Consider the following 83,237-nt stretch of genomic DNA (forward strand, 5'->3'; position numbering starts at 1 on the left):
AGCAAATGTTTCGAAGCCAGCCTGCGCACTTTTCAATCCTGCTAGAACTGTCTTAACGTCATTTATTACTGTCATTTTAGGTTCCTGCTTTCTATTAATTAATAGCTTACCAATTGTATTGTTTCTTTTTTTATTGTATTTATGTAAAGTCGATATGGGAATTTGATGGATAAACAATAGACTTAATGCAAAATGAACATTATATGAAAGAGAACTACAACAAATAACCCACGGATAAAAGTAATAAAAGCAGTCTCCCCCAGGCCAATTAATCAGCAATCCATCATCCATTTCTTATTAGATCCCGTGAAACATTAAAAACCACCCTTGACAGGGCGGTTTTCGAAATTGGACGTTATTTTGTTTTCATTGCCAATACATACTATTCAAAACTCAAATCCATTGCGAACAAAAACAAGAAAATTGGGCAGAACCATAAAAACTGCTTGAAACAGAACTACGAAATTTATAAGATGGAAGCTCAGTTAAAAAAGTTTAAAATAATAAATAAAGGAAAAATCGCACTTTGGCGCACACAGCTGGATAGCGATGGGGTTGAGACAGCAATCTGAGAAAAAACCACCCATTAAGGATGGTTTCAAATTACCAACAGGTACCCTCTGAATTTAATATGGGTACGGATAATATGGATACGGGTAAGGATAGTAATATGGGTACGGTCTGAAAAACAAAAAATTTAATAAAGGGAAAAGGAGTCTGCGGAATCGACGAAATCTTCTTCTTCCATAACCATATTGCCTACTTGTATTATCGTTTAATTCTTCTTCATCAATCTCTTCTGGAACTAACATTGTCACGTTATTTTCGTCCATATCTGTGATAATACCTTCAATTTCTGACCCATCTTGCATTTTTGCTTGGACATGATAGTTCATATACATTCTACATTGGTGTTTTATATCGCCGTGCATAGGTTGGTAAGCTCCTTGAACCCCAGTTGGATGCATTTGATTAGTCATACTCTGGACAGTTTGAGGATACATGTTTTCCTTCCCTTGATTCGGATGATTTCCATACTGCATTCGATGTACGTTAAGCTCGTAATTGTCGTACATTAATATCCCTCCTCTACCTCCTTAAGATATTCACCCATCTTGAATTAGGTTAATATTTTTTCTTAAATAGGGAGAGACATCTATAGAGCTGCCCTACAGAAGGGCGTTTTTTATTTTTGTTTGCAGGAATGTACCAAAAGGTATTTTGACGCTATATATTCCGTCTTCTCATGCTGAGCTTCGACCAATAAAGGTGTTGTTCAATAATCTGGCCCGATACACGAAAAAGACGCGTTCCTAAAGAATCGCGCCCTTTAATTGAATAAACTTAAAACCTTAAGCAATTCAAATAAATTACTTTTTAATCTGATTTAATAGAATAAATTACTTGCTCGGCACCGAACCGAGTGATTGTTTTTTCTAAATTCATACCTAATCTCTCTAAAAGCTTACAAGAGGGCATATTTGCGGTTTGCGTTTCAGCAACTAGTTTTGAAAGATTTAATTCGTTTAATGCATAATTGATTATTACTTGAACGATTTCAGTTGCATAACCAGCCCCCCACCAATTGGGAAGAAACTGATATGAAACTTCAATGTCAACGCCTTCATGGTGGGGATCAAGAGAAACCAAACCAATGAAATCATCTGTTCTCTTTTCTCTAGCAACCCAATACCAAGAGTCTTCACTTGAATTGTGCATTTCGTCTAACACAGTTACAATTGAACTTTCTTCACGAATGCCTCCTAGATATCTCCTTACTTTCTCATTTAAATACAATTTTTCAACATCTGCAAAATCCGATTTCATGAAGATATTTACATAACATCTTTTTGTTTCAAACAATAAATCATCCCCCTGATTCGTTTAAGAACATAAGAATTATACTTAAATTATTACATTAACATTAATATTTTCCTACTAATATCTGAGGGGTATTATTGGGTCTTTATTCAACAAAATGGCCCTTTACATAAAGAATGACCCTTTCCTTATTACAGAAAAGCGCCCTTACGCCCATTTAATGGAACAACATGCCCTTCCATTTTTTAAACAACTTTATTTGTATTTAATCGTCTTTATTGTAATACTTCATACGGGATAACTCTAATTATAGTAATCTTGCGAAAATAAAACCATTCCAATAGGGTGTCTACCCTATTGGAATGGTTTACTTACTTAATTAACTTAGCAAAATATAAAGTTAAAGTGTACTATACTTAAATTTTGTACAACCAAGCGTGTACACTGAATGAACATATGTTGCCCGATTTTCGCTCGATAACAGATTAAAAGGTGGCTTCTTTTCAGATAAAAAATTTTTTACTTTTACCTTTTAACCAATAATTTGTTCCATTGATATAAAATAAGGCAATATATCCATAAGATTACTTTATCAACTGCTTACTAGAATAATATTCCAAAAAGGCTGTTCTTCAAAATAACCAATGAGTTGATTATAAAATCTTCTCATTTATATTTATACTTCCATGATAATTGGTAAGATCAAAGGTCTACGACCTGTTTTACGAAATAAGAACGGTTCAATATCCTCAATCACCCTTTTTTTTCATTTGAGACCATTGTAAGGTTCCTAAGGATAACTGAGATAAAATACTATCCCTGTAAGTTGCTCTAACTCTTTAATGAGATCTTCATTCCCCCTAATAAATACAAATCCCCGGGTCATAATTACTGGGCGAGATAATAACTTCTGCTGTTTGCGATCAATGGTTAACGTAATAATAACAAGACCACTTTCTGACAATATCCTCCTATCTCTCAATACAATATTTCCAATTTCTCCTATTCCATTCCCATCGACATATACAGGCTGAGCTGGAACTTTTCCCGAAATTTTCGCGCCTTGCGAAGATATCTCCAACACATCTCCGTTATCTAATACAAAACAATTTTCACTTGGTACCCCACATTGAGTCGCTAAATTCACATGTGCCTTGAGCATTCGATATTCTCCATGGATAGGAAAAAAATAGGTAGGGTTTAACATACGAATCATTAGTTTTTGCTCTTCCTGCTTTCCATGTCCAGAAGTGTGAATATCACTTATTTTATGATGGATAACTTCAGCACCAGCACGATATAGTTTATCGATTACGCGATTGATACTTATCGTATTACCGGGTATCGGGGAGGAGGAAAATACAATGGTGTCCCCTGGGATAATTTGAATGCTCCTATGATTCCCATTAGCAATTCGTGATAAGGCAGCCATCAGCTCCCCTTGGCTTCCTGTACAAATAATCGTAATGCGTTCACTTGAAAACTGCTTTATTTCACTTAAATTGATAAAAGAATCATCCGGTGCTACTACATATCCGAGTCTTCTGCCAATTTCAATTGTTTTTTCCATGCTTCGTCCAACCACTGCTATTTTCCGCTGATATTTTACAGAAGATTTTACTACTTGCTGAACGCGATGAATATTGGAGGCAAACGTAGCAAAAATGATCCTGCCTTCGACATTTTGAAAAATATCTTCGATTGCTTCCCCTACCTTCCGTTCTGACATAGAAAAACCTGGAACCTCACTATTTGTACTATCTGACAGTAAGCACAATACCCCTTCTTGACCTATTTCAGCAATTTTATGGAGATCTGTCTCAGTACCGATAGGCGTTAAATCAAACTTAAAATCTCCAGTATGAACAATATTTCCATCAGGGGTAGTAATAACAACGCCAAAAGAGTCCGCAATACTATGTGACGTACGAAAGAAACGTACTTTTATATTTTCAAATTGCACAACTGTGTCATTGTCTATTTGCTGGAACTGAACACCCCTAATTTTATGTTCCCCCAACCTACTTTTCATTAATTCAACTGCAAATTCCCCTGCAAAGATAGGAGCCTTTACATCTCGAAGCAAAAAAGGTATTCCTCCTATATGATCTTCATGTCCATGAGTAATAAAAATCCCTTTGAGTTTTTCTCTATTTTGTTTAAGGTATGTATAATCAGGCAAGACATAGTCAATTCCTAGTAGTTCAGTTTCAGGAAATTTGATTCCACAATCCACAAGTACCATTTCATTTTCATACTCAATTATATATGTATTTTTACCAATTTCTCCAAGTCCACCTAAAGCAAATATTTTTATACTTCCTTTTTTTGAATCTATATCATTCATATATTTGTCTCCTATTCTAAATAAAGCTATATTTTATTAATTCTCAATTTATCAATTTTCCTTGCTACTTCTTTAAAAAAAGGTATTACTAATTAATTTAGCCGTGAATTTCCCTGTTCAAACTCCTTAACAATAAATTGAACTTCTTCACACTAATCACAAGGTTAATTATTCTAAATAAATGAACCTTTCAAACATTGTTCCTTCGTTTAAGCTTCAATTAAGCACTTGTAATCTTTTCGTACAAGTGGCCGTGAGATTTTTTGGGCTTCGTCGCTTTCCATGCTAATCCAATACCCACTATTGGAAATATCATTGTTGCAATCAGAATTTCTTCGTAGCCATTGAACAAATCAAATGCCAGCCCAAAAGGCAATGGCCCAAATGCAGATCCTATTACTGTTATTGACATAGCTAGACCCTTTATACTACCAATGTGTTCTCTTCCAAAGAAATTTGGCCATATAACATTAAGCGCAATTCGTTCTATTCCTGCAAACAATCCCCATAGGAGGCCGAATAGAATAGCGATAAATGGGGATTTAGAGAAAACTAAAAGGGCAAGAACAATAATTTCTCCGAGAAAAGTAACCACTAAAATAGAGTTTGCTTGTACTCTTTCTAAAATAAATCCTGACAAAAATGTTATAGGGAAACCAACAAATGCCATGATGCCTAAAACTGTGGCAGCAAGTTGAGGTTCAAGACCGTTTTCGCTAAAAATGGATAGTAAATGAAATGTTATTCCAGTGTTAACCATTGAAGGAATTCCGACGCAGCATAATAAAAACCAGAAAGTTTTCGTTTTTTTAGCTTCAGCTAACGTCCAGCTCACTTCATTAATTAACGTATCACTACCAGAATTAGTTATATCATGTTGTTTTTTATTATCAGGAAGTAACCCCATATCCTCTGGCTTATTTCTTACAAACAAATAGACTAGGGGAACAAATAATATTAGTAAAAGAACCCCCCACAATCTCCAAGCTGTTTGCCATCCCCACTCTTCTATAGCCCACAAATTAACGATTGGGAACAATGCAGAACTTAAAAATCCACCGATAGCCATAAAACTAAAAGCTCTACCTCTTCTTACTATAAACCATTGAGGTATTAACGTATTTGGAATAAGAGTCATTGACCCTTGACCAAACAGTCGTATAAGAAAAAAGCCTAAAAATAACATAACAATGTTTGATACCATACTGTTCCAAAAACAAGATATTGCTAGCATAACCGCAACAAATATCATAAAAAATCGTTGTCCATATTTATCAATGTATTTACCGACAACCATCATTAACAACCCTGCAGCTAATGTTGCGATTGAGTAAACAGAAGAAACCATTGATCTGCTCCACCCAAAGTCTTCTATGTAGTAATCAATAAATATTGCGTTTGAATAGGTTTGACCAGGACCGGAAAAAAATATACCGAGTGCCCCAATTGCTACAATAATCCAACCATAATAGAAAGAAGTAGATATTTTTTTGTCTTTAAAATTGATCAATCGGATATTCCTCCATCCATAAACCTATATATAAAGCCATCATTGAAAACGCTTTATTTTTTAATCATTATTCGTTTATTTTCATCTTATAAAAAAACAAGAACACCAAATCTCTTATGATTTGATGTTCTCTTCATTAATTCGTACCCGACATTAATTCATTAATGGTTAACTACTTTATTAAGACCACCAGGCTTATTATGAACAGCAATTTTATCAAGTAACTTATTACTTTCTGTATTAACACCAATTAAGTTTACTTTTACCCCGTTTTGGTGATACTTAATTATTACTTTATCAATAGCACCAACTGCAGAATCATCCCATAAGTGTGCCTGTGTTAAGTCTAAATCTATTTCTTTCACTTCTTCTTTATAATTAAAGCTTTCAACAAACTCTGTTACAGATGCAAAGAATAATTGCCCATATACACGGTATACCTTCTTAGTAGATCCCTCTGCTGATAGGCTCGTAATTTTCACCTTAGAAATTTTTGCTGCAAAGAATATGGCACTCATTAAGATACCGACAAATACACCCTTAGATAAATCATGCGTCATAAGTACTGTTATAACAGTAACAACCATAACTAATGTATCTGTTAAAGGAACTTTGTGAAGGGTTTTTAATGAAGACCAATCCAATGTTCCAATCGATACCATAATCATAACACCTACAAGTGCAGCCATTGGAATTGTCACTAAGAAGTTATTTAGCAACAAAATCAAAGTCATTAAAAATGCTCCAGCAACAAGGGAAGAAAGACGTCCTTTACCACCAGATTTAACATTAATAACAGATTGACCAATCATAGCACAACCTGCCATACCGCCAAATAAGCCTGAAACGATATTGGCGATCCCTTGACCGCGTGATTCCTTATTTTTATCACTTTCAGTATCCGTCATATCGTCAACAATAGATGCAGTCAATAAAGACTCTACTAAACCAACAATTGCAATTGATAAAGCATAAGGGAAAATGATTTGTAATGTTTCAAAGTTTAATGGAATATCAGGTAGCAAGAAAATCGGTAAAGCTTGAGTTAATTCACCCATGTCACCAACAGTACGTACGCCACTTCCTGTCATAACAGCAATGATTGTAATAACAACAATTGCTACCAAAGGAGATGGCACAACCTTAGTAAAACGTGGTAAAATATAGATAATAGCAAGTGCTCCAGCTACCATCGCATACATTTGCCATGATTCACCTACAAAATGTGGTAATTGTGAAGTGAAAATGAGTATGCCTAAAGCGTTAACGAAACCTGTCATGACCGAACGAGGAACAAATTTCATTAATCTACCTAACTTCAACACACCCATTATGATTTGTAAGACCCCTGTTAGTATCGTGGCAGCAAGAAGATATTGTAATCCATGCTCAGCAATCAATGTTACCATCAACAGAGCTGTCGCACCTGTCGCAGCAGAAATCATCCCAGGACGTCCTCCAACAAATGCTATTGTCACGGCAATACAAAATGAAGCATACAATCCTACCATAGGATCTACCCCAGCAATGATTGAGAATGCAATAGCTTCAGGAATTAATGCTAGAGCAACCACCATCCCTGCTAACACATCACCTTTGACATTTCCAAACCATGAATATTTAATTGTAGTTAAATTCAACCTGACACCTCTTCCTATTTTTTTTGTTTTAAATAAGACTTTCAACTCTCATGAAAGTCGGGTCCGTTGTTTACACCATAAATTATATAAGGTTTTGACAAATTTGTGAAACTCAATGTAAACGCAACCATATTATGCATACTCTCAATTACTCTTCAATCCTTTTCCTTGCATACAAATTTAAAGAATTTATAAAATAGGTTTCTTAATAGAAGGAAAAAGGAGAATCCACTTACAAAATATCCTTTTTATCGTATGAGAAAGAACTAAGGGGGAAATGATTATGTTTAAAAAAATTTTACTTGCAGCGGACGGTTCCTCTCACTCATTAAGAGCTGCAGAGAAAGCTATTGAACTCGCAAAATGTAATCCAGATACTAGTATTGAAGTTATATACATTGTGGACGGGAAAACATCTAAAGAAGACGTTTTGTATAACTGGAATACACTGGAGACTGAAAGTAAACGAAAGGAAAAAATGGCTTTTATTGAAAAAAGAGCACAAAAGGATAAAGTAAAATATGAAATTAAGATTATTCGTGGGGAGCCAGGACCGTCAATTGTAAAATACGCCAATGAGAATATGTTTGATCTTGTAGTGATCGGAAGTAGGGGATTAAATACAATGCAGGAAATGGTTCTTGGAAGTGTTAGTCACAAAGTCACTAAGAGAGCTAAGTGTCCAGTACTCATAGTAAAATAACTAATTTAGAGCATTTGTAGAAGAGGTTGATTAAATGTTACTATCAACCTCTATTTTATCTATTTAACAATTAAAACGGGGCAATTTGCACGTTTAGCAACCTTATGGCTTACACTTCCTAATACAAATTCCTGAAGCACGTTTAGTCCTCTACTTCCAATAACAACAATATCTATTGCATTATTATTAATATACTCAACAATTGAAGGACCTGGTTCCCCGTGTAAGACTTTAATTTCGTATGTTACACCTGCTTCTTTTGCTTTTCCTTCAAACTCCTTCATTCTTTCTTTCCGTGAATCATTAAGATCAACAGAGTTCCAGTTACTTAATACGTCGGATTTAGCTCGATCGGCATCAACAACATAAACCACTTCTATTGTCGATCCTGAACTACATTTTGCAATATGTATTGCATTTTCTGCTGCACGTTTTGAATGCTCTGAACCATCTGTTGCTAACAATATTTTTTTATACATATTCTAAACCTCCATACTTAATGAGAACTAAGCTTGTTTGCTAATTTTCCAACCAATTCCGTACTGTCCTCATTTAATCCTGTAACCTCTACTTGGACTCCGTTTGATTCAAACTTGGAAACGATTTTGTCCACAGCAGCCACTGCTGAATCATCCCATATATGAGACCTACTTAAATTTATTTCAACGCTTTTCACATCTTCTTTATAGTCAAACATTGTTAATAGTTCTGTTACAGATGCAAAAAAGAGTTCACCATTTACTAGATATGTTCTTTTATTTCCCTTCAATGAACTTTCTACTCGTACTTTTGATATTTTTGAAACAAAGAAAATGGCGCTTAACAATATACCCGTGAAAACACCCATTGCTAGATTATGGGTTAAAACAACCGTAAGAACAGTGACAATCATCACCATAGCATCACTTCTTGGAATTAAATGTAGTGTACGCAACGAATTCCAATCAAATGTACTGATTGAAACCATGATCATTACTCCAGCTAACGCAGCCATCGGTATTTCCACCACTATTTCGCCCAGTACAACAATCAAAAACATTAAAAACATCCCAGCTACTAAAGAGGAAAGTCTACCTCGCCCGCCTGATTTGATATTAATAACAGATTGTCCTATCATTGCACATCCAGCCATTCCACCAAAAAATCCAGTAATTATATTAGCGATTCCCTGACCTCTACTTTCTACATTTTTTTCACTACCAGTATCGGTCATATCATCCACAATAGAAGCTGTTAATAGAGATTCTAATAACCCAACAACAGCAAGGGCCAATGAGTATGGAAGAATGATAAATAGTGTTTCAAATGTAAGTGGAATGTCTGGAATGAAAAATGATGGTAATGTTTGTGAAATCGTACCCATATCTCCTACAGTTCTTACACCATATCCGATAAAGATTGATGAAGCTGTTATAACGACAATTGCCACAAGTGTTGATGGTACTGTTTTCGTGAGATACGGGAACAAATATATAATCGCTAATGTTAAACCAACAAGTGCATACATGATCCAGGTTTCACCAACAAAATGCTGAAATTGTGATGTGAAAATTAATATTGCTAAAGCATTTACGAACCCAACCATGACGGATCTTGGAATAAACTTCATATATCTGGCTAACTTAAAAACTCCAAATAGTATTTGAAAAACTCCAGTTAGTATAGTTGCAGCTAATAGATATTGAAGTCCATGTTCTGCTATTAAATCAATAAATAAAAGTGCCATTGCACCCGTTGCAGCTGAGATCATACCTGGTCTACCGCCGATAAAAGCTATCGTTACTGCGATTGTGAAAGAAGCATATAGCCCAACCATCGGGTCTACACCAGCTATAATGGAAAAAGCAATAGCTTCTGGGATAAGTGCAAGGGCAACAACTAAGCCTGAAAGGATGTCACCTTTAACATTTCCGAACCAAGATTGTTTATAGGTAAGTTGTTCCAAATAAACACCTCCTTTCTAGTAGTATGTTCTTTTGAAACAATTTCCATTATTAAACTTTAACTAAGTAACACTATAACTAAAAAAGAATGTGGATATTAATTTCCTACACTCCTCATAATGAATTCTATTTGTATATTGATCCGCATTTCCATTATACTTTTTACAATTCCTTCTTCCGCAATCGGGGAGGTATTGAGGATAGATACCACAGCTGTTTTATCATCAAGACGTACAAGTAACAATAAAAACGCTAGTTTTCTTACTAGCGTCTTTTTATGGCCTAAGATAGATTTCTTCAGTTAACATAATCGCAATTATAGGCATTAAAAAAAGACCTATTTAGGTCTGGGAAATTGATTGAAGAAATTTTAAATTCCCTCAACAGATATACCTATCTCTAGAGCTTAATAGAACAAGATCCCAAAGTATCACATGCATACACTATACAAATCTAGTTCACATAACGTCTACTTATAGGAAAAACAGGTTGGTTACCCAACCCGTTGCAAATAGTATTTTCTCTAGAATGATCTCTTTATTAGATCTCATTTTTCTACTCATGAACCCATATTGTTAGCCATATATTTAAACAATATAAGTTGGTATTAGAGGAGGATGAGTATACTATGCAAACAAAAGAAATGCGCTTACGGAGAATACAACATCTTGCTTATGAAATCATGGATGAGATGAATGTAAGGAAAGAGCTGAGACAGATTGATACATTAAGTCTTGTGATTGATAATCTATCTCGGACAATCGGCGACTTAGCAGATCCATTAGGTGATTATTCGCTCGACTATATAGAAGAAAAAGTGGAAAATGCCCATTACCTGTTATTTAAAAACGAAAAAAAGATACAGTTTAATCCTTAATCCTCTTGGAGTACCTTAGCTAACCCATCTGATAAAATTTTTCACCATATTCTTTTTTAAAGGAGATATAAATAAAAATAATTTAATAAACTTGAATGAAAATGATAGTTATTATCAATACTATAAATAATAAAGGGCAACCAAAATGATGGTTACCCTCAGAAATTTAAGTTTCTGGTACAAATGTTTTGCAATCCGTTTCTTCACTATTGGATGCTTTTTTCCCCTTATGACTGACTACATAAATAGCATCTGCAGTACATTTGTTTCCAGAACCCCAATACGTACAGTTATTGACTTCACAAAGAACATCTTGAGCCATAGTATCCCACCTCCTCTTTTGTTATCATTAACAATTTTGAGGGGGTTGATACTTTTTTCTTTGAGTGAACAAAATGGGTAGTTGTATTATATGATTTACTCTTCACTAGCTCTCTGTTCCAATTATTTAATCTTCTCTTTAATTCGTACATAGCAAATTTTAGATTGTTATTAATATTATTTGCTCTTTTGCACAACCAACTATCTCCTTAATATAAACAATAACTTTATCAAATAGTTCCTCTGTGCCTTTGCCTTCAAACATACAGCTACACCGTTTGAAGATGATGAGTTAGTTCCTGCAGGCCATTATTATTGGTTAAGGGGTAATTTATTAACAAGGGTGCTTACCTTCTTCAACTAATCCCCTGGAAAGTATAATCCAAGGGATTTTTTCTTATTTGGGGAAGAGGGAGCTAAACTACAATATACCGCAAAGTAACTTTATTTTATGCATGATGAAAACACAAGTTAAACAGAAAATTGAAGAAAAACTAAAATACCTCCTAATGAATAGGTCTCTTCAGGAAAAACCTTTTATGGCTGCTTTGAGCATTAATTAATCTACGCATTCTCTATTGGTTTTTCAATGTTATCGAAAGAGTATTCAAACATTTTCATAAAGTCATTACCATATATGCTACGAACAATGGTCATCATTTCAATAAAATCAGGAAATTTCCCATGTAAATGGTGTAATGGTAATGACCCTTTAAATACGGTATTTTGTAACGGCTCATAAGCTTTGAAAATCGATAAAACTAATTCTTCCCCTTTTTCCGTTAATTGAATATATGTGTTTCTCATATCATTTTCCTTTTTGGAAAATTGCAAATATCCTCGGATCTCCAACTTTTTTGAGAAATTAAAGGCAGTTGACACGTGCATAACTCCGAGTTTGGCAATCTCTGAAATGGAAGCGTCTTTTAAATAATAGATAATCCATAAAATATGATGTTCATTAATGGTAAGATCATAAGGATTTATCCATTGCTGCCAATCCTTTTCAATTGTTTTCCAGAGTGCTTTGCTTAATTGCATCATTCTTAGACTAAAAAATAGGGATTCCTTAATTGTATAATCATCAAACGTCTCTCTCATATTTTCACCTACTTTTCTGAAATTATATTATTCTTATTATGCCAGTAAAATAAAATTTAATAAAGTTGTAAATATATGAAATTTTCAGATAATTATTAACATTATTCTCAACTTTCGCACACCAATTTAGGCAGGTAAGCCCTGATATAGCTAGGTAAACCTGCAATCCATTGTGATAGTTGATTTTTAAGTAATCGTTGTGTAGCTTTATTCGTCTTTTTCAAGATCTTTGCCTGGAAAACAATCGCCTTTCTTAGACGTGACAAGTGTAAACCAATTTTTTTGATGAAAGATCAGACAGAAAACAAGCTGAAACAAGTATGAACATGAAAAACCAAAGCTTTTTTTGATTCCAGCTTGGCGCAAGTGTTTTGTTAGTTGTAATTCAGATAAACCGCTGAAAGCTCATTGGGTTGTTGCTCATTAGAGTGGTGTTCGTTTATCATAGGGAAGGCACCTCTTCTTTGTGGTAATGGTTTCTCGACAATTCCACTATACCAAAGAACGGGGTGCTTTTTCCTGTTTTAAAAACTTGTCAAGCAGTGAAACTAGTTGACATTAAAGCTTTGGTGGAACTATATAAGTGGTGATTTTCAAGGTGCGAAAGTTGAGTAAACTAAAAAGCCGTACTTTCATTTCGAGAGTACGGTTTTTTTATGAATATAATGACATTCTCATAATTCTTTTTTCTCACTCTATATTTAATAGTAATTTACTCTTGAATAGATTTAAATTCCAGGTAAGAATCAGCAATTAAAGAGGTTAAGCACTTTTTGATTACCCAACCTCTATTTTTAACATAACAATCGTAATACTCATGAAACCCTATTGTTAGCCATATAGTTAAACAATATTGGTATTGATGTGAAAGAAAATGACTACCAAGGTGGGTTAAGTCAAAGGAGCAAGCAGTTTGGCCAAATAGATGAATTTCAAATTAATGCTGATGATCCGGAAAAATGCCAGAAACAAAGCCACAATAAGCACTGGCTTTTAAAGAAATACTAGGAGGTATGAAGATGAGCAATCTGTATCAATCTTATTTGAATCAAATCTTAAGCACCTGGCAAGAACACCAACGAAAGGGTGCTTTAAAAATCATGAAAAAATACGGATATCCTCAAGAAGCCACAGTAAGTAGACTGATTTGGTACAATAACGGACTGTGGAAAAGAACCATCGTATATAGGGACGCTGTGCAACACAACTTTCCTACTACTCATCCAGATTTCCTTAAACAAACGATTAACTATAAGACGCCTTTAGATAAGTTTGATGAAATTGCCAAGCATGACGGTAGTACTTACCCTGATAGAACTAAAGGGGAAGTTTCTGCTGTTTGTGATAAAGAAGAGATGAATATTTTATCTATAAACTTGTTCCATGAAATTGTCATAGGAAAACGAACTATAGAAGAAGCAAAAAATTTTCACACCGAAACAGCAGCAAATTTTATCTCTAATAAAATTTCCTCACCACATTTGGAAAGATTCCTTTTTTCACCACAATCCAATACAGCAGACCCTGATGTAAGCATCTTCTAAAAAAATTTCAGGGGCCTTCAAAAAATAAGGATTAGCGTTAACAATACCCCATTTAACAAATACCAATTATCAGCAATTAAAGAGGGTTGGGCACCTTTTGGGTACCCAACCTCTTTTTTTACCCAACTTAGGATTATTAGAAATTAATTTTTTTCATTTCTGTTAGATTACAGGGCACTGCCTTTTCAAAAAGCTTTAACTTTACACTTTCTGAAAGATTATTTTCTAAAATCTGCTGAATAATTTCTTCCTTCTGCTTTAAAACTTCCTTCTGCTCTTCTACAATCTTTTCAAGATATTCAATCCTATTTTCATTTGCCCTTATTGTAACTTCATATCTCTCTTTTAAGAGCATCATATCCATTATTAAACCACCTTCCTTGATAAAAATTAAAATCCCATTATAAAAAAAAATAGTGAGGTACAGGGAAAAATATTCAAATTACTAAAAATTCTATTTTGTGTTACATAAATTAATCTGGTAACTCACCGGGTTTTGCTAACAGTACTCACCAGCGAATATCCCATTAATTTCTAGTCAACATACTCATATGGACATTTCCTCTAGTACCTGTTCCCTGGTATGGCCACACCTACGCCGGATACTATGACCGACACACATGCCATCCAATACACTATCATTATACTAGAAAGCGCTTACATTTCCAAAGATTAATAGATAACAAGTTTCGACATTACGTTCAGATACCGCGGCGAAGTTATCACTGCTTACAGTTAAAGATCATATCTTATTAAGTATACATAATCATTATTAAATTGGTGATTTAGATAACCTTACAAAGCAAATATTATCAAGTGAGGTCTGTGCACCAATTAGAAGTTTAAATCGTTCAATAGCTCATTGCATAAATGAGGGTTTTACAAATTATAAAGATAAAAAATTCTCTATAAATTCAATTGAAGAGAAAGAAAAATACCTTGAAAATTTTTTACTGTTAAAATATTGTTTCTGTATTTATACATCGTTGATTTATCAACGTTTTGCAGGAAATATACTATGAAATTTTTGCATGAAAAACGGTTCTTTCATACATATTTATATCTTAGTACAAAACTAGTTATCATTAACGCTTCTGCGAATGGACTTTGGAGTGTCGGTTTATTTCTTCCTGTTCTAAAAAAGTAGAAAAGTATTCTAATTTAATTAAGATGTATGATGAAAATGCTATGAAACATCAATTTTTTTGCAAAAAAATAACCTTCAAAGAAGGTTTTCTGTCTGCACGATCCTGTTCTAATAACATTCTGTAAGCCATGTTTTGTACCTTTGTACTGCAATCGGTTTTAACCTCGTACTCAGGTGGCAATCATCTGTCTACGGTTGAAGCTCAACCGTCTATCTCTCCGTTTGATTCCTTCGAGATAGTTCCCCTACCAAATTTGGGTTTCTCGCTCGTGGGGTTTACCGCGTTCCATCTCCATCGTTTCCAATGAAGTTCGTCACTGTGGCACGTTAAGAGGTACTAGACCGTATCCTAAGACTTAGGTGTTTTCCCTCGCCGTCAATCCAGCTTTACGCCGAACTGCCCTAGCTTATTGATTGGCTAGGCACGAACACTACGGGCATCTCAGCTCCGTGCGAGCATGGACTTTCCTCTACGCATAAGCGCAGCGATTACCTGAATGCTATTTCGAATGTGCATGAATTAGTATAGCAAGTTAATGACTACTACGCAAAAGCAATTGTTGGAAAACACTACTCAACACACAGGCCATATGTAATTGTGGTGATGACGCTACCCCTCGTTCATTAAGGTCATTCACAATCTTAATTAAATGCTGCATATTTCTTCCTTATCGATTTAAGCGCCAAACTACTATTGTATTGCCAGATCGCACAAATCGAAGAGCATCTTCTAATCCTTTGTCGTTTATCTTTACCTCCACTAATTTCATCTGTAAATATTTCTTCATAACGATGTTCCTTTAGAGCATCCAGTTGTAAGTCAAGATTTTGAACCCCTGTTGTAATAATGAAATAATATTTGATTAAATTAACATTACAAACTTTGATACAAAAGCAAATAGAAAGAGCATATTTTGAAAAAAGATTGATCAAAACATGCTCTTTATAAATGTAGTGGATTAACTTTTTATAAAAAAGTTTGTTCATTTTTGTGATCCTTCTTCAATTAAAGCGCCCTTTCTTGATATAGTCCATGTCTTCCAATGTATTTACTAGCCGGAAAGCGGTGGTCTTCGTTAACTCAAGCGTCTCAGAAATCTCTCTTAATGTTAAGGATCGACCTTTTTTTAATGTAGAAACTTCGTATTTACTCATAAAGTTCACCTCGTCTCTGAAACTATCTTAAACTTCATTCAAAATCCAATTCAACAATTGAGATTTTTGTTCCATTATTTGAAACTTTTTTAGAAAAACTAAAGTTCCGAAATTCTAATGAATTCATCTGTGTAACAGCACTAGACAAAGAAAAAGACATTATCACGAGCTTCTCCTTAAGGGAAGAAATCCTGAGAATGCCAATTACTCTTAGCTATAATCGAAAAGATTTTAAATTTTGATGTAATCATAGGACTTCATTTTTGAGCTTCTATTTCATCTTTGCTTTTCAGTTTAGATAGGGACACGATTCATCTTATGTTTCTTCACTCTCTGGCTTCACCCAGCGCTGAGACCAGTTTTCTATATCTTTTAAAATTGGTTCTAAAGAAATACCTTTTTCTGTTAGTGAGTACTCAATAATAACGGGTGTTTCAGGTATGACATTTCGCTTTATAATTTCTTGATGTTCCAAGTATTTTAATCGTTCAGACAAAACCTTTCCACTTATTCCAATAGAAGATCGGATGGTGCTAAACCGTTGCGAACCGGACAATAATTGATAGATAACTAAAACTGTCCAGCGCTGACTTAAAAGCGAGATCGCTTTTTCAAAGCGCGGACAAATAATAGATTGTTCCATATAATCTTTCACCCCTCAATTTATAATATATCATATTATTATTCGAAATTAGATTACTAAAGTTACTTGACAAAACTAAGTAACTTAAATAAACTAACTTACATAAAGTAACTAAAAAACCAAAGGAGAATAAAGGATATGAATAAAAATGAAGTAGGTATAGTAGTTTTACGTGTGGTTTTAGGTCTTATTTTTTTCGTACATGGATTGACGAAATTTCAAGGGGGAATAAATAACACTGTAGGGTTCTTTGATAGCATCGGAATTCCAGGATTCATGGCTTATGTTGTTGCATTAATAGAGTTAATCGGTGGTATTGCGTTGATTCTAGGTATTGGAACACGAATTGTTTCTGTGTTGTTTGCTGTTATTATGCTTGGAGCTATTGCTACAGTAAAATTCCCTGTGGGACTTCTTGGTAATGGTCAAATGGCAGGATATGAACTTGATCTAGCGTTATTGGCAATGTCCATCTATCTTGTTTTCGCAAATAAGTCTGCTTTTTCTTTAGATAACAAACTTTTTCATTCGAATAAGTAGAAAACTTCAGGAGGAATAAATATGGGATTTCATAGTAAACCAAATATTTTTGTAGGTCATGTAAAAATTAAGGTAGAAAATTTAGAACGCTCTCTTAAGTATTATCAAGAGGTTATCGGTTTTAAAATTCTCGAACAAACAAAAACAACAGCTAAATTAACTACAGGCGGTAAAACCAATGTGTTGTCAATTGAACAACCGGAAAATGTTGTACCAAAGCAGGGAAAGACTACAGGGTTATATCACTTTGCCCTTCTTTTGCCTCATCGCTCAGATTTAGCGAATATTGTAAATCACTTTATTGAAAATCGTATTCCAATTGGGTCATCAGACCATCTTGTAAGTGAAGCTCTCTATTTATCAGATCCAGATGGGAATGGGATTGAAATCTATGTAGACCGTGACCCTTCTGTATGGGATTGGAATAATGGGGAAGTAGCAATGACAGTAGATCCGTTAAATTTTAAAGATCTCCTTTCTACTGGAAAACAGAAGCAGCCATGGAAGGGTCTACCTGCTGGTACAGTTATGGGACATATCCATTTACATGTATCCGAATTGAAAAAGACTGAGGAATTTTATATCAAAGGACTTGGTTTTGAAGTGGTAAACCGATATGGGTCTCAGGCACTTTTCATCTCTACTGGTAAATACCATCATCATATTGGCTTAAATACATGGAATGGAGTAGGGGCACCTCCCTCCTCAGTAAATAGTGTTGGACTCAAATCATTTACACTCATTCTGCCAAATGAGGAAGCTAGAAATCATGTAATAGCTAACTTAGAGAATATTGGTTCAACCGTCACAATAGAAAATGATATTTTTATTACCTTAGACCCTTCTGGAAATCGTATTCAATTAGAGATTTAAAACTACTTACTCTTTTAACTGGAGGAATATGCAGATATGCGAGTTGGAGAGGAATTGAAAAATACAGGAATCGAAATCGGTCTCTACACTCTTGGTGATATATGTCCAGATCCTCATACTGGAAAAACAATTAGTGCCAGGTAACGAGTCCTGGAAATAATCGAAGCAGCAAAACTTGCTGACGAGGCTGGACTTGATGTCTTTGGGGTTGGGAACATCATCGGTTAGACTATGCGGTATCAGCTACTCCGGTTGTTTTGGCGGCCATTGCTCAAATAACCAAACGAATCAAATTGACAAGTGCACTACAATTACAAAATCCGTTGCTTTGTTAAACTCTCTCACCAGTTGTTGAAAAAGAAATTATTTTAACCTCTCATAATATTTGCGAAAAAGAACACCTTAGTAATAAGGGGTGTTTATATGAAGGATAGAACAATATTAAATCTAATGACCATATTTGGAATAGGCGGATCAATATTTTTTTTATTACGAAAAAAAGGTGCGATAAAAGACTGGTTTCTCATTTATTTATGCAAAACTTTAGTTTCTACTTTACTTGATGGACCAGTAATAAAGAAAAAATATTTGCAATACCCATATCGCTATTTCCCTAATTTATTTGACTCAAACGTTGTATTTCTGTATGTTTTCTTTCCTTTATCGTGTGTCATGTACAATCAATTTACTTATAAAATGAAGCCATTAAAAACAATCTTAAGTGTTTTCCTTTTTAGCGGACCAATGACACTTATGGAGAATTGGCTTGAAAAGAATACCAAATTAGTGAGGTATCATAAAGGCTGGAATGGCTTTTATACTTTTTCTGTTCTTTCATTTACTTTTTTGATTGTTAGGGTATTTATTGAATGTATTCGTTTCTTAGATAAAAAAAGAAACACCATCCAAAACCTTTAAACGATAATATTGACTACTTCTATACAGGGTTGTATCACTTATATAATAAAAAGACTGTCACTGTAACAGCCTTTAGTAATAGCAACTTCTCATTTCATCAGCTTATCTAACTTCTTCTCGTACACTTGCAAAGCCACATCTAGCACTTCTTCTACAAATGAACTTCTGAAATCCTTTTAGTTGGTAAAACAAAAGGAAATGCTCGAAACTTAGAAGACAGGACTCATAAAATCTTTTTAGTATGAATAATGGCCGAACTCACTAAAAGTTCGGCCATTCGATTTTAATAAGGATCTGCTTCATGTCCCATCTGTTTTGCCTTATTGGTTGCTTCATCTGCTTCTGCCGTGCTTGTATGTGTCGTAACATTTTTCATTTCCATCGCTTTTGCTAATCCTTCTTTGACCTGTCTTCCATAATCCTCGTCAGCATTGGTGAAATATTTAATCATTTCATTCTGAATTTCAGATCTGCATACTTTGAGTGCATCTACAAGATTACTTATGAGCTCATCCCTTTCCCAGTCCTCGAAACTCCGATACGTATCACCTGCTTGTCCAAAATCATTTGTGCGATCAATTTTTTCACGAACCAATTTGTCATTATACTGTGGCTCATGGACTTTACCTATTTGTTTTGCTTCCTTTAAGCCTCCAATAACGGAAGGCTCATAATTTGTGTGTGGATTTTGACCTGGTGCTAAATCCACATGATATGACATTTGTCCTCCTCGCTGATTTGTTGCAACTCGCTTTTTCGGTGCATTAATAGGAAGCTGCAAATAGTTCGTGCCTACGCGATATCGCTGAGTATCCGAATAGGAAAACGTTCTACCTTGCAGCATTTTGTCATCAGAAAAATCTAATCCATCTACTAATACTCCTGTACCGAACGCTACCTGTTCAACTTCATTAAAATAATTTTCTGGATTCTTGTTTAAAACCATTTTTCCTACCTTTAAGAACGGATATTTATCTGTTGGCCATAATTTTGTATCATCTAATGGATCAAAATCCAACTCAGGATGGTAGTCATCACTCATGATTTGAACGCAAAGCTCCCAGACAGGATAGTCACCACGCTCAATTGCCTCATACAAATCTTGGGTAGCGTGGCTTATATTTTTTGATTGTACCTCGTCGGCTTCTTTTTGGGTGAGGTTCTTAATACCCTGTTTCAATGGTTCCCAGTGGTACTTAATTAACACAGCCTCTCCATCTTTGTTGACCCATTTGTATGTATTAACACCTGATCCCTGCATTTGGCGATAATTCGCCGGAATTCCCCAAGGAGAAAATAGAAATGTAACCATATGTGTCGCTTCTGGTGTACGAGAGAGAAAATCAAACATTCGTTCAGGGTTACTTAAATTTGAAACCGGGTCGGGCTTAAAAGAATGAATCATGTCAGGAAACTTCATCGCGTCTCGGATAAAGAATATTTTTAAATTATTACCGACAAGATCCCAGTTTCCATCCTCAGTATAAAATTTCACTGCAAAGCCTCTAGGATCACGTGCTGTTTCCGGCGATTCCATTCCACCTGCAACGGTTGAAAAACGAACAAAGAGTGGTGTGCGTTTTCCTACTTCTTGGAATAGCTTTGCTCTTGTGTATTTTGCAATCGGCTCATCTCCTACTTTTCCATAAGCCTCAAAATATCCATGAGCACCGGCTCCACGTGCATGAACAACTCGTTCGGGCACTCTTTCTCGGTCAAAATGAGAAATTTTTTCGATAAAATCATAATTCTCAAGCGTTGATGGTCCTCGGTTGCCTACCGTTCTAATATTTTGGTTATCTGTTACGGGATGACCTTGGCTATTGGTTAATGAATCTGAACTTTCACCAGTACCTTTAATATTGGTTTCTGATTTATTTTCTTTCAATTTCATTCCCCCTTTTTTAGAGTCAATTCTATTTATTTCCAATTTAGTTATTTTTAATCTCTTATTAAAGGGGGAGATTTTCTGGAAAATCTTTGGCTAATACTCTATAAGACCGTTCTTAAGTAATCTGGCGCGATTCTTTAGGAACGCGTCTTTTTCGTGTATTGGGACATTTAATTGAGCACTTAGAAAACTTATCTTTTCAAAAATTTCAACAATTGGTCAAACTCTAATTCACAAATGAACAGAAAATAGCGATGTCCCCGTTGGCCAATATCCCCTTCTTATCTGAATAGTTAGAATATTCTTTACCGAACGTTCTAAAAATGATACAATTTTTTTAAAGGAGGGTGAAAAATGGCTAGACACAAAGAATTTGATGAAGCCAAGGTTTTGCAAAAAGCAATGGTGCTTTTTTGGCGAAATGGATATGAAAAAACGTCTATGCAAGATTTAGTAGACTATATGAACATACACCGTAGAAGTATTTATGACACATTTGGTGATAAACAGACGTTGTTTCTAAGAGCTTTACAACTCTTTGAAGAAATTACTGAGAAAAGAATCGAACAACAAATTAAACCTATAAATTCAGTCAAGTTAGCGATAAGAAGATTATTTGAAATGACGGTTTTCTCTAATGATAGAAAACCCCCAGGATGTTTAATTGTAAATACAGCAGTAGAATTAACATTACATGACCAAGAAATTGCAGACAGGATTAGTAAAAGCTTTAGTAAGACGGAATCATTAATTTACGAACTATTATTGCAGGGACAAATGAGTGGGGAATTATCCGATCAACTTGATCTAGAAAAATTAGCTCAATTTATTCATAATTCATTCATTGGTATAAGAGTATTATCCAAAACAACGGATGATAAAGAGAAACTTCAAAACATCATTGATTCAACTTTAGCTGTATTAGTTTAATATTTTTAGAATGAACGTTCTAAAATGTAATTGATTTTGTCGAATCTTTTTCATTATTAATATGGAGGGTGAAAATAATGAATAAATTAGAAGGATTAAAGAAAATGGCAATGGGGGAAATCCCAGGTTCTCCTGCGGCACAGGTAATTGGCTTTAACGTATCAGAAGTTGAAGAAGGTAGGGTTGTGATAGAAATGGATGCCACAGAAAGGTTACACAATCCGATGGGTACACTTCACGGGGGCATATTATGTGACATAGCTGATGCTGCTATGGGCTATGCATTTGCTACTACGTTAGCTGAGGACGAACTTTTTACGACGATGGAAATTAAATTAAATTTCCTTAAACCTATTTTCAAATCAAAACTTCGAGCTGAGGGAAAATTAATTAAAAAAGGTTCCTCAGTCGGATTGCTGGAATGCCATGTATATGATGAAAAACAAAGCCTCGTTGCACATTCTACAAGTACATGTATGATTTTGAAGGGAAATTCGGCTAGAAGAAGATTGAAAACAGAATAATATTAATAGCCTCTTGAAAAGAAAGTCAATTCAAAGTGAGGTCAATAAAGAATCCACCGTTTTTATAGCCCGTTAATACCATTTGGGTTATAGATTCTATTTTAGCTTGTGGATACAAAGAAATATAATAGATTTAAGTTAATTTTATGAATATTTTAAAAATAAGGCGGGATCAAATGCCTTCTATTTTAACTGCTTCTTCCAAAACTGAAAGCAAGATGCACTTACAAGAGAATAAACTCATTTTAATATGGAGTTTTACCACTTTGCTAGTGGTAATGAATACAACAATGTTTAATGTGGCTTTACCCTTTGTACTTAAAGACTTTTCCTTAAATTCATCAACCGCATCATGGCTGGTTTCAGGTTATTCAATCATGTTTGCCATTTCAACGTTGACTTTTGGAAGACTATCTGATTTTGTTCCCCTCTCAAGACTTCTACTCATTGGAATTTGTATATTAGGAATAGCATCGGTAATCGGTTTCTTTTCAACTCACTTTTTTATTTTATTAGGAGCTCGAATTCTTCAGGCTGCTGGGGCAGGAGCAGTTATGGGATTAAGCTTGATAATGGCTGGGCGGTATATACCTCTAGTAAGGCGTGGAAAAGCGATGTCAATTATTGCTTCAGCTGCCTCATTCGCATTTGGGTTAGGTCCTGTTATAGGGGGAGTTATTACTCAATACTTAGGATGGAATTATCTTTTCGTTGTCACTGGATTTTCTGTCCTATCTATTCCTTTCTTCCAAAAGTTATTGCCTAAAGAGGTTATTAAAAAAGGGCATTTCGATCTATACGGTGCTATTCTTACGGGACTTAGTGTTACAGGTCTGTTACTTTTTCTAAACACATTTTCGTATAGTATTTTATTAGGAACAATCGTTCTTTTTGCAATATGGTGGAAATATCTTAATAAGATTGAAGAGCCGTTTATTCCGCCAATACTCCTCAGAAATAAGCAATATACAAAACTACTTTTTATTGGTTGTTCAGCTTTTTTCATAAACTTTTCAAATCTGTTTTTAATGCCAATTATTCTTACAACTGTATTCGGAAAAGGACCCTCAGAGGTAGGAATGATTATTTTTCCAGGAGCCATTATTGCAGTGATTGCTGGACAATTTATAGGAAGATTAATTGACCGTTTTGGTAATGCACCATTAATTATTTTTGGGCAATTATTTTTATTAAGTGCCACAATCCTATTTGCATTGTTATCTAGCTTAAATCCCTATTTCATACTTTTAATATATATGTTCGCAAGCGTTGGCTTTACAGCACTTTCCACGAGTATTTCTAACGAGATAACAAGGATTCTGCCAATATCTCAAATCGGTTCAGGGATAGGAATAGTCCAATTAATGCAATTTTTCGGTGCGGGGCTCGGAGTGACAATTTCTGGATTATTAATAACAATTCAAGAAAGTTTATCTTCCGAAATTGTTTATAGAAATATTTATATTTGCTTCTCCTTTGTTATCATTAATGCTGTTTTAATATACGGTTTATATTATCGAAGATCTATGTTAAAGCAGCAGCCAAGTTATTCATCATCGCTTGAATGAAAATACGACGGTCACAATAGGTTTCAAATCTCTTTAAAGGATTTCAATCATAATACTTAATGTTTCTGTTAATAAATTAAGCTACTTGCTAAAAAATCTGATTATGCTTCTTCACAAAAGATTCGAAGAAAGCACGGGAACGGTTCCCGTGCTTCTCTGTTTTGTATATCTACACATTGGATAGTTAGTAAAATATAATAAGCATCTATTGAAAAAGGTGAAATATCAGTTTTTCGGGTGGAATAGAAATTGACGGTTAGAGTATGTGAAGCAGGAGAACCATCTCCATACTTCTTAATATTTATAAGATTGTCCACCATCGATGGGAATAACGGTTGCGTTGATGAAGTTGGATTGATCAGATAGTAGGAATGCCACCAAATAACCCACTTCTTCTGGTTTACCGAAACGTTTCATTGGGTTTGGCTGAACAAATTGTTTCCCCACTTCTTCCCAGTTGTTTGGGTCAATTTGTTTTAATGAACCTTCGACCATTGGTGTCATGATTGCGCCTGGTGCAATGGCTTTGATGCTGATTCCGTATTGACCGTATTCAATTCCAGAGTTTCTTGTTAAACCGACCACGCCGTGTTTACTAGCTGCATAACCAGATTGGTTCCCTACGCCACGAATACCACCAACAGAAGCAGTATTAACAATAGAGCCAAAACCTTGTTCTCTCATGACTTTCAATACGTGTTTCAAACCATAAAACACACCATTTAAGTTGACACTGACTACTTTTTGGAATTCATCATTGCCAAAATCCTCTGTTAGGTTTTGTTTTCCTTCGATCCCTGCGTTGTTGAAGAAACCATCGATTTTCCCAAATTTCTCAACTGTTTCATTTACATAGTTTTCAACTGCTTCTTCATCTGCCACATTCGCAGTGATAAGGATCATTTCTGTGTTTGGTGCAACTTCCAACACTTTACTTTTTGTTTCTTCTAATGAAGCAGTGTTTAAATCAACGAGTGAAAGTTTTGCTCCTTCTTTTGCTACTTGTAAAGCTGAGGCTTGACCTAAACCAGATCCTGCGCCTGTAATTAATATCACTTTCCCATCAAAACGATTGTTCATTGTATATTTCCTCCTTTATTTTTGTTTTTAGGTCTAAGGGGAAGATCCTATGATCTCTAGGAAACGATAAATAACTTATGCTTAGATATCCGCTCGAATATTTTTAATTAAAATATCTCTCAATAAGGATATATACCCAAGTAGTACGAGTAATAATCCCATAAAGCTAGATCACCAAGAACCATTCACTGTTTCAAACTTGAACCAAAAGATCCGTCCCCATGATTTATTATTGCGCCGTATACCCACCATCAACCGTTAAGCTATTACCAGTCATGAATGAAGAATCATCAGAAGCCATGAATAATACTGCTTTTGCCATTTCTTCTGCTTTACCAAGACGTTTTATCGGTGTGGCTGCAGCTAAAGCTTGCTTGCTTTCTTCCGGTATAATTGGTGTATCAATAAAACCAGGGCATAATGCGTTAATACGAATATTTTGTTCTGCATATTCAAGTGCAAGTGAACGAGTTAAGTTAATCACGCCACCTTTTGCTGCGTTATAGGCTGCTGAACCAGGTGACCCAACCCAACCGTACATAGATGCCGTATTAACAATGGTACCGCCACCTGTTTTTAACATTTCACGAATTGATTCACGTGCTACTAAGAAGACACCATCTAAGTCAACATTTAAAGTTTTGCGCCATTCAGCGTATTCTAAATCATGTGAAGGTTGAACACGGCCAATACCAGCATTGTTGAAGACAACATCCACTTTGCCAAACGTTTCAACCGTTTGTTTAAAGATATTTGCGACTTCTTCTTCACTCGTAATATTTGCCTTTATAAAAAGGGCTTCAGCATTAAGCGCTTTCAACTCTGCTTCAAAAGCTTTCCCTTTTTCCTCATTTAAATCAACAAGAACCACTTTGGCTCCTTCGGAAACGAATAAACGTGCTGTTGCTGCGCCAATACCAGATGCACCACCGGTAATCAAAGCTACTTTATCTTGTAATTTCCTCATCCTAAATCCTCCTAGTATTAAAATTTCTTTACCACATTCTAGAGAAAAGTACTAGACAGATCTAATATCTGTATTATTTTGTTTACAATTTAATTGTACTATTTTGTTCACATTTAACAATCATTAAGATATCATTAAGTGTCTACTAGTTAGACACTTATGATGAATCTGTCTATCTTGAGGGAGGTTTTTTCATGAATAACAAACAAAATACGACATCCGCGCGACAAAATCGGACAAAAGAACATTTAAAGCAAGCATTGATTGAACTCATAAAAGAGAAGGGTTACCATTCCGTTACTGTAAAAAACATTGTCGATTATGCCGCTTATAATCGCAGTACCTTTTATATCCATTACCCAGATAAAATTGAATTAGCTGAGGATTTACTTGTTTCCATGCTTTTAGGGTTAGAAGCTTCAGTAGGCAAACCATATGTACCTGGTCACAAAGTTTATACAGCCAAGCTAAATGCACCATCTTTTAATATCGTTTCTTATATCTATAAAAACCGTAATTTTTTTGAACTGATTAACTACGATGACACCATACCCGGATTACACACACAGTTCCCTCAAACGATCTTAAAAATCTATAAGGAACAATTTATTTTCGAAACAATCAACAATATCCCAGTCAATATGGATTATTTTAAACGTTATACAGCCTATGGCTTTTACGGACTCCTTCAGAATTGGATCCAAAATGGCTTCAAAGAAACCCAAGAGGAATTTATCCAAGAAGTCATTGATCTAACGAAAACACATATTTACTCACTTGAGTATATTGGAAATAACTAATAAGTGCCAGGCACCTTATCAATGAGGATGGCATAAAAATAACCCTTTCCAAGTTCAATGGAAAGCCTTTTTAGAAACAGTCACCAAAATTCAAGCGCATATTTTCACTCACACAGGTAACATTACTAGTTGTACGATCCAACACATCTCTTAGGAGGTTTTCAGCATGGGCTTTTTTGATTTATTTAAAGAAGAAGAAACTCAAAAGGAAACTCGAAAAAAGGTACGTGAACTAGATCGCACTGCCGATACAGAATTTGCAGCAGAAGACATTCATCTTGATCTTCGTGAGGAAGAATTGGACATCGACAAACATCGGGTGGAGACGGGTGATGTGACGCTTCATAAGGACATTGTTGAGGAAGAACAATCAGTGAATGTCCCTGTTTTACATGATCAAGTCGTCATTGAACAAAGAGCCGTTGATCACGAACCAACAGATGAACCAATTACAGAAGAAGAAGCGGTTCACATCCCAGTAACTGCTGAAAAAATTGATGTAGAAAAGCATACGGTCGTCACTGGTGAAGTCTCTGCTCATAAACGTTCGGTTCAAGAAACAGAACAAGTACGTGACGTACTTCGTAAAGAAGTTGCAGATGTTGAATCGCATGGTAATACAGATATTATCAAAGAGGACTAATTTTCCCACCTACTTAACTTCTAGTTTAAGTAGGTTTCTTTCTATCCTCTTTACATAAAAAAGAACTTCAGGAGGTCCTATGGGAAAGTATATTACTATAGGTGCGATAATCGGTAGCATAATCGGTTGGGTAACAGGTTTTACGATCATAACAGGACTTGTTTTAGGAGCGATCGTTTGCGGCATTATTTATACAATAAATGCAAGAAGGAACATCGACGGACCCTCTGAAAAAACAAATGAAAATAAAGAACAAACACTTCAATTACGAGAAGAGCAGCTGGACATAAAAAAAGAACGAGTACAAACGGGTGAGGTAAAGATTCATAAAGAAGTCGTCGAAGAACAGAAAACGTTCACCGTTCCGATTAAGCGTGAAGAAATGGTAATAGAAGTAGGAAATGAGGAGGAACTTCGAATTCCTCTGAAAGAAGAAGAAGTTGAAATAAACAAACACCCTGTGCAAGTAAATGAAGTATCGGTTACAAAACGTCAAATAGAAGAAATGAAACAAATAAATGAAAAGCTGAAAAAAGAAACAGCACACGTTGACGTTGCAGGTGATGCGGATGTCATAAAAAAGACGCCATCTGAAACGAAGGACTAAACCATTTCCCGCCATATTCGGGTGGTGGCAGGTGAATCCTTCTCCGTAACCTTCGAGGCAATCTTCGTCTCACCAGCAACCACCTTTAGCGCAATAAGAAATAGGAGTTGCTACTTACAACTCCCTTGTTTAAAAAAGAGGGTTCTTAACAGTTATAAAAATTGATGAGGACCTATCCTAGTGGTATTTTTCCCTTAACCTGCTTTAACGTCGCTACTATAAGAAAGCTAACAATCACTAATAAGAGCCATGAACTCACCTTTCCTAGATGAACGAGACTCCATGCATCGGTTTGGTTTGGATATTCCCAAGCTCCAAAGAACGTTGCGATATTTTCGGCTATCCATATAAAAAATCCGATGAGCACAAAAGAAAGTGCGAGTGGCATACGGTAACGAGTTCCATCAACCTCGTATGTGACCCATGATTGCCAAAAGACGATAATGACAAGTCCAGATAACCAAAAGCGGACGTCAATCCAATAATGGTGGGTGAAAAAATTCAAATAAATCGCAGCTGCAAGAGGCACAACTACCAAAAACGGTGGCCACTTAACCAGTTCAACCTTTAACCTCCTCCACGCCTGGCAAAGATAACTCGCTACACTTGCGTACATGAATCCGCTATACAAAGGCACTCCAAAAATTTTGAAATATCCTTCCTCTGGATAAGACCAGGAGCCCATATGTACCTTAAAAAGTTCAAGAGCAAGTCCAATAAGGTGGAACAATGTGATAACCTTTAGTTCATCCCGTGTTTCAAGCCCAGAATACACCATCCACCACTGCATCAGAAGGCAGATGATGAGCAGCCAGTCATACCGTGGTAGGAGGGGAAGTGGCATGATTTGTGTAAAAGCCAAAGAGGCAAAAATAACGACAGGAAACAAACATGATAGGGCCTGCTCCCAACCAAAACGAACGAGTTGTTTTAGTGCCTCATAATTTGTACCCCTCCTCCCGATGTTAAATATTCCCATTTTATTAATCTTGGGTGTCTTCATCACTTCGGTATTCTAAAATATCTCCAGGCTGACATTCTAAAGCCTTACAAATCGCCTCTAAAGTTGATAATCGAATCGCTTTTGCCTTTCCATTTTTCAATATAGAAAGATTAGCCATTGTTATTCCAACCCTCTCCGAGAGTTCTGTTACGCTCATTTTCCTTTTAGCCAGCATCACATCAATATTGATTATAATTGCCATTGTTATCACCTCAGACTATTAAGTCATTTTCCGATTTTATATCAATCGCTTCTTGTAAAAGTCTTTGAAGAACAGCAGCGAATACAACGATTACCATTGAAGCAAAGATAGGGACCATTCCGATTATTATGAGACCTGGGGCATCGTCTTTCTCTGCTACGAGATAAACGAATGGCATCATTACCACATACAAGGTACTGATTGTGATTGCACAGTATTTTATATTCTTTAAAGCTTTAACAGAAATTTGTGAAAAAGCTTTGTTCTTGTCAATATAACTTAAAAGTCTAAAAGCCTGATACAATGCAATGTAAAACGGTATCGCTGATACATACATACCTATTAAAATGGGATATAGTATATGGGCATAATCTGGATTTACTGGATTATTAGCTAACCTAGACAACCCAAATATACACAAAGCAAGAACTGGAGTTCCAATAAGAAAAACAGCTATCTTTAAAAAGAGTGTTGAACCATGTTTCATAAAAAGCACCTCACTTATTTATTGTTAATTTGATTATAATACACGTTTTATCGTTTTGCAATAAAAAATTATTGTATTTAATTATATTGTTATTGTTATATAAATATCCTTTTAATTTTAAACAAAGATAAAAGGCATTCCTCACAGGTTTATCAAGACCTAAATTAAAAAAAGGTAAATAAATTAAAGGACATAACATATTTTATATGACTAATATGTTATGTCCTTTCTTCTTCAACTAAAGCTACCCGTTTTTTTAAGTACATTTTTTAACATACTTCACTATATAAAGCCGTTTCTCTATATGAGAAACGGCTTTATTCCCCCTCAACGAACACTATTAGATGTTGTTTTATCTTTAATTTAATTTTGTACTAATTCAACTGCTAATCTTGAAGCTGCTTCTTCAGCTTCTTTATATGCTTTTTGTAATACTTCATTTGGTTTTAATAAAGCAGTTCCTTGTGCCCGAATGATTTGATAATCTTCAATACCAAGGAAATTGAACATTGACTTCAGGTATTTATTAGAGTAATCAACTTCTGTATACCAATCATTATTGGTATAGATTGATCCACTTGCTTGTATGACAAGCATTCTTCGTCCGTCTTTCAGTAGACCCACTGACCCATTTTCAGTATATTTAAAAGTTTCACGTGCGATCATGATATTGTCCATGTAATCTTTTAACTTTGAAGGAATATTAAAATTATGCAAAGGTAAAACGATGATATACGTATTTGCACTTTTAAATTGTTGTAAGACCTCGGACATACGCTCTGTTACTTTTTGTTCTTGGCTAGTTAGTTCCTCTTCTATTCGTTGTTTTTCCCATGCACCTAAAACTGTTTTATCTATCATAGGCACTACATCACTGTACAAGTTAATCTGTTCAATTACCTCGCTATTAGGAATTAACTCTTTATAAGCCTTCAAAAAGTGGTTAAAAACCTGCAAGCTAACGGAAGAAGTATCATCTATTTTTGGATGTGCATTAATGATAAGTGTTTTGTTCATTTTTATTTCCCCTTTGAAATGAATTTAAGTTTTAATTAAAGACTAATTTAATCGGCGATTAATATTGTCTATAATATATACTATAATTATTTTTGTCAAATCAATATGGTTTACCAAAAACAGGTTACTTTTATTTGACTAACACTCTAAATACTAGATACAATTTTATAGCCCTTAAAATCAAAAGCAGGTGAGTTTATATGCAGTATAGTGTCGGAGTTGAATATGCTTTACATTGTCTGGTTTATTTAATTGATGCTCCATCAAAGGTAAGTGTTGGGATAAAGGATTTGGCAGAATTCCAAGGACTTTCTGAGACATTTCTTTCAAAAGTATTCGGTAAATTATCTAAGGCTGGCATTGTTAGTTCTGTCCCTGGTGTAAAGGGAGGATATAGGTTATCTAAGTCCCCAGAAGATATTTCCTTTTGGGATGTTATTGAAGCAGTTGAGGGATCTAAGCCTATTTTTCAATGTAAAAATATTAAAAATAATGGTTATTTGTATAGAGAAAACTGCTGTTCAGCTCCTTCCTCTTGCACCATCAATTTAGTTATGCTCTCTGGGGAAGAAAAAATGCGTGATGAATTGCGTAGTAAAACACTATCATGGTTAAATGAAGAACTTGATCGTGTCTTACCCAAACAAATACGTGAAGATACTCGGAAGTATTTTTCGAAGAGGGACATATAAAAACAAACCTCTCATGAAAATTCCTTAATTTAGAGGAATTTAGAGAGGTTTGTTCTTAGTTCCTTTGGCTTTTGTTGTAATCGACACCGTATTTATCATGTAAAACCCGAACATCCCATTTGACTTTTTCCCATTCTTCTCGTTGATCAGTCAAATGGAACAAGATAGTATAAACATTCCTTAAAAAACTTGCTATTGGAGTTTTAATATAGCTCTCATGATAAACTCTATATTTTTTGTAATAATGGGTTTTGATTCCTTTTTCATTCAACCAAAATAAATACTCTCGTTCTGCTTTATCAATATCCAATTCCAACAAGGATGATAGTTTGAGATACTTCTCGTTTAAGATTTTTGCGCTCGATTGTTGAAGAATGAAATTATAACAAGACTGTTTAACTATTAATTCACTAATATTTGTACTGTTTCAAAATTTTTAAAATGTCCTTTAAAATATTTTTCAATACCATAACCATCTAAAAGAAGTTTATTAATTTGTCAAAGGTAACCTGATCTCGATTAAAGTTCCTTCTTTCACTTTACTTTTATAAGTAATACCACCATTGTGTTGCTTGATAATTTTATTACAAATCATTAAACCGAGTCCGGTTCCCTTTTCTTTTAAACTATAAAAAGGTTCGCCTAAACGAGGAAGTATTTCTTCTGGGATTCCACAGCCCTGATCTTGAAAAGAAATAATACACTCACCATTTGCACCTTTTCGTAGGTTTATTTCAATATCCCCACCTTCTTGCATAGCCTCAATCGCATTCTTTAGAATATTTAGGAATACCTGCTTTAATTGATTCTTCTCACAAGTTATAAAAAAGTTGATTCTTCAAACTTTAGTTTGAACTGGATATTATTCATATGGGCCTGAGGGGATAGTAACTCAAGCGTATTTTCAACCAATTCTAGTAAATTTGTCCGGTTAAGCTGAATCGCTTGGGGTTTTCCTAAAGATAGCAGTTCACTTGTAATCGTTTCAATACGCTCCAGTTCGCTTAAAAGTAAATCATTATATTCAATAATCGAACTATTCCCTCTTTTATAAAGCTGAATAAAACCTTTTATTGTGGTTAGAGGATTCCGTATTTCATGTGCCACTCCTGCTGCAAGTTCCCCGACAATAGATAGCTTCTCAGACTGCAACAGAATTTCCTCTGCTTTTAAACGTTCAGAGATGTCTCGGCTTATTAGGACGATATTCTCTATGAAATGTTCCTCACCCTTTACAGGCATACAACGGGATTCAAATTCTATCCAATGACCATCTTTGTGTTGGAGACGGAATTCCATTGAATAAGATTCTATATTTTCAAACATTGTCTTAATATTATTTCTAAACAAATAAACATCGTCCGGATGAATTAACATACATAATCCAATTACTTCCAGATCAGAGGAATTGTACCCTAATACTTGCTCATGGGAAGGAGAATAGTAACTAATTGAGTGCTCTTTATCAATAACCATTATGAGATCTGTCGTGTTTTCCGCGATTAATCGGTATTTTGATTCACTTGCTGCTAGTGTGTTCTCCATTCTCTTTTTTTCAGTAATTATTCTATATAATTTCAAATATGACTCAATAAGTAATCCACCTACGATCACTCCAAACATCACAAAAAGTAGATATTGTAAATGAAAAACTGGATTATCTCTAAATATGTTGAAAACGAATGGTACAGTAATCACATAGATTACAAGATAAGATCCAAATAGAATGACACATTTTTTTACTTGTGTGAGACTGGATATATAAAAATGTATGACTGAAAAACAAATCATGATAATTGTCCACCCCATAATAGCTGGGTACCATTGACCACTTGTATACAGTCTTGTAATCAATGAAAATAACCCAGTAATTAATCCTGCAACTGGTCCAAGATAAGCAAAAACCAGGATGACAGGCGCGTATCGAATATCGTAAGAATAACCATGCTGCTGGATAGATAACATAACGAGAATAACGGAAACAATTCCTGCATATACGCTAACCCAAAGGCGAAACTGCTTATGTGGTTTATAGTTGATAAATGAGCTAATGACTAATGGCGTACTAACCATTAGAGAAAAAATTGAAAGATTAATAATATAGTCTAAAAGAATCAACTTAACCCCACCTATGCCTAGTTGTTTTCATCATCTTCCTTTTAATCATAAACTAGTGATATGACTATTTCTATAAGTTATAAATACTTTTCTTATAGCAAAATCTCTTACAGCAAGTAATTACAATTACCTAATACTTACGGTGCACCTAACTTATTTGATTCTCTGCTTTTACTTGCATAAAAAAAGCGCTAATTCTCTTTCAAGAAATGCGCCAGTTCGTGGAATAACAAATGAGATGCTCTATTTAAGTATCTCACTCGTTAGATTAACAAAAAGTCTTATTTATTAACACGATGAAAAGGCAGTAGTACATTTTCTATGAAATAATATACCTTTGCTTCACTTCTAGATTTAACTGTGAAGAGGTGCCACTCATTAGATGAATTTGAAGTTCTCTTATGCCCCTATTTAAGCATCTTGCCCGATTGTTGAAAGATCGTTTCAAAGACCTTATTGAAGAAAAGCTCCCCTCAGTTCAATAAAATTGTTATTTTCTAAATAATCATCTAAATACTTTATCAATTTCTTCTCTATCGTAATCCAAAATCCATTCGTTGTATGAATTATAAATACAACGAATAGTTTCAGGTGATTTAGCCAACAAATCACAACCTCTATCATCATAAACATGAAAAATGGTCTCTCTATTAATATTAATAAAAAAGATATCATGAAAAATGCTTGGTTTTATTCCCATATCCTGATTGCATATAGCTTTTAAAAGAGGGACATATCTAATATCTGATGTTTTACATCTAAGAATAAACCTATGTGTTTTATATAGACCTTCTTCATCATCTTCAGGAAATATGTACGGTATTACTTTATGCTTTAATTTGAATAGAACACTCTTATCCCTCACAAAAGGATAGAAAATATTAATTTTGTGTTTAAATGTTTTTTTATCTCCGTAATCATTTACATTTGCTACGATAAAAATCTCTTCATCATCTAAATGTAAAGATTTAAACAAGTTGATTACCCCTTTATAAACTCCTTTAAGATAAGGACTGTTCTCATAATCATATTCTCTTTTCCATTCAACCCCTAATTCAAATCGAATTCCGATATCCCAGCTATAAAACAAAGCGGGTCGAAGTGATAAGTTTGGAAAATTGGATTCCATATACTTTTCAAATTCCATATGTTAAACTCCTATCATTTTTGCTTATGTCTTATTCAAAACTATTCTGCCTTCATTAATTGAATAACATAGACCTTCGATTCACTTTCTACTATTCCTACTCTTATTCAAGAATATGACCAAAGGCAAAAGACGCCTTCTTATTAAAGAATGGCGCCTGATTGTTGAACAAGCTAATCTTATCTAGCATATTGTTTTCGTACTACGCAACAACTAAACGTTAATTAACTCATGTGCACTTCTTTTAACCATTTAGGTTTTAGCATAATAGTATTACTTTTCTTTTTATCACAATGTCGTTTATCCAGTTTTTTTTAGGTAACACTATCTATTGTTTCGACATTTTTTGACAAGAAAGGGAATTGTTTATGGTTTTCTTAATCATCTCTGTAATAATTTTCATGACCGTGGCTATATTTGTCCCAAAAAGATTAAAAAAATCTGAATTATATGCTATTGCCTTATTTTCGATAGTTTTAGGATTTTTTACTGATATAACCTTCGATCTTAAATATAATTTATATGGTTATTTTTCTCCTGGTGTCCAGTTTGCTGGTTTTTTACCTATTCTGTTGCTTTTCCCTTCATCAGGCGTTTTATTCATGAACTTCTATCCATTTAAAAAATCATTACTATATCAATTTTTCTATATTTTTTGTTGGACTATTTTTTGCCTTTTTTTCGAGTTTCTCTCCATAAAGTCAGGATATTTTTATCACAACGGTTGGAAATATTGGCATTCGGCATTTACTTATCCATATTTATTTTTGCTTCATCTATTACATCTTAGATTTTTCAGAGGATACAATGATTAAAAATTACCATGAAAATAAGTCTTATTAATCTCGTACACAGAAGAAGTTTCTTCTTTTAGATACCTTTCTTACAAAAATAATGAATCTGAATCCAGCAGCTATATTTCTCCGCCAAAGATGGCCACATTCTGCCGGTCAGGACCGAACACCTGCCCGTTCCATTTCAATACGGTCTGTACAAATCCAAGTGAGTCAGCATTGTACCTCCCGGCTATCCTCTGATACGCTTCGAGCTCATATATGCCGTCCCTATTAAAATCAACCGGATATAAACCAGACAAAGGATTGACCCAGCCTTCTATTGGTGCCTTCAAAACACCATTCTTGCTATAAATATCAGTTAAATATTCCTTGCCCTTGTAATTAAGATCAAGAATGTACTTTTCTTTTAGTTTATGACTAATCACAGTCGCTTTGTATTGATCTTGATAGGTAACACCGTACTTATAGTCATTATTGAATACATCGGAATTAAAAATCTGTCTCATTTGACCGTTAATATAAGAAAATACATACGCATATATAGCACCGCCGCTTCCTCCCGTATCAATGACCACTAAAATATCATCGACCTTGTTTCCTGTAAAATCACCAAGAAAGAGTGTCGGATTGTATCCCACGTTATTTTTAAACGGGATTTGCTGAATGTGATTTGTACTTCCATTTTGGACGACCAGAGTTATATTTTTCCTAAATGGACTATTAGGGGTTTTATTTGCGGTAAGGAGGACATTGTCAATTATACCGTCCCCTTGAATATCACCCCGCTTTGTAGCCACAATTGAAGGTCTGTTCGAATTCATTTCTCTTGAAGGATCATGCTGAAGCTTCGCCTTCATTTCCAGTAGCTCTTGCTTTGAAGGATACGGATTTGGGAACGACAAGGCGTTATCAATCGTTTGCAGTGCTTCTTCTGTTAATCCCGCTCTTACCTGCGCATCAGCCAGATAGAACCAATAATAAGGATTATTTGTTTCTTGTATTTTTGTGTGATAGTAATGGATCGCTTTTCTAAGATAATACGTGTCCATATTCAGCCCACCTGCCTCTTAATTCTCAATATAGAATTTATGCAGGGGAATTTGCGAGTATAACATTTAGAGCTTCTTTTATTACACTATGAAGGTATCAGCCTAAGTATAAAAATGCCGACCCTAGCCTCTTCACTCTTCCAGGTTACGGCCTAAAAACGTTGGAAGACGTGAAAAAGGACGAATTCCATATTTAGAAAAAGCGCCTGATTATTGAAGATAATTAAAGGAAAGCCCCTTTAGTTTGAATTATTTTCTCCTGGCTTTTAACACACTCCATGACAGCAACCAAGTTACAGCAACAAAAATTATTTCTATTTTTTTGGTAGAAAACAAGAGAGCAAGTCAAATAACATCGAAAAGAAACTGGATAAAATCATTGATTTACTTGAACAGGGTAAAAAAGAATAATCTTTTTACCCTGTATTTATTTGTTACAAAATCAGATGGCACAGTTTGGATCAAATAAGCAATACCATGTTTAAGATGATAACTAAAAAAGACACAATACCTTGTACTAGAATTACGCCCGATCGTGGAAGATTACTCATCCTTTTTTTCTTCATTTCTCATAGAGTCCTTACTTCACCCTCAGATTTCACCATGATATTAACATTCATAGCCATGCCACTTTCAACGTCGTTTTCAACCTTTGATCCATTTATGTATATTTCAATGTTAAAAGCTTTATTTCACTCGGTCTTATGCTTACCTCATAGGGAGCATCCTCATTCTCATTATTAACAGGCGCGTCATATTTTCACCTTGAAGATTTCCATTAATTTTTCTTAATCAATTTTAATTCTACAAGCTTTTGATCACTTCATCTTCATTGTAAATATACGTACGTTCTTTCTTTCTGGTTTGAATACAAGTACAATGACATTTTTGTGTGTAGTATATCATAAGATTAACATGATCAAATCAAAGCAATTTTGGAGGAAACTTATGAAAGCAATTGTATGCACAAAATACGGACCACCCGATGTTCTTCAGCTCAAAGAGGTAGAAAAACCTACTCCCAAGGACAATGAAATACTGGTAAAAGTTCATGCGACAACAGTAGCATCAGGGGACATAAGAGTTCGGACTTTCAATAGTCCTATCTTGTTATGGTTCCCCATGCGTATATTCTTGGGTCTAAGAAAACCAAGAAAACCTATATTGGGGGTGGAGTTAGCAGGTGAAATTGAAGCAATAGGCAAAGATGTAAAACGATTTAAGAAAGGTGACCCGGTTTTTTCGCTAACTGGGATGAGGTTTGGTGCTTATGCCGAGTACACCTGTCTACCTGAAGACGGATTAGTGGCAATCAAACCGTCCAATGTGACTTATGAGGAAGCCGCTGCCGTTCTTTTTGGTGGAACTACAGCACTGCATTTTCTTAGAAAAAGAAATATCCAGGGCGGACAAAAAGTTCTTATCTATGGAGCTTCCGGTTCGGTAGGGACTTCCGCGGTACAGCTTGCCAAATACTTTGGGACAGAAGTTACCGGGGTATGTAGTGCCGCAAATTTTGAATTGGTGAAATCGCTGGGAGCCGACAAGGTAATTGATTATACGAAAGAGGATTTTACGAAAAGAGAAGAGCGTTATGATATCATCTTTGATGCAGTTGGGAAAAGCTCGAAATCAAATTGCAAGAAAGCACTTACTCCGAACGGGACATACGTGTCAGTTGAAGGGCAAGGGATAGCAAAGGTACGTACTGAAGATTTAATTTTCCTCAAAGAACTTATTGAGACGGGTAAGATAAAATCGGTCATAGATAGACGCTACCCACTGGAACAAATTCCCGAGGCTCACAGATATGTAGAAAATGGACACAAAAAGGGAAATGTAGTAATAACTTTGGATCATACTAACTAAACCTAGCAAAGCCCTGCGGCCGGTTGCGGAAGATCAATACAGACAAAGGACTCAGATTTTGAGATCCTTTTTGTTTGTTTTCTTGTTCAACTAAAGCCCCATTAAAATAATCACTTACTAAATAGTTCAAACACCATCACTAAAAGGTAAAGTGGTAAACCGACTATTAACATACCACTAATCAAATAACTGATACTTGTTAAAATAAAATTTATAATGTCAAATATTGCTCCAGCAAGGTCGGCAATAAATCTTCTCATCTATATCACCTCTATACTTCTTTACTGAAGAATTGTGCCGCTTAACAGAACATTAGATTTCCTATAAAAATTGCAGGGATTTTAAATTTTGTCATTTCTTTCACCCTACTTTCATCCAATAATTAAAAAAACAATAATTGAATACACGAATAAAAACAATAAAACTCCTTGAAGAATCAATTTTCCGTAATATTTTTTCCACATTGCATTCGCATTTTCTTTTCCATCGACTAGTGTGATATCTTCTATTTCAATTCTCAGTTCCAGAGGCTTTTCCATTAATTCATAATCTTTTTTACATGTTTCACAGCTTTCTAAGTGATGGTCAACAAGCTTTTTTGTAACTTGTGAACAGTCTTGCTCTATATATAGAGGGAGTAAATCCCGAACTAGACTACACTTCATATCGATCATCCTCGGCTTTACTTAGTGTTTTTCGAAACTCTAGCTTTGCTCGATGTAAACTAGTTTTCACTTTAGAAATTTTCCAGCCTAGCACTTCTGAGATCTCTTGGTAGGACAGCTCTTGAAATTCTCTAAGGATAATGACATGTTGGAAATCTTCCTTTAATTGATAAATTGTATCCATAACCTGTTCCTGTCTAACTTTCTTTGCAAGGTATTCCTCTGGGTTTTGATCAGCGTTTTCATTTATAAAACTGAAGTTATCTATTGAGTTGTACGTGTAATTCATCTCTTTTCGATACCAATTTATGAATGAATTATGTGCAATTGTATAGAGCCATGTTTTCACTGACGATTGCCCCTTAAAGCTTGCCAAGCCATTGAATGCTTTTAAGAATGTTTCTTGAGCAAGATCTTGTGCTGTTTCTTTATGACGTACTCTTTTGAATAGATAGCGAAAGATCTCTGAATGATATTGTTGATACAAGTCTTCTAAACTATGCCAATTTTTCATTTACCAAAAATACCACGCAGACATCCAAATGGACAACACGACGAATGATGTATATAAAATGAAAATCACTACTCGTATTGACCAAATCTTTTCTTGATCATCATTGGACCGTTCAGGCAAAGCTTCTGGATCATTCCTTCGATCCAAGCAATACTGACATTTATTTTCATGTTTCTCCATCCATTCCATCGAATCCTGCTCTAAATCCTTATCCAGATACAATTCAACTAAATCTTGAAAAACAGCACATTCTTCCTTCCTATTCATAAATAGCATCCACCTTTTGCGTTTCAACATCCACGAGATATAAGCGATGTTCAGCTTTTCCAACTGGCTGGATTACTACTAGCCAAGCTTCTCTAATAGTGTCATTGTTATCAATTACATGAGTAAGTTTGGCTCTCTTCGCATAAATCTTCTCATTGCCATTTGCCTTTTCTACTGCTTTGTACGCAGCTTCTCTTGTATCATTCTTAGTAGAGCTAGGCCTGAACTTTAAATAGTCAATACTCTCTGAATAGCTAAAATGGGCTTCACCTTCTGTATATCCGAAACTATGAGTAAAGTGTAGGTTTGATTGATCATTTGACTTCTCTCTCCACAACCAGGAACTTTGCTCTCTAAAACGTTCCCACTCTTTTTCATCTACTTGTTTCATTTGTAAAATTTCTTTTTCAATATCAGAAAAATTCAAGTCTTTAACCTTGTCCAAACTACCTGTGAAATCCTTTACTTCACCATTTTTTCCATCAAGGGTTATGAAATGACCATTGGATGTGTTGACCTGTAAATCGATGGTTCGATTGCTATATCCATATACTGCGTATTCCAGGACATAAGCAGGGGTTTTCTGTTTCAATATTGAGTAGAATTGATCTATTTTTTTGCGATATCCTCATCAGTTAATGCAACATTTTTCAACGATTCTAACGGATAAAGAATAACTTTTTCATGAAATTCAATTAGAGATTCCTTCTCCCAAACAAACACGGTTCCCCACTGATCTTTCAAAGTACTACCGTCCGTTACTTTAGGTAACATCTTAACCTCAACTGTGTCACCTTTTTTGGAAGCCTCTATATGCAATTGTTCTTCTTTTAACGTTCTTCCAATGGATTGAAGCAATTTTTTAGATTTTGTAACATATTCTTCTTTTTGAAGTTTTCTTCCCATTGGATCCGTTTTACGATGAAGATTCATCACAGCTTCAGAAACTCCGTCTACATCTACTGTATAATTTTCCGATTCAAAAAAGTAGCGATTATGGAAATCTTCATGTGCGTTTTGCCTTAAGAAAAAATCGTCATCTCCCGTACTGATTTCTGCTATTTCTTCTGCTTCACTCAACGTAACGAGATCAGTAGATTGATAATAGCGTAATTTCACTTCAGCATTTGTTGTAGCAAGGGCGAGATTACCAATGTTATAAAATGGATTGACAAGGATTACAAAAATAATTGTTAAGACCACGACAAATGGTTTTTTACCCTGGTAGACAAACTTATTCTCAGAAGTGTTGAGTAGATGATACGTCATTAATAACCCAAGAAAAAGATAGAGATTAACGACCTCTACAAATTCAAGTATGCCTGTACCTATAACAAGACTACTGAATTGAAAAAGTAAACAGAAAAAAATCACTAGATAAAACGGAACAATAAACTTAAGTCTCTTTTTCCAATAGCTTACAAAGAACAAGTAAATAAGCGTACTCGTAACGAGCAAAATAATAAGGAGCACCACAAAATCATCCAGGAGGAAACCCTCCTTACGTACATTAATAATGAAGCTAGTCAGCAATTGGAGAATTGGCATGGTCAGAATGGCAATATCAAAGGTATAGAACAAGCCTTTGTACTTTTTCTGGTTCAACGTGATCATATAATAAAAACCAGAAACAATGATATAACCAAAAAACATAAAGTGAAGAAACTGCCTATAAGAAGGGGTTTTGTTATAATATAGCTCAGTTAACTCAGTTACTTTCACTTGATGGAACATTTCAATAGAAATTCCGATAAGAAGCGCAATACGCACTGCAAAACCTATGTACAAAGTGAAAGTTGGTTTTGGCGTTTTTTTGAATATTAGGGTCAGCAATGAAAAGAGGATAAGTGCAGTTAAACTCCACTGAATAATTGTTTTACTAAAACTACTTAACAAAAAATAATTATCTATGAACAAGATAAATCGACTGATACTTTCCATGAAAAAGCCTCCTTTACCAAATGAACTAAATTCTCACATTCATATAGACAGAAAAGGCTTATAAAAGTTTCAAAAACTTTAGTTTTTTATATAAAATTAGTATGGAAGTTTATAAAGGGTAATCCTACTCTTATTTGTTTTCAAGTATTGACGTAGACCTGAAGCAGCTCTCATTTTTAGAAAACTGCTATTAGTTAATTTGAGAGTAAGTTAACTTTATTATTTGATTCAATATTATTTTATGTTTTATATATTCATATAGAATTTAGATAAAATCTTTCCTTAGCAATGAAATAATCCCCTATCTGTTTTCTGGAACAGGTGTATTATCTGCTTTTCTAATAACTCCAATGAGAATACGAACAAGTATAAAAGTTATATTTACAGTTATGAAACTACGATATGTATTCCAGCCCTTTTTAAAGCTTATTAGCTTGGTCTTTTTTTCTAGGATATGTTCAATGATGGCCATTGGAATGCTGAATGCAAAGAGTTTTGCAATTATTCCAGGAAGAGTTGATGCTTTAGTGAACTGATTAAAGTAAACACATGTGACAGGAAATAACAAATAGTCAAAAATAAAGCTAATGTCAAAGGATTTGAAGAGCTTAACCGGGTAGTCAATGTAACCTTTGCGAACAAGTAACTTATCAAGAATGGAAGAGATATAACCCTTAATGAGGAATATGATTAGCCAGTCCTTCACTGGAGGTTTTCTGATTAGGTTAAAAAAAGTTACAATGCCGAATACTAACAAGAACCTTAGTATGGTTTTTTCAAGTTGATTTCTCATTGGAATCCCTCCTGAAGAAAGTTTGTCCAATGAGTGAAATAATATTTACCAAAAACCAAAATCGTTATAGACTTTTTAAAAAACTCCATTTAATCCCAAAACCCACCATCCGAATGAATAATTTGTCCAGTAATCCATTGTGCATCATCACTTGCTAAAAATGATATTAGGCGAGCAGCATCCTGATAACATACAGGTACCTCTAACGTTAACAGCATAATGTTCATCTAAAACTGAGCTTTGTAAGTCTCGAAATCCTACTGGAACACAATAAGTAGCGTTATTAACTAATATAGACGGTGTCCCTAGCTTAGATTCCACTTCTTTCAAAAGTTTAAACGGTGCATCAGGATCCGCTAAATCTAACTCCATGTCTTCTACTCTGACTCCAAAACCTTTTAATTCTTCGGTAAATAAAGTCGACCAATTTCCCTGTACGTCCTCATAATCAATCATTTTATCGTAGCTGGAAAAGTGAGTATAAAATAGATCTAAACCTTTGCCTGCTAGTTCACGGCAGATGGCTGCGCCGATTCCTTGATCCCGGCTTGCACCTGTTACAATCGCAATCTTCTTATTTAACTCGATCATTTAATATTCTCCTTCTCAAAAAAATCGATCGTAATTTATCGAATTGATTAGTTGAAATACTGAGTAACTGTCCCTTTTCCATCTTCAATAATAACTTCTGCATAAGCTCCATTTACAAAGGTGATTTGCGGAGGTAAGTGACCACAATCAATATCATATATAACTGGAATTTGAAGTTCATTTGAGAGTTCTTTATAAACATCCTCAATCGTATAATTTTCGACAGTTTGATTAGCATTACTTCTACCAAACATCACACCAGAACAATTTTCAAACCAACCTGCTAACTTCATTTGAACCAATGTTCTGCGTAGATCTGTTGTTGATAATTCACAGTTTTCAAAATACCACAAAATTGGTCCCTGATTCAGTCTCTCTTTAGAAAACGTTCTGACATCTCCATAAGGTGTGCCAATTAAGTGTCTGATAATATCAATGCAACCACCAAGTAGTCTGCCTTCGACTATTACACTTTTAGTTGAAGCTGTTCTCCAATATGTTTGTTCGGTTAAATGGAATATACATGATGATGGATTAGTGTGTTGCCATTCTTTTTGATATTTTTCAGAGGAAGTTTGGATCACCTTTTCACCAACATGAGTTGAGAGAACTGCTTGCCACTTTGCTGTCGTTGGATCTGAATATTCACCTCGTAAATCCACCAAATTCGTGCCATTTGCAGTGGCTAGACCCGTCTTTAAAGTGATAGCTAACAGTAAAGCACTTGTATCCGAATAACCTAAAATCCACTTTTCCTTCATAGTTTCATAGTTCACATATTCAAGCATTTCAATTAATAATTCACCGCCCCATGGAGGGATCAGGATTGAAACATTTTCGTCTTCCATCATCTTATTAAATTCCTCAGCACGCTGTTTGGCAGGAGCTGATTTTGCCTTGTTCTGCGTCCATACAGTATCTCCACACAAAACGGTATGTCCTTTGTTTTCCATTCTTTTAATTGCAAGCTTTAAGATATCATGCAACTCAATTGGCACACCAGATGAAGGTGCAGTAACGCCTATAGTTGCGCCCTTTGTTAATAATGGATACTTGATCATAGATAAACCCCCAGGGATGGTAGTGTGTCTGCAATTGTTCCATCGAAATCAAAGATTAAAGCTTTTACCATTTTCATCACTCCCTTTTATACGTTCCTATTTCTTTATTTTACCAATACAGAAGGAGTTTTTCCTATAAATATAATGAAAACTGATCATCAAATCTCCATTTTCGAAAAAGGTAACAACAATTTTACTCCTCGTTTATTAAATGGTAATACCTTCATATCCGCTACAATGTGACTCACGTATCCTGCTAGACATGTTGCGAAGAGTCCGGTTATACCAAGTGATTCCTGACATTGATACGCAATGAATCCGAAGAAAAGTAGTCCGACTACTGAATGAGTGTAGCTTCTATGTGCGACAAAAGAAGCTAGTATAATATAAATCCCTAACAATAGTAACCAGCTTTCTTGTAGTGAAATCCCACCAGCTAGTACTCCAGCCCCTGTTATAGTCAGCATATGCCTCTGTTTAATGAACGAAGAAATCACTATAATGCCAATTCCTACTCCAATTCCAAGCCACTTCTGTTGTCCTATACCTTCAAAAAAGCTATAAAGAATCATCAAAAATCCAATACTTTGTGCCACTGATCGAACAATTTCGTGAGAGAATGTAATTTTGTTGCTTAGCTTTCCATCAATGTCCATGTCAGGGATTAACCCTGCTATCGACCCAACTCCTACTAAAATTGCGGTCGTTGACGGATCAGTTTGATAGAAATTTGCTACAACGAATCCTGTTGCTGCTCCCAATGCTGTGTGTGCTGTTCCGTTCAATTCCATTCACCTATTTCTTATAAACTTTATATAATCATTATACCACAGGTAAGAACGTATGTTCCAAAAAATTTAAAATTCTCCTCTCAACATCGCTCTCATATCCCATGATGTTCCATTTATCCCCTCTTTTTTAAACCCAAATTTCTCATACAAATGAAGTGCTGAATTAGTAGGATCAACACTTAAAGAGATACTCTTAAAACCTGCGACTCTTGCTTCATTCATCAAAGCTTTAAGTAGCTTAGTCCCAATTCCTTTGCCGCGGTATTCTGGTAAAATGGCTAAACCTCCAACAACGGGTGTTTCATTATCTAAATAGCCATACGTTTGGTTCGTTTCGTCAAAAAGTCGAATCCAACCCGCACCTAATGGTTTGTCTTGATCGTCTATTGCAAGTATAGCTTTGTCTTCAGCTCTCCCCCAATTGCTTAGTTCTCTTGAAATATTGGGATCCTTTAAAATGTCCCGCGACGGACGCGGCTGTCCCTCTTGTACATGTATCGCTTGATAGAGCATCTCCCATAGAAATTCCATGTCGGACTCTGTTGCCTGTTTTATGTGGTAGTTCAAGTTCAGCACTTCCTTTTAAAATGTTGTTTTGGATAACTACGAAAGCAGGATATATACACGAGAATCCTGATATTTGCTCGAGAATCTCTTTATTTGCACTAGTACTTCTCAAGCATCCTTATATTGGTTCGCTGTATCTAGGAGTGAATCCTTTTTTTGTAAAAAAATACAAATAAAAAACAAGCAACCTGAAAGATCACTTGTTTTGGAAGTCATTTTAATACTATTTATCAAGTTCCCTGTCTTCTTTTTCATACAAATTACTACGAAGTTTAAACCATTCAAACAAATGCACGGCGATGACTTTTAGGATGGCATATCCTGGTACTGCTAGGATGATTCCCGCGATTCCAAAGAGATTACCCGCTGTTAAAATCACGAAGATAATTGTGATTGGGTGGATGTGTAGGTTTCTACCCATGATTTGTGGCGATATGAATTTCCCTTCAATTAATTGAACAACTGTCCAAACGATGATTAGCTTGAGTAACATAAGTGGTGAAGTTACAATTGCAATAATTAACGCTGGGGTGATCGCAATGGCTGGTCCAAGATATGGGACAATACTCGTAAAAGCTGCAATTAAAGCCAGTAAAGAAGCATATTCCAAATCAATTATCAAAAAGCCAATAAAAAGTAAAAACCCTATACAAAAGCTTACAATAATTTGACCTCGAATATAGGAACTAATTCGATTATTCATTTCTTGCATCACCGTGAATGTGTGGTCGCGTAAGTTAATTGGGATAAAATTCAAAAAATAAGCTGGAAGCTTTTTACCATCTTTTAATAAATAAAACAGAATAAAAGGGAGGGTTATAAGTGCTAAAATAAAGTCCTTCACTGCCACAACAATATTTCCCAAACCAGTGAAAGTGCTATCAATTAAAGCTGTAGCCTGTTCAGATATTTTATCTGAAAAATCTTGGATATTAATATTTAAAGTTTGCTGTGCTTGGTTCACAAACTGACTGCCAAGTACATCTTTTGTAAGTGCCTCTACATCACGTGCATATTGAGGAAAACTAATGATTAAGCTCATGACTTGTTCTCTTAAAAAAGGAATAACCGAGACAATTAAAATCGTGAGCAATCCAATGATTATGATAAACAAGGAAATAATTGAATAAACTCGTCTAATTTTCCAGCCTTCTAGATAGTTGACGATTGGATTTAATAAATAAAAAACAACAGCTGCCAAAATGATCGGCAGTAATACGGTTTTAATTAACACTTCAATTGGAGTGAAAATAAACGATACCTTCATTAGTACCAAAATATTTAATCCAATTAATAATAAAACCATTAAAAATAAGACAAATTTATTATTTAAGATGAATTTTTTAAAGGTATCCATCTTTGTATGTTGACCGTTCATTTGTTTCTCCTCTTTATTTACTGAATTTCTTTATACAAAAAAGCTCTACATGAATAGAGCTTTATCAAGACTTACACACTTCAATGAATTGGATGTGATGTCCATCAATGGCTTTGACCTTAAATAAAAAACCTTGCTCTTCTATTGTATCATCAAGTTTAGTATCAATCTTTTCTGTTAGAAACCAGCCACCAATTGTATCAACATCTTCATTTGATAAATCTGTACCTAGTAAGTCATTTACTTCGTTAATCAATACTTTAGCGTTGAAAATAAAGTGGTGATCTTTTAGCTTACGAACTTCAGCAACTTCGTCAGCATCAAATTCATCACGAATCTCACCAACAATTTCTTCAAGAATGTCCTCTACCGTTACTAGACCTGACGTCCCACCATACTCATCAATAAGAATAGCCATATGAGTTCGTTCTTTTTGCATTTTGACTAACAAATCATGAATCGCAATGGATTCAATTACGCGAATAATCGGCTTAATAAATGATTCTAAGTTTAGTTCATCTGTTAATGGCTCTTTCATTATTTTAACAGTTAAAAGCTCTTTAATGTTAATTAAACCTAAAATATTATCTTTATCACCATTAACAACAGGGTAACGAGTATAATGTTCTTCTCGGATCAGTTCGACGACTTCTTCAATTGTAAAATCAATAGGTATGATAACAATCTCTGTTCTTGGAACCATGATTTCTTTTGCAATGCGATCATCAAATTCAAAGATATTATTAACATATTTTAACTCATTTTGATTAATTTCTCCACTTTTAAAGCTTTCAGATAACAAAATACGAAGTTCTTCCTCTGAGTGTGCGAGATCATGCTCTGAAGCTGGTTTTAACCCAAACAGTCCGACGAGCAGGCGTGCAGAACCATTGAGTACCCAAATAAATGGATACATGATTTTGTAGAACAATATAATTGGGCCTGCGAAAAGAAGGGTTACAGCCTCAGCTTTTTGAATCGCAACCGTCTTTGGTGCAAGCTCTCCCACGACGACGTGTAAATACGTGACTAGTGCAAAAGCAATACCAAAGGATAATATATGGGAAACTGACTCGCTTAACTCATATCGGATAAACAAAGGAAGTAGGAGCTTTTCAACAGTAGGTTCACCTAACCAACCAAGACCTAGCGCTGTCACAGTAATTCCTAATTGACAGGCTGATAAATATTCATCAAGGTGAGTGATAACCCTTTTTGCAGCTACTGAACCTTTTTTTCCTTCTGCAATTAATTGATCAATTTTCGAACCTCTTACCTTTACAATCGCAAATTCAGTTGCCACAAAAAATCCAGTTAACGCAATTAACACAGCTATCAACATTAAATTAAATATTGTCGTCATGAATTGGGCTGTCTTATCATTGTCAAATAACACTGATACGACCCCACACACCTCCTCTTTTTCAATTGATCCTGTCATTAAGTTTAACGTTCACGTTAGGTATCGTGTCCTTACCTTTCCTCTTAAATTGTGCCTTCATCTATAATGGTATGCACTAACCTGTCTGAGGAACAAACCCATTGTTGGAAGAACATACAATTTCGATTCCCTTTCACATGTTTTTCCCCACTGCACATAGACTATAAACATGTCCAGTTGTAGGGGGAGTGGCGGTGTTCTTTATTAGAAAAGGACTTGTTATTGTTATCGGTAGTTTATTATTAGCGATGGGGATCAATTTTTTCCTCGTGCCCTACAGAGTTCTTGATGGCGGGATTATTGGGATTGGCCTTATTGTGAAGTATTTATGGGGAGTGAACGCAGGATTTGCAATTATCATTTTAAGTGTCCCTATTTTCATACTCGCATGGTTTAAGTATAAGGATTATTTTTATAATAGTTTACACGGAATGTTAGTTTCTTCTATTTTAATTGATGTAGTGAAGCCTTTTGACGCTTTGCTTCCAATTGATGCCGCTCTTAGCTCAATTTTGGGTGGCCTGTTTGTGGGCTTGGGAATCGGGATTATGCTTAAATTCCGGACGAGTACTGGTGGAACAGATTTACTAGCTCAATTTCTTTCAGACAAAACAGGTGTTAATGTTGGCATCTTGATATTTATCATTGATTTTATTGTCATTATAATGGGAGGTTTTTTATTTTCAACCGAAACTCTTCTTTTGTCCATTATTACAATTCTTACAGTTGGCCTAACAACTTCACTATTTACACGAAGAATTGTCGAAGTATAGAAGGTGCCTGTCCCCAATTCACTTTAGTAATCAGGGACTATGCACCAATCACTCTTCTTTATTTTCAACGATATGTTTAAGAATTGACAATTTGTTATTCCAAAATTGTTCGTAAAAGGAAAGCCAATGCTTTAATTCCGTTAAAGGCTCTGGCTGTAACCGATAACGTTTTTCTCTACCAACCTTTCTTCCACTAACTAGTTCAGCTTCAGAAAGGATATGTAGGTGTTTGGCGACAGCTGTACGACTTATCGGAAAATGTGAACTAATCTCTGAAATCGGTAATTCTTTTTCTGCAAGTAATCGAAGTACTTCTCTCCGAGTTGGATCAGCAATAGCCTGAAAAACATCATGCTTTTGTGCTGATTGAGCCATTTAGTTTTCAACAACTTTTTGCAGACTATGAACAATACCTACCCAACCGTTATTCATTCGGTCACGAATAACGGAGCTCTTCTCGTTTGCTTTCGGAAGAACCACGTCATCTTCTTTCCATCCACTATGAATTAACGTAAACTCTGTCTTGTCATCCAAGTCTTTTAACAAAAACGAAACAACCCAACCCTCTGTGTCCCACGTAAAAGAAAGTCGATTAGGAGCATCCAATTCTATTACTTTGCACGGAGATGGACCAAAGGGTGATTGCAAATGAAACTCATGTCCTAATTCTGCTTGAAAGTCATTAGGCATGAACCATGATTCAATTCCTTGAGAAGTTGAAACTGTATCCCAAACTTTTTGAATAGGTGCTTTGAGAATAACGGTTTGATTAATATTTTGTAGGCTGTTTAGTTTACTTTTTTCCAATGTTAATTCTCCTCTTTTTATATGTAACCTTTTGGTTTCACTTTTGTATTATAACACCATTTGGTTTCATGTCAATTTTATTCTCATAAAAAAACCGCTTGGACATTTATAGCATCCAAGCGGTTTTCTTGTTATTTCTTACGTTTGTTTTCTTTCTTTTCTTTCTTCTCATTATCTTTCGACAAGAGGTCATAAATTTTTGAAGAGTTTACGTCGCCCGTTTCACTTCCAAACTCTTCTTGAAGTAAGTCTTTATGAGTCGGTTTTTTATGATTTTGGATATCTTTACTTTTTACGTGTTTTTTTGTCATCGTTATTTTGACTTCCCTTGTTTGCCTTTTTTCGAATTACGGTTTGCAGCCTTCATCGGATTTTCATGGTTGAATTCTGCTGCAAATTCTGCATCGGGAAGACTCTCTGTAGGTGTTTTAGTATGCTTTTCTGCTTGGTTTTTCGCTACTTTACGTTTCAAAATGGTTCCCCCTCAAGTAGTAAAATGTCGTACACGACTATTTTGCGCAATTGTTCAAGGTCTTATTAATGTAAAATGGTGCCTTTCCCCGCTAAGTGGTAAGGCACCATTTCTTTTTAGTTATCCTTATGTTCATAGGCAATTAACACAATCTCTTCTCCAGTTTCAGCACGAAGGCTATCTTCAATTTGCTGAAGTGTCTGCAGTTGATGCTCATTCAAATGTGCAACAGGAAATTCTTTTTGCTCCATATTTATCACCTCTTTTTAGTATTCAACTTTTCATAAAAATCAATTCTTCATAAAGATATTTTCTTTGGAAATACTACTAAAAATGGTCCTGAAATAAAATAGCATGGAAGAGAGGCTGGAAAATGAGCAAAAAAGATGAGTTTTCTTTAGACGAGACTCTGCCCCATCAAATTAATTCTCCTTCTTGGAAGGGTACTGGGGTTAAGATGGAAAAGCCGTTCATTAACGAGTATGGAGTTACGATCGGTGATAGCTTTTATAATTCGAAGCAATCTCCTTTAAATCAGTGGAGTGATGAGATTGATCCAGAGATTATGTCTGGAGATCAGTGGGTTCATCCGACAAATGATATTGGTTGGAACACGAGTGAGAACCGCGAATTAATCGAGGAAAAGAAAAGGCCAACTGGTGTTCCTTTTATGCATCCTGATAAAGATGTTGGCTATTCGCAGGATTGAAGGAGTATGGAGTTATCTCCTCGCTCCTTTATTTTAGGTGTTTTGGTACATCTTTTTCATGTCCCTTATTCTTAACCTCATCAAATAAATTTGGTGCTGACGATGCTTGTTGTGGGATATGGTAGCCTAACTTTTCAAAAATCCGTTCAAGGTCCCCTACAGTTACTGGCTGTGCGCTCGGCATCCACTCATAACCGATCTGGCCATTCGGTTCAAGCGTTGCCAACTTGATTTTTTTGAAATCTGTTATCCCATTTTGTCTTAAACGCATTTCTAGTTGATCAACTGTAAACCTTAATTTTTTTAAGTTGTTTTCATTCACAACTCCATTTTCAATCACTACAACAGCTTTTCCTGTTAGTAATTTTTCAAAAAAATTAAACCGAACTTGCAAAAATTCCATGAGCACTAGAAAGCCAATGAAAATGGCAGCTGCTAAAATTGTTTTCCAAACGTTGTTTTCAATAAATGGTTGAATGATAATAGAACCAATCGAAATCATAATGACGGTTTGTGCCACAGTCATTTGACTGATCGATTTTCTCCCAGCGATTCTAAGCAAGAAAACTCCTACAAAAATCATAATAACGGCCTTAAATGCAACATTCATATAAAAACCCCCTATGAACTTCACTACTATCTTTCAGAAAACCCACCCTATTTATGTATTTAACCACAAAAAAAAAGCGAGCTAAGCCCGCTTTTACTGCATTAATTGTTCAAATGATGTTTTCACTTTTGGTACAACATAATGACTGCCACGACGATCCTTCACATCTTCAACCATCATCGCAATTAACAAGCTTGGATCATCTGTGTTTACTGCGACAAACCAGCCGTTTTCCTTGCCGTCTTCTTCTTTGGTTTGCTTTAATTCAGCCGTTCCTGTTTTCCCAGCCAGTGCGATACCTGGTAATTTTGGGTCATTTGCTGTTCCGTTAGGGTTTTCGACTACTTGTTTTAAATCATCTAGAATTGTACTAGCAGTGACAGATGGTACTACTGCATGCCAATTAATCGGTTCTACATTATCCTTTTTTTCCAAATAAGGCTTCAGCATACTTCCTTCATTTAGAAATGTTGTATACGTCGCAGCAAGATGCAACGGACTCATTTGAACCTGTCCTTGCCCAAAGCCAGAATCTGCGAGAAGCTGTTCACTTGATAAATCTTCGTTTGCTATCGTAGACTTTTCGGTTGGGAAGACATAGTCGATTTCTTCTCCAAATCCAAACTGTTGCATTCCTTCTGTGAACTTCTCTTTACCGATATCTAATGCTAGCTGAGCAAAATAGATATTATCTGAGTAGATCAGTGCATCGTGTAAATTCACTTGCTCGACATCGCTAGAAACTCTTGTGACAAAATAATTGCCCCAGCTCGAGTCTTTTTTCCATGTCTTACCTTTGATCGTTTTTACATCAGCAGGCGTAATCGTCTCTGTCTTTAAACCAATTGCCGCTGTTAAAGGTTTAATAGCCGAGCCTGGTGAAAACGTTTTGTTGAACCTTGCTCTCAACGGTTGAAGAGGATTGTTCGCTAGCTCATCGTATTTTGTTCCAGACATTCCGAAGACAAATTCATTTGGATCATAGGCGGGACTACTTACCATCGCAAGTGTTTCTCCCGTTTTCGGGTGCAGGGCAACAGCAGTGCCTGCGTCACCTTTGAGCTGTTCATAAATTGTTTTTTGGGTATTAAGATCAATCGTTAAGGTTACATTTTCACCATCGACTGGAGCCTTCTCCGCAATTACTTCTTGAGATTGCTCAATGAAGATCTTAAATCCAACTTCACCCTTTAAACGATCCTCATAGACTTGCTCAAGACCTGCTTTACCGATCTTTGATGAGCTACTATATCCTTTATCTTTTAACTCTTCTAGCTGTTCTGCCGTAATGCTACCAGTGTAGCCAATTAAGTGGGCCCCCGCCTCGCCAAGTGGATAATAACGTGATTGACTATTTTGCTTTTGTACACCTGGTAAAGCAATTAGTTTTTCTAAAAGTTCACGATTATCAGGACTTATTTTTTTAATTGGAACAAAAACCCCATCCTTAACCCAAGACTGATTCAGTTTTGACTCAATTTCTTCGACTTCTAATTGGAGTAACTGTGCTAATTTTTGAATCGTATCAGCTTCATTTTCACCTAGTTTACCTGGGTCCACACCTATTTCATTAACCGTTCCGTTCACTGCAAGACCTTGTTCGTTTCGATCAAAAATTTGTCCTCGAACAGGCTGACCTGAAGTAACTCTTACATCTTCTCCCTCTTTCAGCTGTGGAAAAATCATTGCAGGTGTCCAGTTTACGTTCCAGTTCTTATCCTCTTCGGTTTCTTCTTCGATCAACGTTACCTCTTGATCAAAAGAAATTGGCCCCGCTACTGATTCCATGCTCAATGAAAAAGGCAACTTTACCTGACCATTATCATCAGGCTCAACTTCTTCCTCTGCTTTCTCATATGTAACTTTCAATTCACTTGCTGAAATGGCTTCATAAATCACTTCGTACCGTTCAACAAACTCATCTTTAGATACACTTTCCTTCGTAGTTGCGGATAGACGATCATACATCTCAGAAAATTTTTCATCATTCCATAGTGCAATATATTCAGAGAATCGCTCCTCAGCAGTTGGCCCTTTGTTACATGCTGAAATGATGACGAGTAACGTTAGTAAAAGTACTGTGGTAAATAGTTTTTTCATGGTCTCTCCCCCATAATAATTTCCTCAACTAGTATAACATAGGGAAGAAGGTGAAATCACAAGTAAAGCTTATGCCGATTTAGTTTCTTCTTTTATCATTGCAAACTTTTTTTTTAAAAAACACACTAGCCACATAATTATCGCAGCCCGTGTGTTTTCTCTTATCCTATAATGATACGTTCTTTTGGATAGTGATAGTTTGCTTTTGTCTCTCTAGTACCTAGCAAGTACAGAAATGACAAGATTCCAATTCGACCTATGAACATAAGAATCATAATAATTATTTTTCCGATTGTACTTAGATCAGAGGTAATTCCCATTGAAAGCCCTGTTGTTCCGAAAGCGGAGCAAACTTCAAATAAAATCTCAACAAAGTCGAAATGCTCCGTTAAAGATAAGATGAGGACCGAAGTAAAGCATAATATAATCGCCATCATCGTCACAACTAGCGATTTCGTAATATCATCCTCGTGTAATTCTCGTTTGAAAATTTTAACGTTTTTATTTCCTTTTGCAAAATGAAACAGGAATAATAAATTTAGCGCAAAGGTAGTTGTTCGGATACCACCACCGACCGAACTGGGTGATGCCCCAATAAACATGAGAGCGCAAAGTATGAGAAGAGTCGGCTCTGTAAATATACTAACGTCCATTGTTGCGAGTCCACCACTTCTTGTTGCAGTTGACTGAAAGAGAGAATAGAAAAAGATTTCATGCCAGCTTTTCCCTTCAAAGAAATAAGCATATTCAAAGACAGCAATTAAAACTGTTCCTCCTACAATTAAGGCTAGAAAGGTAATTGATGCAATCTTTGTAAATAAAGTAAATCTAAATCGTTCTTTTTTATTAGCAAGGAAGTCTTTTAGTTCAATTAACACTGGGAAACCAATTGCACCAAGGGTAATTAGAATGATAATCACAAATTGGATGAAATAGTCTTCGGCATATGGAATCATAGACGCTCCCGTAATATCAAAACCACCATTTGTTGTTGCACTAATGGAGGTAAAAAACCCATGTAGAAATGCTTCTTGCCAGGTTGGGTAATATTTTAGAAAATAAGTACTTAAAATTAACCCACCAATAAATTCAATGATTAAAATTAACACAAGAATTTGCTTCATCAAGTTTACAATCCCAGAGAGAGTGGATTGATTCTGATCTGTCATGATTAATTGTCGTTCTTTTAATCCAATTTTCTTTCCCATGACTAACCACACAAACGTCCCAAGTGTCATGACCCCAATCCCGCCAAATTGGAGCACAAAGGCTAGAATAAAAATTCCTGGCACGCTGAATGTATCTGCAGTTGAAACAGTTGATAGCCCTGTAACACTTACCGCACTTACTGCAGTAAATAAAGCATCCATAAAGCTCAATTGCACCTCAGGTTTGTGAGCAATTGGTAAGCTTAATAGAGCGACCGAAACAGTAACAGCGATAATGTAATAGGACACGATTAACTGTACAGGTGTTAATGATTTTATACGAAGCTTCCAGGTAGTCATTATGTAAGGTCCTTCCTATTTTAAAAAGATGTGACGTACTCTATCTTAAGAAAAATAGTAGAAAAGATAAAGGCATTTTCAAAGATTTGATGGGATAATTTTAAAATCGATGAATTTCCAACAAAAAAACTTCACACATTGGGAAAAACTGTGGGCTTAATTTCATTTAGTATTACCCATTAAAAGTTAAAAGACTTGAAACAACGTGTAAAAAAAATCACATTGTTTCAAGCCTCTTTTATTTAGGTTTTTATTTTGCCTCTAAACGTTGAATACGAACTTCTAAATCTGGATGAGTTGAGAACAGAGAAGAACCTTTTTTACTGTTAATTTTCAGGGTTGATAATGATGTTTGATCATCACGGACTCGCCCAGTGTATGCTTGAAGGGAGCGAAGTGCATGAATCATTTTGTCTTTACCCGCCAAATCAGCTCCACCGCGGTCTGCGTGGAATTCACGGTAACGAGAGAATGCGAAAACAACTAGGCTTCCCAAGATAGAGAAAACAATTTGGAAAATAATTACCGCGATAAAATGAACAATTGGGGCAATTTCTTCTCGAACAAAACGAGTTGCAGCCCAAGCAGCCACACGTGCTAAGAAAACAACAAATGTATTCACGATTCCTTGTAAAAGGGTCATCGTAACCATGTCACCGTTTGTGATATGTGCAACCTCATGCGCTAGAACGCCTTCGATTGCATCATCATCCATTTCATGCAATAAACCGCTAGAAACAGCAACCAATGAGCGATTTTTTGATGGTCCTGTTGCAAAAGCATTTACTTCAGGTGATTGATAAATACCAACTTGTGGCATTCTTGTAATACCAGCTGCTCTTGATAAACGATGAACTCGTTCAACTAAATTACGCTCTCCAGCTGATAAAGACTTATCTGGGTCTAATACTTTTACACCCATCATCATTTTTGCCATCCAACGTGACATTAAAAGCGACATAAATGAACCAGTGAAACCGACAACGGCACTAAACACTAATAAATTAACTAAATTAAGTCCACCATCTGCAGTTTGATACGAACCTACTCCTAATAATGATAAAACAATTCCAATCGTTGTTAAAACGAGAATATTTGATAATATAAACAGAAAAATTCGTTTACCCATTTTCAGCCTCCAATTTACAAGTTCATAAGAACTTATATTATAATAAAATTATAGAAACAAACCGTCCAAATTGCAAGAATCTTTCACTGGTAAAGTATGATCAAATTTTGACAAGATCTTTATATACTTAAATTAACAAATTTTCTAAAAACAGATTTAACAGAACAGAGGTGCAGCAATGAACATACAGCTTACTCGAAAACAAATGACTAGAATGCTCTATTCTCTAAAAGGTGATATGAATAATTCACCAACTGAAGTAATTCATGAACTGTTCGGCAAACAGAAACTAAGTCAAACAAAGCTTCATTCTTTGCTAAAAAAACTAGAAAAAAAAAGAATTAGACATGAAGAGTTTGGATTATCTACAAATGAAATAGTTACACTCGCAAATATGTGTGAACTCACTTCCCTTAAATCCACTTCTATTCAAAACTGGATTAAGCGCGATGTGAAGGAACTAATTGGTGCACCTGACCTAGGAAAGAAATATTCCATTGATCAAGTTGCGATACTTCTTATTGTTCGAGATTTAAAAGCTGTCTTTGATTTTGAAACCATCCGAAATTTATTAACGATTGTTTTTAACAACTTGTCTGATCGAAGCGATGATTTAGTTAGCCCCATTGTCTTCTACGAAACCTATTCAACCATACTGGATCAACTTGAAAGGATGCCGGGAATATCAGTAGGTAACCAAGTAATTGAGGAAAAAATTATATATGAGGTAGAACTCTACAAACATTCCTTTCTTGAGCTCACCACGAAGCAGTGGAACCAAATCCGAAACATTCTCGTAATGACAATTTTAGCTGTTTTAACCTCACATATACAGACTAGAGCCCTGTCTTATTTGCAAAATTTACATAATGAAGACTAAAATTGTCATTTCGACATTTTAAACTAGTTTTTACTTACCTTCTACTTAATATGTAAAGAGAAAAAACTAGTTGGAATCGACTTATTCGCAAACATTCCCAGTATAGATTTCGGTAGGAATTGAAAACTAAGGATACACCTATTACGATGGTGTAATTTGAAAGAGGAGTGGTCATTATGGCAAGAAGTAGTAACAAGTTACTAGTTCCAGGAATTGAGCAGGCTTTGGATCAAATCAAATACGAGATTGCACAAGAATTTGGTGTTCAATTGGGATCTGATACAGTATCACGTTCAAACGGTTCCGTAGGTGGAGAAATTACAAAACGTCTAGTTTCTCAAGCTCAAGCTCAAATGAATGGACAAACTAAATAACATTAAAAAGCACAAGCGACTTGTTAGAGGAAGAAAGGCTAAGTTCGCAACGTCCTGTTGCAACGCCTTTCTGACCTGCATCCTGCAGGCCTCCGACAGCATAAGGCGATTCTAGGGTAGAAGGCGTTCTTTGCCTTCAATTTAGAATTGACTTATGACCTCGAGGGGCTAGGCGCTGGCAGTCAAGAACGCGACGTCCTGTCGCATTGACTGCACTAGCACGTCCTGTGCGTCGGAGCTGGATTCAGAAACGCTATCCTCAATACAAGAACTTTAATTATTTTCTATAACATGGCAAAATCGCCTAGATAGCTCTAGGCGATTTAGTTTGTGATAAAGACCCATTCAGACTAATTTCAGTCATCATCTCTGTCATGACGATCACGATCATCACCTTTGTCGTCATCATCATCATTTTCATCTTTGTCATCGTCATCTTCGTCATCTTCGTTGTCATCATCGTCACGTTCTCGCCCATAACGGTCGCGGCGATCGTCGTCGTCTTCGTCGTCATCACGATCATTACCTAGTCTACGCTCGATTGCATTTTTAGCAGGATCAGGTAGTTTTTCTTTGATTTCATTAAGTTTGTCATGACCAGGATTACTTTTTTCATCCGTATCTTTTCCGTTAGGATGTGGTTTTTTGGTTTGCTCTAGTTTCTTAGAGCTCTCTTTCAACTTTTGCTGTGCTTCTTCTAGTTTCTTTTTTGCATCGGTTGTGTGAGAAGATTGTGTTGTTTTTTCAGTTTGTTCTTTAGCTGTAGTGTCGTCTATCTCTTTCTCTTCTGGCTGTGATGCAGCCGGTTCTTCTTTTTCTATTTCAGGTTCTTCTACTTTCGGTTCTTCAATTTCTTGCTTTAATTGAAGCTGTAGATATTTTCCTGTAGAAATCCCTTGCCTCATTGCTTTATCACGAGTAGATTGGTCTGTTTCAATCGCTTTTAACTTCATATCTTCTTTTTCATAGTTTGAACGAAGCTCAGCGATATCTTCTAGTAAATCATCTTTAATTTGTTTTCTGTCTTGAGCATAAACCGTTGTGATAAAAATTTCTTTACCTTTTTGTATATAGCCGGCTTCCTTACTTTCAAGCACAATCTGATTTACAAGCGTATTAAAAGGCTTCTTTTCCCAGTCGACTAATTCTTCTAATAGTTTTTTCCCATCATCATTCATCGGCTCGAGAGTAACAACCCTTAACCGATTATCAACCGCCAACTCAAAGCTTGGATTAATATCGATCGTCATGTAGGCATACACTTTGTCTTCGTTAAAAATTGGCAATACGGTAAAAAAGATCATCATAATAGCTACTGCTGTAAGTACGCCAATTTTTGCCCTTTGAAGATTAAATAAGCCTACAGACTTAGTTGCTGCTTCTTCACTTTCTTCTATGAAGGGAAAAAAGTGATTTCTTCCCCAAGTACATATTCGCCCTTTTTATTTCTTGTTTTCAAGAATTGCCCATCGGGGGTGAGCAGTGTGACAAAGTCATCATTCTCTTCTACGACGACCCCTCTTTTCATGAATGTAGCACCCCTTTAATGTAATCTTTTAAATAAATAAAGTCCCCAGATAGGATGATAGCCATAGCAATGATGTATTTTCTATTTCTCTCTATCGTTTTTCGACTTACTTCGACACGTTCTTCTAGTTGTTTAACAGGGAGTTGTTTTTTTTGAAATAAGACTTGCTTTAATTCATCATTTTCAACAAGCGTTTGTGCCACTTTCATGGCATTTTGTCTAGCATCGACATGCTTTGGAGAATGTTCGATTAACTCTGCTAGTGTTAGACCAAATTCTTTCAATCGCTTCTGATAAAATAAAATCTCTTCTCTACGATGCTCTTGTTCTACTAATCTTTGATATTCATCAATTGAAAGATCCGCTTCAATTTTACTTTGAGAAGCTTCACCCTCTTCGTACTCTTGAAAATCAATATTTACCGTCTGCGCATTTCGCGCTTCTTTGCGTATATAGTCAATTACTTTTCTTTTAATTATAAGTTCAGCAAATGCTAGTAATGAACTACCTTTTTCAGTTGAATATTTCTCAATCGCTTCATTAAAGGCTATTAAACCTATGCTAAATTCATCATCTTTTTCACTAATATATCGTTTACACACTGAAGAAACTGCTTTGGCAACAAATGGTTTATACTGATCAATTAATTGATTTTGTAATTCACTGTCACCCTTTTGGATCATAAGCACAGTTTCTTCCAGTGGACGCTTTTTCTTACCTAGTCTAAACAAAAGGCTAAGCACAGATTTCACCTCAGTTCTCCCTATACTACTTTGTCTATAATAGCCAATTTGGTAAGGGAGCGCAAAGGAAGAATTATGGAAAAGCGCGAAAACCATTGAAGCAGTAAGGCTCATTTACTCTCGGGTTCATTTGTTTTGTGCCTAACTTTGTGGGCTGAATGCCCAAGTTCTTTAGATCTGTGACCAACTTTGTTCTCTGACTGCCAAACTTTACTTGGTAAGTGCCCAACTCTGTCTGGTGAGCCCAACTTCTTAGGATCTGTGCCAAACTTTATTCGTTAAGTGCCCAACTTTGTCCGATGCGCCTAAATTTGTATGCATAATATCAGGAGTGTATCTCACTCTAATCTCTCTGAACAGTTTGCTAGCATTTAAAATTTACCCCTTGTTTTATCACTTTACAAAAAATTCCTGCTGAGTATTTAAAACAAACTCAGTAAAAATCAGTTCAATAGAACCGTGTAAACCTCTTCATCCCATCCCCCCAGATGTAAATTATCATTCACTAAAAAATTACGACATAATTTAAATTATATGGGGTGTCAAATTAAAATTTATTTAAAAAAATATTACTGATTATGTCATTTGTCCCAAATCATAAGACATTGTATTCGTTTCTATGTCATTTGAAATACTGAATTCTAAGTGTATTAGTGGAGCTGCGGGTAAAAATGAAATAAAAATAAGCCGAATCCCTAAAAATAGGATTCAGCTTATTTTTTAAACTTTAACAATTTTTTCTAAAGCCTTCACTGGCTCCGCTGGATGCGGAAACAGTTATTAAGAGTACAAGAAATTTATATTTTCCTACAACAATCGAGTAGGAGCTGCGTTTCCACGCCGACCTCTCACACCACCGCACGTGAGTCTGTCTAACAAATAGTATTAAATCCTTTGAAACTTCCAAATAGAAGGCAAATAGAAGGAAGATTTTTGATAAAACCATTAAAATTGTTTAATTTAGGTGAAAAACCTCCTCTTATCTTCCGTATTAACTCCTTAACTCCAATTATATTTATTAGTCTTTTAAAATTGTAAGCAAGACAAATAAAGCTTACCTCAGTGTTTACTGATTCAAGCCCTCTTGTTAAAAAATATGTATAACCGAAACGTCGCTTGATAAGGGGATAATAACAAGTAGAAGACCCCTTTTTATTATTAATTCAACTAAGAAAACAACTCTCCTTAGTCTAGGAAAGGACGATTCCTTTTTCTCGTTTATTTAAACGATATTCAGCATATTCAAGTAAAATACTAGAAATGGCAATCCAAACTAAACCTGTTGCAAACCCAGCTAAGACATCACTTGGATAATGCACCCCTAAATAAATGCGACTGATTCCGATGCTCGCTATTAATAAACCACTACCTATCGCAAAGAACCAATTGATTGCTTTTTTATTAATTACTTTTACAGCGACGATAACTAGGGTTCCGTAAAAAATCATTGATCCCATCGAATGCCCACTTGGAAAACTATACCCATGTTCAACAATTAAAGACAAATGATCAGGACGTTCTCGCTGAAACAACCATTTTAAAAACTTATTCACTAGCCCTCCTATTCCAGAAGCAAATACGATAAAGGTTCCATATAACGGGTTTTTTTGCATCCATAATCCGATTGCTACCACAATAACCACGCTTGAGAGCCAAGGAGTCCCTCCCAAAAATGTAAGAAAAGACATCAATAGAGTCAAATGATCACTAATAAATCCTTGAATAAACTCGATGGTGACTTGATCAAAATGATCCAGTTTTTGTTCCGTCATTTGCTTGGCGACTGTTATAAACAATCCGATAAAAAATATACTAAGAGCAGCTGCAGTCCATATATATAAATTTCTTCTCTTTTCCAGATTTCTCACCTCATTATCTTTGAAATTATACCTCATCTCGTTTTTTTTTCACAAATCAGTTTATACAAGGCGCCGAATTTATAATATGAATACTCTATATAAATCTAGTTCACATAACACCAAATTATCGACAGTAAAAACAAGAGCCACACCCTTGATATAAGGGTTCTTTCATATTCTATTTCCCCAATCTAGGCTAATATTAGAGTTCAATATGCATAGTGTCTATTCCCGGTTCACCTAAACTCCCTTTATTTCAATAATGCAAAAAGATGCCTTCTTTTAAAGAAGCGCGCCCGTTGTTTAAGATACATTGTTATATTTTCTCGTTTGAAAAATTAAATATTCCAATCATCAAACATATCACACTGATTGCCCAAATAACTCCAGAAATACCTATTTGAAGTGAAATTTCTTCGGATGCCATCGGATGACTATAGTCAAAGGAAATAGCCTTTAAAGAAAAATACATTGCAACCGAGAAAAAAAGTAAGTGTAACAATGTCCAGACGAATCCAGACCCATTATTTTTATTTTTTAACCAGAGTACCAGTGTAGTTACAGTTGCAATTCCCATTACAATAAAGAATCCACCTAATAACATACCTATCACTTCTTGTTCTAAGGGCATATGAACTTCCTCCTTATATTTGGAAATTATATAATAATTTTATCATTTATTTAATTTTGGTTGTAAAATCCCAAGTGTTGCATAAGAAAAAAGAGCTGAGGTCGTTCATTGACTTCAACTCTTACGCACGTTAGTTGAATATCTAACAATAATTAACTTGCTGCTGTGTTACCTTTTAACTTTTTAAAAATTTTTCCTACAAGTGCAAAGGCAATTAACAAAGAAATCAAACTTGCAACAAAGAAACCAATTTCATATGTAGGAATACTCGCTTCTGGTACTTGCTCATTTATCTCTATTCCTAAGAAGTGTATTCCAATGCCATCACCATCAACATTTGTTCCAAGAGACCATAAATCCATTCCTATGTTGACCATTAAAACAGTAATGAAAGCAAGAAAAATAATAACAATCCAACGTATATTGGCGTTCACTTTATATCCCTCCTCATTACATATAATATCATATTTTTCCATTTTCCCTTTAAATTCTTATTGCATTAACCTGTCACTTGAATAAAAAAAGCGCAAGCGCCTTGGTCAGCCTTAGGCATAGCATAAGGCGATTCTAAATAGAAGGCGTTCTTTGCCTTCAATTTAGAATTGACTTATGACCTCGAGGGGCTAGGCGCTGGAGCTGGATTCAGAAACGCAGACTTAGTATCAAATTTTATACTTTCTTATATGTTAAAAAAAACGACCTTCTTTATTGAGGAATCGCAACAAGTTAGTCAAAAAAATAACTGATAATTTTATAACAAGAACACATTATTAAATCAATCAATCATAACTCCCCATCCATCTGTGTATCCATCATAAGGTTTACTTAATTCATCAAGTCGTTTTTGTATATCAATAATGTCTTCGTATATTAAAAGCATTTTTATAAAACAATAACAAGTCCACTCTTCTGTTTCATCATCTTGCTCTAATTCACAATTAAGACCATCATCTCTTAAAGCTTTTAATACAGCTTCACCACTCTTTTTATCTGGAACCACAACAGAAAAATCTACATCTTGTGGTTCTTTAAAATCAACACCTTGTTTATAAAGCATTTTTAAGACTTGTCCATGTTCATCGTTAGGGAATTTTTTAGGGAATAATTTCATTATTTATCCTCTCCTCAATTCTTGAGTAATGAATTAGCTCTTCTTGATATTTTACCATTCTACTTGAAAAACCTGCTCGGTTCGTTTAAATGTAACACTTCACAAACAATCTTTTATGAGTATTCCTACTCTTTCTGTCTCCTCAACAATCTGGCCCGATACACGAAAAAGACGCGTTCCTAAAGAATCGCGCCTTTTAATTGAGTAACATGACTGGAGTTTTACAACATCAACAAGAGTAAAAAAGAAAAATCCTGTATTAATTTATACAGGATTTTGATTAAACTTTTTTATAAACGATCAGACTTTATTGACTGGAAGTTCTCAGACTATAACTTCTTCTTCTTTCAGTGTCGCTATAGGGTGCAAGAAATAATGGTCGAAAGGGATTAACTTTTTACCTTCTTGTACTTTGTTCACCCAGTCCGGATTGACCAATGCACTCGTTCCGATTGCGATTAGGTCAGCATCTCCCGACTCAATGAGGAGCTTTGCTGCCTCCGGTTCTCCTAATTTGCCATTGGCGATGACAGGAAGGCCACTGTATCGCTTAGCTAGCTTGGCAAGCGTCGGTCCGTCCTCCACGAAAGCCGGGACAAACGCCTTATATTCGGTCGTATGGATGTAACTTGGGGATGCAGCCACTAATTGTTCAAAAATAATCTTCGCATCCGTCTCTCCGTTTGCCCATTTGTGATGAAAATCGTTTACTTTCCCTTGTGAGATACGAACACCTACCATGTAATCTGGGCCGACGACAGCACGAATGGCTTCCAGCACTTCCACGACGATACGGATTCGTCTCTCCGTTGAACCGCCATATTCATCTGTTCGATGGTTCGTATAATCGGTGATGAATTGATCAAGCAGGTAGCCATTCGCTGCATGGACTTCCACCCCATCGAAGCCAATCTGCTTAGCACGGAGAGCAGCTTGTGCGAAGCTGTCGATTGCTTTGCGGATTTCCTCTTGGGTCATCTCTTTCGGAACAGCGAACTCTCCGCTCCCTCCATGATCTTCGAGCATCTTACCCACAGGTTGTACTGCTGACGGAGCGATTGGCTTAAATCTGTCATGCTGAACAAGTGCACCCGCATGCATTAACTGTGCGACAATTTTTCTTCCTTCGCGTTGAACCGCCTGAACGACAGGTCTCCACGACTCAGCTTGTGCATCATTGGCTATGCCAGGTTGGTTCTCATAACTTTGGCTGTTCACTGTATCGGGATAGATGCCTTCCGTGATAATGAGACCGAAACCACCTTTCGCAAAACGGGTATAATAACGGACCATACGTTCATTTGCGAGCCCGGACGGTTCTGCACTTGTTCGAGTCATTGGCGATAATACCACCCGATTCGGCAATTTCAGGGACTCTAATTGGAATGTAGAAAAAAGATTGGAATATTTACTCATATTGAATTCCTCCTATAGTTTACCGTGGCAGCGCAATTTTTTGCCACCGACGCGATTTGTTTTATTAATATTATTGTATTCCATCAACTCCATATAATAAAATGATTAATATTGATATATCCATCAAAATTATTGATGTGTAATTGGAGGATTTTCTATGGAGTTAACAGATTTAAAAGTGTTTATGGCGGTCATAGAGGAGGGCAGCATAACCCGTGCAGCAGAGAAACTGGGCTACGTTCAGTCGAACATTACAATGCGGGTTCGCAAGATGGAGTCTGAGCTTGGCACCCAGCTTTTTCAGAGAAATCCGAAAGGCGTAATACCAACTGAGAAGGGGCTCGTCTTCAGCAATTATGCCTCGAATATTTTGCTTAAGATGGAGGAGGCCATGAGGGCTGTAAAAGAACCAGATTACCCATGCGGACCGCTTGTGATCGGTGTTGTGGAGACGGTCGCTTCCTCTGGACCATTTATTCGCGCGTTATCCAAGTTTCAAAGCAAATACCCCGAAGTTGCGTTATCACTGATCACTGGGACGTCGCTTCTTAATTACGAGAAAGTGTTGAACGGCCAGTTGGATGGCGCTTTCTTTACGGGCGAATTTGACTTATCCCAATTGCAAGTCGCCTATGAGATTCGAGAAGAAGTCGTCCTTCTGACTGCCGCTGATGGAAATGAACCTTCAATTTTTCCGGACGTTGAGAATGCAGCATGGGTTGTATTTTCGAAGGGCTGCCCTTTACGTGCAACCATCGAAGATTGGCTTCACGGTGTCGGTGCAACCCCCACGAACATCGTTGAGATCAGCACGCTGGAGACGATGCTGAACTGCGTACGAGCAGGAATCGGGTACACGCTTCTAACCAAATCGGCCGTTGCTGTGAGCGATGATCGCGTACGGGCTCATCCGGTTCCGGAACAGTACCGATTAGCAACAACGCGACTGGTTTCCCGAAAAGAACAGTTTCATAGCAAAACGTTCGCTGCATTTGCAGACTGTGTCAGAGAGACGGGAATTTGATTAAAATTATCTAATATGCATTTTTAGTTAACATAAAAATTTATTATATGAAGTTAGCAAAAAAGCCAATCCCATGTCAAGGGATTGGCTTTTGTTTATTTTTTATCGTTAATACAGGTTTTTATACATCGTTATACGTACGACCAAGCACCAGGTGGTTGTATAAAAAAAGTTGAATTTTATGGTACTCTTACTCAATTAAATGGCCCGATTGCGGAAGATTAGCACTTTTTAAAGCCTTACTGTGCAAGGACTGGTTTGTATTGCTGCGTATCTGTACTCGTATTGCCATAGCCTTGTAGATAATCATATCTAAGGGGGTGGAACATCGCATCTTTTTTACAAACGTCGCGACTTTGTTTTAAACATCGCATCTTTTTTATAAACATCGTTACTTTATTTCAAAGCCACACCTCACCAGATTAATCGGCTTGGAATAGCTTCATTCGGAAAACCATATTGTTCAATTGAAAGATTTGCCGATTTCTTTGACATAGCATTCCAATCATTAATAATCGTTTGAACCCAGCGCCTATAACGGACTTTCACCGTCTAGTTGATGAACATGCCTGGCACACATAAAAGCCTAATTCCTATCCAAGGAACTAGACTCTCATTTTTAGTTGTTTTCTATTTTTTTCAACAAGTTGTGATTCTCATCGTCTACAACACTTTCAACCTCTTCATTTTTAGATAAAAACCAGCCACCTATTGCTAAGCCAGCTAGCACTGTCCAGAAAATTAATTTCCACGTCGCTGATTCAATAAAATGTTTGTCAATCAGTTCAATTTCAGGATGAGCGAGGGTGTAAAGAGCTAGCTTTACTCCTACCCAACCTACAATTAAAAATGCTGCAGTTTCTAGATTTGGTTTTTTCTTAAGAATTTTCACAAAGAATGTTGCTGCGAACCTCATGATAATGAGTCCAATTAATCCACCTGCAAAAATAACCGCAAATTGTCCACCATCTAAGCCACCAATGCTTGGAAGATTTGTCGCTGGTAAAGTAACTGCTAGCGCAACGGCAGCTAAGATTGAATCAACTGCAAAGGCAATATCTGCAAGCTCTACTTTAATAACAGTTCCCCAAAAGCCTGATTCTTTTTTCTCTTTTTTAGAATGTAAATCTTTTTTAAACACAAACTTCTTTAACACGTGGTTAATTGAGATAAACAACAAGTAAACCGCTCCGATTGCTTGAACCTGCCATACATTTATAAGAAATGAGATTAGAAATAAAGAGCCAAATCGCAGCACAAATGCCCCTGCTAATCCGTAAAATAAGGCTCTTTTCCGTTGATCTTCAGGTAAATGCTTTACCATGACAGCCATTACGAGCGCATTGTCGGCTGCAAGTATCCCTTCGAGTGCGATAAGAACAAGTAATACCCATCCATATTCTAACAATAAGGTAAGCTCCATTTTTTCTCCTCCTTAGACTTTCATTTGTATCTTCTATACCCCAATCACGGTTTTTGACAACAAAAAAAGACCTTTGCCAATGATTGGCAAAGGTCTTGCTAGACATGTTTTAATAACCGATCATGTCAACAAAGCCGGTGGATAAATCCACGAAATGACGACTTTGTTTTCAGGTGTAATTACCCGAACGCTACTCCCCTTTGAAGAAGAATATGAAGTTACTATTATCATACTTTTGTTGCTTACATTTTGTCAACAATTTCAATTATTATTCTTTTTTTGTAACAAACACTGCTTCTGTGTAACCATTTTTCTTTTTTCTTCTTGAAAAATAAGCTTGTACACAATAAAAAGAACAAGGACTCCTGCACCAATCGGAAGTAAGTATTGGTTAGCGACATCCTTCACACCTGCCCAATTTTCACCGAGCTTAAAGCCTAAATACACATAAATAAACGTAATTGGAAACATAGCAATAAACGTATAAATCGAAAAAGTCCAAACATTCATTTTTGCCATTCCACAGGGAATTGAAATCAGAGTTCTAACTCCTGGTAGAAATCTGGCTGTGAAAGCAACCATCGCACCGTTTCTTTCAAAAAACGCATCGGCTTGATCTAACTTTTCTTCGTTTATGAAGAAATATTTTCCGACTTTCAATAAAATCGGTCTGCCACCATAGCGTCCAAGAGCATACAGGGTAAGCGGTCCTAATGTTCCACCTATCGTTCCTGCGAGGACCGTTCCCCACAATGTCAAATCTCCTTCATATACCCAGTACCCAGCCAACGGTAAAACAAGTTCAGCTGGAACAAATTCAAATGTTAAGGCAATCATAACGCCAAAATAAGAAAATCCCTTTAAATATTCAATAAATGACATAATAAGTTCTTCCATAAAAATAGCAACCTAATTTCTTTCAAAAGTTCTACAAACTATAATATTACACATATTTATGTTAGAGACAACCATTGATTAAGAAAAGCGCAAGGCGCCCGCTTATCGGCGACAAGCATAAGACGAGCCGGCTGGAAGGTTGTTCTTTAACCTTCTGGACGGATTGGCTTAGACCATAGAGCCGATGGCGCCTGGAGCTAGACACAAAAACTAAGTACAAAAAACCTATACTTTCTTATCTTTGTACAAAAGCGCAAGCGCCTTGTTCAGTGCGTCGGAGCTGGATTCAGAAACGCATTTTGAGTTTATAATTCATATAAATTCTGATGCTATCTTTAATAAATTACTGTGTATGGGGGCTCAAATATGGATTGGTTGCAAGCAATTATTCTCGGGATGATTCAAGGCTTAACTGAATTTCTCCCTATTAGTAGTACGGGACATCTCTATTTAGGACGTAAACTGTTTGGACTTGAAGAAGCTGGTTTGTTTTTGGATACAATGCTACATATTGGTACCTTTATTGCTCTACTTGTTTTCTATAAAGACATATTGATTAAAATGCTTTTAAATCCATTTAGTAAATTAACTCTATTACTAATCGTTGGTACTATTCCTGCGGTGATTGCAGGCCTTTTGTTTAGTGACTTTTTTGACGATCTTTCAAAAACGGGTGTCACAATTGGATGGGAGTTTTTGTTAACTGGTGTATTCCTGTGGTTTGCGGACTCCATAAAAAATGGCGCAAAAAAAGTTGAGGACCTTTCTCTTTTTGATTCACTTTTCATCGGCAGCTTCCAAGCTTTCGCTATTTTCCCAGCTATATCTCGGTCAGGAATGACAATAGTTGGTGCACTGATTCGAAAAATGGACAAAGAAGCTGCAGCCTATTTTTCATTTTTACTCTCCATTCCAGCAATTTTTGGTGGCGTCGTTTTTCAATCAAAAGAGCTGTTTACGGGCAGTGTCCCACAAATCAGCCTCGTTTCCATGTTATTTGCAACACTCGCCTCAGCGTTTTTTGGTTACATCGCAGTTAAGTTTATGATTTCATTTGTAAAAAGAAACTCACTAAAAGTGTTTGCTGTCTATGTGTGGGGATTGGGTGGATTTATTTTAGTATTGCAAGGGTTAAAGCTTTTTTGATGAAGAGATTTTATGATAAAAAGATGAAGATTTGATTCTCGTGCATTTATCTGGATTCTCGTGTAATACACATTTAATCTGCACACTCTATTACTTATAAAAAAGTAAATATCTCCATCATGATTCAACTTCTTTCACCCTGGGTAGAAGTACAACAGATACTACCCGAGGGAGAGTGGAAATCTTGACTAAAAGCAAACCAATAATTGGGATTACAAGTTCAGTTGTAAATCATGGTGAGATTCCGAGTGCGCATTTACATGAAAAGTACATTGCATCTGTGACGAATGCTGGTGGAATTCCTGTTGTTCTTCCAATCGGCCGTGATGAAGAAATGGTTAATACGTGGGTCACAATGTGTGATGGGTTTATTTTAAGTGGTGGTGAAGATGTTGATCCAAACTCTTACAATGCAAATCCAGAACCTGAGTTACGTAAAACAAGAAGTGATCGAGATGAAACTGAACTATTATTGGTGAAATCCGCTATTGATCAACAAAAACCAATTTTTGCTATATGTAGAGGAATTGCGATGTTAAATGCTGCCTTAGGCGGAACCATCATTCAAGACATCGAAACCACTATTGAAAACCCGATCAAACATTACCAAACAGCCGCTCGACCTGACGCGACACATGAAATCTCTATCAATGAAGGTAGTCGTTTACATAACCTAATTGGTAGCTATAAGGCGCGAGTGAATAGTATGCATCACCAAGCAGTCGGCGATCTTGCTCCAGACTTGGTCAGTGTTGCAGTTGCTCCAGATGGAGTAATTGAAGCAGTTGAAGGAAAATGTTCGGATTCAGTGGTACTCGGTGTGCAGTGGCATCCCGAAGAAATGGCGAGTGAAGATGAAAGCATGCACCGACTTTTTGTGAATTTGGTTGAAGAATGTCAAGTATCCTCAGTGCAGCTTACTTAATAGCTAATCTAATTGGAGAACTTTTCTGTTATTTTGAATGTTGATTGATTTATCGGCGACATTGATCGATATATCGTCGGAAATGATTGATATCAAGCGCTAAAAACACGCGTAAAGGTTTTATATTCACGCGTGTTTTGCTTTTTATCCTTTTTTCGTAATGCTCCGATACGCTTTCACAACTTCTTTCCAATCTCACTGTTCGTAAAAGCGCCCCATACTGCTCCTTTTACAGCACGCTCCAAGTTACAATCTGCAAACACAATTTTTAAGTTCACCTAGAGATTCTATTGGTGTTTCTTTCATTTCTTTTATTGGTTGTAATGTAGCCGGATTTATGACCTGCATCGTTTTGTGGTTCTGCATAAGTGTCCACCTTTTTAAAATCTTTAATAATTCTACATTTTACTATACCGCTTAATTTTTTCAGAAATCAATATTATATGTGTTTTTTTCCCTACTTGAAATTATTGCTATTCATGACAATGAGCGATCAGTATCAAACTAACACTAAAATGAACTTGAAGGTAGGAATCACGATGCACACAATGTGGAAAGGCTCAATTAGTTTCGGTCTCGTTAATATTCCGATCAAGCTATATTCAGCAACGGAAGACAAAGATGTTAAGCTTAGAAGCTTGCACAAAAAATGCAACACACCGATTCAATATGAAAAAAAATGCCCTAATTGTGATGAGGAGGTCAGCAACGATGATCTCGTCAAGGGGTACGAGTACGTCAAAGGAAAGTATGTCGTTCTTACCGCAGAGGAGCTAAAGGAAATAAAAGAAGAGCATGAGGACAAAACCGTTGAAATTATTGATTTTGTTAAACTTGACGATATTGATCCGATCTACTTTAATCGTTCTTATTTTCTCGGACCTGGAGAAAACGGTGGAAAAGCTTATTCTTTACTACGTGAAGCATTAACTCAATCAGGGAAAATCGGCGTCGCTGAAATGACAATCCGCTCGAAGCAACAGCTAGCAATCGTGCGTGTTTATAAAAACTGCATTGTTATGGAGACGGTTCACTATCCAGATGAGGTGAGAAATGTTCAAGATGTACCAAGCGTGCCCGAACAACAAGAAATTGGCGCAAAGGAACTTGATACGGCCATCATGCTCATCGATCAGCTTACATCGACCTTTGACCCTGTGAAATACAAAGACGACTACCGACTTGCCCTTCAGGATCTTATTCAATCTAAAATTGATCAAAACGAAGGAAAAACACCAAAAGAAGCTGGAGCACCACGTCAAAATGTCGTTGATCTTATGGGCGCCTTGCAAGCAAGCATCGAAAAAACAAAAAAAGCACCAACAAAGTCAAAACCAGCAACTGCATCAACTGATAAACCAGCTACAGCAACAACGATCAAGCCTAAACTAGCAAAAAAACCAGCGAAACCCAATTCAGCAGCTAGCACACAAAAGAAAACAAAAACAGTGCGAAAGAAGGCTTAAATGGTGTCGTCCCCAAGCTTTAAAATGCGGGGGACGGTAACCATTTACGTTGTTAGCCACACTGCCGCTTTATAGAGTGAAGGAAAATGATGGTCAGCTTGGAATTGGTCTCGATCGCTTTTGTTTCCGATTAAAATCGTTTTTGTGCCTGCTTGTTTTCCGGCAATAATGTCAACATCACGGTCACCAACCATGTAGCTTTCTTCTATTAAAATGTTGTGTTTTCGTGCTAGACTTAACAGCATTTCAGGTTCAGGTTTTCGACAAACACAACCAGCATGTGGAGAGTGCGGACAATAAATGACGTCATCAATCCTTCCACCAGCTTTTCCGATCTCTCGTTCCATCCTCTCATGAATGCTAATTAACATTTTTTCCTTCATATAGCCTAGCCCAACACCCCCTTGGTTCGTGACCACAAACACATGGTAACCGAAGTCATTAAGTAGCTTTACACCTTCCCCTACTCCTGCTAATAAAAACAGTTGCTCAGGTTTGTTCACAAATTTCACTCGTTTTGAAAGAACTTCATTTATTACCCCGTCTCGATCTAAAAAAACAGCTTTTCTCAAAATGGATCTTCCTTTCATACTATTCATCAAAATAAGACACCATATTGCTGATCTTATACAGTATGTTCCCTATGTTACGGACTATTCAAGATAAAATTCACAGATGGTGAAGGGGTTTATCCTGTTAGTCTTTGGCTTCCCCCCAATTAATTGAGTTGTTTATATCCTATATGCTTTATTGAAATCTTTTCCTAAGGTAGAGGATTTAAATGAGTCATTCAACTGTTTATAAAGAGGGACCAACAATTGGGTATTTCTAATAAAGGGCATAAATGCCTTTCGTCATGGAAAAATAAGATTGTATCTAACACGGAGGTGCTTGAGTGTTTTTTCATGTTAAAGAGTTACAATACAGAGCAATACCAGATAGACCCGATCCTGTTTATGCCAAGAAATTACAGGAAGTATTAGGTGGTCAATTTGGCGAAATATCCGTTATGATGCAATACCTGTTTCAAGGATGGAACTGTAGGGCAGAACAAAAATATCGTGATATGCTTTTAGATATTGGAACAGAGGAAATCGCACATGTTGAGATGTTGGCAACAATGATCGCACAGTTATTAGATAAGGCGCCTGTTGAAGATCAAGAGCAAGCTGCAAAAGATCCTATTATTGCAAGTGTAATGGGAGGCATGAATCCACAACATGCAATTGTAAATGGATTAGGTGCTAGTCCAAATGATAGTGTGGGTTATCCTTGGAATGCTCGTTACACTATAGCAAGTGGAAATCTTCTTGCTGATTTTAGAGCAAATCTAAATGCGGAATCTCAAGGAAGACTTCAAGTTGTCCGTCTTTATGAAATGACCGATGATCATGGTGTCAGGGATATGCTGTCGTTCCTCATTGCCAGAGATACCATGCATCAAAATCAATGGATAGCAGCTATTGCTGAAATAGAAGAGAAAGAGGGAAAAGTGGTACCAAATACATTTGATCGACAATATGAAAAGTCAGATGTGGCCTATAACTTTATGAAGGTGCAGAAAGTCAGGAAGGACGTTGGGCTTCAGGTCCTTCAATGGATGGATTAGGTCAGTTTGAATATGAAGCACATCCAGTAGCTACTGGCCAGTCTCCAATGTTAGAGCCTGCCCCAGGTTATATTCATGGCACACCTAAATAATTATCCACTAAAAAATGTGAATCTAAAACACCTGTTCAAATTGAACAGCTGTTTTCTTCAACATGGAGGAGTGAACTAGTATAATTTATATTTAATTTAGTACATCATTCTTGTTATCGATATATAATGTACCGTCTTTTTGTACTTCCGCATAAAAGACATCAGAAATAGAATTAATTCCTAATAATTGCCATTTTTGCTCCAACCAACTTTAGACTTTATATCTATAAACCCTAAAGCAATCGTAAATGCGCTCCAACCTATCAACGCTATTATTCCATTACGGACACTGAGATTCGAATCAATGGCTAGGGATGCCCCGATTGTACCGATTGAAATACCTTTACACCTGCCCCTACTCCTGCTAATAAAAACAGTTGCTCAGGTTTGTTCACAAATTTCACTCGTTTTGAAAGAACTTCATTTATTACCCTGTCACGATCTAAAAAAACAGCTTTTCTCAATCGTAATCTTCCTTTCATACTATTCATCAAAATAATCCATACTTACACTATAAACCTCAAAAAGGGCTGACTTTAAATGAAACCAATGCTACCAACATTGTCGACAGAAGTTCCAAAGGGATCTGAATGGGTATACGAGACGAAATATGATGGATTCCGTGCCATTTTAATTATAAAAGAAACGACTATTGATTTAATCAGTCGAAATGGGAAAGACCTTAATCAAGCATTTCCAGAAATCATTGCGTATATCGAAACGATAAAAGCAAAGTTATCCCCTTTTCTCCCGCTCACACTTGATGGAGAAGTTTCCTGTCTTAAATCACAACACTTTGCAAGCTTTGAACACATCCAAATTCGTGGTCGATTAAAAAGCAAAGACAAAATTGCTCAAGCATCCAAGGAACAACCATGCCACTTTTTAGCTTTTGATCTTCTTATGATCAAAGGGGAAACTCTAGTAAACCAGCCGTTACAAGCTAGAAAACAGGAACTGGAAACACTCTTTAGTAACGTGAAACTTCCAACAAAAGTAGACAACCACAATACAGACCTTATTCAGTATGTTCCCTATGTAACGGAGTATTCAAAGCTTTGGAAAAAGATAAAATCCGAAGATGGTGAAGGAGTTATTGCAAAACGCCTCCAAAGCAAATGGGAAGCTGGATCACGAACAAAGCAGTGGCTTAAAATCAAAAATTACAAACAAGCGATTTTTTTCATCACAGGCTATGACAAAGTGAACGGGTATTTTCATGTAGCTGTTTTAAAAAACAAACAAGTCCTATCAGTAGGTGTTTTTTCTCATGGAATTTCGAGTGAAGAACGTGATGCATTGCTTACAACAATCAAACAAAATATGCGCGAAGAATCACGTCAGCTCATAGAAATGGATCCAGCCATTTGCATAGAGATTCAATTTCTCTCCCTTTATAAAGGTCAGCTAAGAGAACCTTCTTTTTTTGCATTTCGATTTGATAAACAGTGGGAAGAGTGCACATGGGAGCAGCTTCAACTTGCCATAGCACCGATTTCAGAAGAAGTCATCATCACTCACCCTGACAAACCTCTATGGGAAACAACAGATTTAAGTAAGGAGCAGTACATTAATTACTTGCTGCAGATTTCGCCCTACATGCTACCTTTTTTGAGAAACCGCACGCTAACTGTGATTCGTTTTCCACATGGCATGTTCGGGGAAGCGTTTTATCAAAAAAACCGACCAGATTATGCACCCGCATTTATTCAGACCGTTAAACATGATGACATTGAGTATATCATTTGCAATGACTTGTCCTCCCTTATTTGGCTAGGAAATCAGCTTGCGATCGAATTCCACCTACCCTTTCAAACAATTGATACAAGCAGCCCAATCGAAATTGTCTTTGACCTTGATCCACCTTCTCGGGATGTATTTCCTTTGGCAATAAAAGCGGCACTTGAAATGAAGAAAATTTTCGACCAATTTGGGTTAGTAACCTTTCCAAAGCTCTCCGGTAACAAAGGGTTGCAGATTCATATACCCCTTTCGAAAAATGCATTTACATATGATGAGACGAGGGTTTTCACAGCATTTATCGCAGAATTTCTCGTCACCTCATTTCCAGATGACTTTACAATCGAACGGTTGAAAAAAAATCGGGGCAACAGGCTTTATCTCGATTATATTCAACATGCAGAAGGCAAAACCATCATATCACCTTACTCCTTACGAGGAAAAAAAGAAGGCGCCTATATCGCAGCGCCCCTTAATTGGGAAGAAGTAAATGATGATTTGCATGTTTCAAATTTCACGATCGAAAGAGTTCTGGAACGCGTTGAGATGCAAGGCTGTCCATTTCAAAATTACTTCAGCTCTCCACAGGATGATGTTTTGAGGTCGATTTTAGAGGTGATAAAGAATTCGGGATAGGTTGATGGGTCTTTTAGTGACCGTATTTGAAGCGTCGAATAATGTCGAATCGTCGGTAAATCCGGAATTTCGTCGATAGAACGTTCATTTACGTTGATAAACATACTATTTTCGTTGATAGAGAACCCTGAACCAAAGATAGACCTGTTTTACTGCTTCTCTGCAACTCCTGAACATTAACTCTAGCAATTGTTTAAAAATTATAGGTTATTACACTTATGCTGTCTCCGTTACAATAATATGTCCTGAAATTTATCATTTTTTAACATCTCTTCTGACTAGATTATGATATAGTTAACTTGAAAAATAAGGAGGTTTGTACCATGAAAAACTCAAAGGGACCAACCATTTCTAAACAAGTAAAAGAACAGTCCGAACCCTATTCTGAAGTAAATACTGACCCAAGCCGTGCTCTGATTGATGAACAGTATGAAATCATTAACGGCCTCCGCTATGACTTAAAACCATCCCCTACCGTTACACATCAAGTTCTTGTTACGAAGATCTTCTCTGCGCTACACAACACTTGCCACTCAAACGGATTACTCCTTGTCGCTCCAATCGATGTTTATTTAGACGAAAAAAACACATTTCAGCCTGATGTTATCTTTATTACGAATGAAAACTTATCAATCATTCAAGATGATAAAGTTAGCGGGGCACCAGACCTAGTCGTTGAGATTCTTTCTCCTAGTACAGGCAAGCGAGATAAAACGACGAAAAAGGAAAACTATGCGTACTTCGGTGTTAAAGAATACTGGATTGTTGATCCAATTCATCAGACCATTGATCAGTTTCTTTTAAACAATCAAACCTACGACTTACACGCAACACTTATACCCGGTGATACGATGAAATCTCCACTTTTTTCTTGTATTAACATAGACCTTGATCCACTCTTTCAGGATTTACTTTCTATAGAGACAAAACAAGACTGTAATTAAGTTTATGAATTAAAAACTTTATATTTTTCGCCGAAATTCACTAGAATTTGAGTTTCGGCTTATTTTATTTATCAGACTGAGGTCTTAACCTCACCTTGATCAAAAACCACCACTTCCCCCTTCTTCCTAGACAAATAACTATGCACAATCATCCCCAAAATAATCAAGCCAATCCCCGTCAACGCTAAAAAATTAGGCAGATCTGCTGCTAAAAAAAAGAACTCACCTAAAATAACGAAGATGACCTGAGTTGATTGTGTTGCCTCAACAGACGCTAGCTTTTCTTGGTCATGACGGACTAATTCTGTTGCACTGAAGAATAAAACCGTCGCAATCACTCCTGAACAAACCGCAACGAAGAACGATTGAACCACTTGATTGTAGCTTGGAAGACCGACCGTTATCAGTGCATAAACCGCCAGCACAATCCAAAGTGGCAGACTTGCAATCGTCATCCCGAGTACTCGCTGAAAGATATCCAACCTGCCTGAACACAGTTCCATCATCTTTCGGTTTCCTAATGGATAAGCAAAAGCAGCAACTACGATTGGAAGAATTACACCTAATGAATCTGAAAAACCAATTGTCTGAATATGTTGACCGTGAATAAAAACAATTCCGATCAAAACAATAACCGATGCACCTAAAGGTTTCATCGGTATTTTCCCTCTCACGTTCACAATTCCAGTTGATGTTTGAACACGTTCATAAAATAACGGAGCAAGCAAAGTCCCAGCGATGATTGTGAACGACCAGGTCCCAGCGACCAACCATCCGGGTCCATAAGCTCCCGCAAAAGAAATCGGCGCATAAAATAGGCCGAAACCTACAAAACTCCAAATCAACCAATCAATTGGACGCTGCGACATCTCTTTCCAGAGACCATTCATTTTCTTACTCAATAAGACAATGAGAATTAAAAAAGGAAGCATGAAAAAATAACGCAAGGACGCACTCCAAAGCCAGCTTCCACCAGATAGCTCCATCGATCGATTTAAGATAAACGTCACAGCAAAAAATAAAGATGAGATTATACCAAGTAGTAGTGCCTTCATGTCTAGCTCTCCTTTGTTGTAAACTTATTAAAAAAACTAGATTTATTGATTCTCTTCGCTGAAAAGAAATAAACAAACCAGTGTATAAACAGCCATTCAATCAGAATCGTAAAAAATAGGGTAAATAACACTTGATCCAATGATTGAAAAATACTGAAGAATCTTTTGATAGAATTCTTTTACTCTATCATTCCATAATGAATTTGTAGACATTTACAACTCCCTAACTTTTGGTGAATATAACCAGTTAAGAGTATATTTCGATGAATTCGTTTACTTTTCCTTTAAAATCTCAAATTTTTGATTTAAAGAGTTAGTTTCGAAATTATGCTTTTTTCATTGTAAATAGCAGGTTTTAAAAAACAGTGCTACCCCCCCCTAAAGAAATCCACACTGTTCATCGTCTTTTTATTATATAACTAAAACTCTTCTTACTTCTTATCCTCTTTCTCATCCTTCACAATATGCAAAATCTGCTCGAGCATCTGCACCATGTCAGCTTTTTCGTATTTTGATTTGTCTAGCTCTTGGCGATTATTGGTTTGTTCATTGTCTAGTAGTGGCTCTGGTAACTCTTTTTCTCTTTCTGGCTCTTCTAGTCTTTCGTTTACAATCCGATCTTCTAACAAGTAAGCTGGGATGAGTTGGCCGTCTGGAGTGACGTATTTCCGGTTCATTCTACGCGTTTCTTTGTCAAACAAGCTATATAGAATTGGGATGATAAACAGAGTTAAGAATGTACTTGAAATCAAGCCTCCGACCACGGTTATTCCCATTGGTTGATTAATTTCGGTTCCTTCGCCAAGTCCTAATGCGAGTGGCAGCAAGCCTAGAATTGTCGTCAATGCAGTCATTAGGATTGGACGCAAACGAACTTTTACAGATTCAACTAATGCATCATATGTTTTGTAGCCTTCCTCTTTCTTTTGGTTCACATAATCAACAAGGACAATTGCGTTGTTTACGACAATTCCAGCTAGAACAATGATACCAATGACAACTGTTAAGCTGATTGATGAATTTGTCGCCAAAAGAGCCGCTGCTACTCCGATCATCATGAGCGGAACCGTGAACATGATAACAAACGGATATTTTAATGATTCAAATTGTGCCGCCATCACAATATAAATGAAAACAATCGCTAACGTTAGCGCAAGAACCATGTCATCAATCGAAGACTCTAGTAGGTCTCGGTCCCCACTAAACGAGATGTCGGTTTCCTCTGGTAGCTCTAGATCTTCAATTTCTTCATCTACTTTTTCTGATATGTCACCTAAATTAGTTGTATTTTTGTATTTCAAAGTAAACTGAACGGCGCTTTGCTTGTCAATTCGTTCAATTGAAGTTGGCCCTTCCCCTACTTCAATCGTTGTTACATCACCAAGTTCGACAAACGATCCATCCGGTTTTTTAATTAATAATTGCTTTAGTGAATCGATACTTTCGGTTGCCTCATTTGAATAGCCAACTGATACCATGTAAATTTCATTGTTTTCTTCGTTGGTCATTTGAACAGCATCTGTTCCTCTTGTAACATCATTTACAACCATGCCAATTTGAGCGGGAGTCAATCCTTGTTCAAGTGCTTTTTCACGATTTACTTCAATTTGAATTTCTTCGATTGTTTCGCTTATATCGTTTGTAACCTCTGTGACATCATCTAGGTCAACAAGGGCTTTGTTGATTTTCGCAACTGTTTCTTCTAACCTATTTTCATCGGTATCTTTCACGTTAAATGTTAATGTGTTTGGCGTTGATCCGGTCGATGATTGTGTGCCAAAGGATACTTCTGCCGTTTTATTTGTTGATTGTGCCAATTGCTCGAAGTCTTTTTTGACATCATCGATATAATCAAATGTGGTGTAATCTCGTTGTTCGACATTGACCATTTTTACGTAAATTTCAGCTTCATTTGTACTTCCTGTGCCTCTAAAAGATTCTTCCTGCGTTGAGCCAATCAGACTTACATAAAGCTCGACCCCTTGTTCATCTTCGAGCTTTTGTTCGAGTTGATCAACTACCTTGCTTGTTTCTGACAATGCTGTTCCACTTTCAAGCTGAAGATTAATCGTGAAAAAACCTTCGTCTGTATTTGGTAGGAAAACAGAGCCTACCTTTGTTAGTCCAAATATGCTTCCAATGAAGAGAAGCAGTGTTAACACTAGCACTAGTGCTCGGTTATTTAATGACCACTTAATGGATCTGTCTAACGACTGCATGACCGAAGATTCGCGGCGCAGTCTCTCAGTATTTTCAACCGGCTTGGTTAACAATCGACTTGCTAGCATTGGTACGATCGTTAACGCCACAAATAATGAAGCAAGTAAACTGAAGGCTATGGTAAGTGCAAATTCTTTAAATAATTCGCCGATAATTCCTGATATAAAGACAACGGGTAGGAATACGGCAACCGTCGTTAAAGTTGAAGCAATAATAGCTGGGCCCATTTCCTTTGCCCCTTGATAGGCAGCTTCTTTCGGATTTTTTCCCATTGATAAATGACGGTAAATGTTTTCAATTACGACGATTGCGTTATCTACGAGCATCCCAATTCCTAATGCCAATCCGCCAAGTGTCATAATGTTAAGGGTAAAATTAGAAAAGTACATTAAAACAAACGTCACGATAACCGAGTAAGGAATCGCAATCCCGATAATAAGTGGACTTTTTACATTACGTAAAAATAAGAACAATATCACCATGGCGAGAAGTCCGCCGATGATTAACGTGTCCAACATGTTGCCAATTGCTTGGTCAACGTACTCCCCTTGATCAAAGATCACTTCTGCATCTATGGTTTCATATTTTTCAGTACCTAAAAGTTCTTCCAGATTCTCTTGGAATGCCGTTGACACAGCAGCCGTATTCGCATTCGATTGTTGAAGTACACTAACTAAAAGCGAGGGCTGTTGATTTGCTCTCGTAATTGTAAAAGATTCCTGAGGCGAAATGGCGACAGTGGCCACATCACTGAGCTTAATGTCTTCACCGTTATCTTGATTTTTAGTGATTACTAAATTCTTTAAAATATCAACAGAATCAATCGTGCTGACGACTCGCGTTGTTAACTGCTTTCCTTCTGTGACAACAATATCTCCCGGAGTTGTCACAGAGTTTGCACGGATCACATCAACAACTTCCGCTTGGCTGACTATATTTTCTTTTAATTTTTCCTGATTTAACTCAACTCTTACTTCATCTGTTTCAATTCCAGAAAGGTTAACACTTGCAACACCTTCCGTCTTGTTTAGCTCTCCTTCTAGTTCTTCTGCCAGCTCTTGCAAACGCTCTTCGTTTTCACTAGACGTTAATGACAGCTGAATGATTGGAAACTGCGCAGGATCAAATTTTAAAAACCGTGGGCTATCAGCGTCATCTGGTAATGGCGCTTGTGTCATTTTACTCTGAATTTCATCTTGGACTTCATCAATGCTCGTTGTCCAAGAAAATTGCATGAGAATCAGACTCGCATTTTCCTGTGATCTTGACGTAATTGTGTCTAACCCTTGAACCGTTGACAGAGATTCTTCAAGCGGCTTAGAAACCTTTTCCACTACTTCGTTCGGACTGGCCCCTTGATAGTTTGTGACAACAACTCCAACAGGAGGGTTAATTTCCGGAATTAGTTTTAATGGGATGTTTAAGACTGAAACAACACCCATTATTAAAATAAGTGCCATTGTAACTAGGGTAAAGATCGGTCTTTTAATCGAAAACTGACTTATTTTCACAGTGTATTGACTCCCCTCTGATCTATCACGTTCTTTAGTGCCAGTAACTTCCTTCGGTCGAACTGTCACTAAAAAAACTCTATATTATGTATCTAATTTTCATCTTTATTTTGTCTTGACCAACTAGTCAATTCCATTAAACACTATAAAACAGTTAGGGTGCTATTTCAAGTTTTAACATGTTTTGTTTCAGTCATTCTAGTTGGTCGAGATTCTTAGAGCAGGATGCGATTTTTCACCTTTTTTTCCAAAAGTAATACGTTCCGAACTGTTAAAAGTAGAATCTAAACCTGAGAAAGTCGAATTCTGTCAGAATACTTATGGTTTCAATTGTATAAAATGATACTAACTTATTGTTTTTTAGGAGATAAATATGCCGAATATCATCTGGTACTTGATCTTATTAGGTTTTTCTCTGATCCTGTTTGTTCTAGGATGTCGGAAAGGTCGAAAAGACTTCGTTATTCTCTGGCTTTTTAGCGCGGGAATATGCTATTTATTTGAACTAATCGTCTTTGTTTTCTTCAACTGCTATTTATATAAACCAGAAATCGTAGCTGATCCTTTTTATGATAGTACGATTGGGTCTATTTTTAGTCAGGGACTTACCGTTCCTATTATGGCCTCTTTTATTACCATTTACCGGTTAGGAATTCGATCCATTCTTGTGGGAAGCTTATTTTTAACTGGAGTGGAACTCTTTTATTTACATATTGATATATACGAGCATATCTGGTGGAAGGCCTACTATACAACACTGTTAGTGCCACTCGCCTTCTTGATCACCAAAATTTGGTATCTTTTTATCAAGCGAGGTGGCAAGTGGATTGAATTTGTGACGATGTTTTTTGTGAATTTGACGATTATCACAACCATTACATTTTTAATAGTCGTACTTTGTCCCTTTTACCATTTTGATATAAAGTGGTTTGATTTAGAAAGCCGTAATCTAACTGCAATAAATGATGTTTTCTTTATCGTCTCATGCTTTTTTTACACAGGTATCTCGGTACTTAAAAATTTCTTTGTGAAAAGCGGATTATTCTTAGTACTTCTTATAGGAACAGGAATTCTGTTGGTGAGTGGGTTTGTTGTTTCACAAACTGTGGAGTTTATCTTAATGCAGCTTACCTTTACAATTTTAGCTATGTTAGTAAATAAGCTACTTTTTAGAGAGGTACGCAATTAAAACGTAAGATTAAATACACAGGGCGCTTTGATAAGAGGAAGGAAGAATAGGATTAATGGAAAGCTGGGATGGTATTAAAAACAATGAGCATAAAAAGTAAAAAGATTCTCACATTATGTAATGTGAGAACCTCAGACTGTAGACAAACTCGATTTTATCGAGTTTGCCTACAGTCTTTTTTGTATTAAAATAGAAGTAATAAAAATCTTGAGGTGATGAATGATGCT

General features: G+C 36.1%; 83 protein-coding genes, 1 other RNA gene, 8 pseudogenes and 1 riboswitch. Of the genes and pseudogenes, 29 read left to right on the plus strand and 63 right to left on the minus strand.

Annotated elements, in window-relative coordinates:
- The 6 genes and pseudogenes from ACFFIX_RS18985 to ACFFIX_RS19010 form a co-directional block, all read right to left on the minus strand.
- Window positions 1-291 (minus strand): DUF1657 domain-containing protein (locus ACFFIX_RS18985; protein ID WP_378936803.1); only part of this gene is annotated, 291 nt, incomplete at its 3' end.
- 335 nt (window positions 292-626) lie between these two features.
- Complete coding sequence (locus tag ACFFIX_RS18990) at window positions 627-1,076, minus strand: hypothetical protein (protein WP_378936805.1); 450 nt, start codon at window positions 1,074-1,076, stop codon at window positions 627-629.
- Window positions 1,077-1,377: 301 nt separating this feature from the next.
- The gene (locus tag ACFFIX_RS18995; protein WP_378936807.1) at window positions 1,378-1,863 is read right to left on the minus strand and encodes a GNAT family N-acetyltransferase; all 486 of its coding nucleotides are present in this window, start codon (window positions 1,861-1,863) and stop codon (window positions 1,378-1,380) included.
- Window positions 1,864-2,497: 634 nt separating this feature from the next.
- Window positions 2,498-4,168 (minus strand): annotated as a pseudogene (rnjA, locus tag ACFFIX_RS19000) (ribonuclease J1).
- Between the two features lie 220 nt (window positions 4,169-4,388).
- Window positions 4,389-5,678 (minus strand): MFS transporter, encoded by a 1,290-nt coding sequence (locus ACFFIX_RS19005; RefSeq protein WP_378936809.1) that lies wholly within the window; start codon window positions 5,676-5,678, stop codon window positions 4,389-4,391.
- Window positions 5,679-5,839: 161 nt separating this feature from the next.
- Window positions 5,840-7,318, minus strand: a complete 1,479-nt coding sequence (locus tag ACFFIX_RS19010) for a SulP family inorganic anion transporter (RefSeq protein WP_378936811.1) — start codon at window positions 7,316-7,318, stop codon at window positions 5,840-5,842.
- A gap of 283 nt (window positions 7,319-7,601) precedes the next feature.
- Here ACFFIX_RS19010 and ACFFIX_RS19015 point away from each other — a divergent pair, with 283 nt between their 5' ends.
- The gene (locus ACFFIX_RS19015) at window positions 7,602-8,021 is read left to right on the plus strand and encodes a universal stress protein (protein ID WP_378936813.1); all 420 of its coding nucleotides are present in this window, start codon (window positions 7,602-7,604) and stop codon (window positions 8,019-8,021) included.
- Window positions 8,022-8,080: 59 nt separating this feature from the next.
- Here ACFFIX_RS19015 and ACFFIX_RS19020 read toward each other — a convergent pair whose 3' ends face one another.
- Both ACFFIX_RS19020 and ACFFIX_RS19025 read right to left on the minus strand, forming a co-directional pair.
- A complete protein-coding gene (locus ACFFIX_RS19020) occupies window positions 8,081-8,500 on the minus strand; it encodes a universal stress protein (RefSeq protein WP_378936815.1) in 420 nt (139 codons plus the stop codon).
- Window positions 8,501-8,517: 17 nt separating this feature from the next.
- On the minus strand, window positions 8,518-9,966 hold the full coding sequence (locus ACFFIX_RS19025) for a SulP family inorganic anion transporter (RefSeq protein ID WP_378936817.1): 1,449 nt from the start codon (window positions 9,964-9,966) through the stop codon (window positions 8,518-8,520).
- A 626-nt stretch (window positions 9,967-10,592) separates the two neighbouring features.
- Here ACFFIX_RS19025 and ACFFIX_RS19030 point away from each other — a divergent pair.
- Window positions 10,593-10,841: a hypothetical protein gene (locus tag ACFFIX_RS19030; RefSeq protein ID WP_378936819.1), complete on the plus strand. Its 249-nt coding sequence runs from the start codon at window positions 10,593-10,595 to the stop codon at window positions 10,839-10,841.
- A gap of 166 nt (window positions 10,842-11,007) precedes the next feature.
- Here the strand turns inward: ACFFIX_RS19030 and ACFFIX_RS19035 are convergent, their stop codons facing one another.
- From ACFFIX_RS19035 to ACFFIX_RS27975, 3 genes and pseudogenes are all read right to left on the minus strand, one after another.
- Window positions 11,008-11,163 (minus strand): DUF1540 domain-containing protein, encoded by a 156-nt coding sequence (locus ACFFIX_RS19035; RefSeq protein ID WP_378936821.1) that lies wholly within the window; start codon window positions 11,161-11,163, stop codon window positions 11,008-11,010.
- Window positions 11,164-11,726: 563 nt separating this feature from the next.
- Window positions 11,727-12,263, minus strand: a complete 537-nt coding sequence (locus ACFFIX_RS19040) for an HTH-type transcriptional regulator Hpr (RefSeq protein ID WP_378936823.1) — start codon at window positions 12,261-12,263, stop codon at window positions 11,727-11,729.
- 225 nt (window positions 12,264-12,488) lie between these two features.
- Window positions 12,489-12,709: pseudogene (locus ACFFIX_RS27975) on the minus strand (IS4 family transposase); the annotation flags it as partial.
- 573 nt (window positions 12,710-13,282) lie between these two features.
- Here ACFFIX_RS27975 and ACFFIX_RS19045 point away from each other — a divergent pair.
- Complete coding sequence (locus ACFFIX_RS19045) at window positions 13,283-13,807, plus strand: hypothetical protein (RefSeq protein ID WP_378936825.1); 525 nt, start codon at window positions 13,283-13,285, stop codon at window positions 13,805-13,807.
- 136 nt (window positions 13,808-13,943) lie between these two features.
- Here ACFFIX_RS19045 and ACFFIX_RS19050 read toward each other — a convergent pair whose 3' ends face one another.
- The 5 genes from ACFFIX_RS19050 to ACFFIX_RS19070 form a co-directional block, all read right to left on the minus strand.
- Complete coding sequence (locus ACFFIX_RS19050; protein ID WP_378936827.1) at window positions 13,944-14,171, minus strand: hypothetical protein; 228 nt, start codon at window positions 14,169-14,171, stop codon at window positions 13,944-13,946.
- A gap of 900 nt (window positions 14,172-15,071) precedes the next feature.
- Window positions 15,072-15,455, minus strand: an RNA gene (gene rnpB, locus ACFFIX_RS19055) — RNase P RNA component class B.
- A gap of 141 nt (window positions 15,456-15,596) precedes the next feature.
- Window positions 15,597-15,941: a recombinase family protein gene (locus tag ACFFIX_RS27980; protein ID WP_446686114.1), complete on the minus strand. Its 345-nt coding sequence runs from the start codon at window positions 15,939-15,941 to the stop codon at window positions 15,597-15,599.
- Window positions 15,942-15,956: 15 nt separating this feature from the next.
- On the minus strand, window positions 15,957-16,109 hold the full coding sequence (locus ACFFIX_RS19065; RefSeq protein WP_378936829.1) for a helix-turn-helix domain-containing protein: 153 nt from the start codon (window positions 16,107-16,109) through the stop codon (window positions 15,957-15,959).
- A 316-nt stretch (window positions 16,110-16,425) separates the two neighbouring features.
- Entirely contained in the window at window positions 16,426-16,752 is a 327-nt protein-coding gene (locus ACFFIX_RS19070) for a winged helix-turn-helix transcriptional regulator (protein WP_378936831.1), read from the minus strand.
- Window positions 16,753-16,890: 138 nt separating this feature from the next.
- Between ACFFIX_RS19070 and ACFFIX_RS19075 the strand changes: the two genes are divergently transcribed.
- The 4 genes and pseudogenes from ACFFIX_RS19075 to ACFFIX_RS19090 all read left to right on the plus strand — a co-directional run bounded on the left by ACFFIX_RS19075 (window position 16,891) and on the right by ACFFIX_RS19090 (window position 19,083).
- Window positions 16,891-17,292: a DoxX family protein gene (locus tag ACFFIX_RS19075; protein ID WP_378936833.1), complete on the plus strand. Its 402-nt coding sequence runs from the start codon at window positions 16,891-16,893 to the stop codon at window positions 17,290-17,292.
- 21 nt (window positions 17,293-17,313) lie between these two features.
- Complete coding sequence (locus tag ACFFIX_RS19080; protein WP_378936835.1) at window positions 17,314-18,165, plus strand: VOC family protein; 852 nt, start codon at window positions 17,314-17,316, stop codon at window positions 18,163-18,165.
- A gap of 36 nt (window positions 18,166-18,201) precedes the next feature.
- A pseudogene (locus ACFFIX_RS19085) lies at window positions 18,202-18,470 on the plus strand (LLM class flavin-dependent oxidoreductase); the annotation flags it as partial.
- A gap of 118 nt (window positions 18,471-18,588) precedes the next feature.
- Complete coding sequence (locus tag ACFFIX_RS19090) at window positions 18,589-19,083, plus strand: CBO0543 family protein (protein WP_378936838.1); 495 nt, start codon at window positions 18,589-18,591, stop codon at window positions 19,081-19,083.
- A gap of 283 nt (window positions 19,084-19,366) precedes the next feature.
- Here ACFFIX_RS19090 and ACFFIX_RS19095 read toward each other — a convergent pair whose 3' ends face one another.
- Window positions 19,367-20,977 (minus strand): catalase, encoded by a 1,611-nt coding sequence (locus ACFFIX_RS19095; protein ID WP_378936840.1) that lies wholly within the window; start codon window positions 20,975-20,977, stop codon window positions 19,367-19,369.
- 351 nt (window positions 20,978-21,328) lie between these two features.
- Between ACFFIX_RS19095 and ACFFIX_RS19100 the strand changes: the two genes are divergently transcribed.
- The 3 genes from ACFFIX_RS19100 (at window position 21,329) to ACFFIX_RS19110 (ending at window position 23,996) form a co-directional block, all read left to right on the plus strand.
- Window positions 21,329-21,904, plus strand: coding sequence for a TetR/AcrR family transcriptional regulator (locus ACFFIX_RS19100; protein WP_378936842.1), 576 nt, complete (start codon window positions 21,329-21,331; stop codon window positions 21,902-21,904).
- A gap of 77 nt (window positions 21,905-21,981) precedes the next feature.
- Window positions 21,982-22,428, plus strand: coding sequence for a PaaI family thioesterase (locus ACFFIX_RS19105; protein ID WP_378936844.1), 447 nt, complete (start codon window positions 21,982-21,984; stop codon window positions 22,426-22,428).
- Window positions 22,429-22,604: 176 nt separating this feature from the next.
- The gene (locus tag ACFFIX_RS19110; RefSeq protein ID WP_378936846.1) at window positions 22,605-23,996 is read left to right on the plus strand and encodes an MFS transporter; all 1,392 of its coding nucleotides are present in this window, start codon (window positions 22,605-22,607) and stop codon (window positions 23,994-23,996) included.
- A gap of 294 nt (window positions 23,997-24,290) precedes the next feature.
- Here ACFFIX_RS19110 and ACFFIX_RS19115 read toward each other — a convergent pair whose 3' ends face one another.
- Window positions 24,291-25,076, minus strand: coding sequence for an SDR family oxidoreductase (locus tag ACFFIX_RS19115; RefSeq protein ID WP_378936848.1), 786 nt, complete (start codon window positions 25,074-25,076; stop codon window positions 24,291-24,293).
- 229 nt (window positions 25,077-25,305) lie between these two features.
- On the minus strand, window positions 25,306-26,043 hold the full coding sequence (locus tag ACFFIX_RS19120) for an SDR family NAD(P)-dependent oxidoreductase (protein ID WP_378936851.1): 738 nt from the start codon (window positions 26,041-26,043) through the stop codon (window positions 25,306-25,308).
- 194 nt (window positions 26,044-26,237) lie between these two features.
- Here ACFFIX_RS19120 and ACFFIX_RS19125 point away from each other — a divergent pair, with 194 nt between their 5' ends.
- The 3 genes from ACFFIX_RS19125 to ACFFIX_RS19135 all read left to right on the plus strand — a co-directional run bounded on the left by ACFFIX_RS19125 (window position 26,238) and on the right by ACFFIX_RS19135 (window position 28,093).
- Window positions 26,238-26,843: a TetR/AcrR family transcriptional regulator gene (locus tag ACFFIX_RS19125; RefSeq protein ID WP_378936853.1), complete on the plus strand. Its 606-nt coding sequence runs from the start codon at window positions 26,238-26,240 to the stop codon at window positions 26,841-26,843.
- Between the two features lie 166 nt (window positions 26,844-27,009).
- Window positions 27,010-27,486, plus strand: a complete 477-nt coding sequence (locus ACFFIX_RS19130) for a YsnF/AvaK domain-containing protein (RefSeq protein WP_378936855.1) — start codon at window positions 27,010-27,012, stop codon at window positions 27,484-27,486.
- Window positions 27,487-27,565: 79 nt separating this feature from the next.
- On the plus strand, window positions 27,566-28,093 hold the full coding sequence (locus ACFFIX_RS19135) for a YsnF/AvaK domain-containing protein (RefSeq protein WP_378936857.1): 528 nt from the start codon (window positions 27,566-27,568) through the stop codon (window positions 28,091-28,093).
- 172 nt (window positions 28,094-28,265) lie between these two features.
- Here ACFFIX_RS19135 and ACFFIX_RS19140 read toward each other — a convergent pair whose 3' ends face one another.
- The 4 genes from ACFFIX_RS19140 to ACFFIX_RS19155 all read right to left on the minus strand — a co-directional run bounded on the left by ACFFIX_RS19140 (window position 28,266) and on the right by ACFFIX_RS19155 (window position 30,802).
- Window positions 28,266-29,072, minus strand: coding sequence for a DUF817 domain-containing protein (locus ACFFIX_RS19140; RefSeq protein WP_378936859.1), 807 nt, complete (start codon window positions 29,070-29,072; stop codon window positions 28,266-28,268).
- Window positions 29,073-29,076: 4 nt separating this feature from the next.
- Window positions 29,077-29,298, minus strand: a complete 222-nt coding sequence (locus tag ACFFIX_RS19145; RefSeq protein ID WP_057775318.1) for a helix-turn-helix domain-containing protein — start codon at window positions 29,296-29,298, stop codon at window positions 29,077-29,079.
- Between the two features lie 10 nt (window positions 29,299-29,308).
- A complete protein-coding gene (locus tag ACFFIX_RS19150) occupies window positions 29,309-29,785 on the minus strand; it encodes a DUF2975 domain-containing protein (protein WP_378936861.1) in 477 nt (158 codons plus the stop codon).
- A 363-nt stretch (window positions 29,786-30,148) separates the two neighbouring features.
- Complete coding sequence (locus ACFFIX_RS19155; RefSeq protein ID WP_378936863.1) at window positions 30,149-30,802, minus strand: FMN-dependent NADH-azoreductase; 654 nt, start codon at window positions 30,800-30,802, stop codon at window positions 30,149-30,151.
- Between the two features lie 200 nt (window positions 30,803-31,002).
- On the opposite strand from ACFFIX_RS19155, the gene ACFFIX_RS19160 reads away from it, so the two are divergent.
- Window positions 31,003-31,494, plus strand: coding sequence for an RrF2 family transcriptional regulator (locus ACFFIX_RS19160; protein ID WP_378936865.1), 492 nt, complete (start codon window positions 31,003-31,005; stop codon window positions 31,492-31,494).
- 64 nt (window positions 31,495-31,558) lie between these two features.
- Here ACFFIX_RS19160 and ACFFIX_RS19165 read toward each other — a convergent pair.
- The 4 genes and pseudogenes from ACFFIX_RS19165 to ACFFIX_RS19180 all read right to left on the minus strand — a co-directional run.
- Window positions 31,559-31,849, minus strand: a pseudogene (locus ACFFIX_RS19165) (tyrosine-type recombinase/integrase); the annotation flags it as partial.
- A 135-nt stretch (window positions 31,850-31,984) separates the two neighbouring features.
- Window positions 31,985-32,251 carry an ATP-binding protein gene (locus tag ACFFIX_RS19170; protein ID WP_378936867.1) on the minus strand — a complete coding sequence of 89 codons (267 nt, stop codon included), beginning with the start codon at window positions 32,249-32,251 and terminating at the stop codon, window positions 31,985-31,987.
- A 62-nt stretch (window positions 32,252-32,313) separates the two neighbouring features.
- Window positions 32,314-33,612, minus strand: coding sequence for a PAS domain S-box protein (locus ACFFIX_RS19175; protein ID WP_378936869.1), 1,299 nt, complete (start codon window positions 33,610-33,612; stop codon window positions 32,314-32,316).
- 505 nt (window positions 33,613-34,117) lie between these two features.
- A complete protein-coding gene (locus tag ACFFIX_RS19180; protein ID WP_378936871.1) occupies window positions 34,118-34,759 on the minus strand; it encodes a DUF3885 domain-containing protein in 642 nt (213 codons plus the stop codon).
- A gap of 401 nt (window positions 34,760-35,160) precedes the next feature.
- On the opposite strand from ACFFIX_RS19180, the gene ACFFIX_RS19185 reads away from it, so the two are divergent.
- A complete protein-coding gene (locus ACFFIX_RS19185) occupies window positions 35,161-35,574 on the plus strand; it encodes a CBO0543 family protein (RefSeq protein ID WP_378936960.1) in 414 nt (137 codons plus the stop codon).
- Between the two features lie 98 nt (window positions 35,575-35,672).
- On the opposite strand, the gene ACFFIX_RS19190 is transcribed toward ACFFIX_RS19185, so the two are convergent.
- A complete protein-coding gene (locus ACFFIX_RS19190; RefSeq protein ID WP_512700173.1) occupies window positions 35,673-36,377 on the minus strand; it encodes a YybI family spore inner coat protein in 705 nt (234 codons plus the stop codon).
- A 561-nt stretch (window positions 36,378-36,938) separates the two neighbouring features.
- Between ACFFIX_RS19190 and ACFFIX_RS19195 the strand changes: the two are divergent.
- Window positions 36,939-37,016 (plus strand): annotated as a pseudogene (locus ACFFIX_RS19195) (hypothetical protein); the annotation flags it as partial.
- A gap of 537 nt (window positions 37,017-37,553) precedes the next feature.
- Window positions 37,554-38,474, plus strand: coding sequence for an NAD(P)-dependent alcohol dehydrogenase (locus tag ACFFIX_RS19200; protein WP_378936873.1), 921 nt, complete (start codon window positions 37,554-37,556; stop codon window positions 38,472-38,474).
- A 371-nt stretch (window positions 38,475-38,845) separates the two neighbouring features.
- On the opposite strand, the gene ACFFIX_RS19205 is transcribed toward ACFFIX_RS19200, so the two are convergent.
- The 12 genes and pseudogenes from ACFFIX_RS19205 to ACFFIX_RS19260 form a co-directional block, all read right to left on the minus strand.
- Window positions 38,846-39,139 (minus strand): zf-HC2 domain-containing protein, encoded by a 294-nt coding sequence (locus ACFFIX_RS19205; protein WP_378936875.1) that lies wholly within the window; start codon window positions 39,137-39,139, stop codon window positions 38,846-38,848.
- Window positions 39,129-39,653 (minus strand): RNA polymerase sigma factor, encoded by a 525-nt coding sequence (locus ACFFIX_RS19210; protein ID WP_378936876.1) that lies wholly within the window; start codon window positions 39,651-39,653, stop codon window positions 39,129-39,131. Before ACFFIX_RS19210 ends, ACFFIX_RS19205 begins: the two co-directional genes overlap by 11 nt.
- Window positions 39,654-39,920 (minus strand): hypothetical protein, encoded by a 267-nt coding sequence (locus ACFFIX_RS19215; RefSeq protein ID WP_378936879.1) that lies wholly within the window; start codon window positions 39,918-39,920, stop codon window positions 39,654-39,656.
- Window positions 39,913-40,512: a hypothetical protein gene (locus tag ACFFIX_RS19220; protein ID WP_378936881.1), complete on the minus strand. Its 600-nt coding sequence runs from the start codon at window positions 40,510-40,512 to the stop codon at window positions 39,913-39,915. Before ACFFIX_RS19220 ends, ACFFIX_RS19215 begins: the two co-directional genes overlap by 8 nt.
- 17 nt (window positions 40,513-40,529) lie before the next feature.
- Window positions 40,530-41,861, minus strand: coding sequence for a hypothetical protein (locus tag ACFFIX_RS19225; RefSeq protein ID WP_378936883.1), 1,332 nt, complete (start codon window positions 41,859-41,861; stop codon window positions 40,530-40,532).
- Between the two features lie 301 nt (window positions 41,862-42,162).
- Entirely contained in the window at window positions 42,163-42,654 is a 492-nt protein-coding gene (locus tag ACFFIX_RS19230) for a CBO0543 family protein (protein WP_378936885.1), read from the minus strand.
- An 89-nt stretch (window positions 42,655-42,743) separates the two neighbouring features.
- Window positions 42,744-43,245, minus strand: a pseudogene (locus tag ACFFIX_RS19235) (SDR family oxidoreductase).
- A gap of 47 nt (window positions 43,246-43,292) precedes the next feature.
- A complete protein-coding gene (locus tag ACFFIX_RS19240; protein WP_378936887.1) occupies window positions 43,293-44,306 on the minus strand; it encodes a S66 family peptidase in 1,014 nt (337 codons plus the stop codon).
- A 158-nt stretch (window positions 44,307-44,464) separates the two neighbouring features.
- The gene (locus ACFFIX_RS19245; RefSeq protein ID WP_378936889.1) at window positions 44,465-45,091 is read right to left on the minus strand and encodes a metal-dependent hydrolase; all 627 of its coding nucleotides are present in this window, start codon (window positions 45,089-45,091) and stop codon (window positions 44,465-44,467) included.
- A 72-nt stretch (window positions 45,092-45,163) separates the two neighbouring features.
- Window positions 45,164-45,664: a GNAT family N-acetyltransferase gene (locus ACFFIX_RS19250; protein ID WP_378936891.1), complete on the minus strand. Its 501-nt coding sequence runs from the start codon at window positions 45,662-45,664 to the stop codon at window positions 45,164-45,166.
- Window positions 45,665-45,887: 223 nt separating this feature from the next.
- Window positions 45,888-47,042 (minus strand): AI-2E family transporter, encoded by a 1,155-nt coding sequence (locus tag ACFFIX_RS19255; protein WP_378936893.1) that lies wholly within the window; start codon window positions 47,040-47,042, stop codon window positions 45,888-45,890.
- Window positions 47,043-47,106: 64 nt separating this feature from the next.
- Complete coding sequence (locus ACFFIX_RS19260; protein WP_378936964.1) at window positions 47,107-48,405, minus strand: hemolysin family protein; 1,299 nt, start codon at window positions 48,403-48,405, stop codon at window positions 47,107-47,109.
- Window positions 48,406-48,677: 272 nt separating this feature from the next.
- Between ACFFIX_RS19260 and ACFFIX_RS19265 the strand changes: the two genes are divergently transcribed.
- On the plus strand, window positions 48,678-49,256 hold the full coding sequence (locus tag ACFFIX_RS19265; protein ID WP_378936895.1) for a YitT family protein: 579 nt from the start codon (window positions 48,678-48,680) through the stop codon (window positions 49,254-49,256).
- 48 nt (window positions 49,257-49,304) lie between these two features.
- Here the strand turns inward: ACFFIX_RS19265 and ACFFIX_RS19270 are convergent, their stop codons facing one another.
- The 5 genes from ACFFIX_RS19270 to ACFFIX_RS19290 form a co-directional block, all read right to left on the minus strand.
- The gene (locus ACFFIX_RS19270; RefSeq protein ID WP_378936897.1) at window positions 49,305-49,631 is read right to left on the minus strand and encodes an ArsR/SmtB family transcription factor; all 327 of its coding nucleotides are present in this window, start codon (window positions 49,629-49,631) and stop codon (window positions 49,305-49,307) included.
- Window positions 49,632-50,063 carry an SRPBCC family protein gene (locus ACFFIX_RS19275; protein ID WP_378936899.1) on the minus strand — a complete coding sequence of 144 codons (432 nt, stop codon included), beginning with the start codon at window positions 50,061-50,063 and terminating at the stop codon, window positions 49,632-49,634.
- Between the two features lie 131 nt (window positions 50,064-50,194).
- Entirely contained in the window at window positions 50,195-50,374 is a 180-nt protein-coding gene (gene ykzE, locus ACFFIX_RS19280; protein ID WP_378936901.1) for a protein YkzE, read from the minus strand.
- A gap of 2 nt (window positions 50,375-50,376) precedes the next feature.
- Window positions 50,377-50,538 (minus strand): protein YkzP, encoded by a 162-nt coding sequence (ykzP, locus tag ACFFIX_RS19285; RefSeq protein ID WP_512700174.1) that lies wholly within the window; start codon window positions 50,536-50,538, stop codon window positions 50,377-50,379.
- 113 nt (window positions 50,539-50,651) lie between these two features.
- Window positions 50,652-50,786, minus strand: a complete 135-nt coding sequence (locus ACFFIX_RS19290) for a hypothetical protein (RefSeq protein WP_378936905.1) — start codon at window positions 50,784-50,786, stop codon at window positions 50,652-50,654.
- Window positions 50,787-50,908: 122 nt separating this feature from the next.
- Between ACFFIX_RS19290 and ACFFIX_RS19295 the strand changes: the two genes are divergently transcribed.
- Window positions 50,909-51,244 (plus strand): DUF3905 domain-containing protein, encoded by a 336-nt coding sequence (locus tag ACFFIX_RS19295; protein WP_378936907.1) that lies wholly within the window; start codon window positions 50,909-50,911, stop codon window positions 51,242-51,244.
- Between the two features lie 28 nt (window positions 51,245-51,272).
- On the opposite strand, the gene ACFFIX_RS19300 is transcribed toward ACFFIX_RS19295, so the two are convergent.
- The 4 genes from ACFFIX_RS19300 to htpX form a co-directional block, all read right to left on the minus strand.
- Window positions 51,273-51,854 carry a DUF421 domain-containing protein gene (locus ACFFIX_RS19300; protein ID WP_378936909.1) on the minus strand — a complete coding sequence of 194 codons (582 nt, stop codon included), beginning with the start codon at window positions 51,852-51,854 and terminating at the stop codon, window positions 51,273-51,275.
- A 93-nt stretch (window positions 51,855-51,947) separates the two neighbouring features.
- The gene (locus ACFFIX_RS19305) at window positions 51,948-53,954 is read right to left on the minus strand and encodes a penicillin-binding transpeptidase domain-containing protein (RefSeq protein ID WP_378936911.1); all 2,007 of its coding nucleotides are present in this window, start codon (window positions 53,952-53,954) and stop codon (window positions 51,948-51,950) included.
- 161 nt (window positions 53,955-54,115) lie between these two features.
- Window positions 54,116-55,462 carry a TrkH family potassium uptake protein gene (locus tag ACFFIX_RS19310; protein WP_378936913.1) on the minus strand — a complete coding sequence of 449 codons (1,347 nt, stop codon included), beginning with the start codon at window positions 55,460-55,462 and terminating at the stop codon, window positions 54,116-54,118.
- A gap of 250 nt (window positions 55,463-55,712) precedes the next feature.
- Window positions 55,713-56,591: a protease HtpX gene (gene htpX / locus ACFFIX_RS19315; protein WP_378936915.1), complete on the minus strand. Its 879-nt coding sequence runs from the start codon at window positions 56,589-56,591 to the stop codon at window positions 55,713-55,715.
- A 178-nt stretch (window positions 56,592-56,769) separates the two neighbouring features.
- Here htpX and ACFFIX_RS19320 point away from each other — a divergent pair, with 178 nt between their 5' ends.
- Both ACFFIX_RS19320 and ACFFIX_RS19325 read left to right on the plus strand, forming a co-directional pair.
- The gene (locus tag ACFFIX_RS19320; RefSeq protein WP_378936917.1) at window positions 56,770-57,471 is read left to right on the plus strand and encodes a DUF1836 domain-containing protein; all 702 of its coding nucleotides are present in this window, start codon (window positions 56,770-56,772) and stop codon (window positions 57,469-57,471) included.
- Window positions 57,472-57,647: 176 nt separating this feature from the next.
- Window positions 57,648-57,845 (plus strand): alpha/beta-type small acid-soluble spore protein, encoded by a 198-nt coding sequence (locus ACFFIX_RS19325; RefSeq protein ID WP_378936919.1) that lies wholly within the window; start codon window positions 57,648-57,650, stop codon window positions 57,843-57,845.
- A 356-nt stretch (window positions 57,846-58,201) separates the two neighbouring features.
- On the opposite strand, the gene ACFFIX_RS19330 is transcribed toward ACFFIX_RS19325, so the two are convergent.
- From ACFFIX_RS19330 to ACFFIX_RS19365, 8 genes are all read right to left on the minus strand, one after another.
- Window positions 58,202-59,149: an anti-sigma-I factor RsgI family protein gene (locus tag ACFFIX_RS19330; protein ID WP_378936921.1), complete on the minus strand. Its 948-nt coding sequence runs from the start codon at window positions 59,147-59,149 to the stop codon at window positions 58,202-58,204.
- 89 nt (window positions 59,150-59,238) lie between these two features.
- The gene (locus tag ACFFIX_RS19335; RefSeq protein WP_378936923.1) at window positions 59,239-59,373 is read right to left on the minus strand and encodes an anti-sigma factor domain-containing protein; all 135 of its coding nucleotides are present in this window, start codon (window positions 59,371-59,373) and stop codon (window positions 59,239-59,241) included.
- Complete coding sequence (sigI, locus tag ACFFIX_RS19340) at window positions 59,370-60,125, minus strand: RNA polymerase sigma factor SigI (RefSeq protein WP_378936925.1); 756 nt, start codon at window positions 60,123-60,125, stop codon at window positions 59,370-59,372. The genes ACFFIX_RS19335 and sigI overlap by 4 nt, the downstream gene beginning before the upstream one ends.
- A 1,181-nt stretch (window positions 60,126-61,306) precedes the next feature.
- Entirely contained in the window at window positions 61,307-61,984 is a 678-nt protein-coding gene (locus tag ACFFIX_RS19345; protein ID WP_378936927.1) for a phosphatase PAP2 family protein, read from the minus strand.
- A gap of 307 nt (window positions 61,985-62,291) precedes the next feature.
- On the minus strand, window positions 62,292-62,606 hold the full coding sequence (locus ACFFIX_RS19350; RefSeq protein ID WP_378936929.1) for a hypothetical protein: 315 nt from the start codon (window positions 62,604-62,606) through the stop codon (window positions 62,292-62,294).
- A gap of 152 nt (window positions 62,607-62,758) precedes the next feature.
- Window positions 62,759-63,040: a hypothetical protein gene (locus ACFFIX_RS19355; RefSeq protein WP_378936931.1), complete on the minus strand. Its 282-nt coding sequence runs from the start codon at window positions 63,038-63,040 to the stop codon at window positions 62,759-62,761.
- A gap of 341 nt (window positions 63,041-63,381) precedes the next feature.
- Window positions 63,382-63,717, minus strand: coding sequence for a ribonuclease E inhibitor RraB (locus ACFFIX_RS19360; protein ID WP_378936933.1), 336 nt, complete (start codon window positions 63,715-63,717; stop codon window positions 63,382-63,384).
- Between the two features lie 324 nt (window positions 63,718-64,041).
- On the minus strand, window positions 64,042-65,133 hold the full coding sequence (locus ACFFIX_RS19365; RefSeq protein WP_378936936.1) for an oxidoreductase: 1,092 nt from the start codon (window positions 65,131-65,133) through the stop codon (window positions 64,042-64,044).
- A gap of 157 nt (window positions 65,134-65,290) precedes the next feature.
- On the opposite strand from ACFFIX_RS19365, the gene ACFFIX_RS19370 reads away from it, so the two are divergent.
- The gene (locus ACFFIX_RS19370; RefSeq protein WP_378936938.1) at window positions 65,291-66,157 is read left to right on the plus strand and encodes a LysR family transcriptional regulator; all 867 of its coding nucleotides are present in this window, start codon (window positions 65,291-65,293) and stop codon (window positions 66,155-66,157) included.
- A 619-nt stretch (window positions 66,158-66,776) separates the two neighbouring features.
- Here the strand turns inward: ACFFIX_RS19370 and ACFFIX_RS19375 are convergent.
- Together ACFFIX_RS19375 and ACFFIX_RS19380 are read right to left on the minus strand one after the other, a co-directional pair.
- Window positions 66,777-67,580: a MeeY/MeeF family manganese export membrane protein gene (locus ACFFIX_RS19375; RefSeq protein ID WP_378936939.1), complete on the minus strand. Its 804-nt coding sequence runs from the start codon at window positions 67,578-67,580 to the stop codon at window positions 66,777-66,779.
- 42 nt (window positions 67,581-67,622) lie between these two features.
- Window positions 67,623-67,791: riboswitch (yybP-ykoY riboswitch) on the minus strand.
- A 50-nt stretch (window positions 67,792-67,841) separates the two neighbouring features.
- A complete protein-coding gene (locus tag ACFFIX_RS19380; protein WP_378936941.1) occupies window positions 67,842-68,477 on the minus strand; it encodes a DedA family protein in 636 nt (211 codons plus the stop codon).
- A 366-nt stretch (window positions 68,478-68,843) separates the two neighbouring features.
- Here ACFFIX_RS19380 and ACFFIX_RS19385 point away from each other — a divergent pair, with 366 nt between their 5' ends.
- From ACFFIX_RS19385 to ku, 3 genes are all read left to right on the plus strand, one after another.
- Window positions 68,844-69,623 (plus strand): undecaprenyl-diphosphate phosphatase, encoded by a 780-nt coding sequence (locus tag ACFFIX_RS19385; RefSeq protein ID WP_378936943.1) that lies wholly within the window; start codon window positions 68,844-68,846, stop codon window positions 69,621-69,623.
- Window positions 69,624-69,798: 175 nt separating this feature from the next.
- Complete coding sequence (locus tag ACFFIX_RS19390; protein ID WP_378936945.1) at window positions 69,799-70,548, plus strand: gamma-glutamyl-gamma-aminobutyrate hydrolase family protein; 750 nt, start codon at window positions 69,799-69,801, stop codon at window positions 70,546-70,548.
- Window positions 70,549-71,087: 539 nt separating this feature from the next.
- Window positions 71,088-72,014 (plus strand): non-homologous end joining protein Ku, encoded by a 927-nt coding sequence (gene ku / locus ACFFIX_RS19395; protein WP_378936947.1) that lies wholly within the window; start codon window positions 71,088-71,090, stop codon window positions 72,012-72,014.
- A 44-nt stretch (window positions 72,015-72,058) separates the two neighbouring features.
- Here the strand turns inward: ku and ACFFIX_RS19400 are convergent, their stop codons facing one another.
- A complete protein-coding gene (locus ACFFIX_RS19400; protein WP_378936949.1) occupies window positions 72,059-72,586 on the minus strand; it encodes a D-glycero-alpha-D-manno-heptose-1,7-bisphosphate 7-phosphatase in 528 nt (175 codons plus the stop codon).
- A gap of 323 nt (window positions 72,587-72,909) precedes the next feature.
- On the opposite strand from ACFFIX_RS19400, the pseudogene ACFFIX_RS19405 reads away from it, so the two are divergent.
- Window positions 72,910-73,715, plus strand: a pseudogene (locus tag ACFFIX_RS19405) (manganese catalase).
- A 335-nt stretch (window positions 73,716-74,050) separates the two neighbouring features.
- Here ACFFIX_RS19405 and ACFFIX_RS19410 read toward each other — a convergent pair.
- Window positions 74,051-74,197: pseudogene (locus ACFFIX_RS19410) on the minus strand (D-glycero-alpha-D-manno-heptose-1,7-bisphosphate 7-phosphatase); the annotation flags it as partial.
- A gap of 58 nt (window positions 74,198-74,255) precedes the next feature.
- On the opposite strand from ACFFIX_RS19410, the gene ACFFIX_RS19415 reads away from it, so the two are divergent.
- Both ACFFIX_RS19415 and ACFFIX_RS19420 read left to right on the plus strand, forming a co-directional pair.
- On the plus strand, window positions 74,256-76,091 hold the full coding sequence (locus ACFFIX_RS19415) for a DNA ligase D (protein WP_378936951.1): 1,836 nt from the start codon (window positions 74,256-74,258) through the stop codon (window positions 76,089-76,091).
- Window positions 76,092-76,414: 323 nt separating this feature from the next.
- Window positions 76,415-77,035, plus strand: a complete 621-nt coding sequence (locus tag ACFFIX_RS19420) for a Uma2 family endonuclease (protein ID WP_378936954.1) — start codon at window positions 76,415-76,417, stop codon at window positions 77,033-77,035.
- Window positions 77,036-77,106: 71 nt separating this feature from the next.
- Here the strand turns inward: ACFFIX_RS19420 and ACFFIX_RS19425 are convergent, their stop codons facing one another.
- Window positions 77,107-78,090: a DMT family transporter gene (locus ACFFIX_RS19425; RefSeq protein WP_378936956.1), complete on the minus strand. Its 984-nt coding sequence runs from the start codon at window positions 78,088-78,090 to the stop codon at window positions 77,107-77,109.
- A gap of 431 nt (window positions 78,091-78,521) precedes the next feature.
- The gene (locus ACFFIX_RS19430) at window positions 78,522-81,821 is read right to left on the minus strand and encodes an efflux RND transporter permease subunit (RefSeq protein WP_378936966.1); all 3,300 of its coding nucleotides are present in this window, start codon (window positions 81,819-81,821) and stop codon (window positions 78,522-78,524) included.
- 373 nt (window positions 81,822-82,194) lie between these two features.
- Between ACFFIX_RS19430 and ACFFIX_RS19435 the strand changes: the two genes are divergently transcribed.
- Window positions 82,195-83,010, plus strand: a complete 816-nt coding sequence (locus ACFFIX_RS19435; RefSeq protein ID WP_378936958.1) for a hypothetical protein — start codon at window positions 82,195-82,197, stop codon at window positions 83,008-83,010.
- Window positions 83,011-83,237: the final 227 nt, after the last annotated feature.

Origin of the sequence: Metabacillus herbersteinensis, from assembly GCF_042433335.1 — a bacterium.
Classification (GTDB): Bacteria; Bacillota; Bacilli; order Bacillales; family Bacillaceae; genus Metabacillus; species Metabacillus herbersteinensis.

Coding starts and splice junctions, on each gene's coding strand:
- ACFFIX_RS19145 (WP_057775318.1), bottom strand. CDS start 29,298: ATGGCAATTATAATCAATATTGATGTGATGCTGGCTAAAAGGAAAATG.
- ACFFIX_RS19290 (WP_378936905.1), bottom strand. CDS start 50,786: ATGGAGCAAAAAGAATTTCCTGTTGCACATTTGAATGAGCATCAACTG.
- ACFFIX_RS19110 (WP_378936846.1), top strand. CDS start 22,605: ATGCCTTCTATTTTAACTGCTTCTTCCAAAACTGAAAGCAAGATGCAC.
- ACFFIX_RS19150 (WP_378936861.1), bottom strand. CDS start 29,785: ATGAAACATGGTTCAACACTCTTTTTAAAGATAGCTGTTTTTCTTATT.
- ACFFIX_RS19120 (WP_378936851.1), bottom strand. CDS start 26,043: ATGAGGAAATTACAAGATAAAGTAGCTTTGATTACCGGTGGTGCATCT.
- ACFFIX_RS19415 (WP_378936951.1), top strand. CDS start 74,256: ATGAAACCAATGCTACCAACATTGTCGACAGAAGTTCCAAAGGGATCT.
- ACFFIX_RS19070 (WP_378936831.1), bottom strand. CDS start 16,752: ATGGAACAATCTATTATTTGTCCGCGCTTTGAAAAAGCGATCTCGCTT.
- ACFFIX_RS19100 (WP_378936842.1), top strand. CDS start 21,329: ATGGCTAGACACAAAGAATTTGATGAAGCCAAGGTTTTGCAAAAAGCA.
- ACFFIX_RS19320 (WP_378936917.1), top strand. CDS start 56,770: ATGAACATACAGCTTACTCGAAAACAAATGACTAGAATGCTCTATTCT.
- ACFFIX_RS19080 (WP_378936835.1), top strand. CDS start 17,314: ATGGGATTTCATAGTAAACCAAATATTTTTGTAGGTCATGTAAAAATT.
- ACFFIX_RS19015 (WP_378936813.1), top strand. CDS start 7,602: ATGTTTAAAAAAATTTTACTTGCAGCGGACGGTTCCTCTCACTCATTA.
- ACFFIX_RS19155 (WP_378936863.1), bottom strand. CDS start 30,802: ATGAACAAAACACTTATCATTAATGCACATCCAAAAATAGATGATACT.
- ACFFIX_RS19160 (WP_378936865.1), top strand. CDS start 31,003: ATGCAGTATAGTGTCGGAGTTGAATATGCTTTACATTGTCTGGTTTAT.
- ACFFIX_RS19140 (WP_378936859.1), bottom strand. CDS start 29,072: ATGGGAATATTTAACATCGGGAGGAGGGGTACAAATTATGAGGCACTA.
- ACFFIX_RS19075 (WP_378936833.1), top strand. CDS start 16,891: ATGAATAAAAATGAAGTAGGTATAGTAGTTTTACGTGTGGTTTTAGGT.
- ACFFIX_RS19030 (WP_378936819.1), top strand. CDS start 10,593: ATGCAAACAAAAGAAATGCGCTTACGGAGAATACAACATCTTGCTTAT.
- ACFFIX_RS19090 (WP_378936838.1), top strand. CDS start 18,589: ATGAAGGATAGAACAATATTAAATCTAATGACCATATTTGGAATAGGC.
- ACFFIX_RS19425 (WP_378936956.1), bottom strand. CDS start 78,090: ATGAAGGCACTACTACTTGGTATAATCTCATCTTTATTTTTTGCTGTG.
- ACFFIX_RS19420 (WP_378936954.1), top strand. CDS start 76,415: ATGAAAAACTCAAAGGGACCAACCATTTCTAAACAAGTAAAAGAACAG.
- ACFFIX_RS19360 (WP_378936933.1), bottom strand. CDS start 63,717: ATGAAATTATTCCCTAAAAAATTCCCTAACGATGAACATGGACAAGTC.
- ACFFIX_RS19185 (WP_378936960.1), top strand. CDS start 35,161: ATGACCGTGGCTATATTTGTCCCAAAAAGATTAAAAAAATCTGAATTA.
- ku (WP_378936947.1), top strand. CDS start 71,088: ATGCACACAATGTGGAAAGGCTCAATTAGTTTCGGTCTCGTTAATATT.
- ACFFIX_RS19095 (WP_378936840.1), bottom strand. CDS start 20,977: ATGAAATTGAAAGAAAATAAATCAGAAACCAATATTAAAGGTACTGGT.
- ACFFIX_RS19205 (WP_378936875.1), bottom strand. CDS start 39,139: ATGAAGTGTAGTCTAGTTCGGGATTTACTCCCTCTATATATAGAGCAA.
- ACFFIX_RS19035 (WP_378936821.1), bottom strand. CDS start 11,163: ATGGCTCAAGATGTTCTTTGTGAAGTCAATAACTGTACGTATTGGGGT.
- ACFFIX_RS27980 (WP_446686114.1), bottom strand. CDS start 15,941: ATGAACAAACTTTTTTATAAAAAGTTAATCCACTACATTTATAAAGAG.
- ACFFIX_RS19380 (WP_378936941.1), bottom strand. CDS start 68,477: ATGGAAGAACTTATTATGTCATTTATTGAATATTTAAAGGGATTTTCT.
- ACFFIX_RS19210 (WP_378936876.1), bottom strand. CDS start 39,653: ATGAAAAATTGGCATAGTTTAGAAGACTTGTATCAACAATATCATTCA.
- ACFFIX_RS19180 (WP_378936871.1), bottom strand. CDS start 34,759: ATGGAATTTGAAAAGTATATGGAATCCAATTTTCCAAACTTATCACTT.
- ACFFIX_RS19125 (WP_378936853.1), top strand. CDS start 26,238: ATGAATAACAAACAAAATACGACATCCGCGCGACAAAATCGGACAAAA.
- ACFFIX_RS19135 (WP_378936857.1), top strand. CDS start 27,566: ATGGGAAAGTATATTACTATAGGTGCGATAATCGGTAGCATAATCGGT.
- ACFFIX_RS19260 (WP_378936964.1), bottom strand. CDS start 48,405: ATGACGACAATATTTAATTTAATGTTGATAGCTGTGTTAATTGCGTTA.
- ACFFIX_RS19295 (WP_378936907.1), top strand. CDS start 50,909: ATGAGCAAAAAAGATGAGTTTTCTTTAGACGAGACTCTGCCCCATCAA.
- ACFFIX_RS19045 (WP_378936825.1), top strand. CDS start 13,283: ATGAGCAATCTGTATCAATCTTATTTGAATCAAATCTTAAGCACCTGG.
- ACFFIX_RS18990 (WP_378936805.1), bottom strand. CDS start 1,076: ATGTACGACAATTACGAGCTTAACGTACATCGAATGCAGTATGGAAAT.
- ACFFIX_RS19215 (WP_378936879.1), bottom strand. CDS start 39,920: ATGAATAGGAAGGAAGAATGTGCTGTTTTTCAAGATTTAGTTGAATTG.
- ACFFIX_RS19335 (WP_378936923.1), bottom strand. CDS start 59,373: ATGAAAAGAGGGGTCGTCGTAGAAGAGAATGATGACTTTGTCACACTG.
- ACFFIX_RS19435 (WP_378936958.1), top strand. CDS start 82,195: ATGCCGAATATCATCTGGTACTTGATCTTATTAGGTTTTTCTCTGATC.
- ACFFIX_RS19230 (WP_378936885.1), bottom strand. CDS start 42,654: ATGAGAAATCAACTTGAAAAAACCATACTAAGGTTCTTGTTAGTATTC.
- ACFFIX_RS19330 (WP_378936921.1), bottom strand. CDS start 59,149: ATGATCTTTTTTACCGTATTGCCAATTTTTAACGAAGACAAAGTGTAT.
- ACFFIX_RS19370 (WP_378936938.1), top strand. CDS start 65,291: ATGGAGTTAACAGATTTAAAAGTGTTTATGGCGGTCATAGAGGAGGGC.
- ACFFIX_RS19255 (WP_378936893.1), bottom strand. CDS start 47,042: ATGAACGGTCAACATACAAAGATGGATACCTTTAAAAAATTCATCTTA.
- ACFFIX_RS19065 (WP_378936829.1), bottom strand. CDS start 16,109: ATGAGTAAATACGAAGTTTCTACATTAAAAAAAGGTCGATCCTTAACA.
- ACFFIX_RS19050 (WP_378936827.1), bottom strand. CDS start 14,171: ATGGATATGATGCTCTTAAAAGAGAGATATGAAGTTACAATAAGGGCA.
- ACFFIX_RS19270 (WP_378936897.1), bottom strand. CDS start 49,631: ATGGCTCAATCAGCACAAAAGCATGATGTTTTTCAGGCTATTGCTGAT.
- ACFFIX_RS19190 (WP_512700173.1), bottom strand. CDS start 36,377: ATGAATTCGAACAGACCTTCAATTGTGGCTACAAAGCGGGGTGATATT.
- ACFFIX_RS19200 (WP_378936873.1), top strand. CDS start 37,554: ATGAAAGCAATTGTATGCACAAAATACGGACCACCCGATGTTCTTCAG.
- ACFFIX_RS19115 (WP_378936848.1), bottom strand. CDS start 25,076: ATGAACAATCGTTTTGATGGGAAAGTGATATTAATTACAGGCGCAGGA.
- ACFFIX_RS19305 (WP_378936911.1), bottom strand. CDS start 53,954: ATGAAAAAACTATTTACCACAGTACTTTTACTAACGTTACTCGTCATC.
- ACFFIX_RS19040 (WP_378936823.1), bottom strand. CDS start 12,263: ATGAGAGAGACGTTTGATGATTATACAATTAAGGAATCCCTATTTTTT.
- ACFFIX_RS19365 (WP_378936936.1), bottom strand. CDS start 65,133: ATGAGTAAATATTCCAATCTTTTTTCTACATTCCAATTAGAGTCCCTG.
- ACFFIX_RS19170 (WP_378936867.1), bottom strand. CDS start 32,251: ATGCAAGAAGGTGGGGATATTGAAATAAACCTACGAAAAGGTGCAAAT.
- htpX (WP_378936915.1), bottom strand. CDS start 56,591: ATGGGTAAACGAATTTTTCTGTTTATATTATCAAATATTCTCGTTTTA.
- ACFFIX_RS19300 (WP_378936909.1), bottom strand. CDS start 51,854: ATGAATGTTGCATTTAAGGCCGTTATTATGATTTTTGTAGGAGTTTTC.
- ACFFIX_RS19130 (WP_378936855.1), top strand. CDS start 27,010: ATGGGCTTTTTTGATTTATTTAAAGAAGAAGAAACTCAAAAGGAAACT.
- ykzE (WP_378936901.1), bottom strand. CDS start 50,374: ATGACAAAAAAACACGTAAAAAGTAAAGATATCCAAAATCATAAAAAA.
- ACFFIX_RS19020 (WP_378936815.1), bottom strand. CDS start 8,500: ATGTATAAAAAAATATTGTTAGCAACAGATGGTTCAGAGCATTCAAAA.
- ACFFIX_RS19325 (WP_378936919.1), top strand. CDS start 57,648: ATGGCAAGAAGTAGTAACAAGTTACTAGTTCCAGGAATTGAGCAGGCT.
- ACFFIX_RS19240 (WP_378936887.1), bottom strand. CDS start 44,306: ATGATCAAGTATCCATTATTAACAAAGGGCGCAACTATAGGCGTTACT.
- ACFFIX_RS19310 (WP_378936913.1), bottom strand. CDS start 55,462: ATGACTACCTGGAAGCTTCGTATAAAATCATTAACACCTGTACAGTTA.
- ACFFIX_RS19385 (WP_378936943.1), top strand. CDS start 68,844: ATGGATTGGTTGCAAGCAATTATTCTCGGGATGATTCAAGGCTTAACT.
- ACFFIX_RS19105 (WP_378936844.1), top strand. CDS start 21,982: ATGAATAAATTAGAAGGATTAAAGAAAATGGCAATGGGGGAAATCCCA.
- ACFFIX_RS19375 (WP_378936939.1), bottom strand. CDS start 67,580: ATGGAGCTTACCTTATTGTTAGAATATGGATGGGTATTACTTGTTCTT.
- ACFFIX_RS19350 (WP_378936929.1), bottom strand. CDS start 62,606: ATGCCCTTAGAACAAGAAGTGATAGGTATGTTATTAGGTGGATTCTTT.
- ACFFIX_RS19225 (WP_378936883.1), bottom strand. CDS start 41,861: ATGGAAAGTATCAGTCGATTTATCTTGTTCATAGATAATTATTTTTTG.